Here is a 115,343-nt window from a genome sequence, read left to right as displayed (position 1 = left end):
CGCTGATCATCACAGAAGGAAAGTTTCACCAGGTGAAGCGAATGTTCCAAGCTGTCGGCAAAAAAGTCACTTTTCTGAAACGAGTATCTATGGGAGAATTGAGGCTGGACGAAAGTCTGCCACTGGGAGCTAGCCGGGAACTTACGCTAGAGGAACTGGCACTCTTAAGTACAGAAGCACCAGAACAATAATATATAGAAAAAATGGTATATAAATTGAATTTGGAAACTTGGGATAAGGGAATGGAGTGACGGAGGGGAAATTTGGAACTGTAAGAGCGATAGCGACCGCCTTTGTTTCCGGATTTCAACCACTATTAAACGGTATAAATCAAGAAATCTGGAAACAACAGCGGCTGGAAGCCCAAATATTCACCGCAGTTGCGACTGAAACTTAACTCAAATAGCCAGGTTCAATATATATAGAAAAAGAAAGACAAGGATGGTGGGAGTATGAGATACAAACTGATTGCACTAGATGTGGATGGTACACTGTTGAATGATGATCACCACTTGAGCACTGAGAATAAAGAAGCCATTGCTGAGGTTACGCGTCTTGGCGGGCAAATCGTGTTATGTACCGGCCGCAGTCCGCAGAACTCGATTCCTTTTATGGAGGAAATGGGGTTGTCTGGTTATGTGCTGGGTCATAACGGAGCTGCAACGGTTCGTGTGAAAGATCGGGAAGTGCTGCATCAATACGGTATGGATGCTCGTGGTCTTGACCCTTATATTGATTATTGTAGAAAGCATGATATTCATTATGATGTGAATACGGCTTTTGATATGTATGTAGATAATGTAGAAAACCTGACCAAAGAAGCCAATTATATGTATGAACACTTCCGTATCGTGCCGGCTACACTGCCAGCATGGGAAGATTTCCGTGAACCGGTTGTTAAGTTTACTGTATTTACACAACCAGAAATCCTTGACGAAGCTGAACGTGAATGGCGTACTTGGACCCATGAGTACAATATTTTGCGCAGTGGTGAATTTTTCGTTGATTTGATGCATCCGGAAGCCTCCAAGGGCAACGCCTTAAAGAATCTGGCTGTGAAGCTGGGAATTCCGCAAGAGGAAGTTCTTTCGATCGGTAATTATTTTAATGATATTTCTATGCTTACATACGCGGGTATGGGCGTTGCGATGGATAATTCTCCGGTTGAGGTCAAAGCGGCAGCGAATGCTGTAACGGGGTCTAACAACGAGCATGGTGTGCGAGATGCGCTGGTTAAATATTGTTTATCTTAATAATGGAAAGCATAAAGCGGACTTGAGTCCGTTCTATGCTTTTTTTGTTGTGAAGGAAATAAAAGAGATACATAAACAGAATTGATTCTATTAAAAATAATCCGCCCCTAGATTAACTTCCTGTATTAAAGTTTAATTTCCTCGTTCCGGCTAGGATCGCTATATTTATAGATACCAGGGTTCAGTTCGATTTTTTCGTCGAAAGGGATATCTTTGTAGCTATCAATATTAGTTCCTGTAGATATCATGCCCTTAGGTGTAATTTCAGGCACAACTTCTTTGCCATTAATCCGTAACGTAGTTTGGTTAACGCTTTTGAAGCCAGAAGATTTGGATGTTGATTCCACAATCAAATTTCCCCCCTCAGTATAGTAAGTGAATTCAATTTTTAACCCATCGACATCAAGTGAAGTGAACTGCTTTTCTTCTTTAGGTTTGTTTATAGTGATCCAATTCTTAGTAGTATCACGTTTCTCAATGACAGCATCCTTTAATATAAGTTTCATTGGAACATCGGACCAGTCGTTATACCATTCCGGAGATTCGAATTGAAATAAATGCTGGTAGCTTTCGGAATGATCTCCCTTCAAATTCCAACCCCCAGTGATTGTTTGATCACCTATAACCAACTGAGCGGTATTATAGTGGACAATTCCTTTTTTAAGCGAATCATTTTCATCTATTAGAATTTGGATATCCAAAGGGGTAACCACTAGCTGATCTAAGGTCATACCGGTCTTTTCTTGAAATTCAGGACTGTTATACAGTTTCTTAGTGTAAATCGCCTCACTTGCTTTTTTTCCATCTGCGTTAAAATCGAACTTCCACGTACCTGAAAATCGTTTCGCTTCTTCAATGTAACTAAAATGAAGACTAGCTTCCTTCCAATCTGATTCAGTTATATTAAAGACCTGTTCAATAAATAAATCCGATCCTTCGTTAGGCATGATGGTTGGAATTGCTTCATTCTCTTGACCACCAGTACTAACTACCAAATGTGGGTTACCCCGTCCTAAGTCAGATGGTGATGCAGCGACTTTGTAACGGATAATGGTTTGATTGGAAACATGTCGAACGGATTCGATTTGAATGCTTGGATATTGCTTAACTCCAGTATTGATAGTATCCCCTGCTTGATGATTAGATTGTAAGGGAATATTCCGATCACTGTAAAAAATGAGATTCCGTGCTTCAAACCTGTAGTCCTTTTTATCATCCTTTAATGTATCAGGTGTCTCATATACTCCAATGAGTTTCTGGCTTTCAGGATCGTATTCTAAATAACCGTATACCTTTGCCTTGGCACCGGATTCACTAGTCATGATGTTTTCCTCTGTAGCAAATCCAGTATATTTGGATAGATCAGATTTAGTATCAAGTGATAACAGCATTTTCATTTTTTCTCCATCAGTTACAACACCGTTCAAATTCATTGTTACTCCTGAAATGGAAGTTTGAAGATTATACTGTTGACCGATGCCGTTATTTAATGCATTGCTCACACTTCGACCACCAATTTTATCCCAATTAATCGTCATACTAGCGAATACAGGAATGGTTACAAGTAAGAGGCAAGAGAAGACAATACTGATAGGAATAAGCTTTTTATTAGACCTAGGAGTATTCTGGGAGGCATGCAGATTTCTTTGACGTGTATAAGCTTCTTGTTCTATGGCAGTCCACATCAAATCATAATCCGGTCGGGGAATATGTTTATCTTTTTCAATATAGAGACTCATTACTATTCAGCTCCTTTAGTTGGGTTCCACCCATTCTATTTAGTATTTTAAGTCCCTTGTTCAGTCTGGATTTTACAGTTCCTTCGGGTATGCTCATAACTTTAGAAATCTCGGGTACAGTCAATTCGTTTATAAAACGAAGGACTACTACCATTCTGATTTTGTCAGGAAGCTGACTGTATAACCCTTGTAATTCTTTTTTAGTTTCCTGTCGATCCAAACGTTTTTCTACAGGGTTTGATTCCTCAGACCTGGATAGTAAATAATTACGTACTTCTTTCATCCACCCCGTCTTACGCCTTTTGATCACACTGCTGCACTCATTCGAAGCAATTCGTAAAATCCAAGCTTTCAAGTTTCTTACCTTCGACTTATCCGCTAAGATAACTTTTACAAATACCTCTTGGGAAATATCCTCCGCATCTGCCTGATTTTTCATTAAGTAGTAACAAAAATAATATACTTGTTCTTTATAGAGCTCGAAAATTTCCCGGTCACTCATTTTGCTGCACCCCCTGTCTCTGCTGTTCTCATTAATAAGACTTATAAGCGTATGTAATCGTTCATTTTTCATTTTGATTGTAGTATTTCTTCTGAGTATCATAGCGAATTCGAATGGAAGATAAGTCGTTTACAGGTAATTATAACCATGATAAAATTAGCGGTGGGACATGCGTCCCTAATCTATTAAAACTAATTGAATGTCCGCGTTAAAGGTAAAATCATCGAAAGATGATGACACAAAGCCATGGGTCTAAAGCCTTTCGACAGAAGGAAATGATCGCCAGGCCGCCATAGGGATGTCTTATGAAGCATAAAGGATAGCTCTAAGAATATGTAGTCTATTTTGAGCTCTTTTATTATTTCGACCTATACGGCGTTACATTATCGCAAGGGGCCGAAAGGGGAAGTACATGAACAGTTTTTTCAAAACAATAGGTACTAGTTTGGCAGTAGGTGCTTTATTGCTGTCCGGAACGATCGGATGGATGTCTAATCCAGGAGTAGTGTCTGCAGCTACCTCAACAGTAGTAACCGCGGATCAGATGATCAGCAAAGTAACGGCAGCCTCCAAAGCAATAAAGAATTTCCATCTGGATGTGACCAAAAAACAGGATATTCAAAGCGGCGGGGTGCGTATCAGCAACACCAACACTCTGAAGCTGGATATCAACCGTCTGCCGAATTTTGCCGCAGCAGGCACTGTCGCTAGTAGTCTTTTAGAAACATCGTACAGTCTATATGCCAATGACAAGGAGTTTTACTATCTTGTAGACGGAAGTGAACTGATCGATGAATCTGAAGATGAAGGTTACGACGATGACGGGGAGCCGATCGATCCTGATGCACAGTATTGGCTTGGACTGGAGAAAACGGAATGGGATGCCTTTTACTCTAAAGGCCAATACGATCCTGTTTCCATGCTTGATTCGGTCAAAAGTTATAAAAAATCCATGAAAGTCAGCACGGCTGGCGCACAAACGGTCTTACAATTCACGGTAACCGATCCGACAGCAGCTAAGGGGATAATCAAACTCTATGACCAGGAGAACCTCTGGGATGGTGAGACAGTTCAACCCAAAAGCGTAACGTGGAAATTATTCGTCAATACTAAGACCTGGCAAACGGAAAAGCTGACAGTCGATCTGAGTTATGTGCTGGTAAGTGATGGAGCAAAAGATACATACACCACGAAAATTGAAGCTAAATACTCCAAGAATAATAAAGGTACAGCCATTGTAAAACCGGCCGAACTAGAATAATAAGGACGATTCATATCGAGCAAAAAGCGCTGTTCCGCTGAACAGTGCTTTTTGCTGTATTCAACAGTAGTTGTTTATTAGTTGACAAGAATAAATCATTGCTGTAATTTATATGTATGCGCATGTATATAATATTTTGTTTAAATATAATTTAATGAAAGTTGGGAAAAAGATGATAGCACTAGACACAACATTAACTTTTCGCAGAGGACTGACATTAAAAAACCGAGTGGTTATGGCTCCAATGACCACGCGAATGAGCTTTTATGACGGTGTAGTAACACAAGATGAATTGAAATACTATTCACTAAGAACGGGCGAAGTAGGTGCGGTCATCACTGCGGCAGCAAATGTACAAGAGGGTGGAAAAGGATGGGAAGGTGAACTTAGTGTTTCCTCCGATCAATTTATTCCTAGCCTTAGCCGATTAGCATCTACTATTAAACGAAATGGAACAAAAGCTATTTTACAACTATTCCATGCAGGAAGAATGACAGATTCAAAAATACTACGTGGCGTACAACCAGTTTCCTCCAGCGCCATTGCTGCCGAACGTCCGAATGCAGAAATTCCAAGAGCATTAACAGAAGATGAAATTTTCGGTGTAATTGAGGATTTTAAAAAAGCGACTCAACGTGCTATTCAAGCTGGATTTGACGGGGTAGAAATTCATGGAGCAAACACATATTTAGTCCAACAGTTCTTCTCTCCACACTCCAACCGTCGTGATGATCAATGGGGCGGAAGCTTAGAGAAAAGATTTAATTTCATTAACCAATTAGTGGATGCAGTTATTGCTGTCGTTGACAATTCAAAGGTTAAGGATTTTATTGTCGGCTATCGTTTTTCTCCAGAAGAATATGAAGAGCCTGGAATTAAAATCACCGATACCTTTTATCTTATTGATAAATTAGCTGATAAAAAGCTAGATTATCTGCATATTTCATTAGGGGATTTTAAGAAAGTATCTGCATCAGAAGATTTTAAAGAAAAATCAATCCTGCAATATGTACATGAGAAAATCAATGGCCGTGTACCTTTAATTGGGGTCGGAGATATCCGTACCAAACAGGACGCAGAGGACACGTTGACAAATGCTGAATTAGTAGCAGTAGGACGTTCTCTTATCATTGATCCTCATTGGACAAGTAAAGTGCTGGAGGGTAAAGAAGATATCATCAGAAGAGTACTTGCTGATCAAGATAGAGAAGAACTCGTAGTAGAGAATGGTATTCTAGAATTCCTTAAATTAATGATGCCTGATCGTTTACGCTAAACCCAAACACAGTTTTGAGCGCTATATCTATAACGTTCCGCGGTAATTCCGCGGAACGTTATTTTTCTGTAACGACTCTATTCCCTCTTTAAGATTGTTGTCGTATGTTTCAACATTCGATTCATGAGATTTCGCCGTTCTGTTTTTATGTCGGTGTCGCTTCTCTTTAATGCGTCGCGGATGGGGATGATCTCTGTAATTTTCCTGCCGCTTTTTATTCTTCGATCTACACAAGTCGGAATGTAACCTACGTTAGTTATACTCGTGTGTCCTTTTTCATCCTTCTTTATTTTAAGCGTAAGAATGATACCGCTTTGTGTATAAGGAATATTCATTAGTTTAGTCGAAACAAAATTCCCCAATGAGTAAATAACGAATTGTTTTTTTCCACGAAGCGCTAACGGTTGTAGAACATGTGGGTGAGACCCCAGTATGATGTCGGCGCCATTTTTAAAGAAGAGATTGACCAGCTCTTTTTGCCTCTTGTTTGGAGTGTAACGGTATTCGCTTCCGAAATGCAGATAAAGCAAGACTAGATCGACTTTCTTTTTTAAATCTCGAATCTCCCGAATGATTTTGGGCGTAGATATCCGGTTAACCAGCCATGGCTTACTCACTGGTACAGGAATTCGGTTGGTTCCTGCTGTGTAGGAGAGGATGCCGATCGTAATTCCTTTGACGTTTTTAATAAGAGTTCTCTTGGATTCTTCTAATGATTTAGCTGTTCCCGTGTGGTCGATTCCATTACGGTCTAGAACTCGTAACGTCCGAACCAGACCCGGGGCACCATAATCCATGCAATGATTGTTGGCCGTTACTAATACGTCGAATCCGGCTTGCTTAAGTGCAGGGGCCAGTTCGTCTGGACATTTGAATATCGGACCGCCTGAACGTGGGCTTTTCCGGCATTCGGGGCCACTTCCAGCAAAGGTAGTTTCGAGATTGCCAATTGTCAAATCAGCCTGTTTTAGATAAGGAGCTACTTTTGCAAACAGGGGGCTGAACGAATAGGTTCCGTCAGGCTGCTTAGCATCCGAAATAATATAACGTTTGACCATTAGATCTCCCACAGCAGCTATTTGTATTTCAGTCATGGATATCCACCTTTTTATTATTTTCATTAGGATATGGCATAAAGTTGTTATGGGTTATTCTTTCTTTAAGGCGAAGTGCAAACATTTTTGTGGCTTTTTATTTAAAATGTGACCCAACGCATAATCACTTTATTTAGATCGTCTAAATTTAAGGTATTCATTTTTTTTCAAACTTTTATAATTTGATTCAAATCCTCTTTTTTGTTTGGCAACCATAATAAAATAAGGTTGTTGATAAACATTATCAATCAAACATTGGAGGTTAAAGAAATGAGTACACAATTCAAAAAAATCGCCGAGGATACTTACTGGATAGGCAAAATCGATAACCGCCAGGTTCCATTTCACCGCCTGATTCTGGCAAAAGGAACTACCTATAATTCTTATTTATTAAAAACAGGTAAGCCAACTGTCATTGATACCGTAGATATGGAATTCGGACGTGAATATGCCGAGTGCCTGGGTGAAATGATTGATCTTCTAGATATTCATTACATTGTAATTAATCATACAGAGCCTGATCACTCTGGTGGACTGGCAGCTCTCGCTGCCAAGGCTGCAAATGCCACGATCGTATGCACCGAGATTGCTGTTCCAGAATTGCAGGAAATGTACAAGCTTCATAGCCGGAACTTCCTGGTGGTTAAAGATGGAGACAAGCTGGATATTGGCGGGAAAACGCTGCTGTTTAAAGAAACACCGTATCTCCATACCGCCGAAACGATGATAACCTATTGTATCGAAGATCAAATCTTATTTCCTTGTGATATTTTCAGCACGCATGTTGCGGTGGAGAATCTATTCAGCGATGAAGCCGGGTTTGATATTACGGAAGATTTCCAGGGCTATTACGCAGCTATTATACATCCTCATAGAAGATATGTAAGAACACTGTTAGAGGCTGTTAAGGATCTTGAGATCCGGATGATCGCTCCTTCCCATGGGTTTGTGATCCGGGAGGACATACGTAAATATATCGGGATGTACGCCACATTGAGCCGCGAAACGACGCAAGGAAAAAAGGCAACCATCGTTTATACCACCATCAAAAACAGTACCAAGAAGATGGCCAAAATTATACAGGATTGCTTGCAGGAAAATAATATTGAGACAGAGGTCTGGGATGCAGATAAAAGCAGTGCCACCGATATTCTGAACAGCATAACGTCAGCTGACGCGGTCTTTATTGGCAGCTCCACTAAATACGCGGACATGATTGGGAATCTGGAGAACATTCTGAAAGAATTGCACAATATGAATCTGGAAGGCAAACTTGCTGCAGCCTTTGGCTCCTACGGTTGGAGTGGTGAAGCCATTGAAGTCATTCAGGATTATCTGAATGGAACAAACATGACGGTGCAAAGCACATCTGAGGTTATTAAATCCACGGGGATGACACATGTAGAGTTCCCTGTACGAATCAGGTTTTCCCCGAAAGAGCCTGAGAAAGTTCAAAAAATTAAAAATGCGGCTGAATTTGTATCGGATTTGCTGCTGAGTTCATTTTAGGGAGGGGAGCATAGGATGACAAAACATTACGTTATTGTTGGCGGCGGAGTAGCCGCCGTCCATGCCGCCAAAGCCATCCGTGATCAAGACGCAGATTCGGAAATTTCGATCCTCGGGGAGGAAAGCCAACTGCCCTATAACCGGATTAAGCTGACTAAAGGGCTGTTTACCGACCTGCACAGTGAGAAGGTGCTGATTAAAAAGGAAAAGTGGTACCGCGATAACCGTATATCCGTAAAAACCTCGACCCGAATCCGTTCTGTCCACCCGGACCGGCAAATTGTTGTGACAGAAGATGGGCAGAGTGTTTCTTATCATAAGCTTTTACTGTGTATGGGAGCGAAGAATCGTGAACTTTCCCTTGAGGGCTCCGGCCTGAACAATGTCCATACCCTCCGGGACATGAACGACGCGGACAGATTGAAAGAAAACCTGCAGGATGGCAGCCATGTAGCCGTAATCGGTGGTGGAGTGCAGGGAATCGAAACCGCTTGGGCGCTGCATGTAGCTGGATATCAGGTAACGGTGATCGAAGCTTTTCACCGGTTGATGGGCAGACAGCTTGATGAGAAATCCTCACAGCTACTTAAGGAGAACCTTGAACAAGCAGGTGTGAAGGTTATTCTTCAAGCAGATGTGGCGTCTATTACAGGAACAGAGTTTGTTACCGGAATTACGCTGGACGACCAATCTCATTTTTCCTGTGACCATGTGGTCTACTCCATTGGTATTGTACCGAATACGGAACTGGTAAGTGGCTCGAGTATTCAAGTCCGGCAGGGCATTATCGTAAATGAACAAATGCAAACAAATGATCCACATGTGTACGCAGCCGGAGATGTGGCTGAAGTTAACGGGCATGTGGAAGGACTGTGGGGCGGAGCGATTGAGCAGGGCCGGATTGCCGGCAGTAATATGGTTGCCAATCTGACTGCGTATCGTAGAGCTGTTCCGGTTACCTTATTTAACGCCTTTGGCATCTCTTTATTTTCGATAGGCAACGTGGATGAACGGTATTGCGATACGGTGGTAAGCGGAGAAGAAAATGGGGCGTATACGCGAATCTATGTGAAAGATAACACAATGATTGGTGCGATATCCTGGCAAGGAGCAGCTGCTTCACTGGGGTATAAAACCGCTGTAGAGCAAGGCATCCCCCTTGAGGGGATCGATGTTAACGGGAGCAGTATCGAGGAGATTATGGCTGAAGTACAAACCAGGTTGAACTAAACTATTAACTTTTTAGGAGATGATAAAGATGAAAAAATACATTTGTCTACCCTGTGGTTATATCTATGATCCGGCATTAGGCGATCCCGATGAGGATGTTGTTGCAGGCACCGCATTTGAAGACTTGCCTGAAGATTGGGTCTGTCCGGTATGCGGTGAAGATACCAGTCATTTTGCAGCGGTTGAAGACAAAAAAACTTTTGTATCCTAAAGGAAAGTAAAAGTTGTACAAAAAAAATGAACAACAGGGGGGACAGTTATGAAGGAGTATTCTTGCCGATACGCTGCTGAACCTTGTACCCGCAAGGTGCCTATTTTTGCTGCGTTAAGCGATGACGATCTCTCCCGGATCAGCGCTATGATCAAGCATCGTAAGTTTACTAAAGGTCAACCTTTAATTCTGGAAGGGGCGCCGTCAGATACGCTGTACATTATTCAGCGAGGGCATGTTAAATTATCTAAAACAACTCCTGAGGGCAAGGAACAAATTTTGCACATCTTGACGAATGGAGACTTTTTCGGGGAACTGAGCATTTTTAACAGCGATGAGCTGAGTAACTTCAGTGCTTATGCTCTGAAAGACACTAACATTTGCATGCTGACCCGAACGGATATGGAGCAGCTGATGAGGGATAATCCGGATATTTCGCTCAGGCTACTGAAGAGTGTGACCAAAAGACTAGCCCATACGGAAAATCTGGCGCAAAGCCTGGCGACCAAAGATCCCGAAATACGAATTGCTTATATGATCATGGAACTCAGCGACAAATATGGTAAGCAGCGTGGCGCTCATATTCATATTGACCTTCCGTTGTCTCGTGAAGAGCTGGCCAGTTATGTTGGGGTCACCCGCGAAACTATTAGCAGAAAATTCTCAAGGTTCGAAGATTCAGGTCTTATTGAGCTAATCGGAAACAAGCAAATGATCATTATAGATCCAGCCGGTTTGGAGAGTTATATGGGGTATTAAGAGGATTACGGTGTATTGACTGTCCTGTATGACACCGTTGGTGCAGAACATACGCTATATGGGGCCAGACTCCGAATACTTGTCGTTCCCAAAGGATTTCAGTATGATGAATACTATATAAACTTGTCCCTATGGGCTCGATTAATCGGAAGATGGCGAGGAAACCCAATGCAGAAAAGGAATAGCAGAAAATTTTTCAGGATTAGGCTAGAGGAAATGATTCAAACCTTGCGACATGAAATTCGTTCGGGAAGTATAGCGATCGGCAGTTATCTTCCTTCAGAAAGCGACTTAGAGGTGCGTTTCGGACTTAGTAACGCTTCTGTGCGCAACGGGCTCAAGGTGCTGGTGGATGAAGGCTTAATTGAGAAAATTCCGCGTGTTGGCAATCGGGTCATCCCTCCGGTAGAGGAAGGCAGAACGACGATCAAGTTCGGATATGTGAACACCATCCCCAAGCTTGTAGAGATGCAAGAGTTACTGAATGAGTTCGGCAAACGCTATCCGCATATCGACGTTCAGCCGCTCGAGTTGTCTTCAGGAAACTACTCAACATCTTTGAAAGAATATTTGCAATCGGAAATCATGGATGTCGTACTGATGAATAATAACAATTACCAGGATTTTTTGGAGCAAGGCTGTACAGAGCTGCTGGAGCCGATGGAGGAACAGCCGGACACGTATCGTTTTCTTTCCGACCCGTTCCGGTACGGTGACCGTAATCGCGTTCGCCCCTTCATTTATTCTCCAGTTGTGCTTTGTTATAATAAACAGCACTTTAAGGAAGCCGGCGTATCACCACCCGACAGTAGCTGGACCTGGGACGATTTGTTCGCTAATGGTCGAAAGGTAGCAGAAGGTCATGACTGGTACGGTTTTTATTTTTATTTGCCTTCTCGTAACCGGTGGCCGTTGTTCCTGCTTCAAAGCGGCACAACGTTTGCGGCAGAACAGGATGACGAAGGCAAATACCGGTTCAGTGGCTCAAAGCTACTCGACAGTTTAGGAACCATCCGAAAGCTGATAGGCATGAAGGATGTATTTCCAGCCGTATTGTCCGAGAGCGATGCGGATGCGGAAGCCTTGTTCTTGCAAGGCAAAGTGTCCATGATAATGACGACCTATTATTTCTTGAATCAATTGCGTCAATCCGATTTGGCATTCGATATTGCTCCATTGCCTCGGCTGCAAAATGCTGATACGCTGCTGATTATAAATGGACTGGCGGTTAACAGCAAATCACAGAACAAGGATGCATCCATGCTACTCGTCGATTTTCTCACCTCATACGAGGCGCAACTGATCATTAGGCGAAAGACGCTGAATATTGCAGCCAACCGTTTGGTCATGGATTGGGAAGGCGAGGAAGTGGGTTATCGTCCGGCCCGGTTTCAGCTTTACCGTGAGATCTTCCCTACCTATCGTCTGGTCACGGAGCTGGGTTTAAGCAACCGCCAGTTGAAAGAGATCCAACGCGATATCATGATGTTTGTATCAGGCCTACTGGACAACGACGAGTTATGCCGCAGGCTTGAGGAGATATTGAATACGGTAAATCAGGAGACTCAGCACTCTTGAGGGCTGAAAGTTTTTCGAAAATTCCGGCACAGGTTCAATTCTGAATCTGTGCTTTTTGTTATGCTGAAGTATTTGTTTGTCGCACAATAATTGACTCATATATGACTCATAAAAAACATGTTGACTATACTTTTATTATTATTATATGATGCAATAGAAGTCAGATATGAGTTAACACGAACTCATTATTATTAAGGTGGTGTAGCTGCAAAGATGGAAAAGGAAGGCGTTTATTTTCACAATGTTTCGGAGCTGGTTCATAAACCCTATCAATCTGGATTGCATCTCCAGCGTTTTCCACAGCATGTGCGCAATGGCTTGTCAGAGAAAGGAAGAACCAAAGCTATACAATCGAACGGCTGCGAATTGCGGTTTGTCACCGAATCCAAGCATGTTAGGGTCACTGTCGGATCGAATGATAGTAACGGCCGAGTTGTGGTATGCAGAGGGGATTTTTTTCATTCTCAGCATTTTTTGCAGGCGGGTACGGTAACCACTCTGCACTTGGAGGAGCCGGAACGTTTTACAGAGGTATCAAGTAAGCGGCTGAATCAGTCTGGATTTTCCTCTAACGTATGGCGTTTGCATTTTGATCGTTTCGGAGCTGTTTTCTACGATATGGATGCTTTTGGTTGTGAAATACGTGCGCCTAGACCGGATGAGGTACCGAAGCTTACGATGCTCGCCTATGGATCTTCCATCAGCCAGAGCGCGGGATCCACGCATCATTTCAATGGTTACTTACAGCAGACAGCGCGCAGACTTGGTGTGGATGTGCTAAATCTTGCGCTTAGCGGATCTTGTTATTGCGAGGACGTAGTTGCCGATCATCTGGCTGAACGTGAGGATTGGGATTTTCTGTTTCTGGAACTTGGTGTCAATATGCGTGCTGTAGTATCTCCCGAGGAATTCAAGCGTAGAGTGTCTTACATGCTGGACCGGGTTATCGAAAATCATCCTGACAAACCTGTGTTTGTTACTACGATTTATCCGAATCGTGCAACGTATTTTCTTGATGCAGGCCATCTTCTTCATGTCCAAGAGGGGATTTTTAACGAAGTGCTGCTTCGTTACTGTGAGAGCAATAAACATCCACAACTACATCTGCTGGATGGCGCATCAGTCATGCGCGATCTTACCTCGCTGACCTCCGATCTGATTCATCCTTCCGATTATGGACACACGCTAATGAGCGAGCATTTAGCAAAACTGTTGCGGCCCATGATCGAGCCCCTCCGAACTTCTAGTCATTCTAGTGCCGTGTCCCAAATTTTGTAATAGGGAGTTGATGGAAATGAAGCGTTGGATGCTTACCATGGTGGGAGTTTCATTATTAGCCGCCTCTATGAATGGATGTTCCTCTTCTAATAAGGGGGGAGAAGAGCAAGCTGGGGAGAGTCCAGAAAAAACCACTGCTTTCTCCATATCGTTCCGGAGCGGAAACATTTCGTATGCAGACAATCATCCGAATATCAATGATGACAAATGGGTCAAAAAGCTGGAGGAACTTACAAATACAGATCTTAACATCCGTTTGATGCAGCAGAAAAATTTTGATTCCCAAATGATCCAAATGTTCGCGATAAACGACATTCCGGATGTCGTGCAAGCAAGCTCTGGGCTGACGAACCCTCAGTTGGCAGGTTCCGTGGAGGCTGGAGTATTCATGCCACTTAATGAATTGCTTGAGCAGTATGGGCAAGATCTTCTCAAGAAAGTTCCGAAGGAGGCATGGGACAAGGAGACCGATGCGAAAGGTAATATCTACGCGATTCCGGAATGGCTGTCCAATCCGTCACGCCGGGCAACTTGGATTCGTGCGGATCTTTTGGAACAAACAGGGCTGCCAGAGCCTAAAACAGTCGATGACTTCCTGAATGTCATGCGTGCTTTTAAGAAGATGGGTGTGGAGAATCCTTATATGGGCCGGGAGGACTTTGTATATTCGGATATGTTCTTCGGATCTTACGATACCTTTGCCAATTTCTTTATGAAACAAGGGGATCAAATTGTCCCGAAATTTATGAATATCGAAAATATGCAAAAGACGATCCAAACGTACAAGACAATGTTCGACGAAGGACTGATAAACAAAGAGTTCGTCACAATTAATCCCACGAAATTCAAGAACGATATTCTTGCAGGCAAGGCGGGTATCTGGAACATGAATGCCAACCTGTTGATCCAATGGGATCAGCAGCTAAGAGAACAGGTGCCTACTGGTAAAATGAAGCTGATCGCCTCGCCCACAGGACCTGACGGTAAGGGGGGACTTCGTCTTGTCGGTACGGTGCCGCGAGCGTATTTAATTAACAAGGATGCGAAAGATCCTGCCGGGATCATCAAGTTTTTCAACTGGATGGTTAGTGACGAAGCGGAAAAGTTTTTTACCTTCGGAATTGAAGGGGAAAACTACACTGTAGAGAACGGAAATATTAACTATAACAGACCGATAACAGCCGATGAAGCTGATGAGGAAACGTTCCGTCAAATCCTGCTGTGGTTCGTACAGGATACTACCTACAATAAAGGCGCGCTTAGTCTCACACCCGAAGGAAAAGATTTGATGAAGCTCTACGACACAGTACTTGCGAATGAGGGACGCGACGGGATTCAATTTGAACCGCAAGTAAAAGGCTATCAGAAAAACCCGGACATCACTCCAGGTGGAGATAAATTGCCGCCTGTTATATTGACGCATGTGATCAATATGGTATACGGCAAAAAGCCGATCTCAGACTATCCGAAGGTGGTGGAGGAATGGCTGCAGAAAGGGGGAAGTGACGTCGTCAAGGAAGCAACAGAACGTTATAACAATAACGACGGTGTAATTTTGTCCCGACATTAATAAGCTGCATCTCAAAAGAGGTTTGAACTCCATAATGCTTGTGATTACCTATACCATGTCAGGGAGGAATTCATTTGAGAAACGGACTATATAGGAAAGCTTTTCGAGTGGGCATTAGAGTACTGTTGGCGTTGGCTTTGTTATATTCGCCTTTGGAAATGCAAGCGCTTACCAAAGTTTATGCAGACGGAATAAACGATGACTATGTTACGCTCTACGAGGAAAACTTCGATGACCCTGACAATTTTGGATCGACCGGTGGCGTTACCATTCCGGGGCCTTGGCTGCAGGAAGGTGAAGGAAACAGCATGGCGAAAACTTCGGTTTCGTCCACGGCCCCGTCCGTACCGAATCTGGTGAAAATCGATGGCAAGGATGCATTGGCGCTGCCAGTGAATTCGACGGGGTACCGCAATCTTCAATTGAGTTATTATACACGGGCATCCTCCTACATCGGAGGAAGCGTCATCGTAGAATGGTCAGGTGACGGAGGGATAAATTGGACAACGTTGGAGGAATTTAAGCTGCTCCCAGGGACGCTGGAACAAAAGAACAGTGAGCCGAACCAACTCAAAGTCCAAAACTTGGGCAGCGGAGCTGACAACAACCCGAACGTCAAGATCCGGGTCCGTGTGGGGGAATTGATGAGCGCGAATATGTACATCGATAGTGTGGCCCTCAAAGCTCAAGCGATTCCTGGAATACCGCCCGCAGAGACACCGGTGCCAATCCCTACACCGGTTGAACCTAAGCCGTTTGTGGTTCCTGAAGGCGTTAAGCTGTCTGAAGATGTGCTGATTGGGAACGCTGGAACGCGGCCGATTTATACTTCGATTGCCGTACCTAAGATCCCGCCTCATGCACCGATGCCAGTGATGGTATACATTCATGGCGGAGGTTGGAACCATGGGGACCGGAAGCAAGCCCTTGCCAGTATCTGCAACTATGTAACCAAGCGAGGATATATCGGAGTATCGCTGGATTACCGCCTAACCCCGGAAGCGCCATTCCCGGCGCAAATTCAGGATGTGAAGCTTGCTATCCGTTACTTGCGCGCGCATTCGGCAGAATACCATTTGGACCCGAGTCGGATCGGTGTATGGGGTTCGTCGTCAGGGGGGCATCTGGCCTCACTGCTCGGTACCACTGGGGACATCAAGTCAGGCGAGACAATCACATTGGATACTGGACATACCGTAAACGTTCCGGATTTGGAGGGGAATGGCGGTTGGCAGCAATATTCTGATCAAGTGCAAGCCGTTGTCGATCTGTACGGTCCAGCGGATTTTACAACAAATTTCGCTAATAGCTATAAATCCGTGAAAGCGCTTTTAGGCGGGAACGACGCGTTCTCTGTGCCAGACCAGGCAAGGTTGGCCATGCCTGGCACTTATGCATCACCGGACGATCCGCCTTTTTTCATCCGCCATGGGGATGTGGATGCAACGATCCCATACACGGACAGTATTACGTTCTCCAGTCAATTGAAGGATGCAGGCGTGAAAGTGGTCGATGTCAAAATTGTACCTAAACAAGGTCACGGTTTTATAGGCGAAGCGGCTGAGCAAGCAAGCGCCGAGGCTTGGGCTTTTATGGATCAATATGTAAAGAATCGAACGGCAACAACATCTGATGATGAGGTTGTATACCGCGATCTAGCCAGTCTGACACCGAGCGACGATGCAGTCATCGACAGCAGCAAGCCCACTGTAAACTTCAATAGCGCGACGGGCAGCAGCAATGGATTGTTCAGTATTTCTTCTGGCGCCGAGAACAAGAAATATGTGTATTTTAAATTTGATGTCTCTTCATATAGCAATCCTGCAAACAGGTATATTTTTAATGTTGCTGCCAAAAAGGGTTCATCCAATGCGGACCTCGAACTTTCGTTATTCGGCCTAAAGGATACAAATTGGACTGAATCGGAGCTGACTTGGAGCAATGCGCCTGTCACGGATCTGACCATTGCTTCGTTAAGTGGGAAATTTACCGTAACGGCAGACAAATCAGGAGCTCCACAGGTTTACAGCATCGATGTGTCCGAGTTTGTCAGAGACAGATTGTCCGCATCGGGCGGTAATATCGCTTTTCTGCTTGGTGATACGGCAAGCACTGGAATTTCCCTCAATGTCTATTCGAAAGAAGCTAATGGCAACAGCAACCCCCGTCCACAGCTTGTTGTTCAAGAAGCGGTTGAACCTTCAAGTGACCTTGAGAAACCTTCCTGGCCGGATGGAAGTTCTCTGAAGGCTGTCAATATAGGTACAGAGTTCATTCAACTTTCATGGCCGGCCGCCAGCGATAATCAAGGTATCGCCTCCTATCGCGTATACCGGGATAACACCCTGTTATCCAATGTTAACGATGCAACGTATACAGTCGTTGGGCTTAGCCCTAGCACGGCGTACAGCTTTAAGGTTGAAGCGGTGGATCAGTCGGGCAATACATCCGTACCGCTTGCTTTTACCCGGTCAACGCTTACAGAACCCATCATTCCTTATGCGATTGCAAACGTGACAGCCAGCGACAGCGATGGCAATATCGCAACGAATACCATCGATAATAACTTGTTCACCCGTTGGTCCGCTGCAGGTAACAGCCCGTGGATCCAATACGATTTAGGCGAAGAGAAGCAGATCAGTTATTTAGGTATTGCCGTTTATAAAGGTGATACGCGCACGGCTCAATTGAGTATCGAAACTTCAAATGACGGTTTGGCTTGGACTACGATATGGACTGGTGCAAGTATGTTCAGGACGATAGAGATGCAACCTTTCGATCTTCCTGACACAGAAGCAAGATATGTGCGCATCGTAGGTCTTGGAAATTCTGATGGCAGCGCGTTTACAAGTTTATCGGAGGTAAACATCTATGCGCCGTTCGCAAATGGAGATATACCTGTAGCCAGCATTCCGAATTACACGCCTAATCCACCCCGGGAACCGATCCCATTCACAGCTCCCGGATTAACTGAACCTGATGGTACGGTGCATCCGGTTCATTCCTCACCTACTACCACTGGGCGCCTCTTGAATGTGCTGGACTATAATGCTGATCTCGCCGATAACGACACAGATGACGGTATTGCTATTCAAGCTGCCATAAACAGTGCTGAGCCCGGCGATGAGGTCTATTTGCCGTCTGGGGTTTATAATTTGAACTCAACATTGGATACCCTTGTCAATTTGAAGCTCAAGTCAGGTGTAAACCTTCGCGGTGAGGATCAATCAACAACCATCCTCAAGACATCTCTCAATAAGGTGAAAAACAGCACCTTGATGAAAGTATCCGGACAGCATGATCTGTCCATATCCAACCTCACATTGACTTCTACCTGGAACGGTGTCTACACGACGGATCATAAAGTGAACAACCCGGACGCAGGTGGTCCCGACAGCATGATTACCATCGCAAATTTTGGTGAGGTTCCGTCATACAACATCACGGTTGATGGGGTTACTGTAGAGAAGTATTCACGTATGGGTGTGCGTATCGACAACAGCCGTGATATTGTCGTACGCCGCAGCACGTTCCGAAATGCGACAGATGTAGGGCCGGGCGGTGCTGGCTATGGTGTGTCGATTCAGGGCATGGCCAAACAGGACCGCAACGGGTATGAGAACGACACGGTTTGGAATGTTGTGGAGGACTCCCATTTCGAAGGCCCTTATTTGCGGCATGGGGCGCTGATCCAATTTGTTGCCCATAACAATGTCCTGCGAAACAATCAGTTTATGAATACAAAGCTGGATGCCATCGATCTGCATGGAGAACTCGAATATTTGAACGAGATATACGGCAATTTGATTAGTGACATTCCCTACGGCGCGGCGATCGGGCTGGGAAACACCGGGGGTACAGCACCCAGCAATCACAGTAAGTCAGGACCGCGCAACTATATCCATGACAATACGATTCGTAATACAAGAGAAGGAATCAATGTAACTATGGGCACTCCGGATACAGTCATCGAGCGAAATGTGATTGAAAATACAACTCATATAGAGGACGCCAAAGGCATTCAGATTTTGAACGGGCCAGGTACAATCATTAAGGAGAATATCATTCGCAACAATACTGCGTCGAATTATTGGGCTGTATCCCTTGAGCATGATCCCGGCGACAGCAAAGCAAATGATATCGGAGCGGGCGACCCGCAGGACGTTCAATTGATCGGAAATTCGCTGATTGGTAATACGAACGGCATTCGACTTCTTGCTGGAAAAGGGATCATCCTGCAGGGGAATCTTATTGACAGTATAAGTCGCAATTATTTCAAAAATGATCATGTGGTAGTAGAGGGTTGGCCGTTACCGAATATACCCTAAAGAAAACACAAGCTCACTCATAGAAACTCCATATTGCAAGCGCTCTATTGTAGGTAGAATGAGGTTAGATTCATTCACTATTCAAGGAAATGGAGGAAGGCCGATGCCACATATTGAGATTAGGATGTACGAAGGCCGAACGAGTGAGCAAAAGGAGGAGATAGTCACCGTATTCACGCGGGAGTTATCCCGAATTATTGAACGGGATGAACGATTTATTACCGTCGAATTTCAAGAAATTCCCCTGGATGAGAATGCTCCGGCGAACCTGCTGAAAACAGGATCTATAGGAAACGGTTATGAAAGCTAAGTTAACTGGGGTTGACCTTATTAACTACAAAGCCGACACGAAAAGATCCTTGCTTTTAAACATGTGGAAATTCAGAGCACTCTATGTGATTGCGATTCCCGGGATCTTGTATTTCATCATTTTCAAGTACTTGCCGTTGGCTGGTTCAGTTATTGCATTTCAAAACTACAACATTTTTAAAGGCTTTACAGGCAGTGAATGGGTGGGACTTGAGCACTTTAGGACGATGTTTCAATACCAGGATTTCGGAAGAATCTTGAGCAATACAATTCTTCTAGGCTTGTATGATCTTATATTCGCCTTTCCGGCTCCAATATTGCTTGCGCTTCTGCTGAATGAAATTCGGCTTGTGTTTTACAAACGGTTTTTGCAAACGGTGGTTTATATGCCCCACTTCCTGTCTTGGGTAATTGTCAGCGGTATCGCCTTGGGTATCCTCTCCCCAGGAACAGGGATTGTGAATCAGGTTTTACAAGCCTTCGGCTTTGAACCAATTTATTTTCTTGGTGAAAATTCATACATTCGCACGATTTTGATCAGTTCCGGTATCTGGAGGGATTCCGGGTACGGTACGATCATTTATCTGGCCGCGTTGGCAGGAATAAACCCAGATCTTTATGAGGCTGCTGAAGTAGACGGAGCCGGGCGCTGGAAACAAACCTTAGCCATTACACTGCCGTCTCTGATACCGACGATTATGATTTTGTTCCTTCTCCATATCGGGAGATTTCTTGATCTTGGCTTCGAGCGGGTATGGGTATTCCTGAACGCGCTTAATACCGGGAACGGGGAGATTCTGGACACTTATATCTATAAGGCGGGGCTGCTGTCTCAGCAATACAGCTATACAACAGCAGTGGGGCTATTCAAGTCGGTAGTTGGACTCATTCTGGTGCTCATCGGCAACATTTTGAGCAAAAAAACAACCGGTGAATCGCTGTATTAATCGCTCTTTATGGAGGTAGGGATGATGAGAGTACGCTATACTCGCGGCCAGAATCTATTTAATGTGTTCAATCTTTTGTTTCTGACCGCTCTCGCTTTGGCTATGTTTCTGCCGTTTCTGAATGTGATTGCCCAGTCCTTTAGCAGCTCTGAAGCAATTATTAATGGCAGGGTAGGTTTGCTGCCAAAGGAATTTACCGCGATCAATTATCAGTACGTTTTCAGCGATCATTCCATTTGGCGGGCGTTCGGTGTCTCCGTCTATATTACGGTACTGGGCACCGCAATTAATCTGATTGCGACAGCGTCTCTCGCTTATCCGGTGTCGCGGCCGGAATTCCTAGGACGTAAATACATCGTCATGATGGTATTGTTCACTATGGTATTCAGCGCCCCTCTTATTCCAAATTTTATCCTGATAAAAAATTTGGGGCTTATGAACTCCTTATGGGCACTTATGATTCCGGGCGCCATCAGCGCTTTTAACTTTTTCGTGATGAGAAGCTTCTTCATGCAGCTGCCTCAGGAGCTGATAGATTCCTCTAGAATCGATGGGTGTGGCGAGCTGCGGATCATTGTCAACATGGTACTGCCGTTGTCCAAACCGGTAATGGCCTCATTGGGGATTTTCTACGCCGTCGGGCACTGGAATACGTACATGAGCGCTCTGTATTATATCAACAAGCCGTCTTTATGGCCTCTGCAGGTGATGTTGAAGAAGCTCTTCGAGACGGACGATATCAGCATTGATCCGGCTTCCTCAGTGTATAGCTCTTTGGCCCACACCTCACCTGAGGGCATTAAAATGGCTGTTATCATTGTCGCTACTATTCCGATTATCATGATTTACCCGTTTCTTCAACGCCATTTCGTTAAAGGAATGATGGTCGGATCCGTCAAATCCTGATCTATCATAGTGTGGTAGAATAGGAACGCGTTAAGCGAGACGAATCGGAAGGTGGTATCCATGGATGAGATGTGTATTAATCGTAGACGACGAGCCCATGATTCGAAAGGGACTTTCTATCATGATCCAGCAATGCGGCGAGCATCCGTATAACATTAAGCTGGCCCAGAATGGCGAAGAGGCCATCCAGCTCATTATGGAGGAGCAGCCGGATTTTCTTTTTACAGATATCCGTATGCCCAAGGTAGACGGACTGGAGCTGTGCCGGCGGCTGTCGGAGATGGAGACGGATATTCAGACTGTTGTCATCTCGGGTTATGGGGATTTTGAATACGCCCGCCAATGCGTGTCCTATGGAGTGAAAGAATATCTCCTGAAACCCGTGAGCAAAGGGAACCTTCAAAATGTGATCGCCAAACTGGAAGCGCATAGAGAGAAGTTAGAGAGTTTTGTCTCTGTCGCTAAGCTCGATGAATGGGTCGTGCGTATGGATGATGCCATCTGGACCTTGGATAAAGAAAGGCTGTACCTTGTACTGAAGGAATGGGAAACTGACTTCCTCCAGCGTAAGATGAGCCGAAGTCAGCAAAAAGAGCTTCTGGGAGAGGGCTACGCTTTGCTCGTGAAGAAGCTGCTTGTCAATTCAGTTACACCCGGTAAAAGCGTGTTAGACTTGTCCGCAGCAGCTGGACCTGAGCAGTTATTCCGCTGTTTCGCAGAAGCGTCAGCAGCAATATTGGAAGAGCTTCGTAGAAAGCGCAAGGGTAAAGCGAAGGATCCGATAGAGGAAGCTAAAGCATTTATAGAAAAGCATCTCGCTCAGGAAGTATCGCTGGAAGAAGTGGCGGAAGTGCTTGGGCTAAATGCCTCTTATTTCAGCCAGATGTTTAAGCACTCAACGGGAGAGACCTTTGTACATTACCGCATAAAACGCAGGATGGAGAAGGCCAAAAGATTGCTTGCCGATGCAAGCTATCGGATCACCGATATTTCCTATGAGGTCGGGTATGCAGACCATCCTCATTTTACGAAAACGTTCAAAAAGTTCACCGGGCTGGCTCCTTCCGAGTATCGCAACCAGCTGGGGATCGATTGATGAGAAAGAGTCTGTCGAACAAGCTGTTCGCCTCCTTTCTCACCGTCATTCTTCTATCCTTGTCCATGGTTGGATTTATCTCCTATTTTCAGGCTTCGGCTGAGCTGGATAAGTCTTCAGAGAAGTCCATTGCCCAAGTTATCAGAAGTGCGTCTTATCAAACGGATCTGTATTTGCAAAATTATGAAAAGGCTAGCGATTCCATCCTGTCCTACAATCAAGTCAAGGAGTTCCTGGATATGGACCCGGAGGATAGCTTCTCTTACTATCAATATACGAATGACATTCAGAAGTATTTGTTTCGTTCTTTGTTTATTCTGTATCCTCAGATTAATCTGATGTACATCATCGGTGAACACGGCAAGGCCATTAGCGATGATAACTCCTATCAGGCGCATAGCCTGCAGTTTCATCCTCAGGAACGCTACCGTTTCTTAAGCGAACATACCCCGGAGAGCGGCCGCATCACCATTCTCAACACGAATGTGATGAATGAAGGGGATAAGAACATTATTACGATGGTCCGACGAATCAGAGGTGTCTCTTCCTATCGTCCTAAAGGTATAGTGGCCATTGAATTTAAGGCAGAGGATCTGGCCCGCATATGGGAACCTCTTGATCTGGGACAGGGCGGGTCCTACTTTATCATGGACGAATTCGGCAAACTCCTCTATCGGGCGGAAGGGAATAATAACCACCCTGGGTTATCTGCTGAGCACATTCAGAACGTATTTCAACACCCAAATGACTCTGTGGTGGAAAAAGTAGACGGGAAAGAGTATTTGTTCGTGTCGAGAAAATCCGAATATTCCAAATGGCAGCTTGTAGTATCCATACCCGTTGGTGAGCTGCGCAAGCCTATTTCTACCATTCGTACGACCACGCTGGTGGTGGGAGTTCTCACGCTTGTAGGCACACTGCTCCTTGCAACCTGGTTCGGACGATCCATCACGAAGCCCATCCTGATTCTTAAGGAGGGCATGAGGGAGACGGAAAAAGGCAAGTGGCGCAGGCTTGAGATGAACGGCCGTCAGGATGAGCTGGGGGGACTGATGCGCAGCTACAACCTCATGGTGACCCGGCTGTCCGAAATGATTGAGCGGGTATATGAAGCGGAGCTTACCACCCAGAAGGAGGCTCTGGAGCGTCATCAAGCTGAATTCCAGGCACTCCAGCTGCAGATTAATCCGCACTATCTATATAACACATTAGAGACTATCAAATGTTACGCGGTCGTTCAGGATTCGGATGAAATCACAGAAATAGTGGAGGCCATGGCATTCATGCTTCGCTACTCCATCCAAACTAATCTGGAGGAAATTACGATTGCCAATGAGCTTAATCATGTACTGAGCTACATGACGATTCTCAAGCACCGGATCGGCAGAGAGTTCGAAATTGACGTAGTGATTCCGCCGACGCTGCTACTGGCTAAGATGGTCAGGCTGACACTTCAGCCCTTGATCGAAAATATTTTTCAGCATGCGTTTCCCGAGGGAATTGAAGACAAGCACTATATTCGAATCGACGCCAGAATAGAGGGAGACCGTTTTCTAGTTCTTGTAGAGGATAACGGCGCAGGGATGTCCCGCGAACGGCTTGATAAGCTTCGTGAGAAGCTGAATCTGAATCAGCTGGCGGATACGGAAGGAGATTCCCTCTATCATAGAGGTGGAATCGGGCTCATGAACGTGCACCGGAGAATTCAAATGGTGTTCGGTGAACAATACGGGTTAAGTGTCGAAAGCGTGGAGAATGAGGGAACCCGGCTGATCTTATCTATGCCTGCGGAGTGAGAAGATAGATGTTTTCAGAAAAAACTACTACTAGGAGGAAATATGCAATGAAAATTGATTTGACTGGTAAAATTGCGCTTGTTACAGGGTCCAATGCAGGGATAGGCCGACAAATCTTGGAGACTTTGGCTGCTTCCGGCGCCAAAGTGGCGGTAAACTATTTGTTTGGTTCTGCGGAGGAGACGGTTGACGCGATCCGTCAGGCCGGAGGAGAAGCTCATGCTTTTCAGGCAGACGCAACAAGTCCTGCCCAATTGGACAATATGGTAAAGGAAATAGAGGAGCATTTCGGCGGAACCATCGATATTCTCGTCAACAATGCAGGCGGTATGATCAATAGGGTTCCAAATACTGAAATGAACGAAGAGCATTACAACAAGGTGATGGACGTCAATTTTAAATCATGCGTGTTTGCCTGCAAAGCCGTAGCAGCAGGAATGATTGCCAAGAAAAGCGGTAAAATCATCAATGTATCTTCCCTTGCGGCCCATGACGGCGGCGGACCGGGGGCTTCCATTTATGCAGCGGGCAAAGCTGCGGTATGGTCTTATACCAAGGGACTTGCCAAAGAGCTGAGTCCTCATGGAATTAATGTAAACGCTATCTCTCCCGGATTTATCGGTCAGACCGCTTTCCATGCTACCTTTACTGCGGATGCGGCAAGACAGGCAACGATTGCAAAGATTCCGCTGGGCCGGGAAGGTGCTCCACAGGATGTGAGCAATGTGGCACTCTTCCTCGCTTCAGAGCTGTCGGATTATCTGACAGGCGAAATTATTGAAATTAACGGAGGCTTGTTCATGCGATGATGAACCTTAAGGAGAAAGCAGATACTTTTTCCTGGGTTGGTCTTGAGGTGGATAAATTGAAAATGGAGCTGGATCCCTTCCGGAGAGAAGAGATTCTGCTCCCGTCAGAGCCTGGTGGCTGGTGGCACCAATATGTATGTCCCCAGCATCATACTGAGCTAATCTTCGATGTTATGGAGCAAGATGCGTTTGTTTTTTCTTGCCCGAAGGGCTGCAAGCTGGAAGGTGAACCCTACCGGGGAGCATGGCTGGTATACCGGCATCAGGCGATGGCGCGATACGCCCTGCAAGCTGCCGCGGTATTCGCCGCAGACGGAGAAGAATTCTATAGCAGCTTAGCCCGGAAGATTCTTGTCGGTTATGCAGAGCAGTTCCCCTTGTATCCGGTTCATCCCGATGCCCAACCCTGGATGCTTAGTGGCCGTGCCTTTCATCAGGCGCTGACAGAGGCTATCTGGTCCACCACGCTTATTCGGGCCTATCTGCTTCTTGTGGACTATGGAGTAACGTTCACTGAGGAAGAAGAGTTGAGGCTTCAAACATTCTTCACGATGCTGGAGGAGAGCATGGAGCAATACCGCCACATCCTCATTTACGAGAAGAAGAATGCAGAGAACAATTATACCGCATGGCTGAACGCTAGCCTGGCTTGTGTATATGCCGCCAAAGGCACCAGAGAAAAGCTTGCTTCTTTGCTGGAGGGAGAAGGCGGATTCTATCATCATCTGTCCATTGGCGTGAAGCCAGATGGCTTTGAATTTGAAGGCAGCACGTACTACCACATTTTTGTATTGCGGGCTTATCTCATAGCAGCCGAGATGTCCGGGCGCTTTGGGGTTGACCTCTATGCTGCCAAAGGAGATCAGGGACAATCCATCCGTGGCATGTTTCAGTTGCTGGTAGAGCTTAGCGGCGATAACGGGGAGCTTCCAGCCGTGCATGATGGTCCTTATGCGCGCGTTCCTTTCGCCCGAGAAATTGCTGAAGTATTTGAAATAGGTATTGCGGTTTACAAAGACCCGAGTCTCCAGCCAATACTGGCGAATGCTTATAGGTATCTATATGGACAGGAATTAAGGACTGGTCTGGAGGCAGTGCTGTATGGAGCAGGTGAGAGTAAGGAACTTCAGACCAGTTACAGGGTGAGAGACTCTGTTCTACTGCCGGATTCCGGATTCGCCGTGCTCCGCCACCCGGGCAATCCGTTGTCCGTTCTGGCGGATTTCGGAGAGCATGGCGGATCACATGGGCATTTTGATAAGCTTCATATCACGATTATGCACCGATGGGGGGAGGTTGCTCCCGAGCTGGGCATGGTTCCTTATGGATCTGTTTTGCGGAAGGAATGGTATTCCGAAACCGCGAGCCATAACACGGTTACCATCGGAGGGCGCTCCCAAGCTCCACATACCGGAAGCTGCTGTCAATTCCGTCAGGAAGGCAATGCTACGTACTTATGGATTCGCTCAGACGGCGCCTATGAAGGAGTTGTTCTAGACCGGCATCTTGTATTGGCCGGCGGTTGGCTGTTGGATTGGTTTCATGTTGAGCAGGTGACGGAGCGGGATCAGGAAGTGGACTTATGGTTTCATCCGACGGGACATTTGCTGTTACCGTTCGACCTTCACCGTGTCCAGACGGACTCTCCGGCAGTCCTTGGTCTGGAAGCAGGTTATGGCTCAGTAGAAGTACTGTCCGCAATGAAAAATGAGACGGATTGTCCGTTAAATACGGAGTGGAATATCCGTTATGATGGAGTGAGCACCGGCCGGGAGTATGAAGTATCCACGAGTACTCTACTGGCGCCCGGCTCCACTATGTATGAAATCCGCACACCGGGTAATGCCGAAGACCCGAGTAGATTGCTACGAGGTATTATGCTTCGGCACAAAGGACCGTCGGTTAATTTTATTACGGTTTATCGGGACGGTCACGAACCTGCTGTACTGAAGCTAGTGAGTCAGGTGGGCGAACCGCCCCGAATCCAAATAGCAACAACTGGGCAAGTAGTGGTCTATTGCCTTGACCCTAAAGCGGGACTGATTCAGGAAAAGTCCCGGAATACGGAGGAGTAGAGATGTTAGAACCTTTATTTCAACCTACCAGCGGCGTACTCGACCTGTCATATGGGCCAGATGAACATACAGATGTTGGAGAGAATCCTCCGCGGTTTACTTGGATGCCTGCATGTCTAGAAGAGAGTATGTACGAGCTGCAGATCTCCTCAAACACTGGATTTGAGCCGGAAGGTACGTTGACCTACAGCAGAATTCCCTATAATTTGTTTACCCCGGATAAGCCGTTGGCGCCCGGCTCGTATTATTGGCGATACAGTCTTATCGGGGAGAATGATATCCGTTCCGAGTGGAGTAAAGTAAGAGCTTTTGTGGTGGAGGATGAACTGCCGCTAACGCCACTGCCTTCCCGTACAGAACGATATTCAACTGCTTCCGCCCACCATCCGCGGCTATGGCTTCAAGCGGAGCAACTTCCGTCTTACCGGGAAGTTGTCCGCCAAGACCCCATTTCCACTGGCTGGGATGACTTCCTGAAGCATTCCGTTTTACCCTGGACAAAGCGCGAGCTTATTCCCGAGCCTGCACCGTATCCAGATAATAAGCGTGTCGCCACACTATGGCGGCAGATGTATATGGACTGCCAGGAAGTTTTCTATGCTGTCCGGCATCTTGCTATAGCTGGAGTTGTGTTGGAGGACGAGGCGCTTATCGCCAAAGCTAAAGAGTGGCTGCTTCATGCTGCAAGCTGGAACACGGATGGTACCACCAGCCGGGATTACAATGATGAATGCTCCTTTCGCATAGCCGGAGCGTTGGCATGGGGCTATGATTGGCTTCACGGCTCTCTGGCGGAAGAAGAACGCCTTAAGGTAAGGCAGGCGCTACTGCGAAGAACCGGGCAGATCGCATTCCATGTCATCGAACGTTCCCGCATCCATCAAGTTCCTTATGACAGCCATGCGATCCGCTCTTTATCCTCTGTACTCGTACCGTGTTGTATTTCCATGTTGGGTGAGGAGGAGAAGGCGCAGGAATGGCTTGATTATACGCTGGAGTACTTCTCCGCCATGTATACTCCATGGGGTGGCAAAGATGGCGGGTGGGCCGAAGGTCCGATGTATTGGACCACTCAGATGGCATTCGTTACGGAGGCGCTCAATCTAATTCGCAAATACATGGCAATCAATTTCTATGACCGTCCTTTCTTTCGCAAAACCGGTGACTTTCCGCTCTATTGCTTCAGTCCGGATACCGTGAGGGCCAGCTTCGGCGATCAATCGTCACTGGGAGATCCGGTCAATCTCAAAACGGGCATCAATATCCGCCAATTTGCCGGTTTAACCGGGAATGGCCAGTACCAATGGTATTTTGAGCAAACTAAGGAACTGAACCCTGACACCCAGATGATCTTCTATAACTACGGCTGGTGGGATTTCCGGTTCGATGAAATGGTTTATCGCACAGATTATCCGCAGATTTCTTCAGAGCCACCGGTGGCTGCAGAACCTCTGAAGTGGTTTCAGGATGTGGGATGGGTGGCCATGCATCATCGGATGGAGGATCCGCAGGAACATATCATGCTGTTGACCAAGAGCAGCCGTTACGGCTCTGTGAGCCATAGCCATGGGGATCAAAACGCCTTCCTGCTGCATGCCTTCGGCGAGCCTTTGGCTATTGAAAGCGGCTATTACGTTGCATTCAACAGTACGATGCATATGCAGTGGCGTAGGCAGACCCGCTCCAAGAACGCAATTCTTATTGACGGCAAAGGCCAATATGCTGGCACGGACAAGTCGAAGAACATGGCAGCCTACGGCAAGGTGTTGAAGGCGTATAGTACGCCCGGAATCAACTACACGCAAATGGATGCCACCGAAGCCTACCGCGAGAATGTACCCTATATCAAGCGGTATGTGCGGGAAATATTTTTCTTTGATAGCGCTTACTTTGTTATCGCAGACAGTGTCGAGCTGGAACGTCCGGGAAAATTGGATTGGCTGTTTCATACACTGTATCCCATGAAGTTGAAGGATCAATCTTTTAAAGTAAATGGTAAAAAAGCTCAGATGGAGGGCAGATTTGTCTATAGTTCCTCGGGAGAAATGACACTTAGCCAAAGCAATCAATTTACAGATGTAGATCCGAAAGAATGGGAAGGGCTGCCCGAGCATTGGCATTTGACTGCCTCTACCCAAGAGGCCGTAAGTCATCGGATCGTCACTCTTCTGATTCCCCAAAAATCAGGAAGCCGGGATTACGTATCGTACTTTATGGACGATCAGGACCATGGGGTTCATGTCTACTTTACGAATCAGGGAATTACCCACCGGGTTGAGATCCCAAAAGCTTATTAGCCTTAAAATATCTTCATTTACGTATACACCCCATTGTACAAGGAGAGGGTTATATTATGAAAAAATGGATTGGCATCTGTCTGGCTACCGTAATGGGTGCTACCGTTATTGCAGGTTGCTCGGACAAGGACAAAGAAGAGACTGCCGGAGGTTCGTCAAATACGCCGCAGAAAACTGAATTCTCGATCTCGATGCGGACGCTGGCTTTTAACTATGTTGAGAAATCACCCGACTTGAATAAGGACAAATGGGTGAAAAAGCTGGAGGAGATGACAAACACAGACTTGGATATTGTGTTGGTTCCTCATAAAGAGTTCGAACAGAAAATGGTGCAGATGTTCGCCACTAATGATATTCCGGATGTCGTTCAAGGCTCGGGCGGCGTAAATGGCAAGGAAATGGCTGGTTCCGTTGAAGCTGGTGTGTTCATGCCCTTGGATGATCTGCTGCAGCAAAACGGCCAGAACCTTTTGAAAGTAATCCCGAAGGAAGCTTGGGAGAACGTCACCTATCAAGGGAAAATTTACGCAATACCGGAGTTTCTGTCCAATCCCTCCCGCCGGGCGACTTGGATTCGCAAGGACCTGCTGGATCAAACCGGCTTGCAGGTTCCAAAAACGGTCGATGAGTACTTGACTGTGTTGCGTGCCTTCAAAAAGCTGGGGATAGAGAACCCGTACATGGGCCGTCAAGACTTCAAATATGCCGACGCTTTCTTTGGCGCTTATGATGTTTTTCCGTACCTGACTATGTTAGAGGAAGTAAACGGCCAGGTTCAGCCGAAGTTTATGGATAGCGAAAATATGATGAAGGCGTTACAAACCTACAACACCATGTATACAGAGGGTTTAATCAACAAGGAATTTGCCACCATTAACCCGACCAACTACAAAAATGCGATTCTCTCAGGCAAAGCGGGCATGTGGACGATGAATGCCAACGAGCTTCTGCAGTGGGAGCAACAATTGAAGGCTACGACGCCATCCGCCAAGCTGGAGATTATTCCTTCGCCAGTTGGACCTGATGGAAAAGGAGGCTCCTACTTGTACGGCTCCGCCACGCGCACCTACTTTATCAAGGAAGGTACGAAAAATGCTGCGGATATCGTGAAATTTTTTGACTGGATGTTGAGCGAAGAGGCTGAGACCTTCTTTACCTTTGGGATCAAGGACGAAACCTATAAGGAAGAGAACGGCAAAATCGTGTACACTTCTCCTGCGGATTCCGCTGCTATAGATGAGGAGCGCTACCGCCAGTCTTTCCTCTGGATGGTGCAGGATACTACTTATAATAAGGGTGTCCTTAACATGACAGAAGAAGGCAGAAGCTTGATCAATGTATATGATACTATTCTGGCTAACGAAGGCCGTGACGGAATTCAGTTCGACCCGCGGCTAGATGCCTTGGTGAAGAATCCAGACATTGCACCTAACTCGGACACGGCTCCTCCGGTACTGCTGACGCACATGGTAAAGATGGTATATGGCAAGGAACCTATCAGCGACTGGCCGAAGGTTGTGGAGGAGTGGCTTTCTAAGGGCGGTAACGATGTCATCAAGGAAGCTACGGAAAAATATAACAACAAAGCAGGCGTCACCATGCCACGCAGATAAACTTATCCTCCAGGGGAGTTGGAATTCAATTTAAGGGCTGCCGAGAGGTAGCCTTTTTAGTTAGGACCAGTTTACTTTAATGCAATATCCAAAGTATGGATTATATGGTAAGTTAAATAGAGACATTCTAATGAACTATCTAAAAAGAAACGGAGTGATTTCATGAAGATGCGGAATTCAAAATTTTTATATTATCTTGTCTGGATCATAGTGGGGGCGCTCTTATTACATTATGGCAACTCGCTAATTAGTCATTACACTGAAGAGGCACAAAAGAACTATCAATTAGAAAATACTGTGTGGATCACGGCTATTGTCCCGTTTGTCTATGGGATCTATCTGGCGTTGTTAGAAGGATTACCTAAAGCTTTTATTGTTAATTTGCCGCTGTTGTTTATTGTGTTTCTTCCAAGTTTTCTTCTGCTTATGTATCCGATTTTAGTAATGTATTTTAACATTTCGAACATAGAGATTTACAAATTTGCAAGCATACATGATGGGGTAGTATTTGGTCTGGTTAGTGGAATGGCACTAGTTAAATCTCTAACGACAAACCGTTAACGAGATTACAGCATTGCTGTTACAGAATTATTGGAGCAGTATAAAATAGTTATATGCAAAATCACCCTTTCAATTATTTGGGTTTTATTGCAAGATATTTATACATCATGTATTTTATTGAATAATAAGGGGGAGTGCGAATAATGTTATCATCCACAGAGCTTAGCAAGCTGAACGAAGTGAATTACAGGGAGGACCGATTAGAGGCACTTAATCATTTTTATGAGGATCTCTGTAATAAGAAAGTAGCCGATGGCTATATTTATTCTCTTAGTCGTTATGGAAAAATATTTGCCAATGGAGCGGGGGGACGCTTCAGTTACGAAGAAGATAGCGACCAAGAATTGAAAACGGATACAATTTTTCGAATCGCTTCTATTACCAAGCTGTTTACGGCAACAGCGATCTGGCAGCTTGCAGATGATGGAAAAATTTTTATGGGACAACCAGTTAGTTCTATTCTTCCAGAGTTTGATGCCGACCCTTTTAAGCCGATTACAATTGCTCATTTACTGACTCATACCTCCGGCATCGCACCTGATCATGGAACTATAAGTGATACTTACTATAAAAGTGCATGGTGGTATATTTATGAATCAGAGCTTGGAAAAGAAAACTGGATTAAAGCTGGACTTTCCTATGGCATTCGTTTTCCGGTAGGGACTCAATGGATGTATTCCTCGTTTGGATACGTGGTTCTTGGTGCAATTATTGAGAAAATAACAGGTGTTTTTGCAGAAGATTACATAATGGACCACATTGTAAAACCGTTAGGCATGACAGATACTTTCTTTGATATACCGCCTGAGAAAGCTGGTAGGATCGCTATTCGTTCGGAAGAAGCCAAGGAATATCTTCAGAAGCTGCAAAACGGGGAAATTACGGATGAAGAACAAAGGTCTGAGGAAGAAATCAAGACTCCCGGAACTGGTGGGGGACTGTATTCAACCGTTAATGATCTACAAAAGTTCGGAATCATGCTGCTTAACCATGGGGAATACGAAGGGGGTCATGTCTTAAGTCGGATGGCTGTTCAGAGAATGACCAAGCGGTTCAATTCTGAAAAAATTCCAAACTACGCATGGGGAGATGGAGGAGCGGATAGACCATACGGTCTTGGGCCAGACCTTCGATATAATGAAAGTACATCTTATTCTGAAGGCACTTTTTTTCACGAAGGATGGGGGTCTTGTTCTTTGGTCGTTGATCCGGTAGAAAAGCTGATTGCCGTTTGGTATATCCCTTTTCATAAAAATATATGGGACGGTAGAGGGATTTTCGGTACAAACAATGTGATCTGGTCCGGACTCGAATAAGAAAAAGACTTTTTTATGTGATATCTATAGATAGGCAGGATGTGACTTATGTTTGAGATGATAAAGCACCGCTTTCGCATTATGAGGGCGGTTGCTTTTGTTACTTATAAGGAATGGAGTGCGTACAGGACGCATTCGATGGTTTCTATTTTTGTAGGCCCAGTGTACTTTTTAGTGCAGTATTATATATGGAGCGCTGTTTATAGCGGGGAATCTTACATCAACGGGATGTCACTCTCCCAAATGCTTTCCTATTTTTGTGCTACGATGTTGATCAACTATCTGACTATGGATTTTGCCGATTGGAATTTACAAATGCTTATTCGTACCGGGAAATTCATTACGTTTTCGTTAAGACCGCTAAATCATATGTTCTTTGCTTTATCTCAGAAGGCAGGGCATAGGGTACTTGGGCTTTTGTTTGAATTTTTACCCTGCTTTATGATCTTTTTCTTTATTTTTCATATTGATGTCTTACCCGCAAATTTACTCTACGCGATTCTTTCAATAGCTATGGCGTTTATGATGAATTTTTTCATTCATTATAGTATTGGAATGGTCGCCTTTTGGATGGTGCAATCCTCTAGTATTCGTAATTTTTTTAATCTCTGCGAAGGGATATTTTCAGGATCGCTGATTCCATTAGTATTTTTCCCAAAATCCTTACAAATGGCGTCCTTTTTCTTACCGTTTCAATATACGGCCTTTCTTCCAGCAATGGTCTATACAGGTAGCTATACTTTAGCTGATATAAGCTTACCTATTCCTCAAGTGTTATTGCTGCAGCTCATAGCCGTAATTATTGCCGGAGTTGTCTGCCGGGTGCTGTATGCGGTGTCGCTTAAGCATTTTACGGGGGTGGGCGCATGAAACGTATGTATCAAATATATAAAACCTGCATGAAGGCGAATATTGCTTCTGCTATCACTTATCGTGTTAACTTTATTCTTAATAGTCTTATCATGCTCATAGGGAATGTGTTGTTTCCTCTAGTAACGGTATTTATTTATAATTCGAATGCTTCATTTGCAGGATGGACCTTTAAAGAGGCGCTGTTAATTCAATCCGTTTTTATTCTGTCTACGGCTTGTGCCGGGATTTTTTTTAACGGAATTATGTGGAATACGATGTCTCATGTTGTAGAAGGGACTTTGGAAGTGGTATTAATTAAACCGACCTCGAGCCTTTTTCTGCTGTTGGCCAGATCTTTTGAGTTCGAAAGTATCGGGCTTTTAGGTGGAGGAGTAATCATGTTCGTATACGCACTTAGCGGAATCGATGGGATGACCATAGGCTCTTGGTTATTGTTCCTGTTGTTGTTTGGTGCAGGGCTGCTTGTTATGTTCGGTGTGGCGCTTATTGTGGCAGCGATTTCCTTCAAATGGGTGGCGAATTCCCGCTTGCCGGAGATGTTTGAGAGCATTAAGTCTTTTGGACGTTATCCAGGGACGATTTTTCCTAAGGCAGTCGTAGCTGTGAGTTCTTTTCTGTTTCCGGTCTCCATGATTGCCTACTTTCCAGCATCTACACTGATTGGCCGATGGGAACCCTATTTTTTTATAGCGATTATTCCTTGTGTATTATTTGCTGCCTTCGGAATTTGGCTCTATACATATATGCTTCGCAGTTACAAAAGCGCCGGAGGATAAAAGATTAGTTAAGATCTAAGAAGGAGAATTTCACTTGGACATTATTACCGTCAAGAACTTAACCAAGCAATATGAAACCTATCACCGTGGACAAGATGCAAAAAGTGTATTTAAAAGTCTGTTTCACCGTGAAAAATCGATAATTACCTCTGTAGAAGATCTTTCGTTTAGTGTTGGAAAAGGAGAAATCATTGGCATTCTGGGTCCAAACGGTGCAGGGAAATCTACGACTATTAAAATGCTGACAGGCGTTCTCTATCCTACCTCGGGCGAAATAAATGTTCTAGGGTACAACCCTCATAAGCAGAAAAATCAATATGTAAAACAAATCGGGGTATTGTTCGGACAGAAATCGCAGTTAATATGGGACATTCCCCCTTTGGATAGCTTTTATATGAACAAGGAAATCTATGATATTCCTACGAACGACTTTCGTACAAGACTAGACCAATTTGTAAACATGTTTGAGATTGGCGATATTATTACTAAGCCCACGCGCACCCTTTCCCTGGGAGAACGAATGAAATGCGAGTTTATTATGGCGATGCTTCATTCACCACCTGTGGTTTTTTTAGATGAGCCAACGATCGGGCTGGATGTAATAGCTAAACAAAGAATCAGAGAATTCATTAAGCAAATGAATCAGGAAGGCACCACATTTATTCTGACAACACATGACTTGGAAGATGTAGAGCGTTTGGTTCAAAGAGTACTTATAATTCATCAAGGGAAAAAAGTATATGACGACAAGTTCTCTGAACTTCGACTGCATCTGGGTGCCCAAAAAGTAGTTAGGCTTTCAGCCGCCACAACTATTGGAAATATTGATCTGCCTGGCACTCAGATATCGGAAAGAATATCGGATTACGAAGTGGAGCTGCTGATCGATACCGAGCAATGTAAAATGGGCGAGTTTCTGCATATTCTTAGCGAAAAAGTAGAGATCCTTGATATATCCATTAAGGAGATTCCCATTGAAAAAATTATCAGCTCCATTTATGAGATGGATATGGGAGAACATATTCAAGCTTGAGAACGGATCATCTGCAGATTTAGATCGAGCATGGACCATAACTTTTCAGTGATCTCTTTTGCAGAGCAAGGATTACTATGGGTAAACCACCATTCAATCACTCCGACAGTCGCCGAACTTAAAAATTGCACAGATATATCTTTACTCAGCTCATCGAGATTAAAATTGTTTTCTAAAAATTGTACCTTAATCTGCTCATTTATCATTTCTTGTAATTGGTTTCTAAAGGAGAGCAGAGCTTTGTTTCTTAATAAAGTCTTATAAAAAAGAGCATTCTCCTCCAATTGTTCCAGCGTGCGGAGCAATGACGCCTTCGAGGGATTGGGTTCGGTTTCATCCTCCACTGCGGAGCAGCTTTCGATTAGTTGCTGGAGCTGAGCCTCCAGGCATTTATCCATCAGATCGTATTTGTCCGCATAATGGGAATAAATCGTTCCGCGGTTTACATCAGCACGCTCTGCGATTTCGTTGATCGTTATTTTTTCAAAATCTTTTTCAGCCATCAGTTGAATTAATGCATTCATGATGGCTGTTTGGTTTTTTTTAATTCTTCTATCCATGATAAGACTCCCTTTTTATTAAACAATGTATTGTATTTTGTTGAAAAATCAACAAAACCGGTCAAACTAACGATTGAACCCTACCGGAGATGTGATAATCTGATTTTATCGAACAGTTGATCAAAATTCAACAAATGTCTAAAAAGGGATAGAGGAGCTAAATATGAGAGTTTTAGTTTTTGGAGCGGGAGTATTAGGCAGCTATCTTGCGCATGTTCTAGTGCGTGGGGGAAATGATGTCACCATGCTTGCCAGAGGGAAGCGAGCAGAGCAATTGACGAAAGACGGGCTTGTGCTTCGCCATTATTTTCAAATTAAAAACACTGTGGATACAGTAAAGGTCATCTCTACGCTTCGATCCGATGATCTCTATGATCTTATTTTTGTTGTTATGAAATATAATGATTTTCCATCTGTGTTACCTATTCTAGCTGAGAATCAGAGTCTGAATATAATTCTTGTGGGGAACAATGGCGATGCTCTTGGCATGCAAAAGGATCTCCAGGAAATGAGCAATGTGAGGAAAAATATACTCTTCGGATTTCAACTTAGTGCAGGAATTCGGGAAACGAGCGGTCGTGTTATTAAAATACACGCAGGAGGGCAAATGGTACTTGGCAGTTTAGACGGTGAGATTCCAATAAAACACTTACTGGAAAAAGCGTTTGAGAACGCTAAGTATAAGCTAACTTATCATGAGGATATGGATGCTTGGCTCAAAAGTCATATCGTGCCAATAGTGGCTTTGAACTCCCTTAGTTATCTGCATGACGGGGATTTGAAAAAGGTATCTAAAGATAAGAAGCTATTAAAACAAGCCATTTCAGTAATGGACGAGGGGTTTCAAATCATGGAGCAATTAAGCTATACTGTTACTCCAGCAGGTCAAGTTAACTTTGTTCGAAAGCACAAGCAGGCTGTATATTATGGTCTGGCAATAATTCATAAATTACCGTTTATGAAATTAGTGGACGGTTCTTTCAGCGAAATAGCGGCTTTGTTTAATTCATTTGATATTTTGAAGCAACAAGCAAACATTGCAACGCCCAATTGGGATCAACTTAAAAAACAAGCGTTTTCGAAGTTTAATGCAAATGTATAACAATCTTGTTCAGGAGGTATACAATCGATGGCTATATATTTTATAAGGCATGGAATAGATGATGAAGGCTTTCGTGGAGGTTGGAGTCAACGTGGACTTGTAGTAGAGGGATATAGACAAGCCGAACGTCTTGGATATTATCTTAAGGAAAATCAATCTAGCTTTAACATAACCCGTATTCTTTGTAGTGATTTGCAACGTGCGTTAGATACAGCAAATGAGATCGCCAGAGAGCTTGATTTGCCTGTTGAAAGCAGCCAGTATTGGAGAGAAACGAACAATGGTGTAATCGCTGGAATGCCCCATGAAATCGTAAATGAACGATACCCGGGTCTTTATTTCTCGGCTTTAAGAATGGATGAGAGATTTCCAGGAGGAGAAAGTCCTCAGGAATTTTTTACGCGAATAAGTTCAAGTTTCTCAAAACTATGTAATGAACTGGAGAGTACTGATCCAAATGAAAATGTAATTGTGGTCACTCATGGTGGCGTAATTAATGTTATATACCATATTTTAAAAGGGCTAACGTGGACGAATAAGAATGCTCATTTCCCGACTTCATATACTAGTATTCATAAAATAGAGTATCAAGTAGATAAGTGGGCAGTTACAGCAGAAAATCTTACGGAACATATATCAAGTGATCAGGCTGCTGGTATGGCCAATTGATTGGGAGGTACAAATATGGGTTTATTGAATGCGCTGATTGAGCAAGCCAAGAATCCTAGAGGGTTCGTAGGAAATATCATGATCAAAATCATGAATCAGGCACATACCAGCATCACAACATGGGGACTTAGAAAAATAGAAATTAAGAGCGGCGATCCTATCCTGGACATAGGCTGTGGTGGCGGTCAAACTATACATACGTTAGCAAAACAAAATAAACAACATGAAATTTACGGCATAGATTACTCAGAACAAGCTGTAGAGACATCTATTCAAAAAAACAATAAGGCTGTAATCGCTGGTAAGGTGAAAATTAGTCAGGGAGATGTGTCAGCGTTACCGTTCAACGATGGATTTTTTGGGACGATCACAGCGATTCAGACACATTATTTCTGGCCGGACCTCGAACACGATATAAGTGAAGCATTTAGGGTGCTGATGGCAGGCGGTACATTTGTTATTATTTCTGAGATCTATAAAATCAATTATCATATGAAGCAATTCACTAAGAACGAAGAGATGGAGCAGTTATTTCGGAAATCGGGCTTTCAGACGGTAAATATTCACGAGAATAACAAATGGAGATGTTATGTTGGAAAGAAATAAAGCGGCCGCACCGCCCCAAAAAGGACGACACAGCCGCTTCGTTTCACCAGCTATTTAAGCCGGGAAGGTATTAAACAAACAACGAACGGGAAATGATGACCAGCAAGATGAAAAGTACCAAAATCGCTCCGGTCGAAGTGAAGGCTCCTCCATGAAATTCACCCATGATTTATTCCTCCTCAACTTATGTCTTCTTCTCAATTGCTGTGACTGATGTCGCAGCTTTCTGAGATAATGACATCATATGCCGAAGAGGGCCTGTTGTACTGGTCTATGGCCTATTGCTCGTCAATATGGGCTTTTAGGATACGTAATCCTTTAGGAAGATGATTTTTAAGCTGCCCTAAACTCGCTTTGCCCCAACTAATCGGCAAACCATCTAAAGTTACAAGTGTCCATCCATGTAATTCGCTGGGGACAGGCAGGCTTTCACCACGTAGCCAAGCATGTATTTCCGGGCCATCACTGCTGAGATCAAAGCTTCGTGAAGCTTGTATGGGCTGTAGTGCCATAGCTAATGCATGAGCAGGTTCAATCCGATTTTTCTTCAAATGGGCGATATGTAGTCCAGCTCGTGGAATACGCAGTCCGTCCAGCAGCCCGGTATGGAGATTGCCATTAAAGGATTCTGGCAGCAAATAAAGGGATTCGCCGAAGAGCAGTGGCACACCTTGGCATGAAAGACCAGGCAGCTCTACCGCAGCCCAGTCTTGAAAAAGCTGGTAGGCATCGCGTACAGAAGAATTAGTTTTTGGTTTGTTTTTACTTCGGCGTTTTTTGGCGTTGCGGTTGGCATCATCATTCACGGATGCAGTGTCAATTTGCTTACGCAGGAGTGCTACAAAGTGACCTTCGCCCTTTTCTAAATGCGGCCAAAGGCGTTTGCAGGTGAGTAGTTCCATATCGGGGTAACTAGCCGTCAATCGAGCAATGGTTTCTTCATTCTCTTGACGGTTAAAGGTGCAGGTAGAGTAGGCTAAAGTACCCCCTGGTTTAAGCATAATGTAGGCGTCTTGCAGGATATCCCATTGTCTCGCTGCGCACATAACTACATGAGCAGGAGACCACTCTTGAATGGCTTTTGGATCTTTTCGGAACATGCCTTCTCCAGAACAAGGAGCATCCAGCATAATTCGGTCAAAAGCTTGCGGGAAACGCACAGATAGCTGTTCTGGTGTTGCACAGGTTACGAGGGTATTCTTAATGCCCAGACGTTCAACGTTCTCTGCTAGAATTTTTGCGCGTTCCGGATGAATCTCATTAGAGATTAAGAGGCCTTGTCCCTGCATTAAACCAGCGATATGCGTAGTTTTACCTCCAGGGGCTGCTGCAAGATCGAGGACGGTTTCACCGGGTTCAGGTGCCAGCAGTTCAGCTGCGGACATTGCGGAAGGCTCCTGAATATAATATAGTCCAGCGGCATGGTAAGGATGCCTGCCTGGTCGAGCGGGCTCATCATAATAAAACCCGCCCTGGCACCATGGGATAAGTTTCAAATTAAATTGTGAGACTGTACGGTCCACCGCAACTTGGCCTATGGCTGAGGTGCTTTTTAGCGGATTAAAGCGCAGTCCTTGAGTTCGTGGTGCTGAATAACTTTCTAGAAAAGCATCTGCCTCTTGCCCCAGCATTTCTTTAATAGATGCGGTGTAAGAGGCAGGCAGCTGTTCTTCCTTCATAGCTCATTCTCCTTTTTCTTAGTTGCTGTTTCATGTTTATACCGATAAAATCAAGGTATGGGGAACGTAATCGTACCTGAAATTCTACATATATTCAACTATATCATAATTGCCAAGTCTTACAGTACACAGGGCAATTGTAAAGGGGATGTACCATATGAATTTGCTGCAAGCGCTCTTCTTCCCGCCGGAGCAACCCGGTGGGGTATCATCTATGATCCCTTATCTTCAGGAAAGATTCCGTTCAAGCCGTTGGGAGATGGATTTGTTTTGGCTGCCTAAGCGGATTCGCAATAAGGGGCATGAGGAAGTAATATTCGAGACGTTTGATTGGATGCAGTATGGAGAAAGTCCGATCGTTCAGAAATATATTCAGACCTATCGTGATTATTTATGGTGGACTAAACTGCGGATGAGTAAGCCCTATGATCTTATTCATTCTCATCATCCGATTGCGGGCTTAGCAATGAAAAAAGTGTTCCCTGATACTCCGTTAATTCATACCCTGCATTCCAGTTACGAGCGGGAATTGATTCTAAATGGAGCGATTTCCGAGGATGGCTTGGAGCATCGTTTTCTAGTCTCACTTTATCGTGAGCTTGAGCATGTTAGTGATCGATTAATGACGGTGTCGCGATCTTTTGCAGATTATGTGGCCCCTTATATTATTGATCCTTCTAATATAGGTGTTATTCCGAATGGTTTTGATGAAAAAAGATTTAAGCCTGTTCCGCATGATAATGCTATTCCGCAGCTAGTGACCGTGACACGTCTGGTTCCGGCTAAAGGAATAGATATATTACTCAAAGCTTGCGCGGAGCTTAAAAATCGCGGCCATGAGTATGTACTGCATATTATTGGCGATGGTCCTTCACGTGCGGATCTGGAAAAGATGGCCCAACATTTAGGGATCTATAATGAAACGATTTTTTACGGATATACGCTGCACCCTGAAGAATTCATGCCATTCTTTGATATTTTCGTATTGCCCTCTCGGGCGGAGGCGTTCGGTTCAGTGTTTGCGGAAGCGGCACTTAGCTGCCTGGCTTTAGTGGGGACAAATGTGGGCGGAATACCGGAGCAGATTGAAGATGGTGTGAATGGTTTATTGGTCAGTCCTGACGATGAGATTGCTCTTGCTGACGCATTAGAGAAGGTGATATCTGATCCGGCTTATCGTTATGAGCTTTCACGTTCCGCATGGGATAAAGCCAAAAGCCTATATTCGTTGACACGAGTTGCTAATGAACTTAAAAAAACCTATTTACAGTATCCCTCAGGAACGAAAGGGTGAGCAGCTATGATTCCATTTCGCTTTCTGCATACTGCTGATTTACATCTGGATAGCCGTTTTGCCGGGCTGGCGCATATTTCGCCAGCCATTCGTGCTTATTTACGTGAGTCTACCTTTGCCGCCCTCGGGCGGCTTGTCCGCGTTGCGATCCAAGAGAATGTTGATTTTATTGTCATTAGTGGAGATGTGTACGATGTTTCAGATGCTTCATTACAGGGACAGCTGCGATTTCAGGAAGCGCTCAAAGAACTCGGTGAGCACGGGATTAACGTGTTCCTGATTCATGGCAACCACGATCCGCTTGACGGACTGCGTCTGACAACGGAAATGCCAAAGCATGTTACCGTATTTGGCGGAGAGAAGCCAGAACACGCTACAGCTTACCGCCGTATAGATGGCCAAGAAGTTGCCATCGTTAGTGGAATCTCTTATCCAACGGCGAAAGTGACGAACAACACAGCTGTAACCTTTTCTCGTAAACCTGGCAGCCGCCTGTTTCATATTGCGATGCTGCATGGCAATGTAGACGGTGATTTGCTGCATGAGACCTATTCTCCTTGCAGTCGCAGGGACCTTATCGAACGGGGGTTTGATTATTGGGCGCTTGGACATATTCATAAACGGAGTGTACTGCATGAGAAGCCTGTGATTGTGTATCCAGGCAATATACAAGGGCGCAGCATTAAGGAAACCGGTGCTAAAGGCTGTTATATTGTGAATGTAGATGAGGCTGGAAGATCCGCTCTGCAATTTCATGAACTGGATTTCGTTCGCTGGCAGGTTAGAGACCTATCTATAGAAGGATTAAGCGATGAAGCAGAATGGATACAGAAAGTGGAGCAGGTTATTGAAGACATCCGCGCGGAGCTCCCGGAGCTCATGTCGGTGGTCAGATTCCGTCTGATTGGACGAGGGGACGTACATAAAGTATTGGCTGAAAAAGGGGCGGCAGAGGATCTGCTGTCAGAACTCCAGCGCCGTGAGGCGATTAGGGCTGAGCGTAAAGATTACAAAGGGCTTGTCTGGACCGAAGGGTTCGCCATCGAGTCCGGCTTAGCTATTGATCGCCAACGCTTATTGGAAGAAGATAGTTTTCTTGGAGAAATGCTGCGCATTGCAGAGCATACGGAACATTCTCCGGAAGCGCTCGAAGAACTATTAAATAGTGCGCTTAAACCACTATTGGAGAATCAGGAGCTGCGTAAGCTGTTGTATATGACTAGTCAAGAAGAGAAGTTGAGCTGGCTACGTGGTGCAGCAGAGCAGGGAATCACGATGCTTGGTGGGATGGATGATACTGTTGAAGCGGCGGAAAGTCTTTCGTATCTACAAGCCGGAGGGCAAAACGATGAAAATTGAACATTTGCATATCAATGGCTTCGGGCGTCTTCACAATCGAGAGATTCATTTAACGCAGGGAGTGACCGTACTTTATGGGCGTAATGAAGCAGGAAAAAGTACGACACTGCAATTCATACGCTCTATGCTGTTTGGAATTCCAAGCCGTGGAAATCCCTTGGAAAGGTATGAACCTATGCAAGGTGGATTGCATGGGGGGACCCTGAAGATACGTGACTGTGATGATGGTTTGTGGACCATTCGCCGTTTTGCTTCAGGTGCTGAGGGATCAGGAAGAAATGAAAAGCTGAACATTACAGTAAATCATCCAAATGAAACGACTCAAGAGCTAGGACAAGCTGAAATGGAAAGACATTTACTTGGGGGGATCTCTAGGAGTATGTTCCAGCAATTGTTCGCAGTTTCACTGGACGAGCTGCAGGAGCTTGCTGCCCTTCAATCTGAGGAGATGAGCAGCTTTCTTTTTCATGCAGGTATGGGCGGTGGAGGTGCAATCATGCGTGCGGAACGCCGTTTGGTGCAGGAAGCTGAGAAGCTGTACAAACCTCGTGGCAAGCTGCAAGAAGCAGCAAAAGTTGTGCAAGCCATTGAAAAGCTTGAGCGCCAAATGGTTGAGAGCCGTTCTTATCTCCCGCGATATAACGATAATATAGTGGCATTGAGGGCAACGGAGTCGGAGCTAGATGAATTGGAGCAACAGCGTAAGCTCACTGGAGAGCAGCTAGTGATGTTTCGAAAAGCACAGGAAGTCCGTGAGCTGTGGTTAAAGTGGAGCGAGGCTCAGCTAGAGCTGCAAGGATTGCCATTGATTTTAGCCTTTCCTGAAGAAGGGGCAACTCGCTTTCAGGCATTTGAAGGAGAAATTCGTAATGCACAGGGATCAGTAGTACGTTATGAACGTCTTCTAAGCGAGCTTACTATTGAACTGGCAAAGAACCCTCCAGATGAAGTATTAGCAGCGCAGGGGCCTGCTTTGGAGCGGCTGGACCGGCATCGGAGCAGTTATGAGAACCGTAGAACGGAAAGACAGCGGCTTGAGGGAGAATTAACGGCGCTGAATGAGCATTTGCGGCGAATTCTGCGCGGCATTGATGTGAGCTGGGGCCCTGCAGAGCTGACTTCATTCTCCGGTGCAGCGGCAGATCGTGAAGCTGCACGGAAGTTTGCGGCGGCGTTCGCTAGTTATGACCGCCGCATGGAGGCGGAGGGTGCAACGCGGCAGTCGTTGCGATCCCGTTTGGCCGCTGCCACAGCGTCGCTCCAAGCAGCAGAACGGGCGCTGGCGCGTGAGCATGCTACCGGCGCGGAATCTTTTGCGCAGCTGGCTCCCCGCAGCGCCCGTGAAGTGCTGCAGCTGTGGGACGAGCTGCAGCAGGCGGCCGAACGCTGGCGCGAAGCGCAGCTCAGCGAAGGGCCAGCGCGCGGCGCCGGAAGTGACGGCCTTGGCGCGAAGCGCATGGCCGCGCTCTATCGGCGCCTGCTGTGGGCTGGGGCAGCACTAACCGTGCTGCTGCCCGCAGCGCTGTGGCTGACCGGTGCTCCGCCGGCCAGCGCCGTGCTTGCGATCGGCCTGCTGGGCGCGGCCGATCTGGCCCTTTGGGCCGGCTTGCGCGGAGCGCGCCGGCAGGAATCGTCCCCGCCAGAGCATGGCGGGGACGTCAGCGCAGCCGCAGCCGAGATGCTGCGGCTGCGGGGGCAGCTGCTCTCCGGGGCGGAGCCGGAGAGCGTTGTGCCGGGGCGGCGGACGGCCGCCCCGGGGTCCAGCCCTGACGCAGGCGGGCTGGAGGCCTCCATGAGGGAGCTTCGCAGGCTCATGGAGGCTTGGTCAGCTTGGCGGCAGCGCATCGAACGCTATGCCGCCGAGCGTGATGCCTGCCGCACGGAGCTGGAGACACTGGCAGGCCAAGAGAAGCTGCTCGCTGAAGAAATGCACCGGGCGGAGGCGGCATTTACGGAAACTGCTGAGCAATATGAAGAATGGCTTCGCCAACGCAGGCTGCCTGAAGGGTTATCCCCTGAAGGGCTGCCGGATATTTTTGCTATGGTTGAACAAGGGAATGAGCTGCTGCGCCAAGAGAATAAACTCTCCTTACGATTGAAGGAGCTGGAAGCAGAATGTAACATGTTTGAGGAGGAACTGCTCACACTTATCTATGAGTCGGGTGCTGATCTTGGCGACGAGTCTGGTGTAGCGGCAGCTGGCTTTGAAATAGATCCGCAAGAGGGGAAACGAATATCTGCGTTATCCTTACTAAGCTGGCTGGAACTGCGAAAAAGAGCGTGGGATGATCTGAAAAAGGACTTGATTCGCCGGGAAACTATGCAGTCAAGATTGCAGGATGTGGATGAAGAACTCAAGGAGAGCCACAGGATTTTAGGTGAGCTGAGAGAACAGCGTGAGCTTCTGATACAAGAAGGCGGGGCGACTGGTGGAGAAGACTTCTTACGCAGGTCAGCAGCTGTGCAGCGGCGCAGTGATCTGAATAAATCGATTCGCCAGTGGGAGCTTGTTATGTTCGGTGGTTGGGAGGAAGAGCGAGTTACTGCTCTGCTGGAATTATTAAATCATCATGATGCGGAAGCATTGCAGCTGAAGCGGTCATTGGCTGAAGAGTTGATGGAACGGCAGGAAGAGGGTTGGAACACCCTGCTGGAGCAGCGAGGCAAGCTGCTTCAGGAAAGGGAGTATCTGAAGGAGCGCTGCGTGGAGGATTCCGTTATTCAGCAACTGGAAGAGCAGAGAGCAGCCTTGCGGATCGTGGCTGATAAATATGCAGTGGCAGCGATAACTGCCGAACTAATCGGGCGAACTCGTCGTGTGTATGAGCAGGAGAAGCAGCCACAGGTATTACTGCTTGCCTCAGATTATTTCTCCAAGCTGACGGAAGGGGAATATAAAAGGGTTGTTATGACACTGGGGCATAAAGAGCTGAAAGCTGAACATAAGAATGGGGGATTACTAGACAGCGGATTGCTTAGCCGAGGGACGGCAGAACAGCTGTATCTTGCCATCCGATTGGCATTGGCAGAGACCATGTCACGGCAAGTATCGCTGCCGCTGTTATTCGATGATCTCTTCGTTAACTTTGATGAGTCTCGTCTTCATGCTGCGCTTGGACTTCTTGGAGAACTGTCGATCTCCCGCCAGATTGTGATGATGACCTGTCACAAGCATGTGGCGGAAGCGGCAGCACGTATGATTCCTACAGCAGCGGTTATTTCCGTGTAGTTCGGGTGATTGGTTTTACGGATACGAGACTGTTCCCCTTCTCCTTTGAGTTCGATGAAGTATTACTACCTGGTGGAGAGGACCATGGCGTGCGCAGCAGCTTGACAGCCCAGACCAATGATAAACCTCCGAAGATTGGGTAGAACACGGAGAGCAGTGAACTAAAGCCAAACTGGCTCAGTAAATAGCAGACCAACATCAGAAGTGGTGTAATCAATGCGGTTGATAGGGGAAGCCGTTGCTTAAGCTGTACAGCTACTCCATAAATATCGGCGACAAAAGTGCTGAAGATCTCCAAAAAGATCAGTAGGAGATATATAGTTTGCACTACAGTACCCAATCGGACGGCGATGCTGCCCATCGGAATTTCAAATTTGAGAATCCCTGGCATCTGTGAGCTCATTGCGAAATGTGCGGCGATCAACATAAAACCAATCCCGGTACCCCCAATAATACCGCCCCATACAAGGGATTTTTCTTCCTCTGTGTGACGAGCCATAGGGACTAAAACAGCTTGTGCCATCCCTAAATTAAAGGCGGTGTAGAGCAGCGGTGACATCCATGCTCCAAAGAGAGAGCGATCGTTATCAAGGAACAGGAACCGTCCAGCTCCCGGAATTTGAAAAGTATTAAAAATAATGATAAGTGACAGAGTAAGCATTAAAGGTACAACAATACTGTTCATTTGCAGAATACCGGAAATCCCTCGTTTTAGCAGAAAGTATGAACCAAGCAATGTGATAAGTAGTCCAGTCTGATAATGAAGTCCGAGATGCTCCTGAAAAATAGCGCCGGCCCCTGCAAGCATAATACTGTTTACTCCGATCAGGACGACCATCGTGAACAAACTGATGGTGCTTCCGACCTGTTCCCCGAAGAGGTGGCGGTTAAAGTCTTCATAGGATTCCGCTTCTATTCGCCGAGCAATGACCATCATTTTTGTACCCAGCCATATGAACAATATAGTTGAGAGCAGGATGGTCAGGACTGCCCAGTGCCCGTAACGTGTGAAAAATTTTAATATTTCCTGTCCGGTGGCGAATCCGGCTCCTACAATGGTGCCAATATAAGTGAAAGCGATCTGTAATGTTCGGACATGTGATTTCATGGCTCCCCTCCTAATAGTTTTACGAAGCTAAAGAAAAATCATAACGAGTGCTATGCAGGATAACCTTGTGTACTCTGTATAGTACAGGTTATGATGAGGATCAGTAGGACATGACTTCCGTCGTAATTGCTTTATGATCAGTGATTAATTTGTACGGAATGTCTGCGATTATAAAGGGTATTGGAGGTTCAAAGTCATGGAAGTGTTGAAACAGCGGATTTTGGAAGAAGGTGTCGTCGTTTCGGATGAAGTGCTGAAGCTGGATGCACTGCTAAATCATCAGGTTGATCCACAGCTTACGATGGAAATGGGACGGGAGTTTGCCGGGAGGTTTGCGGACTCAGGAATTACACGTATTGTGACCGTTGAATCCTCGGGCATTGCCGTGGCATTTGCCACCGCGTATGAATTAAAGGTGCCGCTAGTTTTTGCACGCCGCAAAAAAACTCTGTTAGCTGATCCAGATGCGCTTTGCGAAAGAGTTCCGTCTTTTACAAAAGGTATCGTTACTGATATTATGTTGTCTCGCCAATTTATCTCTCCAGAGGATAAAATCCTCTTTATCGATGATATTATTGCCAATGGTGATGCAGCGCGTGGGTTGATTAAGATCATTCAACGTTCTGGCGCCGAGCTAGTTGGTCTTGGTGTTGTAGTTGAAAAAAGCTTTCAGGCAGGGGCTCGGACGATCAGAGAGCAAGGCATTCGTCTGGAGTCACTCGTAAGAATTACCTCTCTAAATGGAGGCACCATCGAATTTGGGGAATAACCTAATTGGCAATAAGAACAGGCCTATTTTTTAAACAACTGCTTTTCACCCTATGGATTTTCCTTTATAATAAAAATTAGACATAGGGAGGAGGCGTCACAATGGGGAAAGAACCGGTGACTGAACAATTTTTTATTGATAAATTAACCGAGGCCAAGGATCATTTCGAGCGTGCGCTGGACTGCAAACACACGGAATTCGACGATCTGTATCCCTATATGATTGAACATCCTCAGTTTTTTTGGTACAAACGCTATGTAGCCTGGTCAGAGCTTCTGACAATCAAAGGTTTGTGTGAAGAGTTATCCTTTCCTTGGAGGGAAAAATTCACTACTAACCAAGTGGAGTATCTGGAGCAACGTGTGATGTCCGCTAAAGTTCTTGACTTCTGGTTTGAGAAGAATGAAGCGCTGATATAAGAATGCTTTAGTAGACATGCAAGTCGTTAATTGCCTACATGAGACCCAGATGATTTATCATTTGGGTCTTTTTTCTGAGACTAAATAGGACAAGCTATGACAGGAGGGATTAATGATGATTAGCGATGAGCAATTGGATGCTTACCGGATTTCCGGTGAGAAAATTCGTGTAGTGCGCGATGGCTTGGAAAGTAACGACGTAAAAGGGATAGTTCTTGCATGGGATGATTCTCAGGTGATGATACGTCGTCAGAATAGACGAGTAGTGAAGCTGGATCGCAATTATTTATTCCAGCCATTTAGTGAACCAAGACAAGATCCGGATAATATATAATTTTTACAGTAATAATATCCGCAGTAATAATCTTCATAATACAAAACAGCTCCTCGCCCTACTGGGCGGGAGCTGTTTCTGTAATGTCATTTGGGATTATATAGTTAGAGCTAGTTCAGACGCATTCTCTTCTCTGGAGAGTATGGAGAGTTCTGTTGACAGTCCAAGATACGCGCGCATGCGCAGCATCATTTCTCTACGGAAGCCTGGCCATAATATATTCATCTCTCCTTGAAATCCTCTGCAGGAATATAATGCCTCGACTCCTCGCTGATCTTGGCGAACGGTAGTAATCTTCAAATCATGGGAGCTCAGCTCGCGCGTAACCTCTTGAAGCATTAGTGACGTCTTCTTAGTGGCACCAGATACGAGCTCCATATATAGCTGAGGGGTCTTAAACAGGCCGCTTCTACTGATTACACGGCAGTCGCGTTCGAAAACTTTATGAATAAACGTTAGCAGCAAATAGCTTCTGACCAGGGACAGTTCTTCTTTAGTTACTTCTTCATCAATAATGGATGTGTTTAGCTTCGTAGTCGCCATTATAAATCACCTCATTTATATTATGCGAACTTTTGTTCTCATTATACCTTATATTCGGCAACAAAAGCAATAATTATCCATAAATTAATGAATGATAAGAAAATGACGGAAATATATTGACGTTGGATTCTCAGCGTGGTATGATCTATCTTGTGACCGCAATAAGCGAGTCATTATAGCGAGTCATTATAATACGCGGTCATGGCGGAATTGGCAGACGCGCTGGCTTCAGGTGCCAGTGGTAGCAATATCGTGGAGGTTCGAGTCCTCTTGACCGCATAGCTAAAAGGATTATAGAACTGCTCCAGTAGCAGTTTTATAATCCTTTTTTTTGTGTTTTTCAGCAGACGGTAGTGCTTAAGCGAAAGAAATCTTTAAGAAACATCTCCTGAGGCTTACGGACCCAGATGAAGCTATTTGCTCATTTATCGCTTTTTGAGCATAGTATCGGACCCCAGTGCAGCTATCGCATAGGAAAAGGATCGAACTTGGCGTTTTTTATACCAATAGCGACTGTGGGGTCCGATAGGAATCTAAATGTGCTCTAAAGCTGCGAATAAGGTCAGCTGAGTCCGATAGCACTTTCGTACGCGCAGATTGGAGAAATACTAATTTGTGTTTTGCTTCTAAGCTAATCGCCCCGCGGAATCATCATCACCTAAGGCTTACGGACCCAGCTGACGTTATTTGCTCATTTATCGCTTTTTGAGCATAGTTTCGGACCCCAGTGCAGCTATCGCATAGGAAAAGGATCGAATTTGGCGTTTTTTATGCCGATAGCGACTGTGGGGTCCGATAGGAATCCAAATGTGCTCTAAAGCTGCGAATAAGGTCAGCGGGGTCCGATAGCATCTTCGTACGCGCAGATTGGGAAATACTAATCTGTGTTTTGGTCCTTCGCTATCTGCAATAGAGGCACTACGTTCTGCTTTAAGCTACTCGCCCCGCTGAGTCCGATAGCGCCTTCGTACGCGCAGATTGGCGAAATACTAATCTGTGTTTTGGTCCTTCGCTATCTGCAATAGCGCGACACTGAATTTTGCTTCTACGCTACTTAACCCGCTGAGTCCCATAGCAACTTCGCGCGCGCAACTATGCTCGAATCCAATGAAGTTTGTTGTCTAGATCAAAGTCTAAGACACGAAAAAAACAGGTGCACCCAGCAACCATTGCATGGCTATTGGGACACACCTGTTTTTTATGGGATAATGAATTACACGGTTGCTCTACGCAGCATCAAAAACGATAAAAGAGCGTACACGACTGTCAGAGGCATGGACCACAAGGCAAGTTCAAATGCGGTATATCCAGCAAACCAGTTAAAGAGGTCTACCCACCACTGATTATAGGTCATTAACAATACGCCGAGACTGCACAGGATAAACGTAACCCCTGAGAAAATGAACAAACCGCTTCGGCCAAATCTCCGGAAGATGCTGGATATCATTAGCCCCAGAAAAAACATATTAAGAAAGAGCACAAAATACATCCACAGCTGTTCCATGGCATTACCATCATTTAAAAAGGGCAAATGAAAATAATGTAGTTCCAAATCCCAGCCACCCGTAAGCTTGCTTTCAATGATTGCGAGCAGGTAGAGGAGAATTGAGTAGGTGGCGCTAGTTATAATAGCCATTAAGGAAGTGCCTATGAAATAATCCGTTCTTCGTTGGCTTAAGCCCAGAGCAAAAGGGAAGGTCTGCACCAAAATGAGTATACCGGTAATTAACATATAAATGAAGATAGAGACGAGACCGCCGGTATAGATTGGTTCTTGGATGAAAGAAGCGACGATGACATTTACCAAGAAGCTGGATAACAAGATTACCCAAGGCGTATACAACCATAACCACTTATCTCTGAAATGCATTTTTAACATACCTGCCGTAGGATTCATTACACGGTCACTTCCTTTCCTAGAGATTTTTTATTTGTGAGATGAACAATTAATTGCTGTAAAGATACAGGTGAGATTTCTAAGCCTAACTTTTCAGCATGTGCTTGATCCTTCACGTTGAAGCCGATAATGGTGGCTGTAAGCAATCCGCCAAAAGACTCGCGGGAAATGACTTGTTTGCCAGCGATAAAATCTTCGATCTTTGCTGTCGCGCCGATTACCGTAACAGCTTGCCCGCGAAGGGCTTCAGCATCTTCGTTAATAATTAGCTTGCCGTTGTCGATGACGATAACATGCTCTAAAAGCTGACTTACTTCATCGATCAAATGGGTGGACAAAACAACCGTACGTGGATTTTCAGCATAATCTTCAATTAGGCGATCGTAAAACAGGCTTCTAGCTACTGCATCAAGACCTAAATAGGGTTCGTCAAAAATGGTAAGCGGAGCACGGCTGGCTAGACCTACTACAATTCCTACAGCCGAGAGCATACCTCGGGACAGCTTTTTTATTCTTCTTTTTAATGGCAGATTGAAATCCTTGATTAAAGAGTGAGCATATTCCCGATCAAAGTTTGGGAAAAATAATTCGGATACCTCCAGTACATCGATGATTCGGTACGTGTCCGGATACCTTTGGCTTTCCTTAATGAAGCAAATCTGCCTGAGAACCCGGTTATTCTCGTACGGATGTTCACCAAATACGTTCAGGACACCACTTGTAGGGAAAAGCTGAGCTGTGATCATATGCATTATTGTGGTTTTTCCTGCACCGTTTCTGCCGAGTAGCCCGTATATCTTATTTTTCTCCAAAGAAAAACTGAGTTCATGGATGGCAGTGACATTTCCGTATGACTTAGTCAATCCTTTGATTTCAACGACTTCATTCATGACTTGTTGTCTCCCCTCTGAATCATAATTGTTAATTGATCCAACGTAATTCCTAATTTTTCAGCTTCACGGATCATGGTTACTACATACTGTTCATAAAATTGTTCTTTTCTCTTCTCCATCAATACTGCACGCGCTCCAGAAGCTACAAACATACCGATTCCTCGTTTTTTGTACAATATCCCTTGATCCACAAGCAAATTCACACCTTTCGCAGCCGTAGCCGGATTGATCTGGTAGAAAACAGCAAACTGATTTGTCGAAGGAACTTGTGACTCCTCCAGCAGTGTTTCTTCGATGATGTCATTTTCTATTCGTTCGGCGATCTGCATAAATATCGGTCGTGTATCATCCATTAAGTTTCCCATGTATTCACCGCCAACTTCATTGGTTAGTTAGTTATGTAATTAACCATATATGCAACGAAGTTAATTGTCAATATTTTTTAATTATTTTGGGCTGTATCCACATAAATAAAGGCTGCCCAGAATGCTCTGGATAGCCTTTTATTTGCATTACATAAATGCTATGATTTTGTCCTTGGTAAAAAAGAAGGGGGAGTTCAGCTATGAATGATTATGGTCCGGATCTGTTCAAAGATACTGCAAGCTATTACACCAGATATCGCCCGCTATATCCGTCCTCACTGATTCGATATCTAGTGAACAAATTCTCACTTAACGGAGAGGGCCGGTTGCTAGACTTAGGTTGTGGTACTGGGCAGTTAGCGCAAAGGTTTACGGATTGGTTCGAAAAAATTGTTGGCGTAGATACTGAACTAGAGATGCTAGAAGAAGCAAAGCTGTTATCAAAGTACAACAGGGTTGAGAATGTTAGCTGGCAACAGGGTAGAGCGGAAGAACTATCCAATGACTGGGGTTCCTTTCGTCTCATCATGATGGCTAAGGCGTTTCACTGGATGGACCGAGAATCCATTCTTGAAATTCTCTATCACAGTTTAGATGATAACGGCGGTATTGCTGTAATTGATACTTTTAATGAACAACAAGAACCGTTACCTTGGCAACAAAAGGTAGATGAAGTAGTGAAACGCTGGTTGGGTGACGAAAGAATAGCCGGGAACAGTACATATAGACATCCACAAGAAAGACATGAGGATGTTGTAAAGCGATCCAGTTTTACAGATGTTGAAAGACAGGTGTTATCGAGTTATTCCATCACTTGGACTGTTGATTCTATTCTAGGAAATTTGTATTCTACGTCTTATGCCTCTAAGCGATTATTTAGAGATAACTTAGAACGTTTTGAAGATGATATGAAATCAGCTTTATTAGAAATAGAGCCTACAGGTATATTTACAGAGGAATTGTCGGTTTCAATCATTACTGCCTTTAAAAAAGAAGCGGATTTACGATAAGAATCGCGCATTGATCTCACCGCATCCTGCTGTGTTAGGACTTAGTTTAAGGCGAAATGTGTTCTTTTTTAGTATGGATTTTACTTGCTTAGGCGTAAGAGAAGGGTTCCTCTGGAGTAGTTGCGCGATCACACCCGAGACGATAGGTGTTGAGACACTGGTACCGGACAGCACAAAGTAATCTTTAGCTATCCGCAAATAAGGAAGCTCGCGATCCAGCTTGGATCGTGGGGCACGAAGGGAGATGATCGTTTCGCCTGGAGCAACGAGATCCGGTTTCTTCCTTCCTCCCGGTGCGGGTCCACGACTGGAGAACCAAGTGATTCGGTCGTCCGCTTGCGTGAGCGTGCGACGGTCATCCACTGCACCGACAGTAATTGCTGAAGGACTAATCCCTGGAGATTCGATCGTACTGCGTCCCGGTCCGCTGTTTCCAGCTGCTATTACAACGTTCAGTCCGGCTTTAATTGCTTTTTCTACAGCTTGGCAGAGTGGATCATCTGAACAAGGAAGATTCACCTTACCCCCGAATGACATCGAAAGAATACGAAGATTAAGTCTTCTCCGATTCGCAATACACCATTCAATTCCTTTAATGATTGTGGAATCATATCCATCGCCATTTTTATCGAGTACTTTGACACCTACTATCCCTGCCTCTGGAGCAGGGCTTTTGTATTTTCCTTTACTCATCCAACCGTTGCCTGCTGCATCCCCTGCGATATGAGTTCCATGGCCGTTATCGTCATAGGGCTGTTTTCTATGATTGATAAAATCTTTAAAAGCAACTATGCGGTTAACAGGGCGAAACAGGTCAGGGTGCCGATACACCCCTGTATCAAGAATAGCAATATTAATCCCTTTTCCGGTAAGCCGCTTTTTCTTTTGGGCAGCTGTGGAACCAATGGATGGTGTCGCTATATTAAGGGATGTTTTTTTGACTTGATCCAAATAAATTTTTTCGATACCATCCCAGCGGCACATCCGGTTCAGGCAGTTCTTTGAAACTTTGGATGATATCGAATTGAGCAGGTGAAGATGATGTCTGATCGGAAGGTCGTGGGATTTTAAATGGTTTTGTAAAGACTGTAGCTGGGCTGTAGTTATTTTTTGTTTGAATTTAATGATAACTGGAATGGAATTTGCTTTATGTGCTGGAAGATAGGAACGTTGAACTCTTTTTCTCAAAGAATGGTGCATTTTCGAATGATATTGCTCTAGCCATTTTTGACCGTTCATTAGTAATGAATCACCTCTTGAAGGTATTATATGCACTGCAGAGCTAGTGGACACGAAACTATGAAACTAGGATTTAACACATTTTCAGATTTGTAGGTGAAAGAGAGGTCAAACATTACGATTCTTGCATTTACTAACGTATCCTAAAAAGAAAGTGGTGAAGTAAATGGCAATTATTAAAAAAACAGTTAACAAGAAAGCAGTTATGGCTAGCAAAGTTCTCGCGGCTAAAAAAGCGAAAGCAGCTCCTACGAGAAAGAAACGTAGAATTAGACAGACTCTGGATAGATTTATTGTTGTTGCTATTGGTACAAATGCAACGGGTACACCTAAAGATACTACGGGGTGGTCAGCTTCATTGAGAGCTGGAACTACAACGGTAACTGCTGATTTTGACGAATTTGGTGTAGTTAGATTCCCAACAATTAGTACCTTAACATCAGTACCTTATCTTCTCACTTTAAGAGATGAGAGTGGAGCTACTATAAGAAGTTTTAACGTTCCCGCAGACCGCGAATTTTTTGTGGCTAGATTCTAGTTTGGACAAGCCAGGTCAAGTAAACAGCATGTGTCGATTTTATATCGATGCGTGCTGTTTTTTATGTATTTTTCTAACTTTGATTCAAGTGAGTGATTTGTTACAGACAAACAGAATGGGGGGATGCCATACTTTCAGCATCATAATTTTGGGAATATAGTACAAAAATGGACATAAGGCGGGTGAGAGGTTTCGTGAAAGAAAAAGGGAATATATCAGGTATTCAATATTTTTTATTAGGACTGCTTGTATTTTTAATGTTAGGAATGGATATGTTCATCATGGGATTAGATCAATGGTTATGGGGGGATTTGTTTAATATAGACGACTTTTTTGTCAGCCCTTGGTACGTACTAGTTGTTCATTGGAGCATAGTCACCCTATTGTGGACAGTTGGAGCTATGATATTTCTACTTTGGTTCAGGAAGAGGAAGTTGATTGAAAAGGTTATATCTTTGCGTTGGAGCTCTAAGGTCATTCCTTTATTAATTGTAGCTTTTATATCAAGCTTTTTGTTCGCTGTGTTGGAATTTTGGATTAATGGGGAGAGCATTCCACAGATTTATAGAGAATATGAAAACTTCAAGTTAGAACATGGTTTTATGGGCATATGGGTTGCCTTGGTTCAAAACATATATTACATTGTGGAAGCTGTACTAGTTGTACTATTGGTTGCGCTAATGCAGTCTGCAGGAGAAGTATGGTTTAAGAAACCTTCTCTTCCTTATGGCGGAATAGGTTTAATGCTGACTTGGGGATTAGGTCATTTGACACATGGTCTGCAAAGCGGCTTGTATATTACTGCTTTTTCTTTGGTGTTTGGCTGGCTGTTTGTGAAAGCGGGTAAGCAGTGGTGGCCAAGTTTTCTGTTTATCTGGCTTGTATTTGTTTTATAATATTTAGTTTAACGGGGGGATACCATTGTACAATCCAGAGAAGAGAACAATTACTACTGAAAGATTGATTTTAAGACCTTTTGCATTGTCTGATGCACAGCGTGTCAGTGAGCTCTGCAATAATTATAATGTTTACAAAAGTACATTAACTCTACCTTATCCATACCCCATTGAATGTGCGTTATCATGGATTGAAACACATGAAGATGAGTTCAATAATGATAATTCATATGAATTCGCTATTACTGATAAAAATACAAAAGAGCTGTATGGTGCTATAGGACTGAGAAATAACCGGACACACAGAAACGGCGAGCTTGGATATTGGATAGGTGAGGATCACTGGGGTAATGGATATGCTACAGAAGCAACAAAAGCGGTCATTAATTTTGCTTTTACAGAAAAACATTATCACAAAGTGTATGCCAGATTCTTTGCTACAAATCCTGGTTCGGGACGGGTTATGCAAAAATCTGGCATGCTGAAAGAAGGCGTTTTGTTACAGCATATTTATAAAGAAAATGAGTTTGTAGACCTTATTCATTATGGGATTTTAAATGCGAGAGCTACTGACTAACGCTTGGATTTCATACACCACTATTTGAAGTCACGCCCAATGGGCGTGGCTTTTTTGATTAGAAATGCTAGTCCGCTTCAACGGACAATAATGAAATTCCTTCTTATTTAAAATTAAAATAAAATTCTTGACACTTCTCATTGATAACGATTATCATAGGAAGCGATTAGTGAAAATGAAAATCATTATCACTACATGAAACGTATAAATATACATATTCGGAGGGATAGATTTTGAAAAAAATATTAGTACTCCTGGTTGTTGCAGCGCTTACTGCAATGACTGCTTGTTCGTCTACTAATACAACGGACAATCGAAAAAATGAAGCAGTAACGAATACAACTGCTAATGAATCGAAAGAAGCGAATGCAGCAAATACAACAGAAGTAGCGAATACAGCGGAAGCTGCCGGCAAGGTGTACAGTCTGGAGAATGATGGTGTGGATGAAACATTGTTCAACGAAGCCTTAAGCCAATTCCCTTCTACAGTACCGGAGCGTATTGTAACAACTTCTGTACCGTTAACAGAAATGCTTTATTTGCTCGGCATAACTCCGGTAGGTGTACCTACTTCAACGAATCCAATCCCTGCTGATTTCGAAACAATTGATCGTATTGGATCTCCTATGGCACCGGATCTGGAAGTAGTGACAAAACTTGAACCAGACTTGCTGCTGGGAGCGGAATCACTTCGCAGCACATTAGACAAATCGCTAGAAGGAATCGACCTACAAAAAGCATATTTGAGAACAGAATCATTCGAGGATTTAAAGCTTAGCCTCAAAGTTTTAGGCACTTATTTTAATAAAAAAGATGAAATGAATGCTGCTTTAACTAAGATTTTGGACAAAGAAAATGAGCTGAGTCAATTAGCCGAAGGCAAAGAGCTGCCAAGCGTGCTGCTCGTAATCGGAACCGCGGATTCTTTTATGGTCATGAGTGAGAAATCTTATTTAGGTAGCTTGGTGAATAAGCTTGGTGCTGATAACATCGCAACTTCTGTATTGCAAGTTACTGACACTTACTCACCTATTAATATGGAGAACATTGTAGCCGCTGATCCAGACATCATTCTCGTACTCGCTTCAGGCGACCACGGAGCGACAGAGGATAAGTTCAAAAAAGAAATAGAGAAAAATGAAACTTGGACAAAGCTCTCAGCTTATGCAAATAACAAAATCAACATTCTAGATTACAGCGTATTCGGTGTTACTTCGATCCTTAACGCCGAGACAGCCTTAACCGAAATTGCAAAATACTTCTATGAATAATTAAAGGAGACAGCAAGTGATAAATACATCTCGTAGCAGAATTATTGTTATTGTAACGTTAGCACTTGCGCTCGTTGCCGCCATAATTGCGATTGGACTAGGCTCAGTATACATCCCCATACCAGACATCCTAAGCACAATCTTTGGGTCAGCGGCAAAAGCGGTGAATGCCACCATCATATGGGATATTCGTTTGCCGCGTGTATTACTGGCGATGATCATTGGGGCAAATATCGCGGTTTCAGGCGCTCTGCTGCAAGCTGTGATGGGCAACCCACTTGCTGATCCAGGATTGACCGGTGTAACGAGTGGGGCGGCTGCATGTGTGCTTGTCATTATGCTTGCAGCACCACAATATACGGAGTTTATTCCAATTGCGGCTTTTGTTGGTGGACTAATCGCTGCAGGGATTGTATATGCATTAGCGTGGAGAAGAACCGGCATTTCGCCGATCACTATTATTTTATCAGGAGTTGCTGTGAATGCTCTTTGCGGGGGATTAATAGGACTTCTGACCATCATGTACAGCGACAGACTTCCGGCAGCAGTCCAATGGTTGAACGGCAGTTTGGCTGCAAAAGGGAACAATGCCTTGATGATGGTTTTCCCGTATGCCATTGCAGGCTGGATCTTATCCTTTTTCGCGATCCGCAAGGCGAATATTATACGTTTAGGCGATCAGGTGGCTTCGAATTTAGGTGAAAATGTGGATCGAATTCGTATTCTACTTTCCTTGCTGGCAGTATTTCTAGCGGCTATCTCTGTAGCGGCTATAGGGATGATTGGCTTTGTTGGACTTGTTGTGCCACATATGGCTCGATTGTTGGTGGGTTCAGACTATAAATTTCTTTTGCCGATGAGTATGGGACTTGGAGCATTGGTATTGTTGATAGCAGATACAGGTGGACGTACCTTATTTGCACCTTTAGATATTCCTGCGGGTATCCTTATGGCGGTGATCGGTGGACCATATTTTCTATACCTGATGAGAAAGAAGGCGTTCTAACATGTTTACTGTCGACTCTATTTCGATTCGGTATGAGCAGAAAAACATTATTAACAACTTCTCTTTTTCCGTAAAAAAGGGTGAAATCGTCTCGATTATAGGACCAAACGGTTCAGGTAAATCTACATTACTTAAGGCGGTATCACGACTAATTCCATATCATACGGGTGCGGTCACACTCGATGGTACGGATCTAAAGTCCATGACTGCCAAACAAGTGGCTCGAAAAATGTGCATGCTGAGCCAGAAGAACCAAGCGCCTAATGATATGACCGTGATCGATCTCGTCTCCTATGGAAGGTATCCTCATAAAAAATGGTTCGAAAAATTAAATCATGAGGATATGGAGATTGTCCACTGGGCACTGGAAAAGACACATTTAAAGGATTATAAGGATCGAGCAGTTTCCTCGTTATCCGGTGGTGAATCACAGCGTGCTTGGATTGCTATGGCCTTGGCGCAGCGCCCTTTGGTTATGTTGCTTGACGAACCGACCACTTACTTGGATATTTCGCATCAGCATGAAGTTCTTGAGCTAGTACGTGAGCTAAATCAAGACATGGGGATGACCGTCGTGATGGTGTTGCATGACCTCAATCAAGCCTCTACCTATAGTGACAGTATTGTTGTGGTGCAGGCGGGTGAAAAAGCGATGTATGGGGCACCAAATGAAGTTATGACAACCGATATGATCCGGAATATATACCGAATGGATGCCGAAGTTCAATATGTTCCTGCAGAGACGAAACCTCGTATTCATTTGTTAAGTACCGTTCGCTAGATTCGTGGCTAGATTACATAACCTATTAATGGAGGGATTTTATAATGAAGAAGCCTGTAGATGTAAAGAAAAATAAAGAAAACTATTTGCAATTTATTGCGAATCGTAAAAATCTGATTTTGAGCTTAATAGATGACGAAGGAAAACCTTTTATCAGCTATGCTCCTTTTGTTAAGCATGAAGGCAAACTTTATATTTACATTAGTAAGATCGCCGAACATTACAGATATATGGAAAATAACGAGTTTGTAGATGCGCTTCTAATTGCAGATGAGTCTGCGACGAATAATAAATTTGCAACGGAACGTGTGCGGTGGAATTGCACAGCAAGCAATATCGGGAATGACGGGCATGAGGAGATCTTTGAATTGTTTAATGCTGATCATGGGGCGGCAATGGTGAATTTGCTGCGTGGATTGGATTTTTCACTGTTTGAATTGACACCTGTCCAAGGGCGTTATGTTGTTGGTTTTGGCTTGGCCTTTGACATCGACGTAGATGCGAACCTGTTCAACCATGTGGTGATCGACAAGAAAAAAGACGAAGAAGCCACTGTATAAGGGAGCAAATAATCTATGACTTTCACTTTAGTGTTGCCAATCTGGCAAGCGGTGCAAACGCGATTTCATAAAATGGTGAAGGCATTGCCGGAAGAGGATCTTAACCTTAAGCTAGGGAACTCTACGATTGGGGGATTAATTCAGCATAATGCGGAAGTTGAGTTTATGTTCGCAGAGTGGTTTTTTGCAAGACCTAATCCTCAAGGCGACAAGGCGGCATATTCTACATTGAATGAACTCGTTGATCTGCTGACTGTTTCCAATGAGAATCTAACTGCTGCGATGCAGGAATTTCCGGAAGAAGCGTGGCATGTGAGTGTGGAGTCGGCTTTTGGCACATCTACACCGCTTGAAGCGATAGGCAGGCTTATGTATCATACAGGCATTCATGCCGGACAGATTTCGCTTATACAGAAAAATGCAGTCCGAAGTGAAGTGAGTAAATTGGGAAATGATTGATGAGAAAACGGCAGAAATGTCGTTTTTTTTGTGCGTAAATAAGGAGTTTTTAAAAGGGAGCTTGGTTACTTGTTGACGTTCTTTTGATGTCCCTTGATGTCCTTTTGATGTCCTCTGCTGCCTCTGAATTTGGTATAATGTAGGGGATTATAAGGGGGCGCTGATTATGACAGAATACTTGCGAGGCCAAATTGCTAAAATGGCGAATGTGAATATGGAGACGTTAAGGTATTATGAAGAGCTCGGATTAATTAGCACTCCCTTACGTTCAGAAGCTGGTTATCGTCTTTATTCGGATGAGGTGCTTAGCCGACTTGTTTTTATACATAATGCTAAACTGTGTGGTTTCACTTTAAAGGAAATCAAGAAGGCACTCACTAAATCTGAAAGCAGCGGCATTAGCATAGATGATTTTGTAACTGTTGTGGATAAGAAAATGGATCGAGTTCGTGGCGAAATTGCAAAACAGGAAATAAAACTAACAGCCCTCGCAGATTTGAGAAAAAATTTGTTAGCCACAGATAAACATCCAGGCGTACAGTCCACGCTCGAAATCCTAAAAATGGATTCTTAACTTGACCTTGTAGTCTCCTACAGACTTTACAATCTGAGTTGAAAAGAATTGTAGGAGGGATTAACGATATGGAAAAGTCAAGTACAGAGCAGCTTGCAGCGATCAAAGATTATTTGCGACAAAGCAACCGATTGGATAGCAAGTCTATCGGGCAAATACGGCAGGAGATGGCCGCGACGGCTGCGAACATGCCCATTCCTACGGATGTTATCGTCGAGCGGGTCATGATTGGACCCTTAAGTGGAGAGTGGATTATTCCTGTGAAATCTGCTCCACCCGCTGATGAAGTGATCCTTTATTTCCACGGTGGGGGTTTTATTTCTGGGACTTGTGAATTTTATCGAGATTTGGTTACACGAATTGCAAAAGCTAGTGGTAAGAAAATCCTAATCATTGAGTATCGCTTGGCACCAGAATTTACTTATCCGGCTGCTAACGAAGATTGTATAGACGCTTATCTGTGGCTGCTCGCGAATGGATATTCTGCCGGGAATGTCTTGCTTGGAGGGGATTCTGTTGGAGCCAGCCTTGCGCTGATGACGTTGATTACTTTACGGGATGCGGGTGTGGAACTGCCGGCGGGTGCTTTTTTAATCTCGCCGCATACAGATCTCGTCCATTTGGATGGTGAATCGTATCTGAGTCGGGCGGAGTTTGATCCAACAGGCAGCATAGACGGAAATAAACGAATAATTGATGTTTATTTAGGTGCTCGGACAGAACTAGCTCCTATATTATCTCCTTTAAGGTTGGATTTGCAGGGATTACCTGATTTACTTGTTCAAGTAGGCGACCACGAGGTATTGTTAAGCGATGCAACGAGGTTGGCTGAACGAGCACAAGCCGCGGATGTTCATGTAGAACTGGAAATATGGGAGAACATGTGGAGCGTCTTTCACTTTTTAGCTTATATGCTGCCAGAGGCGCAGCAAGCGATCGCGAATGTCGGTAAGTTTGTTAGAACGAGGCTAGATCGGATTGAGCAAAAAAGCAGCTGATATTGCGCGCCTTCTTGAGAGATCAAGGAGGTTTTTTTGGCGAAATCGTTAGGTTCGCAGAAGGTGGATTGCTAGATACTGGGCTTCTTCATCGTAACGGACCGTATTGCAGCTATTTGCTCAATTTAGCGTGTTTGGCTAACTTTTCGGACTGCATAGCTCTTATTGGCACATAAGAACGCCGAAGAGGTGGGGATTTGGGTGGATAGCTGCATTTGAGTCCGATAGCATGGTGAATTACGGTGATTTTCGGAAATAAGGGCTCCTCAGTCCGAATTCATGTAGGAAGGGGGCTACGGAGAATTAGACACCAGACGTGTATCTAAGTTTAATAAATGGGTGTGAGTATATACTGATAATGATTTAACGAATGACAAAGTGGCAATATTGTCAGTTCGTTTTTGAACATGATATGCTATGATAATTACCACCAGAGATAGAGCGAGGGGAATACATATGTCGAATGATCTTCCATTATCAAAAGAAAAAATTTTGGACGCGGCTGAACAAGTGCTCCGGCGTTTTGGCCCGGACAAGACTTCTGTTGTTGATGTAGCGAAGGTGCTTAAAGTAAGTCATGGTACGTTGTATAGACATTTTTCCAGTAAATCTGCTTTGCGAGAAGCAGTAACCGAAAGATGGTTGCAGTATAATATTTCAGAGCCTTTAAAGAATATTTCAGAGCATTTTGATGGGAATGCCAAAGAGCAGCTCCGATTATGGATGGACACGCTGATTCGTAGTAAACGCACCTATGCTGTGGATGATGCCGAAATGTTTGCTATGTACGCAGCTGTAACTTTAGAAGCGGTGGATATGATTACCCTACACGTAGATCAATTAATTGGGCAAATTGCAGGCATTATTGAAAAAGGCATACAATCCAAAGAGTATAGAGTGGTGGAACCAGTGGTAACGGCTAGAGCAATTTTTAATGCTACTTCGCGGTACCATCATCCAGCACATGCTATAGAGTGGCAGTCGGCTACGATTGATCAGGATTTCGCCTCTGTTTGGGATTTGCTCCTTTCCGGGATTTCTTTGTAGTATCTAATTAAAACCTTCTGATGTTCAGGAGGTTTTTTTGTGTCTTATAGCGGTATAAATCCCGCAGTTTAGTTTGAATTGAGCGACTTGCAGCGAATGAGCGGTATAAATCCCGTAGATTAGGCTGAATCGAGCGACTAGCAGCGAATGAGCGGTATAAATCCCGTAGATTAGGCTGAATCGAGCGACTAGCAGCAGATGAACGGTATAAATCCCGTAGATTAGGCTGAATCGAGCGACTTGCAGCGAATGAACGGTATAAATCCCGTAGATTAGGCTGAATCGAGCGACTAGCAGCAGATGAACGGTATAAATCCCGTAGATTAGTCTGAATCGAGCGACTAGCAGCAGATGAACGGTATAAATCCCGTAGATTAGGCTGAATCGAGCGACTAGCAGCGAATGAGCGGTATAAATCCCGTAGATTAGGCTGAATCGAGCGACTAACAGCAGATGAACGGTATAAATCCCGTAGATTAGGCTGAATCGAGCGACTTGCAGCGAATGAGCGGTATAAATCCCGTAGATTAGGCTGAATTGTGCGAGTTGCAGCGAATGAGCGGTATAAATCCCGCAGTTTAGTTTGAATTGAGCGACTTGCAGCGAATGAGCGGTATAAATCCCGTAGATTAGGCTGAATTGAGCGACTGTTGCAAAATATGTGAAAAGCGAATTAGAATGACAAATATTAAAAAATGTCACTTGTAATTTGTAATCGATCGATTTATAATCAGACCAACAAGAAGGACAAAGTAATAGGAGGAATAAATATGAACCACAATTTAGCTGGAAAAGTAGCATTAGTAACAGGTGCATCGAGAGGCATGGGCCGGGAGATTGCGGAGAACTTGGCACAACAAGGTGCGAAGGTGGTCGTTAACTATTCGAGTAACCCCGGCAAAGCCGAGGAAGTCGTAACCGGTATTAAGCAAAAGGGTGGAGAGGCCGTCGCTATTCAGGCAGACATCAGCCAGGTGGCAGAACTTGAACAGTTATTCCAAACTACACTAGAAGCCTATGGACAACTCGACATTCTCGTCAATAACGCTGGTATTATGATCACGAAGCCGATTCTAAATATGACAGAAGAGGATTTCGACATGCAGTTTGCGATTAATGTGAAAGGCACCTTTTTTGCTTGCCAGCAAGCAGCTAAATATATGAATGATAACGGACGGATTATCAATTTTTCAACTTCCGTTACGGGTCAAATGTTCCCGACCTACAGCGTCTATGCAGGAACTAAGGGAGCAGTGGAACAAATCACTCGTCAGCTGGCCAAAGAATTTGGACGAAAAGGAATCACTATCAATGCTGTTTCACCGGGACCTGTGAATACGGAGTTATTTACCGTAGGGAAATCAGCGGAAGAGATTGCGACCGTGGGAAATATGAATTCCTTTGGACGTTTAGGCGAGCCTGAGGATATCTCAAACATTGTGTTGTTCTTAGCCAGCAAGGAATCACAGTGGGTTACAGGGCAAACGATCCGTGTGAATGGTGGATTTATTTAAGCTGGTGGCTAAAGGGATCTTTTTAATAGCTGAATGTGGTCAATCCTTCTAATATGAATGTAAATAAAAGGAGGAGTGAACCATGACGCAGATCATCTGCTCACCAACTAAATATATACAAGGACATGGTGAAATTCGTAAGCTGGGAGATTATTGTTCGCAGCTTGGAGCGACAAGAGCTTATGCCATTATTGATCCTTATATTTTCTCTGTGTACAAAAAAGAGATCACATACAGTTTTGAAATGAACGAAATGCCACTAGTGATGACTGAATTCAAGGGCGAGTGCAGCAGTAATCAGGTTAATGAGATAGTTGCAGCACTTGGCTTGAAGGATGCGGAAGTCATTATAGGGATTGGTGGCGGCAAGACCCTGGATACGGCAAAAGCAGTAAGCCACATGAGTAACCTCCCGGTAGTTATTGTACCCACAGTGGCTTCAACGGATGCACCTCGCAGCGCTTTATCAGTGTTGTATACGGATGAAGGAGACTTTGACTGTTATCTTCCATTAAAAAGAAATCCCGATCTGGTTATCGTAGACGTCGATATCATTGCCAAAGCTCCTGCAAGATTGCTTGTTGCTGGAATGGGTGACGCGTTGTCTACTTTTTATGAAGCAAGAGCTTGCCGAGAATCTGGGGCTATTACCCATGCAGGTGGGACTAGCACAATTGCAGCCCTTTCATTAGCTCGTGCCTGTCTGGATACCCTTCTAGCAGAGGGTGAAACGGCATTAAAAGATGTTAAGCAAGGCATTACCTCTCCTGCGGTGGAACACATTATTGAAGCCAATATTTACTTAAGTGGCATTGGGTTTGAAAGCGGCGGACTTGCTGCAGCGCATGCGATTCATAATGGATTGACGCTGCATGAGGAATGCAGGAATACACTTCATGGTGAAAAGGTTGCTTTTGCTACGATCGTTCAGCTTGTACTGGAGAAAGCACCATATGAAGAGATTGATCAGGTGATTGATTTCTGCAAAAAAATCGGCCTTCCCGTTACTCTCAAAGATCTTGGGATTACAAATAAGGATATCGATCAGTTGATGACTGTAGCTGAAGCTAGCTGTTCTAAGGATAGCCCCATCTGGAATATGCCAATTGAAATTCAAGCACTGGATGTGCTGGAAGCTATTCTTGCCGCAGACGCACGGGGACAATAGAAAAAACTCGACTGTAAATTATTGCGAACCTTCCTCGTACATATTTAACCTTCGTGAACCAAACAATGAGAACAATTGTTTAAGACGAAGGAGGCGTTCCTCTTGATGAAGGACAGTCGAAGTTTCAAACGTTATTTACTGATTTGGATTGCTGTTGCTGCTCTAATGGTTACTTTAATCGGTTCCGTGGTACCGTCTGTTTCAGCTGCCGAGTCCAGAGACAACCCTACAAACACACCAAGTGAAGAGAAGGCATCTCGACGTAATAAGGTCGTAATTATTATTGACGATTTCGGCAATGACATGAAGGGGACGGATGAAATGTTTTCACTGCCGATTAAGCTTACGGTGGCGGTCATGCCCTTTTTGCCTACATCTGTGAAGGATGCCACACGCGCGCATGAACGCGGAGATGATGTTCTTCTCCACTTACCGATGGAGCCGCGCCAAGGTAATCCTAAATGGCTTGGACCAGGAGCTGTACTGGCCAAGATGTCTGATGAGGAAGTCCGTCAAAAAGTAGAGGCAGCACTCGATAATGTGCCTTATGCTATCGGCATAAATAACCACATGGGCTCTAAGATTACCGGGGACGAACGGATTATGGGTGTGATCTTATCCGTGTGCAAAGAGCGGGGATTGTTTTTTGTGGACAGTAAAACCAACTACCGTTCTGTTGCTGGCAATATGGCTTATCGAATGGGGCTGCCGCGTGTAGAGAATCATATCTTTTTGGATGATACACACACAGCCAATCATGTCCTGAAACAAATGGGCCTCGTAAATAACCTGGCGAAGGATCAACGATTCTGCGTAACCATTGGTCATGTTGGTGTATATGGAAAAGAAACCGCCGCAGGCATCCGCAGCGGTGTTGAGCAAATAAAAGATGATGTTGAATTTATAGGCATTTCTGATCTAGTCAAAAACGAAATGAACTGGAACTCCAATCCTACACTTCCATAAGATAAGCTACTATGCCGCCAGCAATCGCTTCTGCAATTTCTTGTTGCCCTTTAGGGGTGCATAGCTTTTCGCGATCTGTCGGACTGCTTACAAAACCCGCCTCAACAATTACAGTTGTGGCGGTTATTTTGTTGAGTAAATAAAAGGGCTTACCCGGTCTTGTCTCAGCACGGATATTATAGAGACTGTTTAATTGTTGCTGAATGGTCTGGGCAAGGATAAAGCTGCGGCCTTCTTGGCGATATAATACAAGCGGACCATGTTTGGAAGGAGAAGGTGCCCAGTTAACATGGATGCTGACCACTACGGTAGCTGGTAATGTCTCAGCCAGTTCTTTACGCTGGGCAAGATCGCGCAGATGTCGGGATTTACTGCGCAGCCAGCGGTTCTCATCACTTGGGGCATAATCTCCATTACGATTTAAGGCAACATCAAATCCATCACTGCGCAGCAGCAGAAATAATCGGCGTGAGATATCTAATGTAATATCCTTCTCAAGAATGTTGCCGTAGGAAGTACCTCCGTCGATCCCCCCATGTCCTGCATCAATTAAGATCATACGGTGGCCGTGGCTTAAGAGATGCTGACGTTCATCATTCACTACGGGTTTGGATGGAGTTGCAGAAGCATATGCACTCCCCACAAACAGCATTAGAAGTCCAACTGTAGTTAAAGTAATACGTAAGCCGCATATTGCAGCTGCTGTCTTGGAATAAGCTTTATTTCTCCCATTGTTCAAATGAACTCCTCCTTGCATGTGAATAACCTCGTGCCCTAGATTCTTTGTTAGATTGTGCTTTAATAGGTAAACCTATTCGAACAATCCGGGACAAGAGTTTAGATATATGCTCGCTGGTGCACACTAAGAGCATGGAACGACGCTGGTTATCTTAATTCACTTATAATGTAGGAGGTGTTACAAATGGCTTCCGGCGGCGATGAGCTTGTAAAGTATATCACTGAGAAGGTAGTTGTTTATATCGAGGATCCGCGTGCCATTCATGCTCGTAGAGCGGCTACAAAGCAGCCGTGGTCACAGAAATGGTTCGGTATGCTTCCGCTTGGTTGGTCGATCTGGCGAAGCAAATGGAGCCACAGTGACAAGGATTGAATTTCACAAATAACAAATAACAAATAACAAATAACCTTCCAGTGCCTTGTTGAGGATGGCAGCGGAAGGTTATTTGTTATGTTTAGTTATAGATATTTCTGTCGGGCAGCTTGTGCAGTGTTCCTATAGCCTGCAAGGCAGTGAGTGGCAAATACCGTCTTCCTTCTGGCCCTGATGCTGCGTAAACGGTAGGCATGTTGTTTATTGCTTTTGTTTTATTCGAAGCAGGCAACCAGTTTTGATAACCTGTAATCATGAAAGGTGCCCCTACGATATCATTTTGGCCAGCGGCTTGATAAGCAATACTTTCCTTGGGACGAATCAGTGCGGCGATATTGTCACCGCCTACAGCAAGCAGTTTTGGGGAGGTCAACCACATGATATCTTTATAAGGATCATCTGTTCCCCCGCTTTGATAGGCCGAAAGCGGAGACAAATCAGTAGTTAGGTTAGTGATTACATCCGTTTCTGTCTGCTGTCCTTTAAGCACTTCTTCCGCTTTACTTAGCGTCCACGGTAAAACTTGCGGCACGGAAGCATTGATAAATATTGTCTTATCGTCAATGACGATTTTCCATACGGGTAGAAGTGGTGCATATAAGGCTGTGAGTTTTATTTTTCCTGTATAAGATGAAGGTATAAGTCCTTCCTGCACCAAAAATTGGCGCAGTTCTAATAAACTATAGGGGAGTCCGTAAGTGCCAGCTCCATATTCGCTAAGCATATACCCACCTTGATCCGTAGCGGAAATGATCATGTAGCCGATCCGCTGTTCACCTTTCATAACGTTGACAAGCCAGCTATGAGTACCTGGACCCAGAGGATAATATTCTATTCCTGCGTCCTTCCAGGCTGTAAATGGAGCTTCTGCTGCGAGCTTGTTCAGTGTACTCTTGGCAAATTCCTGGACTGTACCGGGTGAAGGTAAGATATCCATCCGTAGTAAAGGTATTAAATCCTGTGTGACTGAATCAACTACACTTACTCTGGAAGCGGCAAGCGCAGAAGAGGAACCGGAGCTCGTTGCGATGAGTCCGATGCATAGAAGCAGGAGGAAGCAGCTTTGACCTGCAAGAAGCAGCCTCCGCCGTACACTTATTTTCATGGCGTCGTTCACCTTTCTTTGTTATGAAATATCAGAAAGTAAAAGCTTCCTTTTTATTGTAGAGGACAAGCTATAAAAAGGCTGTTGCTTGCTGTCGCGCCGGAAGGCGGAAGTTCTCTTGTTTTTTTGCCTGCTTTTAGCGAGTAGGGTCGCATTCTATAGGCTCCGCAGATGAAACAGTCCATAGGTCACCGCAGAAACTGCGATTTGCGGCTCATATTGCCAAATGGTCTCTTGTCGACGCCGATTATACTGCTCTTGAGTCGCTAGGCGTTTTTCTTCGTCAGGCTCCTTCAGCAGCTCTCCATAATAGACATCAATGATGTCCAGTTCAACCCTTAGCCGCTCACGTGCCTGTTCTGCCCAAGTGTAGTCCAGTTCGGCTAACTGAGCGGTAAGATGAGTTTCCAATAAGTCGGTAGCGGCTGCTACTGTCATTTCATAAGGCTGGATATGCACATTTTCCGGCAAGCGTGGCATCATTTCTTTTGTGGAAACTTTTGCATTAAAGTCATCAATGATGGTTCCCTTTGTTAGGGAGATGCCAAGATAATGGAGTTCTTCACGTTTCAAATCGCAGCTCATCTCCACTTTATAGCAGACACTAAGCCATGGCTCGTAAGCGGCAGAGAACAGCGTGTTTCGCTGCCTGCTGCCCGGGTCCTCAAATAAGTAAAGGCATTTCCCTTCGTCCCGAGCGGCGTTCCAAATCTGTTGCAATCGCTTGCTTCCGTAAATAATATCCTCTCTGCGGATCATTCCTGGCCCAATTCGTGGGAGTGCCGGCACAATGCCGAAGTAGCGGGCTAGGATACTTTCCTCCGGGTCAGTAGATGGAGCATTCACTGCTTCTGAGCCGGGGGAGGCGGATTCGAGTAAGTCAGCGCTGGCCTCTGCATCGTTTGTTTCGCCTGTAGCTAGGCTTCCGGTGACAACTTGATTCAAAATGCCAGCACTACGATTTGCAATGGGGGGAACCTCTACTGCAGCTTGACTGTCGTATTTTTCCGGATCAAAAACAAAGGTGAAAGAAAGGGTCTCAGGATCTACACCTGTGCGCTCCACGAATCCCCAATAATACGGCCGGTCGGTGAGCATTTTGTCAGCTCTAGGTGATAATTTCACAGTTACGTGAAGGGGCGAAGCCTCAATGATGGAGCATTCAGTGGCTTCAAGATAGTCCATCACATGCTTGCGTACTTCCTGTGCGGTGAGGGTCATGTCGCAGTCCCACTTTCTTTTTTAATACCCTGTGTCAATTCACTGAGGGATTCACCAATATGGTCCAGCTCATGCCGCAATTCTTCGTCGGAGCGGGATTCGAGCATGATTTTGTATAAACTTTTCTCCAGCGATTCCTTCTTTTCAAAACGTTCCAGGATTACATCCAGCCCGCCAATCACCATTTCAAACATATTGATTTTTTCATGCAGCAGATGCAGGATATGTTCTTCAATCGTGCCTTGCGTAGACAAGTTGTAGATCACTACGTCATTTTCTTGCCCTAACCGGTGGACACGGCCGATACGTTGTTCCACGCGCATGGGATTCCAGGGCAGGTCAAAGTTGATCATATGGTGGCAAAATTGCAGGTTAATTCCTTCACCACCGGCTTCCGTTGCAATCATAACTTGAGCGCGGCCGCGGAAAAGATCCATCATCCAATCTTTTTTTCCACGGTTCATTCCGCCGGAATAAGAGACACACATCAGCCCATGTTCACGGAAATACTGTAGTAAATACTCTTGAGTTGCGCGATATTCCGTGAAAACGATGACCTTTTCATTCATTTCTTGAATGAGGGCTAAGGTTGTTTCAGCTTTAGTGTTTGTTTTAACGGTACGGAGGGTCTGTAGCAGCTCCATCATCCGGTCTCTTTTTGGGGAATCCGCAGGCAGCTTTTTGATCAAATTAACTAAAGTGATAAAGACGGCATCCCGGCTGCTGCACACCTCACGTTGAAGGGTTACCAGAGAAAGCATACTGCTAAGATTGCCGCCGGATTCCTGATACTGGTCTTTGACAAAGGAAGTAACACTGTTATACAAATCTTTCTCTTCTTGGGAGAGAACTAAGGGAATATTACGGACTTTTCGTTTCGTGAAATTAACAGGACCTTCACCACGGCGATTGCGGATCATGACCTTCGAAAGCTCGTCCCGCAGTTGACCTTCATTCTTGGGCAGGCGTTTATCAACCACGAAATTCGAGGCAAAATCGCCCTGATTTCCAAGTTGCCCCGGCTTCAGTATAGTGATCAGATTAAAGAGTTCGCCCAGATCATTCTGAACGGGAGTCGCGGTGAGCAGCAGGCAATATTTTTTGCGTAATTGCTGTACAAATAGATAATTGGTCGATTTTTTATTTTTCAGCTTGTGAGCTTCATCAATGATCAACATATCGTATTCATTTTCCAGCAAGATTTCCTTATGCGGATCTCGTTTGGCGGTATCCATCGATGCGACGACTATGGCGTTGCCCCAAGAATAGGCTTTTTTCTGAGCGACAGCAGTGATGCCAAATTTCGCATTCAGCTCACGAACCCATTGCAATACTAGAGAAGCAGGTACGAGAATAAGCACTTTGGAGACAAGACCGCGTACGAGATATTCTTTGAGCACCAGTCCTGCTTCAATGGTCTTGCCCAGTCCAACCTCATCTGCAAGAATCGCGCGGCCTGACATTTCGAACAGAACCTTATGCGCTGTATCCAGCTGATGGGGAAGAGGGGACAAGCCGGATAAATGCTTCATACATTGCAGCTCATCGAAGCTCGTTACTAGACCTGTTTCCTCTCCTTGTACGGCAAGCTTAGATAAACGGTAGTCTCCCCATGGGCCGCCCTTTTCCAATTTGAGCTCCAGATCTTGCAACCAATTCCGGTCAAAAGAAAGAGGAACAGGCAGTATCGGCGCGGGTGTTCCCCCTTGCTGGGGTAGAGAATTACGGAATAATTGCGTCATAATGCAGCCTCCTCAAGCTCGGATTTATATCACCATTCGTAAGAGTAGTATGCTCGTAAACGAGAGAATTCATAACCTCCTATTTTTCACGATAGCCTTTAAAAAAGAGAGCAAGAGCGAGAAAAAGCAGCAACGTTTGCGATAATTCGGCAACTTGACTCTATTTTCGAATAAGACCTTCGATACAATATGTGGTATAGTTTAAAAGCTGACGCACACAATATATTGTGACAAAAGCTTGAAAATGTATTTTTTATAGAGTGCTTAGCTGGTATTTGTTATTGACAAGATGAGCTTCCTACATACACCTGTTAAGCAGTGGAGGATGGTAAGGGAGTTTTTGTTGTGGGCCCATACCTTGGACCGGAAACTAATATCTACTACACATGCGGGAGGTTTTTTTATTGAGTAAAGTGGAACGTAAGCAACGCCTTGAAGGGCTAAGTGAAAAAATATTTTTGGATCGTTATGCTTGGAAGGATGCAGACAGCAACAATGCTAAAGTAGGCGACGTTGTATTGGTGCTGACCAAAGATGATCCGAAGTTTCCAACTAAGGAAGTCGGAGAAATTGTGGAGCGCAGTGGTCGAATCGTAACTGTAAAGACACGCAGCGGTGAGTTTGTGAAATCGGATGTTGAAAAGTTGACCCTTAATATAGAAAAAACTCCTGAGGAAATGTGGGACCGTCTATCCACAGCGATGGCTTCTGTAGAGAAGACACCTGAGCTTCAAGCAGAATGGGCGGGCAAATTCCGTTCAATTCTGGATGATTGGAAGCTTGTGCCGGGTGGACGTATTGCGGCTGGTGCAGGTGCTAGTGAAGAATTAACATTGTTCAACTGTTATGTAATCCCTTCTCCAAAAGACAGCCGTGGCGGCATCATGCAGACATTGTCTGAAATGACGGAGATTATGGCCCGTGGTGGCGGTGTGGGCATTAACCTGTCTTCATTGCGTCCTCGTCGTGCGATTGTTAGAGGGGTTAATGGTTCATCCAGTGGTTCCGTATCTTGGGGCGGTTTGTTTAGTTATACTACGGGGCTTATTGAGCAAGGCGGCAGCCGTCGTGGCGCGCTCATGTTGATGATTAATGACTGGCATCCCGATGTTGAGGACTTCATTACCGTGAAGCAAACGATGGGCCAAGTCACTAATGCTAACCTTTCGGTATGTGTGAGCAATGGTTTTATGAAGGCTGTAAAAGAAGATCTGGACTGGGATCTCGTATTCCCGGATACAACCGATCCTGAATATAACGAAATATGGGATGGCGATCTCGACAAGTGGAAAGCTGCCGGCAAAAACGTTATCCATTATCGCACCGTAAAAGCGCGTGACGTGTGGCGTACGATCATTGAATCGGCATGGAAATCCGCTGAGCCAGGCGTCGTGTTCATGGAATACTATAACCAGATGTCTAACAGCTGGTATTTCAACCCGATTATTTGTACGAATCCTTGTGGAGAGCAAGGCCTGCCAGGCTGGGGAGTCTGCAATCTGTCTGCGGTGAACCTGTCCAAGTTCTACGATGAGAAAAATCATGATGTAGATTGGGAAGATCTTGCGACTACAACCCGTTATTCGGTCCGTTTTCTGGACAATGTAATTGATAAAACACCTTATCATTTCCCGGAAAATGAAGCGAACCAGAAAAAGGAACGCCGCGTGGGTCTCGGAACCATGGGATTGGCGGAGCTGATGATTAAATTGAACATCCGTTACGGCAGCCCGGAATCGTTGGAGTTTCTGGACAAGCTATACGGCTTTATGGCTCGTGAAGCCTACCTTGCTTCGGCAGAAATTGCTGGAGAGAAGGGTTCCTTCCTAGCTTTTGATACTGAGAAATATCTAATGAGCGGCTTTATGAAAAATATAGTCGAAGCGTATCCAGAGGTTGGCGAAGCGATTCGTGAACATGGTATGCGTAACGTTACAGTGATTACACAAGCACCTACAGGTAGTACAGGTACAATGGTAGGTACTTCTACGGGAATTGAGCCTTATTTTGCCTTTAAATATTTCCGTCAAAGTCGTCTTGGCTATGATGAACAGTTTGTTCCAATCGCTCAAGAGTGGCTGGAAGCTCATCCGGGTGAAGAGCTGCCGGACTACTTTGTAACTTCGATGGATCTGTCAGCTAAAGATCATATCCGTGCGCAAGCAGCGATCCAACGCTGGGTAGATAGCTCTATTTCCAAAACAGCGAACTGCCCGTCTGACTTTACGGTTGAGGAGACGGCTGAGCTATATGAAATGGCCTTTGATCTAGGATGTAAGGGTGTTACGATCTACCGCGATGGAAGTCGTGACGTTCAAGTTCTGGAAACCACGAAGAAGGAAGACAAAAAAGAAGCCGCTCCGGTTGCGGCAGAAGAAGCTACAACTACTGTAGAAGCGAGTACAAGTGTTGTAGCAGCAAGTCCAGCGCCTCAAGTGACTACAAAAGAGGCGGATAAACAATACAAAAAACGTCCGCAGGTTCTGCGCGGCGCTACCTATAAAATCAACACACCATTTGGGATGGCATATATTACGATCAATGACCTTGATGGAATACCGGCTGAAATCTTCCTGAATGTAGGTAAAGCGGGTTCTGACGTCTTTGCTATGGCTGAAGCATTAGGCCGTGTCTGCTCCTTGTTCCTCCGTTACGGAGATCATGGTGAGAAAGTGGAGCTGTTGATCAAACATCTGAAAGGCATTGGCGGATCAGGAGCTATCGGCTTCGGCGCGAACCGGGTTGAATCCATTGCTGACGCTGTAGCTAAGGCACTGGAATCACATGTGCTGAACAATGCTCATGATGATCATGTACCCGCTCCGATTGCAGCAACTTTGGAGCTGGAGGATTTCAATGAAGCGTTAAATGCGGAATTGAAATCGAGCGTTCCGTCAGCTACGGAAGATGGACATGGTGGTCATCATGGACATAATCACTCTACGGCTTCCCGTGACCTTTGCCCATCCTGCGGCAGCGCCTCGCTAATTAATATTGAGGGCTGTAAGACTTGTGGCAATTGCGGGTATAGTCGTTGTGGGTAAACGTTAGAGCCAATAAGTGTTTTATGGGAAAACTAGAAATGTGACTATGCATAGCTAAAAGCCAGCGATCATCGAGAGGAAGTGTTAATCTTTTATCTCAATGAATCGCTTGTTTTTTTATTATTGATGATGTTCATTAAGAGGTTTTAACTATATGAGTTTGATAATTAGTGCAATTCAAAAGGGAAGTATAATTGTAGATACTAATTTTTTGGAGGAGCAGGTACCTGCACCACACAATAATTTATTTGGTTTCGAATCATGCAGAAAAACTCTCTGGGGAAATGATTTAATTAGTGAACTCGGATGTGAGTTAATATATTCTTTAAAGAATACGAATATTTTTGCATTTGATGAAGAAATAGAAAAACTGGAAAGTGAATTCCTTATTTTGCTTGATAATTTAGATACTATAGAACTACATACAGACTATGATAAAGAATTTATTGAATGTAGGGTAAGAAATGCTTTGGAGATGATAAAGGTAGTATTTAAAGAAAAAGATAAGGTTGGAATTGCGATTTGGTAAGTAACATCGTATTTACGCGGTGTGTCTGGTCTGTGAAATCTGTGTTCTGACTAAGCTTTTTAACACAAAAAACACGCGTACTTGTCTAACAAAGGTACGCGTGTTTTTGTTATTCCACTACGAGAGGAATTATTTTTACATATCTAAATTTTTGAATGCGTAAGGCAATAAATCCCTTAAACTCAGCTCTAAGATTTCTTTTTTCTCATTGGTTAAATAGACAGGCATGTCAGGCAAACAGAATTCCGATAATACTTGTCTGCAGATACTGCATGGCGGCAGAAAATCCATTGTGTCACCTGCTACAGCTATAGCCTGAAAATCACCTTTAGTATAGCCCTTTGTAATAGCCGTGAAGATTGCTGTTCTCTCAGCACAATTAGTAGCGCCAAAAGATACATTTTCTACGTTTACTCCATTAATAACATTTCCATCTTTAAGTAATAAGGCTGCTCCAACTGGAAATTTAGAATAAGGGGCATAAGCAGCTTTCTTTGTGTTACGTGCGCTTTCCATTAATTCTTCTTTATTCATAATACTCACCCTTTTTTAAATAAGAATGAACCTTTCGGTCCCCTTATCGCCAACTTTAAGGTTGGCAGGACTTCTAATATTATAGTCACACCAAATGGTTGTCAACATGTACTACTCGAAAAGTATCATTAGGGAATCATAGCTTTAAAATATAACTAGATATAGTAAATAGAAGTTACACATATTAAGCCCGCCATGGTAACCTTATCTTAAAAGCGACGAGTAGAGGGGTTTTGTAATGTGGGAGCGGCAGAGAATACATTTAAACAAAAAATATTGAGCAAAAAACCGGGTATTATAACATATGGGATGACACCACCGAAGGCAAGCCACGCACCAGAAAAGGTCTCGGAAATCGCCCAGAAACAGGTTGAAAGACTTAAAAACCTTGATTTAGATGCGTTAATTCTGTACGACGTTCAGGAAGAAGTAGACAGAGTGGATCATGAAAGACCTTATCCCTATTTACCAACGATTGATCCGGCTGTCTATGGTGATAAATATCTAAGACAGGTGGAGGTCCCAAAAATAATTTACCGGTGCGTCGGTAATGATACTAGAGCCCAGTTCGAGGATTGGGTTAAAACTGACGAAAATGAAGATAGATTTTCCGTGTATGTGGGCGCTTCGTCAAGTAAACAAGAGGTGAAATTGAATTTACCAGAGGCTTATAAGCTAAGTAAACAGCTAAATAACAATTTAACTTTTGGCGGAGTTGTCATTCCGGAAAGACATATAAAAAGGAATGATGAGCATATACGGGTTGTCGAAAAGACCAACAATGGGTGCAACTTTTTTATTACACAGGCAACTTATAATGTAGAGGCATCTAAGAATTTATTGTCTGATTTATATTATTACTATACAAATAACGGTTTTGAGATGGTTCCTATTTTATTTAATCTTGCACCATGCGGCACGGCGAAAACATTACAATTTATGAAGTGGTTAGGGATCAGTATCCCGGGATGGTTAGAAAACGAGTTAAAATACTCGAATGATATTTTGGATAAATCAATCCAGCTATCACAAAAAATCTTTGAAGAATTGCTAGATTTCGGGCTGGAGAAGGGAATTCCTATTGGTTGCAGTATTGAAAGTGTTTCAACAAGTAAGTTGGAGATTGAAGCATCCGTACAGCTTGTTAAAGATGTGAAGGCTATTTTGGATAAGAAGCTGCCTACCAAATAGAAAAAGATTCCTCAAATTATTGAGAAACCCAGGTCATTTAAAGACCATGGGTTTCTTTTTAGGTTATATGCCACTAGGTCAAATTATTAAACATTATAGCCGAAGCCCAGTATAGTAAAAGACTTGTCCTGATCTTCCGGCACCATTCTGATTTCTACCTGATGCTCCCCACTAACCTCATTTTGATAAAGAATTACCGGATTGCAATGTGTCCAATTATTCTCATGTGGATCAGCGGTGACTACAAGACAACCATCGACGTAAATGTTTGCCTTGCCGAATTCGCTGCTGCCAGAATCCTTGTATACAAGGATGAGATTTTTGCTTGTTATCGTCAGCTTGAAGCTGTGTTCCCCAGACGACGCTGAATGCATCCAATTATGAGGGAATTCCGGAGTTCCGAAAGGATTGGTATCCATTTCTACCCGCTGCAAATCGGTATCGATCCCCGAAAATCCGTCCACCTCGATCCTGCCTGCGTCAATATGGCTTTTGCGGTCCAGCAGAAGGGTTCCCGCAAAATCATTCCCGATGACCGGATGTTGATCCAATAGGAGATCATCTTCGTCCATTAGCGTTTTGTGGGTTTCGGAGAATAAATAAGCCAGACAATCAGCCATTACCCGGTGACCATCATTAGTAGGATGATAGATATCATAGAAAAATTGCCGTTTCGAGAGGATGTTCCCCTCATTTTTGCTTAGGCGGAACTGCCCGGATACCGCATCCTTTACACTAACCATAGGAAGATTATAAGCCCGGCCAATGGGGGAGAGCCGTTCCTGCAGGTTCCAGTCATTCATAAACACGCTGAACAGGAGAACTACTGCCGGTCTATTATCGGCGGAAAGTATTTTTAGGCATAAGCTTTCAAAACAGTTGCCTTTCGTTTCATCCCCTTCGTCGTTTACCGCAAATTCTACCACCACGATATCAGGTGTTACAGAACCTTCCCGGAGAATATCCCTTTCATAACGGATGACCCCAAGCTCGGACGGTGTTCCACCTACCCCAGCCTTCACAAAATGGATGTTCTCACCACCATTCGTACCGAATAATTCCTTAAATCTCAGATACGATTGGTAGGCATAACATTCTGTATGGATCGGCTTAGCACCTGCTCCCTGAGTAATGGAACCCCCAATATAAGCAATCGTGACATCCTCACCTTTTATAGCCTTATGGATGGCCGTTTTTAATCTTTTATTATTGCCCGGATGAAGCAAGGATTGGGTAATGATCTCCCGGTATTCGTTAGAATCAAACGCTACAGGCGGTTCAATGATTAGCTCTGGTACAGAATAACCGTCATGCAAATAAAAAATTATACTCGCGATGGCCAGTTCGCCTTCATGTTTAAATTCAAAAGCGAATTTGCCGAGCACTGCATCCTCTTCAGACCATTCCAAATCCTCTAACTTTAAGAGGACTTCTGAACCGTCGGAGGGACAGGGCACACGTATGCTGCTGCCTGTTTCGTATTTGCTGGTTTTGCCCCAGTTCTGCAATAGAAAAGAGATAGGCTCGTTCTGCTCATGATCCCTTCTCACAGACACTCCGATACTATGGACTAATTTGCGAAATCCAACACAGTTTCCTAGCAGCTCCAGTATTGTCTCATCAGTGACGCCGCCAATATATCTGGCCTTGTCGATTAGATAGTTACCTTCCAGATAAACTTCCTGTGAAGATGGACCTTCGGCCCGGGCTGTCGCCTCAATCGCTGTTTCGTAGAGCACAAAAAAACCATTCCTGCGTTCAGCCGGGTCCTTGGGCGCCTTTGGACCTTCAATCTTGCCACCTGTAATGACCCCGTTATTGTTTTTCATATTGATCATCCTCGCTTTTTGTATAAGCTTTTCTTGTTATGGATGCGTTTGCAAAAAACATGCTTCTGTTAGAAGGAATACCTGTTAACAGTAACACCAAATATCCAGATTGTTCAACCGATAAACAAAGTTTCATTTAATAATTACAAAAAGTTGCTAGTTTACACATGGATGTTGAAATCGCTTACTTATATAATGTGCCTAGTCATACGAAAATAGGATGCTTAAGGGGAGAATTATCATGCCTACGAAGGAATTGCACCTTGTGAAGCAGGGCAGTGCTGCCAAGATTTACGTAGACCCCAAGGGGAAAGATTATGAGGGATTACGCCGGGTGGCACAGTCTTTTGCAGTAGATGTTAAACAGGTAACAGAGGTTGAGCCTGAGATATATACACAATTGAACGAATTGGATGGAACAGTCATAATCACTGGATCGATAGGGAGTAATGATTTTATCGATGATTTAATCGCGGAGGGAACCGTTGATGTATCGGTCATCCAAGGTAAAAGAGAATGTTATAAAATTCAGGTGGTTGAACAACCCACAGCGGGAGTGGACAAGGCGCTCGTCATTGTAGGAAGTGATAAACGGGGGACGATTTACGGGTTGTATTCGATCTCCGAAAAGATTGGAGTTAGTCCTTGGGTGTACTGGGCGGATATTGTGCCGGAGAAGAAGCCGGCATTGTCCATTCCTGATAACAAGCTTCATGTGATCTCCAAGGAGCCTTCGGTTAAATATAGAGGTATTTTTTTGAATGACGACTGGCCGTCTTTAGGTTCTTGGGTAACTCAAAGATTTGGTGACTTTAATGAAGATTTCTATGACAAGGTATTTGAACTCATTCTTCGCTTGAAGGGGAATTATTTATGGCCGGCGATGTGGAGCGCCGAATTCAGCCTGAATGGTAAAAGCAGCCCGATTGCCAACGCCAAGCATGCACAAGAATACGGAATTATTATGGGGACCTCCCATCATGAACCCTTATTCCGGGCAGGCAGTGAATGGCAGAAGGTATACAGCCAATACGGAACAAGTAACCTATGGGATTTCGCCCGTAATAAACAGGCGATTACAGATTTCTGGGAAGACGGAATCAAGCGTAATCAGGACTTTGATAACTTGATTACCCTAGGCATGCGGGGGGAAAGTGACTCTGCGCTGGAGGGCTCCAATCAGGAGAATATTGATCTGCTTAAGGACATTATACTTACGCAAAAAGAACTATTGAAGAAATACAATCTTGAACATGCGCCGCAAATTTTGGCCGTTTATAAGGAAGTTGAGAAGTACTGGTATGGCACTGCCGGGGTGGAAGGGTTGAAGGACTGGGATGTTCTGAATGACGTTACGATCCTGCTTGCTGACGATAACTTTGGCAATCTCCGCAAAATCCCGACGAAAAACGAACGTAACCGCAGCGCAGGATGGGGGATGTATTATCATTTTGACTATCATGGTGGTCCGCATTCCTATGAATGGTTAAATACGACCCCGCTTGAAAAAGTCTGGGAGCAAATGTGTATGGCATTTGACTATGGAATCCGTGATGTATGGATTGTGAACGTCGGAGATTTGAAGCCTATGGAATTGCCCATTTCCTACTTTCTGGATTTGGCCTACGATTTTGAGGCTTGGGGGACAGGTGCAATCAATCGGACTGTGGAATACACCAACCGTTGGGTAGGGCAGCAATTCGGATATGTGCTGGAACAAGAGACATGTCTGGGAATCGCACAATTGTTAGGGGATTATACCCGGATGAACGGTCGGCGCAAGCCTGAAATTATTTATCCGTCCACCTTCAGTCCTATCCATTACAATGAGGCGCACAGAGTTCTGGAGCAAGCGGTGATGATCGAGAAGGCTGCCGGCAAATACGATGAGCTAATCCCGGAACAACTAAAGGATGCTTACTTCCAGCTCGTATATTTCCCTGCTGTTGCCTCGGCCAATGTGGTCAAAATGCAAATTTATGCTGGACTGAACCATCTATACGTTAAACGAAATAGTATGTTGGCAAATACTTACGCTGCTCTGACCCGCGAAACCATCGAACGGGATAAGTATCTGGAGCTGGTTTATAATAGCGGAATTTCGGATGGAAAATGGCAGGGAATGATGAGTTCCCCTCATGTAGGGTATATACATTGGAATGCAGAAGGGTGGAAATATCCGGATGTAAACACCTTGACGCCCGCCAGAGGTTCTTTAATGATTGTCGATGTGGAAGGAACGGAACAAGCGTATGTTTCCGGCACAGCTAATCTTCCGGTATTTACAAATCTCCAAAAAGAAAACTATCGCATCACAATCAGTAACGGTGGAGAAGCGGGTTTTGAATATCAGGTGCGGAGCAGCGTAGATTGGATCAAGCTTGAGAAAATACGCGGCTGGATTGAGGCAGGGGAGACGCTTCAGGTTTCCGTAGATTGGGAGAAGGTCAAAGAAACATCGACGGGCGAAATTACGATCTCCGGTGCCGGGAATATAGTTAAGGTGAAGGCAGCCGTGGATTGGATAGACATTCCGGATATGCCACCGATGACATTCATCGAGACCCATAATATCGTGTCCATTGAAGCGGAGCATACCATAACTCGTGTTTCGAAATCAGGGGTGGTATGGAAGACCATTGACAGCTATGGACGTTCTTTATCCTCGGTTAAAATGTTTCCGGATGCTGTATCTTTTGAACAACCGGAGGATGCACCTTGTCTGGAATATCGGATTCTAGTGCAGCAGGACACCGATTATAGCTTAACCACGTATATTGCGCCGACAAACAATCTGTCACAAACTAGCGGGTTAAAATATGCGATAGGTTTCGATGATCAGGGACCCGTGATTAAGGATGCTTTACCAACGAACTTTGAAGGCGGCAATCATGATAATGAACCATGGTGCCGCGCGGTTATGGACAATATTCATGCTGTAACCACCAGCCATGCTTTAACGAAGGGTCTTCATACCCTCCGCTTTTACGGATTGGATGCGGGTCTGGTTCTGCAAAAGCTTGTATTGTCCGCTGCCCAGCTTCCTTATTCCTATTTAGGGCCGGAGGAGAGCTTTTATACTAGCGGGACGGCGTCCATTCTTAGTTAGGTTGAATTAATAGGGCGAACAACTGGGTTGCTTCGGATCCTCCGTTATTTCAGGGCAGATGACGGAGGATAACCCTTTATATTTTTGAAAACGTTGCTGAAGTAGGCGACATCTTGATAACCACAGTGCGCTGCCACTTCGGACACATTAAAACCACCAGCCGATAGAATCATCTCAGCATTGTTCACCCGCACCTTGTTTATAAATTCTTTACAGGTGGAGCCAGTGTTCTGCTTAAATAGCTTACCAAGATATACGGGATTTAGGGCAACCCAATCTGCCAGCTCCTTGATCGTAACTTCCTCCGAATAATGATCCATGATATAGGCCATCACTTTTTGGATTCTTAGATCTATCAGAGGTGTTTCTTGATGGTGGGCGATACTTAATAAGCGGTACACAATCAGTTGAAAGATGGCCCGGGCCTTCATTTTGTAGAAAGGTTGTTTGCCCATCCAGATATGTGAGAATTCTTTAATATCCTCTAGAATCTCTTTAGTTCTCCAATTCCTAGTTACAGTCTCAAAAGGGAGCTGCACATGATTGTCCTCACCCTCCCAGAAGAAATTGAAGGCAAAAGAACGCATGGGTGCCTCCTTGAAAGTCTGAGCTTCCCGAATGCTGCCAGAAGGGGCATAGAGCATATCCCCGGCTTCAACCGTGAATTTCTCTCCATTAATAAAATAGTCAGACTTTCCTTCTACGATGAAGGTAAGATCATGGAAATCAATTTTACTCCTCGTAATCTCCCAATCCGGGAAGGATCGGCGATCAACGAACAAAAAAACACGGGGAACAAGATTTTCGTATTTGGTAATGTCCATTTCTACCACCCCTCTTTCCTTATAAATAGATCCGCGCTAATGCCGATTGGTATATTATACAAAAATGAATCCAATTAAGAAATGGGATTGTAAATTGACTTTGCGCAATCAGAAGAATACAATAGTTTTATGACTATCGAACAATATTCCTTAAAAGATGATGAAAAGCGAGTGAAGATTTTTAAAGCATTAGCAGAAGTGAAACGAATTGAAATGATTCGTTATCTTCATCTCCATAAGGAGAACAATACATGTGGGTCCATTGGTGAATCTATGGGAATGGATAAATCCAATGTGTCGTACCATCTGAAGATTTTGTATGAAGCTGATTTAGTAAGTGTCACACGTATGGGGCAGAATAAGATTAGCCAGCTTCGAGAGGATACGTTTAGCGAATTATTACCGGGTTTCTTGGACAGTTTATAATATGTCCGGAAACCTATAATTTTTCCTTGATAGTTTGATAGTTTTATAACTATTTGATAATCATGTACAGGGTTTGGTTAATAGTTATAGGTAGCAGCAAAAATAAATATTAATGGAGTAGTGATCTATGAATCAGTTGAAAAATAAACAGGTCCTTTTAATTTCACGTCCTGTAGGCATGCCAACCCAGCAAAATTTCGAGTTCAAAGATATTCCTGTAGTTGAAGCAAAAGAAGGACAAGTTGTTGTACGTACGTTGTATTTGTCAGTGGATCCTTATATGCGCGGAAGAATGAATGATTCTAAATCGTATATTCCTCCGTATCAGCTTAATGAAGTCATCGCTGGAGGACTTGTGGGAGAGATCGTAGAATCCAAATCGCAGCTATTCAAAGCTGGAGATAAAGTCATCGGTATGCTGGGCTGGCAGTTATATAATACTGTAGATGCTAAAGCAGTAACCAAAATCGATGATTCGATTGCACCTGTATCGGCTTACTTAAGTGTTCTAGGTTTAACAGGGCTCACTGCATATTTCGGTTTACTTGATATCGGGCAGCCGAAAGAAGGAGAGACTGTCGTAGTGTCTGGAGCAGCGGGTTCAGTGGGGATGTTTGTTGGACAGATTGCCAAAATCAAAGGCGCTCGTGTCGTTGGGATCGCAGGTAGCGATGATAAATGCGACTATTTGAAAAAAGAACTTGGCTTTGATGCAACCATTAATTATAAAACAACGGAAAATTTAGACCAGGCTTTGGAAGAAGCATGTCCAAATGGTGTGGATGTTTATTTTGACAACGTGGGTGGATCGATTTCAGATGCTGTGATGAGCTTGCTTAATGATTATGCACGTATTCCCCTATGTGGCGCTATTTCTTCCTATAATAGTACAGATGGAGATATGGGTCCACGTATTCAGAGCAGATTGATCAAAACCCGCTCCCTTATCAAAGGATTCGTTCTTAGTGATTACGCAGCCCGCCAGTCAGAAGGACTTCAAGAGCTTGGAAAATGGCTAACAGAAGGTAAATTAAAATATGAAGAAACAGTTGTTGAAGGATTCGACAATGTGGTTGAAGCATTCCTGCAATTGTTCCAAGGTGCGAACCTCGGGAAGATGCTTGTTAAGGTGAGCGACTCCGAATTCTAAAACAACACAAACAGCTCTGGTAGAGATTTTTATATATCAGGGCTGTTTGTATTATTACCAATCAAATCCGTTCAGACCATACCCTGTTTGGACTTCATGCATTTAAGATTGTATGTGCGGCCATAGGCTTTTGCATATTTGACGATTCGCTCAATCATGCTGGTGTCATTCAGTTTGGTAAACGGGCACGGATCGGGGGCAGTATTTACTTCCAAGATCCATGGTTTAAGGCGTCGATCCAAAGCAATATCCACACCGATTTCCTGCAGGCCGGGATAGGCTGTGCTCAGCTGTCTGGCGGAGTTCACTCCGATTTGTTGCATGGACCGGATCAACGCGCTACTATTCTCTACGTTTGTGTAGGATTCTAATAATGCCTCTACCGGATAAATCGTTCCCCCTTGGCTCCCATTCGTAACCACTTTGCGAGGATGAGCTACGCGACCCGCAATGCCTGTAGCTTCCCACCCACCCTTAAGATTTCTTTGCACCATAACCCGGATATCAAATGGCCTTCCCTCATAAACCAAAAGCCAAATCCCTTTTTGCGCCAAATAGGACTTTCCTTGGGTCTCGCTAGAGATTGCCCGATAAGCCATCTCGTAATCAGAAAATGTATGTTTATGCGTACCGGACTGATAGCTGTAGGCTGGTCGTTTTTTGGAGGAATGATCTTGCGATCTTTCAATCCGGATTACACCCTGTCCCAAAGATCCACAGCAGGGCTTAATGTACACCATTTTATGTTTTTGCAACATCTCATAGAGTACGTTTTTATTCATTTTTTTCGTTATCGGGATATACTTCCTTAGCTCTTGTTTTCTAAGCAGTACCCTTGTTTTCGTCAGCTTATTGGATATCCGCTGTATTGGCTCCTTCATTTTGTTCCTCCGTTCTATATATCTATAGGCTATATTACGGGAATACGCAGTTTTTGCTTGGGCAAACACAGAATAATAGAACACATGCAAAGAATTCTACATATGAATATTGGAGGCATTTATTAAACTTGGGCTGCAGCATGCGGTCAACGGGAGGCGGCTATGATGCTGCTCGGGAAATTGCAGAATAAGGTGCAAGAAGTAATGGACGAATACCCTTGGTACAAGGGGCTGATCGATGGGGAGAAAACGAATTATAACCTGCAGAACTTACCTCTTATGTCTTCGAAAATACTTGAAACCTTCTATTATAACCAACCCATCGATCCTTCTTGGACTGTTTATAGGACGTCTGGTACAAGCTCAGGCCGTAGAAAAGCAATCCTCTACTCTGAGGAAGATGACAAACACTATGTGGATATTAAAACGAAGCTATTCGGCGAGCTTATTGCGGGAAGCGGATGTAACAGAGCGTTGGCGGATATGGGCACTGGACATGCAGCAAATACTGCGCTGACCATTTTTGAAAGGTTAGGATTGGAGAAAAGTTCAATGCCCTTTGAACTGCCAATCGAACAGCATATTGAACAGCTTAAAGCTTTTAAACCTGACTTGCTCTATACGATGCCGTCCATCCTTGACCATATCGTATATGCTGCCGGAAACCCGCGTGAATTCGGAATTCGCAAGATTATTTTGGTAGGGGAAATTGCTCCGCCTGAGTGGCAGCGGAATATGGCTGGCTTGTTTGGTATTGATCCTAGAGATATCATCGATACTTACGGCTCCATTGAAATCGGTACGATCGCTTATTACTCCCATGATCATGGCAGGTACATTTTTGCCGACGGAATTTTTGCGGAAGGAATCGGGGTTCAGGAGTTAGACGAAGAAGTAAGGCCGCTTCGGAACAATGAAAGTATTCTGGTGCTTACCTCAACTGTCCGCAAGATGCTGCCAGCTCTTCGTTTTGTTACTTATGACGTTGTAAGGGATTTTAGGCCTGTGATGATAGACGGGGTTGAACAACAAAGCTTTGAGTCCATTGTAAAAAGAGTGGGTCAAGAACTGAAGCACGGTGAGAAGATCAGCCTGTACGATATCGAGCAGGTCGTATACCGTCATATTGAAGATGCGATCATTCGGGTCAAGGTAAAAAACAATGCGCTCTCTATTTATATCAAGAGTAAATCTGTGAAGCCCTCTATTATTCCGGTAATCAAAGAGGAAATCAGGGAGTGTATTCCGGAAATCGGGATGATGATTCGCAACCATCTGCTTGATGATATTGAGATCATTATAGTAGCTAAAGGGGAGTCGCTGGCCAGCGGGCAGGTCAAGAACAAGAAGTTATATTATCAGAAGGACAAAGCTAAGGTGGACATAAATATCCAAGGCGGTATCTTGTCGACTATCGGAAAAACGCCATTAATCAAGCTGAATAATTTGTTCCAGAACAATGAGTTCGAAGTCTACGCAAAAATGGAACTGCTAAATCCGGGAGGAAGTGCGAAAGACCGTCCAGCTCTGCGGATGATCCATGAGGCATGGAAGGAAGGGAAAATCGGGCCGGGAACTACTATTATTGAGTCAAGTTCGGGAAATATGGCGATTAGCTTGGCGATGATTTGCCAATATTTAGGGCTGCGGTTTATTAGCGTGGTTGATCCAAGAACTACCACAACAAATCTGCAGATTCTGAAAACATTAACTGCAAAAATTGACTTTGTTAGCGATCCCGACCCCGAGACCGGTGAATATCTGCCTGCTAGACTGAATCGAGTGCAGCGACTCTTGGAGGAAATACCGGGCAGCTACTGGCCGAATCAATATGCAAACGCAAATAACTATTTGTCCCACTACCATACGACCATGAAAGAAATCGTGACTGAGCTTGGGGAAGTAGATTATTTGTTTTGCAGCGTAAGTACATGCGGCACGATTCGAGGTCTCGCGGAATATGTAAGGGATCATGGTCTGAAGACTAAGATTGTTGCCGTCGATGCGGAGGGAAGTACTATTTTTGGTGGCAACAAAGAGAAACGGCGGTTCCCGGGACTCGGTGCTGGCATCGTACCCCCTTTCTGCAGAACGGATTTAATCGACCGTATCGTGCATGTCTCAGACTTGGATATCGTAAAAGGATGCCGAGCACTCGCTCAGAATGAATCGATTCTGGCCGGTGCATCCTCAGGGGCTAACCTTGCCGCTGTTAGGCGTATGGAGCAAGAATTGGCTCCAGGATCTGTCTGTGCGGTGATCCTGCATGACAAAGGGGAGCGTTACCTCGATACGGTATACTCTGACCCATGGATTCAGAATGAATTTGGGCAGGAGTTCTCGGCTGACGGTGGAGATGTCCTTGCTTAACGAGCGGCAAAAGGAGGTTGTGGAATGCTGTATTTAAACGATCGGGACATCCGGGAGGTGGGGCTTGATTGGCCTTCTCTCGTGGAATCGATAGAAACTACGGTGCGCATACTTGATTCTGGAGATTACGCGCAGCCCGTAAAACCTTATCTAAGGTATAAAAATCCTCAAAATCGTATTATTGCAATGCCCGCATACGTAGGGGGGAACGTGAACGCAGCAGGGATCAAATGGATTTCCAGCTTCCCGGATAATATCCAGGTTGGTCTTCCCCGCGCGCATAGCATCATTGTCTTGAATGATCCCATTACGGGCGAGCCTATATCCGTCCTAAGCTCTCCGCTCCCCAGCATCGTAAGGACAGCTTCCATCAGTGGACTGATGATTGGCTACTTTTTGCAGGCACGTTCACTTGAACGGATTTATCTTGGCATTATCGGCTGGGGACCAATCGGGCAATATCATTTTCAAATGGTTATGGCATTGTACGGAGATCGAGTTGAACGTGTCCGCATCTTTGATATAAGGGAAGTAGATTTGTCAGACATCTCATCTATATATAAGGATAGGATAGAAGTGGAGGAGACGTGGGCGGACGTTTATCGAAAGTCCAATATCTTTATCACCTGTACCGTATCCAATCATAGATATATCGATATGCTTCCGGCGGAAGGTAGTCTTCTACTGAATATTTCACTGCGTGATTATAAACCTGAGGCATTAGCTTCGGTGAAGTCCATAATCGTCGACGACTGGGATGAGGTGTGCCGCGAAAACACTGACATACAGCAGCTCCATCTGAAACATGGGTTAACTCGTGCCGATACCCGAATGATTACCGATGTCGTCTCGCGCCATTGCCTGAATGAACTCAGAGCCGATGAGCCGATTTTCTTTTGTCCGATGGGGATGGCGGTTTTTGATATCGCAACAGCGGTATACTTCGTGAAGAAGGCTAGAGAAAAAGGGATCGGGACTGAGCTACAGTAAGGTTGTAGGCATACGTTCGCTATGGGATTTTTTATAGATTTTTCTGATGTAACTAGACTATGATCCGTCACTTTTAAGGGTGGATTGCTGTCTAGTTTTTTTATTGTCTTGTTAACGTTCCATTCATAATACTCTGATAATCTCTATAAGTGTTAGGCGGATGATCATCCACCCCAATAAATGATGACTCGGAGGATAATAATGTTGACACCTATGAAAAAAAGGCTGATCGCTGGTCTGACCCTATTGGCTGTGATTAGTGCCGGCTTTGGCGCAAGCTTGGTATTTCCCGGGAAACAGGCCTCGGCTGAGAACCAAACGGGTCAAACCGCGCTGCCGGTAGCGCAAATTGAAGCATTTGCCAATCTCGATGATACCGCGGGACTGACTAGCTTCGTTGATGGAATTATGGAAAAAGATATGAACCGGCTGCAAATTCCGGGAGCGGTTATCTCCATTGTAAAAGACGGCAAGATTATTTTGACCAAAGGTTATGGCAGTTCCAATCTGGAAGAAGCGGCACCGGTTAATCCGACAACCAGCATGTTTCGAATCGCTTCAACAACAAAGCTGTTCACCTGGACAGCGGTGATGCAAATGGTCGAACAAGGTAAGATAGATCTGGACACTGATATTAACACCTACCTGAAATCAGTGGAGATCCCTGCTACATATCCTGAGCCGATCACGATGCGCCATTTGATGACACATACAGCGGGGTTTGAAGAGGGTGGAGTGGGTTATCAAATCACTACCGACCCTGCCAAATTGCCGGGATCAATCTCGGAAACACTCAATAAGCATATGCTGGCACGGGTAAGACCCCCCGGAGAGATGAGTTCTTATTCGAACTTCGGGGCTACTCTCGCGGGTCTGATTGTGGAGGAAGTCAGCGGTGTTCCTTACAATGACTATATACAAAAGTATATTTTCGATCCGCTCGACATGAAATATTCGACGGTGGTAGAGCCTTTGCCGGAGTCATTCATACCCAATCAAGTTGTAGGGTACACGAGTGAGAACGGTAGCTTTATTCCTGGCACACCTACCTTCGAGGGCGGCTTTCGTCCTGCCGGCTCGGGTACAGTATCAGCAGTAGACATGGCGCACTTTATGATTGCCCATCTGCAGAACGGGAAATATGGTGACCAGCAGATTCTTAGAACGGAGACTGCAGAACTAATGCATTCAACGGCGTACCAATTCGATAAACGTATGCCGGGAGTAGATCTGGGGTTCTCTGAGAAACGCATCAATGGTCTTAGACTAATCACTCATGGTGGTTCCGACCCCATGTTTAATACAGAGTTTTATCTTGTGCCTGCCAAGCATGTAGGTATCTTTGTTTCCTATAACGGCGGTCAGGGCGGTGATTCCGCGGCAGGCCTAGTCCATGCCTTTTTTGAGCGCTATTATCCCGATCCTGAAGCGAAGCAGCCTGAATTCTCCACTTCTGCAGAATCTGTTCAGAAATATGCGGGAACCTATCAATTCACACGCCGTAACCACAGTGATATTGATAAATTTTTCAATTTTTTTGCCCAGCTAAATGTTAAGGTAAAGGATAATAAGCTATCTTTGGGAAGTGGTAGTGAACAACAGTTGTATAGAGAAATCGCTCCGAATCTGTTCCAGCTCGAGGGAGGCACCGAACAAATCGGCTTCCGCACAAATGATACCGGTAAGGTTACACATATGCTCTTAGGTATGGCACCGGAAATGCCACTGGAGCGTACGCCACTCTTGAATCAGAATAAGTTTTGGCTTATCGTACTTGGCGGCTCGGGGTTGATTTTCATCACTGCATTGCTTGGACTAATCTTCTCCAGACGCAAGATCAAGGCGATGACGCCTCCGGAAAAGTGGGCCATCCGCTTATCTGCGGGAACTGCTGGGTGGGCGCTGCTATCTTTCGTTACGATATTTATGGTGGTTATGTCCATGGATACGATGCAGAAGTTCAGCGGTATCAGTCTTTCGCTTTCTCTCAGTTTAGTTATGCCAATCCTTTTGGTTGGACTGACTTTAGCTTTGCTAATCTCGGCTATACTGGTTTGGAAGAATAAATACTGGACAGCTTTCAAGCGTGTGCATTATACACTAGTGGCACTTTCGGCTGTAGTGATGACTCTGTTTTTCTACTATTGGAACCTGTTGGGTTGGCAGTTCGGATAACTTCGTTTCTTGTCAAGAATATATCATATATAATGTAAGCTTAAGAGAGGAGGACAATCGTGGCTACTATACTTATTGCTGATGATGATGATAACATCCGAAAGCTAATGTCTTTGTTTTTGCGAAAAGAAGGTTTTGACCTCAAAGAAGCCAGGGATGGCACCAAAGCGCTGTCCATTATAGAGAACTCGCGAGTCGATCTCGTCATCCTAGATATTATGATGCCAGGATTGGATGGTTGGGATCTGTGCAGAGAAATCAGGCGCTCTGATGCCAACATTCCCCTCCTCATGGTGACGGCTAAAGGAGAATCTGCACATAAAGTGAAAGGTTTTCAACTCGGCACGGATGACTATTTGACCAAACCGTTTGATCCGCTTGAACTGGTGATGCGAGTAAAAGCTTTGCTTAAACGCTCGCTGGTTGTTTCTTCCCAGTCTGTGCAGTTGGGCAATGTGGTGCTTAACCGCCGCACTTTCCAGGTTACGCGTGATGAAGAACCGGTAACGATTCCTTTGAAGGAATTTGAGCTACTGTTTCTGCTGGCTAGTCACCCTAGGCAAATCTTCACAAGAGAACAGTTGATTTCTCAAATCTGGGGATTGAACTATGAAGGAGACGGCCGGACTGTAGATGTGCATATAAGCCGGTTGAGGGAGAAATTCTGCGGTAACGACGAGCAATTTCAAATCGAAACGGCCCGCGGCCTAGGATACCGGCTGATCCCTGCGCTATGATCAAGACATTGTATGTACGCGTCGTTCTCACGTTTTTAGGCATCATTATCTTTAGTCTGATCTGTTCCTTTTTCATTGGTTTGTATGTCTTTCAGAAACAAATAAGTTACGAGGGACAGAATGAAATGATCACAGTGGGGAAGGAGATCATTCACCGTTATGATGACGCCAAGCCTGAGGATACAGACGAGTTCTTGAATAGTATGGTTAAGGTATCTGCATACCCTATCCACTTGTATAATCATTCCGGGGAATATACCTTTTATGGGCTCAAGGATAGTCCGGCCGTCACTATCACCCCCGAGGCTGTGAAACAAGTGCTGCAAGGAAAACTCTATCGTTCCTCCGCAAATGATAAGGATACCTTTATCGGGATGCCCTTTATGTTTAACGGGGAGTGGCAAGCAATGTTCTTGCAGTATTCTGCCGAGAACGAAAATATCGTCAATCGGATGCTGCTCTTTGTGCTTTTACTCGTGCTTTTACTGGGTAGTCTATGCATTCTTATTGCCGCCAGATATTTGGTGGAGCCGATCAAAGCTTTGACGAATGCGACAAGAAGGCTGGCCAAGGGTGATTTCGAGGTAGAGCTTAAAGTAAACCGAGTAGACGAAATAGGGGAACTGACACAAAGCTATGTGGAGATGGCCGGGGAGCTGAAGCAGCTGGAACAGATGAGGCAGGATTTCGTATCCAACGTTTCTCATGAAATTCAGACACCGCTTACGTCTATTTCCGGCTTTGCCAAGGCATTGCAGAACAATGATCTAATCGTGGAAGAGGAACGTTCTGAATATCTTGATATCATCATTGCAGAGAGTGAACGTCTGTCGAGGTTAAGTGATAATTTGCTGAAGCTCGCTTCCCTGGATTCTGAACATCATCCCTTTAATGCAGGTTCCTTCAATCTTGACGAGCAGATTAGAACCATCGTTGTGACCTGTGAGCCACAATGGTCAGCCAAAGGCATCGTTATCGATCTTGAGCTGCCGGAAGCTGTCAAAATTAAGGGTGATGAAGATCAGCTGAAGCAAGTATGGATGAATTTGCTGAGCAACAGCATCAAGTTCACACCTGAAGGCGGGAACATCCGCATTAGTATAGATGACAGTGCAGCAGATGTATCGGTCACCATCAGTGATAACGGGATCGGGATTTCCCCGGAAGAGTTCAACGCCGTATTCCAAAGATTTTATAAAATAGACAAGTCACGGAATGGAAACAACAATGGCAATGGCTTGGGACTTGCAATCGTTAAAAAAATTGTCTCCCTGCATCAGGGAAACATAGAAGTGGACGGTGCGGTTGGAGCGGGAACGACGATTATCGTCAGGTTGCCCCATAAGTGAAATTAAGGGTTTGTCTGATTCTTGGATTGCCGTACGCCAAACATAATGAAATCCTTGAATTGCCGGTCCATAACCCGATCTTCCTCCGTAACCACACCCCCCCGCTGATGAGTAATAATGACGGCTTTTTGTAAATACATGAAATACAGGTGGGTGGACTTGTGCAGAATGTCCAGCCACTTATTTTTTTCCTCCGGAGCTACTGATATGGACTCAAGGAGAATTAACCGTGAATACCAGCCTTCCATAGCCTGCTTAAAGTCAGGAAGTTCCGCGGGATTTTTGGAAAGTGTGCTGTAGTAAACTCCAAAAATGGCATCATAGTAGATCAGGGCTTCCTGCTGATCTCTTAATGCCAGATATTTATCGAGAATGTTCTCCAATGACTGTATAGGGTGTTCAAAATCAAAATCAAACAGCAGCTGTCCAAACATCCGCTCCAGATTAAGGACATAGATTTGAGCGGCTAACTCTTCCTTGTCTTTATAATGATGATACAAAGTACGCCGGGAGATGCCGGCTTGTTCCGCAATCTGTGCCATATCCGTGCGCTCAATACCTTGAGCACAGAATAAGCTAAGCGCTGTATCCTTAATGATCTCCCTTGTCATTTGCATTTGCTTTTCCCGCAAATTCATTGATTTTCTCTCCTGTCTTGTTGCAACTCTTCCGCTGCTTCTAGCACTATTTCTGAGCTGGCTTCGAATTCATGAGGAATTTGCTGCCCACTGAATAGGGGTTCTGCCGGTTGATCGCATCACCTAACCAATTCAGAAGCTTCACACCATCCTGTTCAGCCTGAAAGAAGGTCTCTCTGGTGGCAAAAGTGTGCGGAGTTGTACCCGTCTTAGCGTTCAGTCCATAGTCGGTGAGATAGTAATAATAATTAGGTAAAGTGGCTGCCAAAGAAGAAACAGATTGCCGCATTTCCTGTGACCACTCATAAATGATGCTTTGATCTCTTGGCCCCTTGTAATCGTTGATATTGTTCTGAAAGTGGATTAGAATCTCGTCAAATACCGAGTAGGATTGCAATATTATCGCATTCGCAGGAAGTAGATGGCCGTTCGCTTTAAAAGCTGCCCCGATGATATCCGCTTCAGGGGCATATCCGAAGTTCTTCACGAAGTCTGCCTGCCATTCCTGCTTCACAACATTTGGCCACTTGTCTGATTTCAAGAAGGAACTGTCTGAATATTGGAAAATCTCGGAGTTCTTGTAATGAGAGGCGATCTCGGGAGCCCAAAAAGCGGACCCGAAGCCACCAGCACTTTCGCCAGCAATCAGTAGTTTGCCGGGTTTATCCACGTTGGCATATATCCAATCGAGGCTGCTTCGCACATTATTGCTGCCGTTATAACGCATAGTAAAGGGGCTGCCGTCATCTTTTTTATATTCAACTGTGCGGTTGCCGATATGGAAGTCACCGGTTGAATAGGGAAGGTAGACCACATTCCAGCCATGAAAAGGATTGGCAGGGTTATCCGTATCCATCATGCCTCTCAGCAATGTCAACATATAGAAGGGGATGTTCTGGAAATAGTTGCCTGTATCTCCACCTTTAATAAAGTTCATAAGCTTGATGGGGTGTGCGGCACTTTGGGCATCCCAGCTGGCTCCGCCACCGGAAAAAAAGATGATCCAGTTATTATTTTCACCCTTTTTATTCCACAAAAAATACTCTGATCCATCACTTGATATGACATTTCCGTCTAGCGTGACTTTATTCCACTTGTAAGGCTTCACTTCCGCAATTACAGGGGTGGTAGTCGCCGGTCTTTTGATTACAAAAGCGCTGATTGCAAACATGGCAATCAAAACAAGGCTGAATAATCCAATACCTGTGAATATTGTGATTTTCCTCATTTTTCTCATATCCATCTCTCCCTTACTCGGAGTATACGTCAAGATCACTCATTACACAAGGTGTATACTTAAAAGCATAAGAAACAATCGTGAGAAAATATATAAAGAGGTGTCCTCGCAGCCTTTGATCCATGGCTACAGGGACACCTCGATTGTGTATGTTACTTTATTAATTTTGCTGCTTCGATTTCAAATGTTTTTAGTTCGTAAGGTTCAAGTATAAAAGTAATGACAGGTTCAGTGTGGACTTCCCCTTCAGGACGCTCCATTAGATTACACTCTTGCCACGAAATAATATTCAAGTCGCTAGTCATATCAATTTGCTGACGGCTTCCGGAATAGTCGTGCACACGTACGATTAATTTTTGACCATCCTCAGACTTCTTGATCGCAGAAACCATAACCGTTTGAGTAGAAAGGCGAATAAGCGACTTGGTTGCTACTTCTGCTTGCCCCATGGTGCTCCGTAGAGGGTTGTTGACGGACCAAGCTTGACGGACGGTGTCACCCTGTAGCCAATCCCCAGTATGAGGCAGGATAGAGTAGGTGAAAGTATGTTCACCTTGATCCGCTTCAGGGTCAGGGTGCGTTGCCGATTTGATTAAGGATAGACGCATCACATTATCCTTGATGTCATAACCGTATTTGCAGTCGTTCAGCAAGCTAACGCCATAACCACGATCTGATAAATCTGCCCACTGATGCCCCACAGTCTCGAATCTAGCGTAATCCCAGCTAGTGTTCCAATGTGTTGGACGCGTAACATTACCGAACTGGATATCATAAGTGGCTTCGGTAGCTCGTATTGCAACAGGGAAAGCTACTTTCATTAGCTGTTGTCGCTCATGCCAGTCTACCTTTGTCACGAAATCGATACGACGATGGTGTGCATGTAAGATCATTTGCTGCTTAATCGTGGAATCCATATAACTCCATGTGAATTGTACAACACATCGCAGTGAACCCTTTTCTATGACTTCAATGCTGCGGCAGTCGATTACTTCGCGCATTTTTTGTTGATAGTAGATGTCAATATCCCACGCTTCATGGGCCAGGGGTTTATCTTCAAAGACTTGGAACACGTTACCGTGACTTCCGTTTGCTAATACTTGTCTTTGTTCATTTATATCATAGACGGATACTAATTGACCTTGTTCGTTCCATTCAATTTCGAAGTGAGGCGTTGAGATTCCTGATTCATTTAGCTTGAATGGAGCGCTTAGTGACTTAGAATTCACATCTTCTACGAAGGAGATCGTTGTGTATCCGAGAGAAGGAATGTTAGATACTTCAACGATCCAGCGGTCACCTTCACGCTGAGCTTGTAGTTGTTTTCCTTCTGAGCTTATCCAATGTCCTGTTTCCATCCCGGCTTCAACAGTAATTTCTACGAGTTCTGTCAGCTCCCAAGCAGCATTGTTCCAGATCGTATATTTACCGGCTTCATTTCCGCTCACAAGTGCCTTACTGGATTGCTCCCAGACAGACTGACCTATTGCTTCTGCTTGTGCATATTCAATTGTACTGTCTTCATACACTTCACGAATCGAAGAGCCCGGAATAATATCATGGAATTGGTTGCGCAAAATAATTCTCCAGCCCTCGTCTAAATCGGTCTGACGATAGTTCGACCAGTCACCTGTCATCACACTTTGCAGTGTATTTAGCCATTCCGCCTCACGGTATAGCAATTCAAGCTTGCGGTTCATCCGCTTATTGTAGGCTTGGCTTGTGTAGGTGCCACGGTGATATTCTAAGTAAAGCTCGCCATCCCATACATGGACATAACGATCTGTATTTGCAACAGTTTCTTGCAGGGTACGGAAGTAGTCTCCCGCTGTTCCTGTTTCAATCTTCGGCAGACCGGGAAGATCGTTTAGCCGACGGCGCATCTCTAGCATTTCACGGTTCACACCCCCGCCACCATCGCCATATCCGTAAGAAAGTAACAGATTGCGATTCACTTCTTTATCCCGGTAAGTATCCCAAATTCCTTTCACAGTCTTAGGAATAATCCGGCCATTATAAGTGTAGAACCAAGAATCTTCTTCGGACCAAGGCTCAGGCGTTGTAATAAAGTGTGTTAACACCTCTGTGCCATCAATCCCACGCCATTGAAAGGTATCATGTGGCATCCGGTTATATTGATTCCAGCTAATTTTTGTGGTCATGAAGGTATTAATTCCTGATTTTTTTAGAATTTGTGGCAAGGACCAGCTGTAGCCAAATACGTCCGGCAGCCATAAATAGTCACATTCAACCCCAAATTCATTACGTAAGAAGCGAGTTCCATAGAGTAATTGACGGACTAGAGACTCCCCTGAGGTCAAGTTGCAATCTGCCTCAAGCCACATGCCGCCGCCAGCTTCCCAGCGTCCTTCAGCTACACGTTCACGAATATTTTCATAGATTTCTGGATAGTCATTTTTGATATATTCATAGAGTTGCGGCTGAGTCTGTAAAAAGGTATAGTCCGGGAACATTTCCATCAGACGTAGTACGGTTGAGAAGGAACGCGCACATTTCTCACGGGTGTGTTTCAATTGCCACAACCAAGCCACATCAATATGGGTATGGCCAATACAGGTAACTGTGACGGGTGAGGATTTCTCCATTTTGTTAATTTCATCACGCAAATAATTGCGGGCTTCCCCGATCGAAGCGTAGAAGTTGTCTGAACCTGGACGAGACCAGTCGATCAGAAGAAAGGAGCGGTCTACTGTACTCATAAGTTGTGTATATTCTGGAGTTTTGGCATCGAGTACGTTCAGCGTCTCAACTACAGCAAGCGCGGTAAAATAGAAATCATCCGTTGGTTCATCCAGCCAACAAATTTCAGCCATGCGAATCCCATGTGTCTGATCCTTTTTTGGGCCGCCACCTTCGAGTCCCGACCATAACCGGAAGGTCAGTGGAAGCTGAGTGCCTGCCGTTTCATTTGGCAAGAACACTTCGGTATGATTGGAATCCACACCTTGATAGGGTTTGCCGTTGAAAAAGAATAAGGATTCAAATCCGGAGTTATTTCCAGCACCCGTCTCGCCAAAATCAAATCGACCCAGTACTCTACGGCCTGCCCAAGTAGCGGGTACTTCTATATTTGTCGTTAGCCATAAATACAAATCGCGGCCTTTCCAAGTATCTCCAACTCGTAGCTTAGACCATTCTCCATCCACGGGCGGTTCGGCTGCAATTTCACCTTGTTCGTCAATCATAGAGTTGAAAAAAGGAATGTGTATACGATCCCGGTAACGATATTCGGAAATTTCGTTTAGTTGGGAGTTGAGTTTGCGTTTGGTTAGAAACATGAGTAATAGCCCCTCCAATATGTTGATGGGGGACGAGGAAATTAAGATCTATTTGGGTTATTATAGGTTTGTTTGGGGGGTAGAAATCAACTATAGACGATTTTGTGTGAGTTGTAAACTCTCGGTGGAGAGAAAAGTTGGAGCGCTAGAATATATAATTAAAAAAATGCATGCGCTTCCATTGCAGAAAAAGAAGTGTGATGTTAAGCTTCTAATCCTAAAGGTGATATTCAGAAAGAAGGTGGCTTTGTTGAATGTAAAGAAATTTTATCAAAACCATTTGCAGAAAAAACTGTTCAATAAAATTTTAGCTATATACTCTTCGATCATCATAATTACGTTAATTGCCTCTTCCATTACCGTATATAAATACTATGAGCAGACGATCACTCGCCAACATGTAGATGCTAATCGGGAGGTGCTGGATTATGTAAGTTTGTATATGAATCAGCAGTACGAAAGCATCCAAGTGGCTATCCAGCAAATTTATAGCGATGCCTCTGTCAGTGAGGATTTGTCCTACTTTTTGCAAAATGATTATGGGGATTATCTTAAATACCGTTTAGATCAATATGCAGACATAGGGAGCTCCGTTCCTCATACGTTCGATACTTATTTCAAAACCTATTTGAATCAGAAAAACGGGATTTATGACGTTATTTTATACAGCACAGAGAAAGAATTTTATTATTTATATAAAAATAATACCCGACAATTCTATTTGAGCGACATGGACGGTTCTAAGCAAAAGTTATCCTTACCGAAGAATGGCTGGGTCTCGCATGAAACCAAATTAGTGCTTAAGGAAATAAGAGAAGACAATAACAATTTGTATACCATGACTAGGGAAATTAAAGATCCGATTACACTGAAAACGATCGGTATGCTCATAGTAGATTTTGACGCAGAACTTATTTCAAAATGGCTTGGCACAAAAGTTGCAGAAAATAATGGTCAATTGTTGGTCTTAACCCCAAGCGGTGACGTTATATATGATTCATTGGGAAGGTATATGGGACAGCGATATCCACATCTCGATGCGCTTCATGCGGATGGCTGGACAACACTGGATGGCATCTCCAAGGTTAACTTAAATACAACGAATAGCTCAGGTCTTATTATGGCAGGGATCATTCAGAAGTCACAGGTCAACAACGAAATGAAAACGGTTCGAACTTGGATTATCGGGATTACCACAGCGCTTATTATTACTGCAATGTCTTTTACATACGGAATTATTTTACGTTTTTCTAAAAAAGTGAAGGTCATTATCAAATCTATGAAGCGCTTACAGGAAGGTGATTTAAGCACACGTATTCACCTAAATCGAGAAGATGAATTGCAGCTAATTGCCAACAACTTTAACTATATGTGTGAAAGGTTAGAACTCTATATTAATAAAGTGTACATTTCGGAGCTTACGCAGAAAAATGCAGAGCTAGTTGCACTTCAATCGCAGATTAATCCACACTTTTTATATAACACACTTGAGGCGATTAGGATGCGGGCAATTACGCAAGGAGCGAAGGATGTAGGTCAGATGATTTACATTTTATCGACATTATTTCGAACGATGATTAAGAAAAGCATGGTCGTTACAATATCTGATGAGATTGAATACTGCAATTTGTATCTGGAGCTGTTTCAGATTAGACATAAAGATAGGCTCCAAATCATATCACAAATAAGTCCAGTTGCCATGAATTGTTCTATCGTTAAATTGCTCATCCAACCGGTCATTGAAAATTATATTGTTCACGGATTTAGACCTGACCGTTTTGGCAATCTCATCCGTATTGAAGTTACTGAATCTGGCGGGGAAATTCAAATTGCTATAAGTGATAACGGGAATGGAATTACTGCCAGCAAGCTGACAGAGCTACAGCAAATGCTTCAAGTCAGTATGAGAATGGATGAACCTCCTTCTTCGGTAGGCCTATGTAATGTGAATGAACGAATTAAACTTTATTATGGGACTGAATATGGATTAACGATCGCTAGTGAAGTAAATAAAGGAACAATAGTCATCATGAATATACCAGTAGTAAGGGAGAGTACTAATAATGCACAATATACTTATCGTGGATGATGAACCTCTTATTCTTGAAGGATTACGTTCAGTGATTGAATGGGAAAAATATGGATTGAGAATCGCGGGACAAGCGTCTAATGGGGAAGAAGCTTTAGAATTTCTACGCAATCATAATGAAGGGATCGACATATTAATTACTGACATTACGATGCCAAAACTTACGGGACTTGAACTGATTCAGCAAATAAAGGTTTTTGATTCAAAAATGAGGTTTATAATCTTGAGCGGGTATGAGCAATTTGAGTATTTAAAAGCTGGAATGAGTCTAGGCATTGAAAATTATATTCTCAAACCCATTAATATACATGAGTTGGAATCAACCATTGAACAAATTGTTGAAGTGCTGAATCAAGAGGATGTTGAACAATTTCATGCTAAAGAGGATTGGCAAGTTCTACGCAATAATATTCTAAACCGCTGGGTAACTGGCAATATAGGCCGGCAGGAGCTACAGCACCGTTCAAAAGTCTTAAATATCTCACTGGACTGTTCATTTTTTACGGTGGCTGCGATTCGGCTTATCACCGAACAGGATGACGATGAGGGCCAGGATAAACTCCATAGGAATCAGCTTATGGATGAATGTTATCGTATCGCTGTGAAATCATTAGAGCAACTTGGAACCGTTATTGTATTTATAGATATGGAAGGTGATCTTGTTCTTATTATTGCTGAGCGGGCTGAAGCTGAGAACAAAGAAGAGCTTTATAGTGTACTGGAGCAAGTGCAATGTGAGATTATGCATGAGTTAGAAAAGTCTGTCTGGATAACGATAGGAAGTAAGGAGCATGCTTTTCAGGAAGTCCCAAATAGTTATAAAAAGGCGAAGAGTTTATATGTTGATCATCTTATGCTACCGGGTTACCCGATTATAGATGTGGAACAACTATCAAAGATGGTTCTGCATGAGGAGAAGCTCGAAATTGATTATGAGGAATTCACCAAATTATTATTATCTGGAGACCGGGAGGCTACGAACCAATTTATCGCAGAAACGTTCGAAAAGCTGTTTGGCTGTGGCATGATTACCCGCATTGATAATTACAACGTAGCGATTGAGTTAATGTTGATTGCTAAGAAAATGGAGAAAAACTCTAATTTTAGTGCCGTGTTTAATCCATTGCTGCGCATACATACTATTGAGCAATTGGTGCACCATGTGCAGGAAAGTGTGAAAGAAACACTGGACCAATTATCATTAGTAAATGATGAGCTCAGTCCGAATATGAGATATATGGTTGATCAAGTAAGCAAACACTATAGAGAAGAGCTATCCCTGAAAACGCTCAGTCAGCGTATGGAAATGCATCCTAATTATTTGGGCCAGCTATTTCAGAAGGAAATGGGCCGTAGTTTCTCTGATTATGTTAATCAATTTCGAATTGAAAAGGCAAGACAATTGCTGCTTCAAACTACGTTACTAACCAACGAAATTGCAGCTGAAGTAGGATATCCGGATCCAGCATATTTCTATCGCCAGTTTAAAAAATCAGTAGGTGTATCGCCGACAGAGCTTCGGAATATGTACAAAAAAGCAAGATCCTAAAATAAAGGAAATGTTCCTGAGTATCACGTTCAAGTACGGGCTTCATGGACGTTGATAACGAGAATGTTTCCTTTTTTTTTGCTCAAATATAAGGGGAAATAGACTTTTTAAATGTCCTTTCTGCTGTGGATCTTTAATTTTTACATCTGATTCTGGAGTTTTTCAACTTTATGAAACCGCTTTTATAGCGCAGAATTAAGGGTAGTTAAAGGGGCGAGGGAAAAAGATCGAAGGGATATATAGGGGTTGTTTGGGGATAGAGAGAAGGGGGATGTGGAATAATGCCTGCATTTTTCAAAAGTTTAATTAAGGATAAAGTACTCTGGTTTATGGTATTACCAGGGACATTATGGTTCCTGATCTTTTGCTACTTACCGATGTTTGGAACAGTAATTGCATTCAAGGATTTCAAGATTCATCGGGATGGATTCTTTGCAAGCGTTTTAAATAGTAAGTGGGTTGGCCTTGAAAATTTTAACTTTTTGTTCTCGACGGAGGACGCCTATATCATTACAAGAAATACGATTCTTTATAACTTGGCGTTGATCTCTCTCGGTTTAGTTCTTGCGGTGGGCATTGCGATCACCTTAAATGAACTTGTGAACAAACGGATGGCTAAAGTTTATCAAACGGCGATGTTTATGCCTTACTTCCTTTCTTGGGTCATTATTAGTTTCTTTACCTTCAGCTTTCTGAGTGTAGATAAAGGAATATTGAATCAAGTGGTTGTTTACTTCGGAGGCGATCCTATTTCCTGGTATGGGGATACTCGCTTTTGGCCATATATCCTAATTTTCATGGGGATTTGGAAATCAATTGGTTATTCAAGTGTTGTTTACTTAGCGGCTATAGCGGGTATCGACAAGTCCTACTATGAAGCAGCTATGATTGATGGGGCCAGCAAATGGCAGCAGATTAAGTTTATTACACTTCCTTTGCTTAAACCTTTAATGGTAACGCTAACGATTTTAGCGATTGGTGGTATTTTTAGATCGGACTTCGGTTTATTCTATCAAATCCCTCGGGATTCAGGTGTTCTATACTCCGTAACGAATGTTATCGATACTTATATTTATCGCAGCATGAGTACGACAGGTAATCTAGGGATGAGTACAGCAGCGGGTCTATATCAATCGATTGTTGGATTTATCATGGTGCTTGTAACGAATTCTATTGTGAAAAAGATCAGCAAAGAGAATGCGATATTCTAGAAAGGAGTTAGTGACGTTATGGCAGTATTCAAACGTAAGCCAAAAGAAATCGACAACAACGCCATTACTCCTTTATGGAATGTGGTACTCAATATTATAATTGGCATCTTCGCTTTTACTTGTGTGTTTCCGTTCTTGTTTGTCATAGCCATTTCTTTTACAGATGAGAAAGTACTTGCTCTAAATGGATTTAGCTTGTTACCCGAAAAATATAGTTTAGCAGCTTATCAGTTTGTTTTTAACACAGGTGATCAATTGCTTCGTTCCTTTGGAGTTACTTTGATGGTTACTGTACTAGGTACGCTCATTAGTTTATTTTTAATAACAACTTATGCGTATGTTCTCTCTCGAAGATCATTTCGCTATCGTAATTATTTCAGCTTCTTCGCCTTCTTCACGATGTTATTCTCAGGCGGAATGGTTCCCAACTATATCGTGGCTACGCAGTTTTTACATTTGTACAACACGATATGGGCTTTAATATTGCCCATCGCGATGAATGCATTCTTTATTCTAGTAATGCGGACCTTCTTCCAGACTAGCGTACCTGATGCACTCATTGAGGCTGCCAAAATTGATGGGTCTGGTGAGTTTCGGACCTTCCTGCAAATTGTACTTCCAATCTCTTTACCGGGGATTGCAACGATTGGATTGTTCTGTACGCTGGGCTATTGGAATGATTGGTTTAATGCCCTGCTGTATATAGATGATGCGAGTCTTGTTCCACTCCAAGCGATGCTGATGCGAATTCAGAATAATATGGAGTTTGTCATTCAGAACAGTATGCAGATGGGATCAAGCTTTGAGATTGCTGCAACCTTGCCAACAGAAACCGTTCGTATGGCGATGGTTGTACTGGCGACCTTGCCTATAGCACTAGCGTATCCGTTCTTCCAAAAGTATTTTGTACAAGGCTTAACCGTGGGCTCTTTAAAGGAGTAACACTACTAAGATGTATTTATTCGAATCGCTAGGACAGGAATCGATATAAATAAAGCGTTCATTAATCTAAAGGGGGAAAATAGAAATGAAAATGAAAAAAGGCTTAACACTCGCTCTTGCAGGGACAATGCTTTTTTCTGGCCTTCTAGCTGGATGTGGTTCGAATAATAATACAAATGCTGCTAAAGAAACAAACAATTCAGCGGCAGCAGGGAATTCAGCAGGGAACACATCAGAATTAAAGCCATATGAGTTGAAGATGTATTTAATTGGTGGGCCTCAAAAGGATTTAGATCTTGTCTTAAAAGAAGTTAACAAATATACCCAAGAAAAAATTAACGCGACGTTGAACATTACGATGTTCGATTGGGGCGATTACGATAAGAAGATGCAAGTCATCACCGCTTCTGGTGAGCCTTATGATATTGCCTTTACCTCTTCTTGGACAAATGACTTCCGCCGTAACGCAGCTAATGGTACGTTCTTGGGTCTGAATGATCTGCTAGATAAGTATGGTAAGGAAACGAAAGAAGTTTTGGACCCTCGTTTCTTAGAAGGAACTAAGATTAAAGGTGAGATCTATGGTGTTCCTGTAAATAAGGAGCTTGGACAGCAATGGGTATGGCGCTTCAATAAGAAATATGTTGATAAATATAACATGGACATTTCCAATATCCGTACATTGGATGATCTAGAGCCACTTCTTAAAACGATTAAAGAGAACGAGCCGGCTGATATTACACCTCTAGCTGTTCCTAAAGGCTTTAAACCATTCATGCCATTTGACTATGTACTGGGTGATGAGCTACCTATCGGGGTCTATATGGATTCCACAGATGGCAAGGTTGTTAATATTCTGGAGACACCTGAACTTGCAACATCGTTAGATACGATGCGTAGACTTTACACAGCAGGTTACTTACGCCCAGACGTTGCGACACTTGAAGGTATTGATAACATTAAGACGGGTAAATGGTTTGCCGATCGCGAAATTACACAACCTTATGCAGAAAAAGGTTGGTCTCGTTCAGCAGGTTATGAAATTGTAACTTCGCCTATGCATGAGCCTTATGTATATACACAGTCCGCCGCAGGTTCGATGCACGCGATTTCCGTAACCTCAGGTGATCCTGAACGGGCTATGATGTTCTTGAATCTTTTGAATACAGATAAGTACTTACGCAATTTGCTCAACTATGGTATTGAAGGCACTCATTATAAGAAAATCTCCGACAATGTCATTGAAGATCTGCCAGCTATGCAAGATAGCTATGCAATGCCAGGCTTCACACTTGGAAACATGTTACTGACTTATCTGCATGCTGATGACCCTGCTGATAAATGGGATGCTTTTAAGAAGTTTAATGATTCTTCAAAAGAAGCCCCTACCTTCGGTTTTGCATTTGATCCTACACCTGTGAAAACAGAAGTAGCGGCTATCAACAACGTAACTAAAGAATTTATGCCAGCGCTATACACAGGTTCTGTTGATCCTAAAACATATCTGCCAAAAGCAGCGAAGAAATTTAAAGAAGCTGGACTTGATAAAGTCATTGCAGAAGTTCAAAAGCAACTTGATGAGTGGAACCAGACAAAGAAATAAGCTAATGAACGTAACACGCCTAAGATTAATCACTAAAGGTAACACAAATAGGATTAGTGGAGACGGGCAGCTATGCTGCCCGTCTCTCTATCTATCCCCATTTATTATGAAGGAGTGAGAATATGGAACAATTCCGACTTCCCACCATCTCTATGCCGAAGCTGACGCTTCCTCAAGCGGTTCAAGAAGTATTAAACGAAGCAGAGGAGAAGTTAGCTCATCGGCCGAAGCTATTGCAGCTCTTTAAGAATTGTTTCCCTAATACGCTTGAGACAACGACTAAGCTTATGGATGATGGAACAACGTTTGTGATTACAGGAGATATCCCGGCTTCTTGGTTGCGAGACTCTGTGGAGCAGGTTATGCACTACGTGCCCTTTGCTAAAAACGATCCCGATCTTCAGCGGATTATTGGCGGGTTAATTAAACGTCATATCGAGTATATTCATATCGATCCGTACGCCAATGCGTTTAATGAGACGGCGAATGATTGGCATTGGAGCACTAGCGATATTACGGAAATGTCCCCCTGGGTGTGGGAACGTAAATTCGAGATCGATTCTCTTTGTTTTTCCATGCGTCTGGCTTATGCCTATTGGAAAGAAACCGGAAAGGCTGATATATTCGACGCCGGATTTAAGGCAGCAATGGTCAAAATATTCAACCTGTTCAAAACTGAACAGCGCCATAGTGAATTATCTCCATACCGCTTTACGCGTAACAATGGGATTCCTGAAGATACACTGCGTAATAACGGCCTGGGTATGCCTGTTAATTACACGGGCATGGTCTGGTCCGGGTTCCGCTCGAGCGATGATGCTTGCGACTTCCATTACAACATTCCGGGGAATATGTTCGCTGTTGTTGCATTACGTCATATGCAGGAATTCGCTGAATGGGTATTCCGTGATCTTGAATTTCTGGAACAGCTTAAAGCATTAGAAGCTGAGATTGATCACGGAATTCAATTGTATGGTATTTATCGTCATCCAAAATTCGGTCCAATCTACGCCTACGAGACCGATGGTTATGGCAACTACTGCTTGATGGATGATGCGGGAACACCAGGACTCATGTCGATTCCTTATCTCGGCTATGTTACCGCAGAGGATGAAATTTATCAGAATACGAGACGATTTGCTCTGAGCAAGGAGAATCCTTTTTATTTTGAAGGAACCGCAGCGAAGGGAATCGGCAGTCCGCATACTCCCAAAGACTACATCTGGCATATGGCATTATCGATGCAAGGTTTGACGGCTTCCACTAAGGAGGAAAAGCTGGAGATGCTTGCGATGTTAGAAGCTACAGATGCGGATACTGGCTTTATGCATGAGGGATTCCATGTTGATGATCCGAATACGTTCACTAGAAAATGGTTCGCCTGGTCCAATAGCCTGTTCTCCCAACTTGTCTATAAAACGATGAAGGAAGGACTACTATGAGCAGCCCGAGCAGACCTGTAATCATATTTTATGATTCTGATTTTCCAATTTCCAGTCCCATTCCTAGCGATGCGATTACATCCATGAGTGAGTTCGGATCTATTGTAAATGAGAATCAGCTTGCAGAAACGCTTCGCGAAACGGAAGGCGGCTGTTTCATCAATCTGCATGCACCCTATTTCCCGAAAACGGCCTGGATAGCCATTCTTGAATACCTGCAAAGAGGTGGCGGGCTGATTAGCATTGGAGGCGCACCCTTCAAACAACCTGTTCGTTGGGAAAATGGCCAATGGCATGTGGAAGCGGAGCAGACTTCCTATCATCAGGAGCTGTATATTCATGAGGCACTTCATGTTGAATGCTCACGCAACCATTCATTGCTTGCCTCGGATGTCATTCCTCTGCTTAAGGGTCAAGAATCTCTTTTTCTAACGAGTGCGAATACATGGAACCTCGTGCCACATACGACAAAGACGAGTGATTTACCACATCAAATGGGCTCTGCAGGTCCGATGAGCACACGGATTTACCCGCTATTAAAAGGAGTTACACTCGAGGGTCGGGAAATTTCTGCGCCAGTAGTTCTTTGGGAGAGTACGAGCGGTTTATTTGCAGGCTCACGCTGGCTGTTCGTAAATACACCTGCAACAGCTTCTTTTTGGGAGCAAAAAGGTCCTTTCGCGATATCCAATTGGGCTCGTTTCTGCAGCAAGGGTGTAACGGAAATGTGGGTTAAGCCCAATTACGCGTCTTATGAATTAGGAGAACGTGCTTCCCTAACCCTTCAGATTCAGCAGCTTGAACGAGTGAGACCTTCTATGCGTAATGAAGATACATGGAATTTCACAATTCATGTAGAGCATGAATCAGATACCTCTTTGAAGTGGTCTCAGAGTTTGGAAATGAAGGCGAATGCTGAACTAAACATGGTGCGTCTGCCTATTCCTTTGGAGATAAGTAGGGGCCTCTATCAGATTGTCTGTGAAGCAGAAGCCAGTGATGGTGAGGTTCGCATTCTGCGCCAAGGGTTCTGGGGTCATGCTCCTGAGCTGCTGGCAGCAGGCAATCCGGTAACGAGCGGCAGAGATTATTTTATAAAAGATGGGCGTCCGCTACCAGTGGTCGGCATGACTTATATGGCGAGTGATGTGGCGCGGAAATTTCTATTTCTACCGAACGTGGGAGTTTGGGACCGTGATATGGGCCAGATGCGGAAGGCCGGGATTAACTGGATCCGTACAGGGATCTGGACAGCTTATCGCAATGTGATGCAAGACGATGGACATGTCTCGGAAGAAGTATTGCGGGCGATCGACGCCTTCATCATGACGGCGAAGAAGCATGATCTTCAAGTGACTTTCACGTTCTTCTCCTTCACACCGGAAACGTGGGGAGGGGTAAATCCTTATCTGGACCCACAAAGTGTGGAAGCTCAGAAGCGGTTCATTCGGTCAATTGTATCTCGTCATAAAGATTCTTCGAATGTAGATTGGGATCTTATTAATGAACCGTCGATGTTTGATCCGGCACGTATTTTTTCGGACGGCCCGAGTTCATGCCATGATCGTTTTGAGCGACAAGCCTTTATGGAATGGCTACAAGAAAGACATGGTGTAATCGACGTGCTGCAGGAACGCTGGAATATGACACCTGCACAGCTTCCAAACTTTGCATCTGCAGGGCTGCCAGAAGCAAAAGAGATTAACTTCGACGTACAAGACATGCACAGTGCTAAGAGGGGAACACGCTGGTTGGATTATTGTTTGTTCTCTATGGAGATGCATAACCGTTGGGTGAAACAATTATACGACGCCATTAAGGAGCAATGTCCAGCTCAGATGGTTACGGTTGGTCAGGATGAGGGACTAGGAGCGCAGCGACCTTCGCCGTTCTTCTACGAGGAGGCGGTGGATTACACCACTGTTCATTCCTGGTGGTTTAATGATTATCTGGTGTGGGATGGCATCTTTGCCAAGACGCCTAATAAGCCAAACCTAATTCAGGAGACTGGCGTCATGTATGTAGAAACTCCAGATGGCCGAGCCAAACGTTCAGAACAAGAGCTGCAGAATTTGCTGGAACGCAAGTATGCTTACGCTTTTGGAACGGCAGGTGCGGGGGCTGTTCACTGGATCTGGAATACGAATTTCTATATGGATAATGCGAATGAGTCCCATATCGGAGCACTGAGAGCAGATGGAACCGAGAAGCCTGAGGCAGGCGTATCTTATGATTTCGGGAAGTTTATAGAAGGTATCCGTGATATATTTGGTGATCGGAAATTGGAAGAGATTGCGGTGGTGTTCCCTTATTCGAATGATTTCTCTAATCGGAAGTTGGCTTTTGCTGCTACAACAGAGCTTACCCGCATTCTGTCTTATGAGCTCAAGATGTCTTTTCGGGGGGCTTCCGAATACCATCTAGATGATTTGGAGAAGAACCCTGCGAAACTGATTATACTGCCAAGCGCGCATAACTTCGCTGATGCAGCAATGGAACGGTTGTTACACATTGTTGAAGAGACAGGAGCGGTATTGCTTGCCACTGGACCGTTAGGCATTGATGCCTATTGGCGTTCTTCGGATCGGTTGAGTGATATCCTTGGCAAACGTGAATTGCGTAATGTGCGCCGCGAAGAAGTGCTTATGCTTCAAGGTCAAGTCCTGCCTGTCTCTTTCGGCCACCGCCGGATAGCTGAGGTGACAAAGGAAACGATCATTCAAGAAACTGGTGGAAGTTCAACTATAGAGACTGTCGTGAACCTTCCGCTTGGCAAGGGTCGACTCCTATGGAGCCCACTGCCAGTTGAATTGAGTGAGCGTAGGGATACTACGGCTGCACTTTACCGCTACGCGGTTAATGCTGCTTTTGTGGAATGTGATTTTGAATGGATTAGTGGTGGGGACTTAGCGGGTATCTACGGACGGAAATTGAGCTTTGCTACGGGTGCGCTTTTTACCTTCGTGTCGGAATATGCCCAAGATGCAAAGATCGAGGTGAAGGATTCAGCCACTGGCCGAACCTATTCGTTCGTGTTAGAACAGGAACGTTCTGTTCTCTTTGCTACGGATAGTAAAGGAGACTTGCTTGGTGTTTATCGCCCGCAGGAAGTCGAGATCCATGTAAATTAACCACATCTTCTACATTAAGCATCTTGGTAGAGAGAACGCATTGCATATAAGGAGGTCTTCACTTTGGAAAGTTCAAATCAATCTATTAAACCTCAGACTGCCCATATCATTTCCCATACACACTGGGATCGGGAATGGTATCTTCCCTATGAGAAACATCATGTACGCTTAGTAAAACTGGTTGATGAATTACTGAACCGGTTGGATGAGGATAACGAATTTAAGAGTTTCTATCTGGATGGACAGACGATTATTCTGGATGATTATCTTCAGGTACGTCCCGAAAATCAAGAGCGGCTACAGAAATATATTACGGAAGGTCGCCTTCTAATAGGACCTTGGTATATTTTGCAGGATGCGTTCCTTACTAGTGGGGAGGCCAATGTTCGTAATATGCAGATTGGCCATCAGGATTCGAAGCGTTACGGAGAACCCTCCAAAATCGGTTATTTTCCGGACACCTTTGGTCTAGTCGGCCAGACTCCACAATTAATGCGGCAATCCGGCATCAATAATGCCTTTTTTGGAAGAGGTGTGAAGCCCACTGGATTCAATAATACGGTGTCAGATGGAGGTTACGAATCCTCATTCTCGGAGCTGATTTGGGAAGGTCCTGATGGATCAAAAGTGCTCGGCATCTTATTTGCTAATTGGTATTCTAACGGAAACGAAGTGCCTGTAAATGAAGCAGAAGCCAAAGTGTTCTGGGAGAAAAAGCTGGCAGATGCGCGGAAGTTTGCCTCTACAGGTGAGCTGCTGTTCATGAATGGTTGCGATCATCAGCCGGCTCAACTGGATTTGCCAGAGGCTATCGAAACTGCGAAGCGGTTGTATCCAGATATGGAGTTCATTCATTCGAACTTTCCTGATTACCTTAAGGCCGTAGAGGGTGTAATGGATCGCAGCAGCTTGTCGACTGTAAAGGGAGAACTGCGGAGCCAGCATACCGATGGATGGGGTACGTTAGTGAATACCGCGTCTGCGCGTGTCTATTTGAAACAGATGAATCAGGAAGGGCAAATCTTGCTTGAAAAGTTGGCCGAGCCACTTGCTTCGTTCGCACATTTACTGGGCAAAGAGTACCCCCATCATCTGTTCAACTATGCATGGAAGACATTAATGCAGAATCATCCGCATGATAGTATTTGTGGATGCAGCGTGGATGAGGTACACCGTGAGATGGTCACCCGTTTTGACAAAAGCCGTCATGTGGCAGAGACCATTGTTGAGGGTAGTAAACGAGTGATTGCAGAAGCTGTGAATACGTCCGGGTTTACAGCATATGGTGAAGACGTGCTTCCACTAGTTGCGATGAATATGACGGGTTGGAGTCGCACGGGTACTGTGAGCATTGGACTTGATGTGGCACGTCTATATTTGCGAGAAGGGTTCTCTCTGGAAGAAACGGCTAGCCGTATGATTGGAATTGACTTGCACGATCGTGTGTTAGTAGACGATCAAGGGAATGATATTGCCTGCCAGATGGAGGACTTAGGGCTTCAGTTTGGTTATGATTTGCCAGATGACAAGTTCCGTCAGCCGTATATGTGCCGCCGGGTAAGACTTACCTTTGAAGCCGTAGAAGTTCCTGCGCTAGGTCTTCGTTCATATGCTTGGGTTCGCCGAGCAGATGCAGAACTGCCAATAGCCGCTGAATCTTTGCTACAAGGAGATCGGGTGCTGGAAAATGACGTTATCAAGGTAGTTATTAATGATGATGGTTCGTTTATGCTAAGTGACAAAACTAGTGGAGTGACCTATCAAGATCTTGGCGTATATGAAAACACCGGGGATATCGGCAATGAATATATGTACAAACAGCCAGAGGCCGAACAAGCTCTGACGACTAAAGGACTAAAGGCTAATATTTGTGTACTGGAAAATACATCGTTTCGCGCCGCTATAGAAATTAAGCATGACTGGGAGATTCCAGCTTCGGCAGATGATAAGCTGGATGAGGAGCAGCGTGCACTGGTTTACTATCCGGAGCGCAAAGCTCAGCGCAGTAGTCACACAGTCATTCTAAAACTTCGTACTGTAATCACCTTGGAGCGGGGCGGAAAGGGATTGCATATCGAAACGACAATAGATAACCAGGCCAAAGATCACCGGATTCGTATACTGTTTCCGACAGATTTGAACGCTGCTACGCATCGTGTAGATTCGATGTTCGAGGTTGCTGAGCGGAATATTGAACCAGCCACAGAATGGAAGAATCCGAGTAACACGCAACATCAGCAAGCCTTTGTTGATATTAGTGATGGGAAAGCGGGTCTAACCGTCGCTAATTTTGGATTAAATGAATATGAAGTGCTGCGAGATGGGCGTAACACTATTGCGATTACACTGCTACGTTCTGTTGGCGAACTTGGTGACTGGGGGCTATTCCCTACTCCAGAAGCGCAGTGTCTTGGAGAGCACGTTGTTCGTATGGAGCTAATCCCGCACACAGGCGAGGGTATAACTTCTGGTGCTTATGCTGAAGCTTACCAATTCCAGGTTCCGTGGATTGTATGTCAGACAGATGTACATGCAGGCGTGGTTGCGCCGGTGTATACTCCATTCGATTGGGAGAGTAAGGAACTTGCATTTTCTTCACTAAAAATGAACAAGCAGACTGGAGACTTGCTGCTGCGTTGGTATAACATGAGTCAGCAGAACACCAACCTGTCCTTCCGTTCAAGTATTCCACAGCAGTATTTCTATAAAACGACGATCCTAGAAGAGGAGAGCCACCCAGTCTCTAGTGATGAGAAAGAGAAAGGAAGCTTTGACTTACAGATCGGTCCATGCGAAATTGTAACGATTGGTATTAGAAAATAAATGAAAAAGGACGGTATCCAGAGAGTCGTATGACTTTTGGATATCGTCCTTTTTTGTATAAATACGTATCTTAGGAAGAAGATTTGCCGCGCGCAGTGGATCCAAGATGATCAATCTGCTCTTCTAGAACCGCACTTGCTTTGCCTAAAAACTGCGAAATAAGGGCGAGCTCTTCATCCGTATAAGAAGCTGCGAGCTTAACCATGGCGGTATGGAGCGGTTGGTACGTATTAATGACATCATCTTTATTCTCATATAATGGCACAATAATCACTTTACGGCGGTCATTCGGGTCATTTTGTCTGCGGACATAGCCATTTTTTTCGAGCCGGTCTATTAATGCTGTAACACTTCCGGTGGTCAGACCGGTTAATTTAGACAGTTCTCCGGCAGTGATCGGACCTTTCTCCCGTAGAATATCTATAGATAAGAAATCATTATTGTATAACCCAAGTGAGGCGGCTACATTTTGTTGGTACAATACCGTTCGGTTTCCCAAACTGCGCATAAGCAAGGTGAATTGTTCCTGCTCTGGTGTAGGTTGTTCGTGGCTTGACAAAAGATAACGCTCCTTTTAAAATAATTATATCTTGATAGTCAAGATATTAGATTATAAAGTTATTTGAAATTTTGTGATTTATCAAATACATTCTATCGAAATTAGAAATGTTTTGCAAAATAATTGCAATACAACAACTTTGGGCAACCATATGGATAGAAGATATAACTACGAACCAGTGGGTTGAATTGAGAGGGGAATAGATGTGAAAGAGACTATTGTTATTAAAGGTGCAAGAGAGAATAATCTGAAAAATGTCTCGCTCACGATTCCTAAGTATAAGCTAGTTGTCCTGACAGGACCTTCGGGATCAGGCAAATCGACGCTAGCTATGGATACACTACAGCGGGAATGCCAAAGACAGTATTTGGATTCCATGGGCATGACGTCAGATACGATCAGTAAACCAAAGGTGGAGTCTATTATTGGACTGTCTCCGTCCATTAGTGTTGGACAACATGTCACCAATCGTAATCCCCGTTCGACAGTCGGGACTGTCACTGACATCTATACGTTTGTCCGGTTTATCTTTTCCAGATTAGGCGAGCAGGTTTGTCCTTCCTGTAGTGGCAGCATCCCACCTTCTTTTGAAGCGAGGGGATTGCTGATCGAGGAAGACGAGGAAATGGATGGTCAGACGATGGGTTGTCCACATTGCGGAGCAGAGCTTGAGAAGCTGGGTATGTCCCACTTCTCTTTTAATAAACCGGAGGGAGCTTGTGAAGCCTGCGGTGGTGTTGGATCTGTGGCAACAATAAATGAAGCGGCGGTGTTTAATCCAGAGCTTAGTATGCGTGAGGGTGGGGTTGCCTCGCTGAATGGTGTTCATCGTGATATACAGATGCGTATATTATTGGCCGCTGGCAAGCATTTTGGCTTTGAGTTTGACCCGGATCAGCCCTTAAAAGATTACGGTGAAATTCAGCGCGACTTGTTGTATTACGGAGTGGAAAGTGAGGCGTTTAAGCGCCATTTTCCCAATGTTAAGCCGATTCAAGGCACCAAATTTGAAGGCGTCATTCCTGGTTTGTGGCGGCGTTACAAGGAGAAGGAAGGAGAAGCTGGTACACAGGAAAAA

96 protein-coding genes, 1 tRNA gene and 1 riboswitch (2 of these 98 only partly in view) are annotated in these 115,343 nt (G+C 44.3%); of the genes, 72 read left to right on the top strand and 25 right to left on the bottom strand.

The window, feature by feature from the left end:
* Positions 1–191: the end of a pseudouridine synthase gene (locus tag MHH49_RS30510; protein ID WP_076272653.1), read on the top strand. It extends 574 nt beyond the left edge of the window; only the last 191 of its 765 coding nucleotides appear in the window; the start codon falls outside the window, past its left edge; its stop codon occupies positions 189–191.
* Between the two features lie 261 nt (positions 192–452).
* On the top strand, positions 453–1,253 hold the full coding sequence (locus MHH49_RS30505; protein ID WP_036689337.1) for a Cof-type HAD-IIB family hydrolase: 801 nt from the start codon (positions 453–455) through the stop codon (positions 1,251–1,253).
* 125 nt (positions 1,254–1,378) lie between these two features.
* Here MHH49_RS30505 and MHH49_RS30500 read toward each other — a convergent pair whose 3' ends face one another.
* On the bottom strand, positions 1,379–2,992 hold the full coding sequence (locus tag MHH49_RS30500) for a DUF4179 domain-containing protein (RefSeq protein WP_076100882.1): 1,614 nt from the start codon (positions 2,990–2,992) through the stop codon (positions 1,379–1,381).
* Positions 2,976–3,494, bottom strand: a complete 519-nt coding sequence (locus MHH49_RS30495; protein ID WP_076100881.1) for an RNA polymerase sigma factor — start codon at positions 3,492–3,494, stop codon at positions 2,976–2,978. Before MHH49_RS30495 ends, MHH49_RS30500 begins: the two co-directional genes overlap by 17 nt.
* 203 nt (positions 3,495–3,697) lie before the next feature.
* Positions 3,698–3,789, top strand: a riboswitch (cyclic di-GMP riboswitch).
* A gap of 117 nt (positions 3,790–3,906) precedes the next feature.
* On the opposite strand from MHH49_RS30495, the gene MHH49_RS30490 reads away from it, so the two are divergent.
* Together MHH49_RS30490 and MHH49_RS30485 are read left to right on the top strand one after the other, a co-directional pair.
* Positions 3,907–4,755, top strand: coding sequence for a DUF6612 family protein (locus MHH49_RS30490; RefSeq protein ID WP_036689342.1), 849 nt, complete (start codon positions 3,907–3,909; stop codon positions 4,753–4,755).
* Between the two features lie 112 nt (positions 4,756–4,867).
* Positions 4,868–6,031, top strand: coding sequence for an NADH-dependent flavin oxidoreductase (locus tag MHH49_RS30485; protein WP_256717037.1), 1,164 nt, complete (start codon positions 4,868–4,870; stop codon positions 6,029–6,031).
* A 77-nt stretch (positions 6,032–6,108) separates the two neighbouring features.
* Here the strand turns inward: MHH49_RS30485 and MHH49_RS30480 are convergent, their stop codons facing one another.
* Positions 6,109–7,125 (bottom strand): CapA family protein, encoded by a 1,017-nt coding sequence (locus MHH49_RS30480; RefSeq protein WP_076100879.1) that lies wholly within the window; start codon positions 7,123–7,125, stop codon positions 6,109–6,111.
* A gap of 270 nt (positions 7,126–7,395) precedes the next feature.
* Between MHH49_RS30480 and MHH49_RS30475 the strand changes: the two genes are divergently transcribed.
* The 22 genes from MHH49_RS30475 to MHH49_RS30370 all read left to right on the top strand — a co-directional run bounded on the left by MHH49_RS30475 (position 7,396) and on the right by MHH49_RS30370 (position 35,995).
* The gene (locus tag MHH49_RS30475) at positions 7,396–8,634 is read left to right on the top strand and encodes an FprA family A-type flavoprotein (protein WP_076100878.1); all 1,239 of its coding nucleotides are present in this window, start codon (positions 7,396–7,398) and stop codon (positions 8,632–8,634) included.
* Positions 8,635–8,649: 15 nt separating this feature from the next.
* The gene (locus MHH49_RS30470; protein ID WP_076272650.1) at positions 8,650–9,864 is read left to right on the top strand and encodes an NAD(P)/FAD-dependent oxidoreductase; all 1,215 of its coding nucleotides are present in this window, start codon (positions 8,650–8,652) and stop codon (positions 9,862–9,864) included.
* Positions 9,865–9,892: 28 nt separating this feature from the next.
* Positions 9,893–10,075 (top strand): rubredoxin, encoded by a 183-nt coding sequence (gene rd, locus MHH49_RS30465; protein ID WP_038569857.1) that lies wholly within the window; start codon positions 9,893–9,895, stop codon positions 10,073–10,075.
* A 48-nt stretch (positions 10,076–10,123) separates the two neighbouring features.
* Complete coding sequence (locus tag MHH49_RS30460; RefSeq protein ID WP_076104615.1) at positions 10,124–10,834, top strand: Crp/Fnr family transcriptional regulator; 711 nt, start codon at positions 10,124–10,126, stop codon at positions 10,832–10,834.
* Between the two features lie 216 nt (positions 10,835–11,050).
* Positions 11,051–12,412: an extracellular solute-binding protein gene (locus MHH49_RS30455; protein WP_179088404.1), complete on the top strand. Its 1,362-nt coding sequence runs from the start codon at positions 11,051–11,053 to the stop codon at positions 12,410–12,412.
* A gap of 213 nt (positions 12,413–12,625) precedes the next feature.
* Positions 12,626–13,690: an SGNH/GDSL hydrolase family protein gene (locus tag MHH49_RS30450; RefSeq protein WP_076275002.1), complete on the top strand. Its 1,065-nt coding sequence runs from the start codon at positions 12,626–12,628 to the stop codon at positions 13,688–13,690.
* Positions 13,691–13,706: 16 nt separating this feature from the next.
* The gene (locus MHH49_RS30445) at positions 13,707–15,260 is read left to right on the top strand and encodes an extracellular solute-binding protein (RefSeq protein ID WP_340950650.1); all 1,554 of its coding nucleotides are present in this window, start codon (positions 13,707–13,709) and stop codon (positions 15,258–15,260) included.
* A gap of 74 nt (positions 15,261–15,334) precedes the next feature.
* Positions 15,335–19,588, top strand: a complete 4,254-nt coding sequence (locus MHH49_RS30440; RefSeq protein ID WP_341138765.1) for an alpha/beta hydrolase fold domain-containing protein — start codon at positions 15,335–15,337, stop codon at positions 19,586–19,588.
* Positions 19,589–19,691: 103 nt separating this feature from the next.
* Positions 19,692–19,898: a tautomerase family protein gene (locus tag MHH49_RS30435; RefSeq protein ID WP_051491612.1), complete on the top strand. Its 207-nt coding sequence runs from the start codon at positions 19,692–19,694 to the stop codon at positions 19,896–19,898.
* Complete coding sequence (locus MHH49_RS30430; protein WP_036689353.1) at positions 19,888–20,844, top strand: ABC transporter permease; 957 nt, start codon at positions 19,888–19,890, stop codon at positions 20,842–20,844. Before MHH49_RS30435 ends, MHH49_RS30430 begins: the two co-directional genes overlap by 11 nt.
* Positions 20,845–20,865: 21 nt before the next feature.
* Entirely contained in the window at positions 20,866–21,750 is an 885-nt protein-coding gene (locus MHH49_RS30425) for a carbohydrate ABC transporter permease (protein ID WP_094902792.1), read from the top strand.
* A gap of 64 nt (positions 21,751–21,814) precedes the next feature.
* Positions 21,815–22,846, top strand: coding sequence for a response regulator transcription factor (locus tag MHH49_RS30420; RefSeq protein ID WP_076100865.1), 1,032 nt, complete (start codon positions 21,815–21,817; stop codon positions 22,844–22,846).
* The gene (locus MHH49_RS30415) at positions 22,846–24,642 is read left to right on the top strand and encodes a sensor histidine kinase (protein ID WP_076104619.1); all 1,797 of its coding nucleotides are present in this window, start codon (positions 22,846–22,848) and stop codon (positions 24,640–24,642) included. Before MHH49_RS30420 ends, MHH49_RS30415 begins: the two co-directional genes overlap by 1 nt.
* Positions 24,643–24,689: 47 nt before the next feature.
* Positions 24,690–25,451 carry an SDR family NAD(P)-dependent oxidoreductase gene (locus MHH49_RS30410; RefSeq protein ID WP_076143279.1) on the top strand — a complete coding sequence of 254 codons (762 nt, stop codon included), beginning with the start codon at positions 24,690–24,692 and terminating at the stop codon, positions 25,449–25,451.
* Positions 25,448–27,526 (top strand): heparinase II/III domain-containing protein, encoded by a 2,079-nt coding sequence (locus tag MHH49_RS30405; RefSeq protein ID WP_341138764.1) that lies wholly within the window; start codon positions 25,448–25,450, stop codon positions 27,524–27,526. Before MHH49_RS30410 ends, MHH49_RS30405 begins: the two co-directional genes overlap by 4 nt.
* Positions 27,527–27,528: 2 nt before the next feature.
* Positions 27,529–29,823 carry a DUF4962 domain-containing protein gene (locus MHH49_RS30400; RefSeq protein ID WP_341138763.1) on the top strand — a complete coding sequence of 765 codons (2,295 nt, stop codon included), beginning with the start codon at positions 27,529–27,531 and terminating at the stop codon, positions 29,821–29,823.
* A 56-nt stretch (positions 29,824–29,879) separates the two neighbouring features.
* Positions 29,880–31,436 (top strand): extracellular solute-binding protein, encoded by a 1,557-nt coding sequence (locus tag MHH49_RS30395; protein WP_341138762.1) that lies wholly within the window; start codon positions 29,880–29,882, stop codon positions 31,434–31,436.
* Between the two features lie 162 nt (positions 31,437–31,598).
* The gene (locus MHH49_RS30390; RefSeq protein ID WP_339211764.1) at positions 31,599–31,997 is read left to right on the top strand and encodes a hypothetical protein; all 399 of its coding nucleotides are present in this window, start codon (positions 31,599–31,601) and stop codon (positions 31,995–31,997) included.
* A 143-nt stretch (positions 31,998–32,140) separates the two neighbouring features.
* Positions 32,141–33,313, top strand: a complete 1,173-nt coding sequence (locus MHH49_RS30385; protein ID WP_038569878.1) for a serine hydrolase domain-containing protein — start codon at positions 32,141–32,143, stop codon at positions 33,311–33,313.
* A 48-nt stretch (positions 33,314–33,361) separates the two neighbouring features.
* Positions 33,362–34,183, top strand: a complete 822-nt coding sequence (locus MHH49_RS30380) for an ABC transporter permease (RefSeq protein ID WP_036689371.1) — start codon at positions 33,362–33,364, stop codon at positions 34,181–34,183.
* Positions 34,180–34,962 (top strand): ABC transporter permease, encoded by a 783-nt coding sequence (locus tag MHH49_RS30375; protein WP_036689373.1) that lies wholly within the window; start codon positions 34,180–34,182, stop codon positions 34,960–34,962. The genes MHH49_RS30380 and MHH49_RS30375 overlap by 4 nt, the downstream gene beginning before the upstream one ends.
* A gap of 34 nt (positions 34,963–34,996) precedes the next feature.
* Positions 34,997–35,995 carry an ABC transporter ATP-binding protein gene (locus tag MHH49_RS30370; RefSeq protein WP_244886461.1) on the top strand — a complete coding sequence of 333 codons (999 nt, stop codon included), beginning with the start codon at positions 34,997–34,999 and terminating at the stop codon, positions 35,993–35,995.
* Here MHH49_RS30370 and MHH49_RS30365 read toward each other — a convergent pair.
* Positions 35,986–36,555, bottom strand: a complete 570-nt coding sequence (locus tag MHH49_RS30365) for a TetR/AcrR family transcriptional regulator (RefSeq protein WP_036689376.1) — start codon at positions 36,553–36,555, stop codon at positions 35,986–35,988. The genes MHH49_RS30370 and MHH49_RS30365 overlap by 10 nt on opposite strands.
* Before the next feature lie 163 nt (positions 36,556–36,718).
* Here MHH49_RS30365 and MHH49_RS30360 point away from each other — a divergent pair, with 163 nt between their 5' ends.
* Genes MHH49_RS30360 through MHH49_RS30350 form a run of 3 tightly spaced genes read left to right on the top strand, consistent with a single transcriptional unit; the run spans position 36,719 to position 38,932 of the window.
* On the top strand, positions 36,719–37,657 hold the full coding sequence (locus MHH49_RS30360; protein ID WP_076100852.1) for a ketopantoate reductase family protein: 939 nt from the start codon (positions 36,719–36,721) through the stop codon (positions 37,655–37,657).
* Between the two features lie 27 nt (positions 37,658–37,684).
* Positions 37,685–38,326 carry a histidine phosphatase family protein gene (locus MHH49_RS30355; RefSeq protein WP_036689381.1) on the top strand — a complete coding sequence of 214 codons (642 nt, stop codon included), beginning with the start codon at positions 37,685–37,687 and terminating at the stop codon, positions 38,324–38,326.
* Between the two features lie 15 nt (positions 38,327–38,341).
* The gene (locus MHH49_RS30350; protein ID WP_076100850.1) at positions 38,342–38,932 is read left to right on the top strand and encodes a class I SAM-dependent methyltransferase; all 591 of its coding nucleotides are present in this window, start codon (positions 38,342–38,344) and stop codon (positions 38,930–38,932) included.
* Between the two features lie 70 nt (positions 38,933–39,002).
* On the opposite strand, the gene MHH49_RS30345 is transcribed toward MHH49_RS30350, so the two are convergent.
* Together MHH49_RS30345 and MHH49_RS30340 are read right to left on the bottom strand one after the other, a co-directional pair.
* On the bottom strand, positions 39,003–39,098 hold the full coding sequence (locus MHH49_RS30345) for a sporulation protein YjcZ (RefSeq protein WP_197069771.1): 96 nt from the start codon (positions 39,096–39,098) through the stop codon (positions 39,003–39,005).
* Positions 39,099–39,210: 112 nt separating this feature from the next.
* Positions 39,211–40,611, bottom strand: coding sequence for an RsmB/NOP family class I SAM-dependent RNA methyltransferase (locus MHH49_RS30340; protein ID WP_341138761.1), 1,401 nt, complete (start codon positions 40,609–40,611; stop codon positions 39,211–39,213).
* 157 nt (positions 40,612–40,768) lie between these two features.
* On the opposite strand from MHH49_RS30340, the gene MHH49_RS30335 reads away from it, so the two are divergent.
* The 3 genes from MHH49_RS30335 to MHH49_RS30325 are packed head-to-tail and all read left to right on the top strand — an operon-like array spanning position 40,769 to position 46,493.
* Positions 40,769–41,905 carry a glycosyltransferase family 4 protein gene (locus tag MHH49_RS30335; protein ID WP_076100847.1) on the top strand — a complete coding sequence of 379 codons (1,137 nt, stop codon included), beginning with the start codon at positions 40,769–40,771 and terminating at the stop codon, positions 41,903–41,905.
* Between the two features lie 6 nt (positions 41,906–41,911).
* Positions 41,912–43,264 carry a metallophosphoesterase family protein gene (locus MHH49_RS30330; RefSeq protein WP_341138760.1) on the top strand — a complete coding sequence of 451 codons (1,353 nt, stop codon included), beginning with the start codon at positions 41,912–41,914 and terminating at the stop codon, positions 43,262–43,264.
* Positions 43,254–46,493 (top strand): AAA family ATPase, encoded by a 3,240-nt coding sequence (locus MHH49_RS30325; RefSeq protein ID WP_341138759.1) that lies wholly within the window; start codon positions 43,254–43,256, stop codon positions 46,491–46,493. Before MHH49_RS30330 ends, MHH49_RS30325 begins: the two co-directional genes overlap by 11 nt.
* On the opposite strand, the gene MHH49_RS30320 is transcribed toward MHH49_RS30325, so the two are convergent.
* Positions 46,480–47,601, bottom strand: a complete 1,122-nt coding sequence (locus tag MHH49_RS30320; protein WP_076130149.1) for a YkvI family membrane protein — start codon at positions 47,599–47,601, stop codon at positions 46,480–46,482. The two genes, MHH49_RS30325 and MHH49_RS30320, sit on opposite strands and share 14 nt — an antisense overlap.
* 196 nt (positions 47,602–47,797) lie before the next feature.
* Between MHH49_RS30320 and MHH49_RS30315 the strand changes: the two genes are divergently transcribed.
* From MHH49_RS30315 to MHH49_RS30305, 3 genes are all read left to right on the top strand, one after another.
* A complete protein-coding gene (locus MHH49_RS30315; RefSeq protein WP_038569895.1) occupies positions 47,798–48,370 on the top strand; it encodes a xanthine phosphoribosyltransferase in 573 nt (190 codons plus the stop codon).
* Positions 48,371–48,471: 101 nt separating this feature from the next.
* On the top strand, positions 48,472–48,789 hold the full coding sequence (locus MHH49_RS30310) for a hypothetical protein (protein WP_036689410.1): 318 nt from the start codon (positions 48,472–48,474) through the stop codon (positions 48,787–48,789).
* A gap of 115 nt (positions 48,790–48,904) precedes the next feature.
* A complete protein-coding gene (locus MHH49_RS30305; protein WP_036689413.1) occupies positions 48,905–49,123 on the top strand; it encodes a hypothetical protein in 219 nt (72 codons plus the stop codon).
* A gap of 96 nt (positions 49,124–49,219) precedes the next feature.
* Here the strand turns inward: MHH49_RS30305 and MHH49_RS30300 are convergent, their stop codons facing one another.
* Complete coding sequence (locus MHH49_RS30300) at positions 49,220–49,666, bottom strand: hypothetical protein (protein WP_051491615.1); 447 nt, start codon at positions 49,664–49,666, stop codon at positions 49,220–49,222.
* Positions 49,667–49,861: 195 nt separating this feature from the next.
* Here MHH49_RS30300 and MHH49_RS30295 point away from each other — a divergent pair.
* Positions 49,862–49,945, top strand: a tRNA-Leu gene (locus MHH49_RS30295).
* A gap of 934 nt (positions 49,946–50,879) precedes the next feature.
* Here the strand turns inward: MHH49_RS30295 and MHH49_RS30290 are convergent.
* The 3 genes from MHH49_RS30290 to MHH49_RS30280 are packed head-to-tail and all read right to left on the bottom strand — an operon-like array spanning position 50,880 to position 52,821.
* Entirely contained in the window at positions 50,880–51,563 is a 684-nt protein-coding gene (locus MHH49_RS30290; protein WP_341138758.1) for a hypothetical protein, read from the bottom strand.
* Positions 51,563–52,453: an ABC transporter ATP-binding protein gene (locus MHH49_RS30285; protein ID WP_038569899.1), complete on the bottom strand. Its 891-nt coding sequence runs from the start codon at positions 52,451–52,453 to the stop codon at positions 51,563–51,565. Before MHH49_RS30285 ends, MHH49_RS30290 begins: the two co-directional genes overlap by 1 nt.
* Positions 52,450–52,821, bottom strand: coding sequence for a GntR family transcriptional regulator (locus MHH49_RS30280; RefSeq protein ID WP_036689422.1), 372 nt, complete (start codon positions 52,819–52,821; stop codon positions 52,450–52,452). Before MHH49_RS30280 ends, MHH49_RS30285 begins: the two co-directional genes overlap by 4 nt.
* A gap of 200 nt (positions 52,822–53,021) precedes the next feature.
* Here MHH49_RS30280 and MHH49_RS30275 point away from each other — a divergent pair, with 200 nt between their 5' ends.
* Positions 53,022–53,831, top strand: coding sequence for a class I SAM-dependent methyltransferase (locus MHH49_RS30275; RefSeq protein WP_036689424.1), 810 nt, complete (start codon positions 53,022–53,024; stop codon positions 53,829–53,831).
* On the opposite strand, the gene MHH49_RS30270 is transcribed toward MHH49_RS30275, so the two are convergent.
* The gene (locus tag MHH49_RS30270) at positions 53,823–55,070 is read right to left on the bottom strand and encodes a S8 family peptidase (RefSeq protein ID WP_076104628.1); all 1,248 of its coding nucleotides are present in this window, start codon (positions 55,068–55,070) and stop codon (positions 53,823–53,825) included. The genes MHH49_RS30275 and MHH49_RS30270 overlap by 9 nt on opposite strands.
* 166 nt (positions 55,071–55,236) lie before the next feature.
* Between MHH49_RS30270 and MHH49_RS30265 the strand changes: the two genes are divergently transcribed.
* The 11 genes from MHH49_RS30265 (at position 55,237) to MHH49_RS30215 (ending at position 63,777) form a co-directional block, all read left to right on the top strand.
* Positions 55,237–55,608: a hypothetical protein gene (locus tag MHH49_RS30265; protein WP_341138757.1), complete on the top strand. Its 372-nt coding sequence runs from the start codon at positions 55,237–55,239 to the stop codon at positions 55,606–55,608.
* Between the two features lie 194 nt (positions 55,609–55,802).
* Positions 55,803–56,504 carry a hypothetical protein gene (locus tag MHH49_RS30260; protein ID WP_076272636.1) on the top strand — a complete coding sequence of 234 codons (702 nt, stop codon included), beginning with the start codon at positions 55,803–55,805 and terminating at the stop codon, positions 56,502–56,504.
* A gap of 25 nt (positions 56,505–56,529) precedes the next feature.
* Positions 56,530–57,081 carry a GNAT family N-acetyltransferase gene (locus tag MHH49_RS30255; RefSeq protein ID WP_340889863.1) on the top strand — a complete coding sequence of 184 codons (552 nt, stop codon included), beginning with the start codon at positions 56,530–56,532 and terminating at the stop codon, positions 57,079–57,081.
* A 233-nt stretch (positions 57,082–57,314) separates the two neighbouring features.
* The gene (locus MHH49_RS30250; protein ID WP_081386605.1) at positions 57,315–58,352 is read left to right on the top strand and encodes an ABC transporter substrate-binding protein; all 1,038 of its coding nucleotides are present in this window, start codon (positions 57,315–57,317) and stop codon (positions 58,350–58,352) included.
* Between the two features lie 16 nt (positions 58,353–58,368).
* Complete coding sequence (locus tag MHH49_RS30245) at positions 58,369–59,358, top strand: FecCD family ABC transporter permease (protein ID WP_051491618.1); 990 nt, start codon at positions 58,369–58,371, stop codon at positions 59,356–59,358.
* A gap of 1 nt (position 59,359) precedes the next feature.
* Positions 59,360–60,139: an ABC transporter ATP-binding protein gene (locus MHH49_RS30240; protein WP_076100835.1), complete on the top strand. Its 780-nt coding sequence runs from the start codon at positions 59,360–59,362 to the stop codon at positions 60,137–60,139.
* A 44-nt stretch (positions 60,140–60,183) separates the two neighbouring features.
* Positions 60,184–60,699: a HugZ family pyridoxamine 5'-phosphate oxidase gene (locus tag MHH49_RS30235; RefSeq protein WP_076143255.1), complete on the top strand. Its 516-nt coding sequence runs from the start codon at positions 60,184–60,186 to the stop codon at positions 60,697–60,699.
* A gap of 15 nt (positions 60,700–60,714) precedes the next feature.
* A complete protein-coding gene (locus MHH49_RS30230; RefSeq protein WP_038569920.1) occupies positions 60,715–61,158 on the top strand; it encodes a DinB family protein in 444 nt (147 codons plus the stop codon).
* A gap of 166 nt (positions 61,159–61,324) precedes the next feature.
* Positions 61,325–61,732 carry a MerR family transcriptional regulator gene (locus tag MHH49_RS30225; RefSeq protein WP_051491619.1) on the top strand — a complete coding sequence of 136 codons (408 nt, stop codon included), beginning with the start codon at positions 61,325–61,327 and terminating at the stop codon, positions 61,730–61,732.
* A 68-nt stretch (positions 61,733–61,800) separates the two neighbouring features.
* Positions 61,801–62,730: an alpha/beta hydrolase gene (locus MHH49_RS30220; protein ID WP_081386872.1), complete on the top strand. Its 930-nt coding sequence runs from the start codon at positions 61,801–61,803 to the stop codon at positions 62,728–62,730.
* 456 nt (positions 62,731–63,186) lie between these two features.
* Positions 63,187–63,777 (top strand): TetR family transcriptional regulator, encoded by a 591-nt coding sequence (locus MHH49_RS30215; protein WP_076100830.1) that lies wholly within the window; start codon positions 63,187–63,189, stop codon positions 63,775–63,777.
* Between the two features lie 24 nt (positions 63,778–63,801).
* Here the strand turns inward: MHH49_RS30215 and MHH49_RS30210 are convergent, their stop codons facing one another.
* A complete protein-coding gene (locus MHH49_RS30210) occupies positions 63,802–64,479 on the bottom strand; it encodes a hypothetical protein (protein ID WP_341138756.1) in 678 nt (225 codons plus the stop codon).
* A gap of 68 nt (positions 64,480–64,547) precedes the next feature.
* On the opposite strand from MHH49_RS30210, the gene MHH49_RS30205 reads away from it, so the two are divergent.
* From MHH49_RS30205 to MHH49_RS30195, 3 genes are all read left to right on the top strand, one after another.
* Entirely contained in the window at positions 64,548–65,291 is a 744-nt protein-coding gene (locus tag MHH49_RS30205) for an SDR family oxidoreductase (RefSeq protein ID WP_036689442.1), read from the top strand.
* 82 nt (positions 65,292–65,373) lie between these two features.
* Positions 65,374–66,459 (top strand): glycerol dehydrogenase, encoded by a 1,086-nt coding sequence (locus tag MHH49_RS30200; protein ID WP_341138755.1) that lies wholly within the window; start codon positions 65,374–65,376, stop codon positions 66,457–66,459.
* Between the two features lie 105 nt (positions 66,460–66,564).
* Positions 66,565–67,425: a divergent polysaccharide deacetylase family protein gene (locus MHH49_RS30195; RefSeq protein WP_076100825.1), complete on the top strand. Its 861-nt coding sequence runs from the start codon at positions 66,565–66,567 to the stop codon at positions 67,423–67,425.
* Here the strand turns inward: MHH49_RS30195 and MHH49_RS30190 are convergent.
* Positions 67,412–68,164 (bottom strand): N-acetylmuramoyl-L-alanine amidase, encoded by a 753-nt coding sequence (locus MHH49_RS30190; RefSeq protein WP_235219580.1) that lies wholly within the window; start codon positions 68,162–68,164, stop codon positions 67,412–67,414. The two genes, MHH49_RS30195 and MHH49_RS30190, sit on opposite strands and share 14 nt — an antisense overlap.
* 183 nt (positions 68,165–68,347) lie before the next feature.
* Between MHH49_RS30190 and MHH49_RS30185 the strand changes: the two genes are divergently transcribed.
* Positions 68,348–68,536: a YqzE family protein gene (locus MHH49_RS30185; protein ID WP_036689445.1), complete on the top strand. Its 189-nt coding sequence runs from the start codon at positions 68,348–68,350 to the stop codon at positions 68,534–68,536.
* Positions 68,537–68,618: 82 nt separating this feature from the next.
* Here MHH49_RS30185 and MHH49_RS30180 read toward each other — a convergent pair whose 3' ends face one another.
* From MHH49_RS30180 to MHH49_RS30170, 3 genes are all read right to left on the bottom strand, one after another.
* Positions 68,619–69,641 carry a hypothetical protein gene (locus MHH49_RS30180; RefSeq protein ID WP_076280309.1) on the bottom strand — a complete coding sequence of 341 codons (1,023 nt, stop codon included), beginning with the start codon at positions 69,639–69,641 and terminating at the stop codon, positions 68,619–68,621.
* Between the two features lie 156 nt (positions 69,642–69,797).
* Positions 69,798–70,862 (bottom strand): YqhG family protein, encoded by a 1,065-nt coding sequence (locus MHH49_RS30175; RefSeq protein WP_341138754.1) that lies wholly within the window; start codon positions 70,860–70,862, stop codon positions 69,798–69,800.
* Positions 70,859–72,604, bottom strand: coding sequence for a DEAD/DEAH box helicase (locus tag MHH49_RS30170; RefSeq protein ID WP_341138753.1), 1,746 nt, complete (start codon positions 72,602–72,604; stop codon positions 70,859–70,861). Before MHH49_RS30170 ends, MHH49_RS30175 begins: the two co-directional genes overlap by 4 nt.
* Positions 72,605–73,008: 404 nt before the next feature.
* Here MHH49_RS30170 and MHH49_RS30165 point away from each other — a divergent pair, with 404 nt between their 5' ends.
* Together MHH49_RS30165 and MHH49_RS30160 are read left to right on the top strand one after the other, a co-directional pair.
* Complete coding sequence (locus tag MHH49_RS30165; protein ID WP_445667562.1) at positions 73,009–75,648, top strand: adenosylcobalamin-dependent ribonucleoside-diphosphate reductase; 2,640 nt, start codon at positions 73,009–73,011, stop codon at positions 75,646–75,648.
* A 154-nt stretch (positions 75,649–75,802) separates the two neighbouring features.
* A complete protein-coding gene (locus MHH49_RS30160) occupies positions 75,803–76,177 on the top strand; it encodes a hypothetical protein (protein ID WP_341138751.1) in 375 nt (124 codons plus the stop codon).
* A 135-nt stretch (positions 76,178–76,312) separates the two neighbouring features.
* On the opposite strand, the gene MHH49_RS30155 is transcribed toward MHH49_RS30160, so the two are convergent.
* Positions 76,313–76,711, bottom strand: a complete 399-nt coding sequence (locus MHH49_RS30155; protein WP_036689594.1) for a cytidine deaminase — start codon at positions 76,709–76,711, stop codon at positions 76,313–76,315.
* Positions 76,712–76,951: 240 nt separating this feature from the next.
* On the opposite strand from MHH49_RS30155, the gene MHH49_RS30150 reads away from it, so the two are divergent.
* Complete coding sequence (locus MHH49_RS30150; protein ID WP_341138750.1) at positions 76,952–77,902, top strand: methylenetetrahydrofolate reductase; 951 nt, start codon at positions 76,952–76,954, stop codon at positions 77,900–77,902.
* Between the two features lie 86 nt (positions 77,903–77,988).
* Here MHH49_RS30150 and MHH49_RS30145 read toward each other — a convergent pair whose 3' ends face one another.
* Positions 77,989–79,731 (bottom strand): SGNH/GDSL hydrolase family protein, encoded by a 1,743-nt coding sequence (locus MHH49_RS30145; RefSeq protein WP_341138749.1) that lies wholly within the window; start codon positions 79,729–79,731, stop codon positions 77,989–77,991.
* Positions 79,732–79,972: 241 nt separating this feature from the next.
* Here MHH49_RS30145 and MHH49_RS30140 point away from each other — a divergent pair, with 241 nt between their 5' ends.
* Complete coding sequence (locus MHH49_RS30140) at positions 79,973–82,840, top strand: glycosyl hydrolase 115 family protein (RefSeq protein ID WP_341138748.1); 2,868 nt, start codon at positions 79,973–79,975, stop codon at positions 82,838–82,840.
* Between the two features lie 44 nt (positions 82,841–82,884).
* Here the strand turns inward: MHH49_RS30140 and MHH49_RS30135 are convergent, their stop codons facing one another.
* Positions 82,885–83,664, bottom strand: coding sequence for an AraC family transcriptional regulator (locus MHH49_RS30135; protein WP_341086208.1), 780 nt, complete (start codon positions 83,662–83,664; stop codon positions 82,885–82,887).
* 129 nt (positions 83,665–83,793) lie between these two features.
* Here MHH49_RS30135 and MHH49_RS30130 point away from each other — a divergent pair, with 129 nt between their 5' ends.
* Together MHH49_RS30130 and MHH49_RS30125 are read left to right on the top strand one after the other, a co-directional pair.
* Positions 83,794–84,090, top strand: a complete 297-nt coding sequence (locus MHH49_RS30130; protein ID WP_038569940.1) for an ArsR/SmtB family transcription factor — start codon at positions 83,794–83,796, stop codon at positions 84,088–84,090.
* A 127-nt stretch (positions 84,091–84,217) separates the two neighbouring features.
* A complete protein-coding gene (locus MHH49_RS30125) occupies positions 84,218–85,240 on the top strand; it encodes an NADP-dependent oxidoreductase (RefSeq protein WP_341138747.1) in 1,023 nt (340 codons plus the stop codon).
* A 71-nt stretch (positions 85,241–85,311) separates the two neighbouring features.
* Here MHH49_RS30125 and MHH49_RS30120 read toward each other — a convergent pair whose 3' ends face one another.
* Positions 85,312–86,121: a YheC/YheD family protein gene (locus MHH49_RS30120; protein ID WP_076309888.1), complete on the bottom strand. Its 810-nt coding sequence runs from the start codon at positions 86,119–86,121 to the stop codon at positions 85,312–85,314.
* Between the two features lie 162 nt (positions 86,122–86,283).
* On the opposite strand from MHH49_RS30120, the gene sbnA reads away from it, so the two are divergent.
* The 5 genes from sbnA (at position 86,284) to MHH49_RS30095 (ending at position 93,742) form a co-directional block, all read left to right on the top strand.
* A complete protein-coding gene (sbnA, locus tag MHH49_RS30115; RefSeq protein WP_305954084.1) occupies positions 86,284–88,491 on the top strand; it encodes a 2,3-diaminopropionate biosynthesis protein SbnA in 2,208 nt (735 codons plus the stop codon).
* 24 nt (positions 88,492–88,515) lie between these two features.
* Complete coding sequence (locus tag MHH49_RS30110) at positions 88,516–89,481, top strand: 2,3-diaminopropionate biosynthesis protein SbnB (protein ID WP_076186487.1); 966 nt, start codon at positions 88,516–88,518, stop codon at positions 89,479–89,481.
* A 201-nt stretch (positions 89,482–89,682) separates the two neighbouring features.
* Positions 89,683–91,656, top strand: coding sequence for a serine hydrolase domain-containing protein (locus MHH49_RS30105; RefSeq protein ID WP_341138746.1), 1,974 nt, complete (start codon positions 89,683–89,685; stop codon positions 91,654–91,656).
* 59 nt (positions 91,657–91,715) lie between these two features.
* Positions 91,716–92,393, top strand: a complete 678-nt coding sequence (locus MHH49_RS30100) for a response regulator transcription factor (RefSeq protein ID WP_076100805.1) — start codon at positions 91,716–91,718, stop codon at positions 92,391–92,393.
* Complete coding sequence (locus tag MHH49_RS30095) at positions 92,390–93,742, top strand: HAMP domain-containing sensor histidine kinase (protein ID WP_312149677.1); 1,353 nt, start codon at positions 92,390–92,392, stop codon at positions 93,740–93,742. Before MHH49_RS30100 ends, MHH49_RS30095 begins: the two co-directional genes overlap by 4 nt.
* Before the next feature lie 2 nt (positions 93,743–93,744).
* Here the strand turns inward: MHH49_RS30095 and MHH49_RS30090 are convergent, their stop codons facing one another.
* The 3 genes from MHH49_RS30090 to MHH49_RS30080 all read right to left on the bottom strand — a co-directional run bounded on the left by MHH49_RS30090 (position 93,745) and on the right by MHH49_RS30080 (position 98,916).
* Positions 93,745–94,380 (bottom strand): TetR/AcrR family transcriptional regulator, encoded by a 636-nt coding sequence (locus tag MHH49_RS30090; protein WP_312149675.1) that lies wholly within the window; start codon positions 94,378–94,380, stop codon positions 93,745–93,747.
* Positions 94,381–94,426: 46 nt separating this feature from the next.
* The gene (locus tag MHH49_RS30085; protein WP_340975643.1) at positions 94,427–95,617 is read right to left on the bottom strand and encodes a pectin acetylesterase-family hydrolase; all 1,191 of its coding nucleotides are present in this window, start codon (positions 95,615–95,617) and stop codon (positions 94,427–94,429) included.
* A 152-nt stretch (positions 95,618–95,769) separates the two neighbouring features.
* Positions 95,770–98,916, bottom strand: a complete 3,147-nt coding sequence (locus tag MHH49_RS30080; RefSeq protein ID WP_341138745.1) for an alpha-mannosidase — start codon at positions 98,914–98,916, stop codon at positions 95,770–95,772.
* Between the two features lie 250 nt (positions 98,917–99,166).
* Between MHH49_RS30080 and MHH49_RS30075 the strand changes: the two genes are divergently transcribed.
* The 8 genes from MHH49_RS30075 to MHH49_RS30040 all read left to right on the top strand — a co-directional run bounded on the left by MHH49_RS30075 (position 99,167) and on the right by MHH49_RS30040 (position 113,706).
* Positions 99,167–101,005, top strand: a complete 1,839-nt coding sequence (locus tag MHH49_RS30075) for a cache domain-containing sensor histidine kinase (protein WP_340939891.1) — start codon at positions 99,167–99,169, stop codon at positions 101,003–101,005.
* Positions 100,980–102,554, top strand: a complete 1,575-nt coding sequence (locus MHH49_RS30070; RefSeq protein ID WP_341138744.1) for a response regulator transcription factor — start codon at positions 100,980–100,982, stop codon at positions 102,552–102,554. Before MHH49_RS30075 ends, MHH49_RS30070 begins: the two co-directional genes overlap by 26 nt.
* A 281-nt stretch (positions 102,555–102,835) precedes the next feature.
* Positions 102,836–103,765: an ABC transporter permease gene (locus MHH49_RS30065; protein WP_076129998.1), complete on the top strand. Its 930-nt coding sequence runs from the start codon at positions 102,836–102,838 to the stop codon at positions 103,763–103,765.
* Between the two features lie 18 nt (positions 103,766–103,783).
* Positions 103,784–104,707: a carbohydrate ABC transporter permease gene (locus MHH49_RS30060; RefSeq protein ID WP_038569957.1), complete on the top strand. Its 924-nt coding sequence runs from the start codon at positions 103,784–103,786 to the stop codon at positions 104,705–104,707.
* Between the two features lie 85 nt (positions 104,708–104,792).
* Positions 104,793–106,310: an ABC transporter substrate-binding protein gene (locus MHH49_RS30055; protein WP_076129999.1), complete on the top strand. Its 1,518-nt coding sequence runs from the start codon at positions 104,793–104,795 to the stop codon at positions 106,308–106,310.
* A 122-nt stretch (positions 106,311–106,432) separates the two neighbouring features.
* Positions 106,433–107,752 (top strand): glycoside hydrolase family 125 protein, encoded by a 1,320-nt coding sequence (locus MHH49_RS30050; RefSeq protein WP_038569961.1) that lies wholly within the window; start codon positions 106,433–106,435, stop codon positions 107,750–107,752.
* Positions 107,749–110,883: a beta-galactosidase gene (locus tag MHH49_RS30045; RefSeq protein WP_341138743.1), complete on the top strand. Its 3,135-nt coding sequence runs from the start codon at positions 107,749–107,751 to the stop codon at positions 110,881–110,883. Before MHH49_RS30050 ends, MHH49_RS30045 begins: the two co-directional genes overlap by 4 nt.
* Before the next feature lie 63 nt (positions 110,884–110,946).
* Positions 110,947–113,706, top strand: coding sequence for an alpha-mannosidase (locus MHH49_RS30040; RefSeq protein ID WP_341138742.1), 2,760 nt, complete (start codon positions 110,947–110,949; stop codon positions 113,704–113,706).
* Positions 113,707–113,776: 70 nt separating this feature from the next.
* On the opposite strand, the gene MHH49_RS30035 is transcribed toward MHH49_RS30040, so the two are convergent.
* Positions 113,777–114,265: a MarR family winged helix-turn-helix transcriptional regulator gene (locus MHH49_RS30035; protein ID WP_038569967.1), complete on the bottom strand. Its 489-nt coding sequence runs from the start codon at positions 114,263–114,265 to the stop codon at positions 113,777–113,779.
* Positions 114,266–114,470: 205 nt separating this feature from the next.
* On the opposite strand from MHH49_RS30035, the gene uvrA reads away from it, so the two are divergent.
* A protein-coding gene (gene uvrA, locus MHH49_RS30030; protein WP_076274980.1) for an excinuclease ABC subunit UvrA crosses the window boundary here: on the top strand, positions 114,471–115,343 show its 5' end (the start). It continues 1,632 nt past the right edge of the window; the window shows 873 of its 2,505 coding nt (coding positions 1–873); the start codon lies at positions 114,471–114,473; its stop codon lies beyond the right edge, outside the window.

It is taken from the genome of Paenibacillus sp. FSL F4-0122 (assembly GCF_038002845.1).
GTDB classification, from domain to species: Bacteria; Bacillota; Bacilli; order Paenibacillales; family Paenibacillaceae; genus Paenibacillus_AQ; species Paenibacillus_AQ odorifer.
Note: the sequence above shows the minus strand (reverse complement) of the source record. Positions and strands in the feature narration are given on the sequence as shown.

What these genes read in the sequence shown, in the direction of transcription:
- MHH49_RS30505 (WP_036689337.1), top strand. Translation starts at nt 453, where the DNA reads ATGAGATACAAACTGATTGCACTAGATGTGGATGGTACACTGTTGAAT.
- MHH49_RS30500 (WP_076100882.1), bottom strand. Translation starts at nt 2,992, where the DNA reads ATGAGTCTCTATATTGAAAAAGATAAACATATTCCCCGACCGGATTAT.
- MHH49_RS30495 (WP_076100881.1), bottom strand. Translation starts at nt 3,494, where the DNA reads ATGAGTGACCGGGAAATTTTCGAGCTCTATAAAGAACAAGTATATTAT.
- MHH49_RS30490 (WP_036689342.1), top strand. Translation starts at nt 3,907, where the DNA reads ATGAACAGTTTTTTCAAAACAATAGGTACTAGTTTGGCAGTAGGTGCT.
- MHH49_RS30485 (WP_256717037.1), top strand. Translation starts at nt 4,868, where the DNA reads ATGTATGCGCATGTATATAATATTTTGTTTAAATATAATTTAATGAAA.
- MHH49_RS30480 (WP_076100879.1), bottom strand. Translation starts at nt 7,125, where the DNA reads ATGACTGAAATACAAATAGCTGCTGTGGGAGATCTAATGGTCAAACGT.
- MHH49_RS30475 (WP_076100878.1), top strand. Translation starts at nt 7,396, where the DNA reads ATGAGTACACAATTCAAAAAAATCGCCGAGGATACTTACTGGATAGGC.
- MHH49_RS30470 (WP_076272650.1), top strand. Translation starts at nt 8,650, where the DNA reads ATGACAAAACATTACGTTATTGTTGGCGGCGGAGTAGCCGCCGTCCAT.
- rd (WP_038569857.1), top strand. Translation starts at nt 9,893, where the DNA reads ATGAAAAAATACATTTGTCTACCCTGTGGTTATATCTATGATCCGGCA.
- MHH49_RS30460 (WP_076104615.1), top strand. Translation starts at nt 10,124, where the DNA reads ATGAAGGAGTATTCTTGCCGATACGCTGCTGAACCTTGTACCCGCAAG.
- MHH49_RS30455 (WP_179088404.1), top strand. Translation starts at nt 11,051, where the DNA reads ATGATTCAAACCTTGCGACATGAAATTCGTTCGGGAAGTATAGCGATC.
- MHH49_RS30450 (WP_076275002.1), top strand. Translation starts at nt 12,626, where the DNA reads ATGGAAAAGGAAGGCGTTTATTTTCACAATGTTTCGGAGCTGGTTCAT.
- MHH49_RS30445 (WP_340950650.1), top strand. Translation starts at nt 13,707, where the DNA reads ATGAAGCGTTGGATGCTTACCATGGTGGGAGTTTCATTATTAGCCGCC.
- MHH49_RS30435 (WP_051491612.1), top strand. Translation starts at nt 19,692, where the DNA reads ATGCCACATATTGAGATTAGGATGTACGAAGGCCGAACGAGTGAGCAA.
- MHH49_RS30430 (WP_036689353.1), top strand. Translation starts at nt 19,888, where the DNA reads ATGAAAGCTAAGTTAACTGGGGTTGACCTTATTAACTACAAAGCCGAC.
- MHH49_RS30425 (WP_094902792.1), top strand. Translation starts at nt 20,866, where the DNA reads ATGATGAGAGTACGCTATACTCGCGGCCAGAATCTATTTAATGTGTTC.
- MHH49_RS30420 (WP_076100865.1), top strand. Translation starts at nt 21,815, where the DNA reads ATGAGATGTGTATTAATCGTAGACGACGAGCCCATGATTCGAAAGGGA.
- MHH49_RS30415 (WP_076104619.1), top strand. Translation starts at nt 22,846, where the DNA reads ATGAGAAAGAGTCTGTCGAACAAGCTGTTCGCCTCCTTTCTCACCGTC.
- MHH49_RS30410 (WP_076143279.1), top strand. Translation starts at nt 24,690, where the DNA reads ATGAAAATTGATTTGACTGGTAAAATTGCGCTTGTTACAGGGTCCAAT.
- MHH49_RS30405 (WP_341138764.1), top strand. Translation starts at nt 25,448, where the DNA reads ATGATGAACCTTAAGGAGAAAGCAGATACTTTTTCCTGGGTTGGTCTT.
- MHH49_RS30400 (WP_341138763.1), top strand. Translation starts at nt 27,529, where the DNA reads ATGTTAGAACCTTTATTTCAACCTACCAGCGGCGTACTCGACCTGTCA.
- MHH49_RS30395 (WP_341138762.1), top strand. Translation starts at nt 29,880, where the DNA reads ATGAAAAAATGGATTGGCATCTGTCTGGCTACCGTAATGGGTGCTACC.
- MHH49_RS30390 (WP_339211764.1), top strand. Translation starts at nt 31,599, where the DNA reads ATGAAGATGCGGAATTCAAAATTTTTATATTATCTTGTCTGGATCATA.
- MHH49_RS30385 (WP_038569878.1), top strand. Translation starts at nt 32,141, where the DNA reads ATGTTATCATCCACAGAGCTTAGCAAGCTGAACGAAGTGAATTACAGG.
- MHH49_RS30380 (WP_036689371.1), top strand. Translation starts at nt 33,362, where the DNA reads ATGTTTGAGATGATAAAGCACCGCTTTCGCATTATGAGGGCGGTTGCT.
- MHH49_RS30375 (WP_036689373.1), top strand. Translation starts at nt 34,180, where the DNA reads ATGAAACGTATGTATCAAATATATAAAACCTGCATGAAGGCGAATATT.
- MHH49_RS30365 (WP_036689376.1), bottom strand. Translation starts at nt 36,555, where the DNA reads ATGGATAGAAGAATTAAAAAAAACCAAACAGCCATCATGAATGCATTA.
- MHH49_RS30360 (WP_076100852.1), top strand. Translation starts at nt 36,719, where the DNA reads ATGAGAGTTTTAGTTTTTGGAGCGGGAGTATTAGGCAGCTATCTTGCG.
- MHH49_RS30355 (WP_036689381.1), top strand. Translation starts at nt 37,685, where the DNA reads ATGGCTATATATTTTATAAGGCATGGAATAGATGATGAAGGCTTTCGT.
- MHH49_RS30350 (WP_076100850.1), top strand. Translation starts at nt 38,342, where the DNA reads ATGGGTTTATTGAATGCGCTGATTGAGCAAGCCAAGAATCCTAGAGGG.
- MHH49_RS30345 (WP_197069771.1), bottom strand. Translation starts at nt 39,098, where the DNA reads ATGGGTGAATTTCATGGAGGAGCCTTCACTTCGACCGGAGCGATTTTG.
- MHH49_RS30340 (WP_341138761.1), bottom strand. Translation starts at nt 40,611, where the DNA reads ATGAAGGAAGAACAGCTGCCTGCCTCTTACACCGCATCTATTAAAGAA.
- MHH49_RS30335 (WP_076100847.1), top strand. Translation starts at nt 40,769, where the DNA reads ATGAATTTGCTGCAAGCGCTCTTCTTCCCGCCGGAGCAACCCGGTGGG.
- MHH49_RS30330 (WP_341138760.1), top strand. Translation starts at nt 41,912, where the DNA reads ATGATTCCATTTCGCTTTCTGCATACTGCTGATTTACATCTGGATAGC.
- MHH49_RS30325 (WP_341138759.1), top strand. Translation starts at nt 43,254, where the DNA reads ATGAAAATTGAACATTTGCATATCAATGGCTTCGGGCGTCTTCACAAT.
- MHH49_RS30320 (WP_076130149.1), bottom strand. Translation starts at nt 47,601, where the DNA reads ATGAAATCACATGTCCGAACATTACAGATCGCTTTCACTTATATTGGC.
- MHH49_RS30315 (WP_038569895.1), top strand. Translation starts at nt 47,798, where the DNA reads ATGGAAGTGTTGAAACAGCGGATTTTGGAAGAAGGTGTCGTCGTTTCG.
- MHH49_RS30310 (WP_036689410.1), top strand. Translation starts at nt 48,472, where the DNA reads ATGGGGAAAGAACCGGTGACTGAACAATTTTTTATTGATAAATTAACC.
- MHH49_RS30305 (WP_036689413.1), top strand. Translation starts at nt 48,905, where the DNA reads ATGATTAGCGATGAGCAATTGGATGCTTACCGGATTTCCGGTGAGAAA.
- MHH49_RS30300 (WP_051491615.1), bottom strand. Translation starts at nt 49,666, where the DNA reads ATGGCGACTACGAAGCTAAACACATCCATTATTGATGAAGAAGTAACT.
- MHH49_RS30290 (WP_341138758.1), bottom strand. Translation starts at nt 51,563, where the DNA reads ATGAATCCTACGGCAGGTATGTTAAAAATGCATTTCAGAGATAAGTGG.
- MHH49_RS30285 (WP_038569899.1), bottom strand. Translation starts at nt 52,453, where the DNA reads ATGAATGAAGTCGTTGAAATCAAAGGATTGACTAAGTCATACGGAAAT.
- MHH49_RS30280 (WP_036689422.1), bottom strand. Translation starts at nt 52,821, where the DNA reads ATGGGAAACTTAATGGATGATACACGACCGATATTTATGCAGATCGCC.
- MHH49_RS30275 (WP_036689424.1), top strand. Translation starts at nt 53,022, where the DNA reads ATGAATGATTATGGTCCGGATCTGTTCAAAGATACTGCAAGCTATTAC.
- MHH49_RS30270 (WP_076104628.1), bottom strand. Translation starts at nt 55,070, where the DNA reads ATGAACGGTCAAAAATGGCTAGAGCAATATCATTCGAAAATGCACCAT.
- MHH49_RS30265 (WP_341138757.1), top strand. Translation starts at nt 55,237, where the DNA reads ATGGCAATTATTAAAAAAACAGTTAACAAGAAAGCAGTTATGGCTAGC.
- MHH49_RS30240 (WP_076100835.1), top strand. Translation starts at nt 59,360, where the DNA reads ATGTTTACTGTCGACTCTATTTCGATTCGGTATGAGCAGAAAAACATT.
- MHH49_RS30235 (WP_076143255.1), top strand. Translation starts at nt 60,184, where the DNA reads ATGAAGAAGCCTGTAGATGTAAAGAAAAATAAAGAAAACTATTTGCAA.
- MHH49_RS30230 (WP_038569920.1), top strand. Translation starts at nt 60,715, where the DNA reads ATGACTTTCACTTTAGTGTTGCCAATCTGGCAAGCGGTGCAAACGCGA.
- MHH49_RS30225 (WP_051491619.1), top strand. Translation starts at nt 61,325, where the DNA reads ATGACAGAATACTTGCGAGGCCAAATTGCTAAAATGGCGAATGTGAAT.
- MHH49_RS30220 (WP_081386872.1), top strand. Translation starts at nt 61,801, where the DNA reads ATGGAAAAGTCAAGTACAGAGCAGCTTGCAGCGATCAAAGATTATTTG.
- MHH49_RS30215 (WP_076100830.1), top strand. Translation starts at nt 63,187, where the DNA reads ATGTCGAATGATCTTCCATTATCAAAAGAAAAAATTTTGGACGCGGCT.
- MHH49_RS30205 (WP_036689442.1), top strand. Translation starts at nt 64,548, where the DNA reads ATGAACCACAATTTAGCTGGAAAAGTAGCATTAGTAACAGGTGCATCG.
- MHH49_RS30200 (WP_341138755.1), top strand. Translation starts at nt 65,374, where the DNA reads ATGACGCAGATCATCTGCTCACCAACTAAATATATACAAGGACATGGT.
- MHH49_RS30195 (WP_076100825.1), top strand. Translation starts at nt 66,565, where the DNA reads ATGAAGGACAGTCGAAGTTTCAAACGTTATTTACTGATTTGGATTGCT.
- MHH49_RS30185 (WP_036689445.1), top strand. Translation starts at nt 68,348, where the DNA reads ATGGCTTCCGGCGGCGATGAGCTTGTAAAGTATATCACTGAGAAGGTA.
- MHH49_RS30180 (WP_076280309.1), bottom strand. Translation starts at nt 69,641, where the DNA reads ATGAAAATAAGTGTACGGCGGAGGCTGCTTCTTGCAGGTCAAAGCTGC.
- MHH49_RS30175 (WP_341138754.1), bottom strand. Translation starts at nt 70,862, where the DNA reads ATGACCCTCACCGCACAGGAAGTACGCAAGCATGTGATGGACTATCTT.
- MHH49_RS30170 (WP_341138753.1), bottom strand. Translation starts at nt 72,604, where the DNA reads ATGACGCAATTATTCCGTAATTCTCTACCCCAGCAAGGGGGAACACCC.
- MHH49_RS30160 (WP_341138751.1), top strand. Translation starts at nt 75,803, where the DNA reads ATGAGTTTGATAATTAGTGCAATTCAAAAGGGAAGTATAATTGTAGAT.
- MHH49_RS30155 (WP_036689594.1), bottom strand. Translation starts at nt 76,711, where the DNA reads ATGAATAAAGAAGAATTAATGGAAAGCGCACGTAACACAAAGAAAGCT.
- MHH49_RS30145 (WP_341138749.1), bottom strand. Translation starts at nt 79,731, where the DNA reads ATGAAAAACAATAACGGGGTCATTACAGGTGGCAAGATTGAAGGTCCA.
- MHH49_RS30140 (WP_341138748.1), top strand. Translation starts at nt 79,973, where the DNA reads ATGCCTACGAAGGAATTGCACCTTGTGAAGCAGGGCAGTGCTGCCAAG.
- MHH49_RS30135 (WP_341086208.1), bottom strand. Translation starts at nt 83,664, where the DNA reads ATGGACATTACCAAATACGAAAATCTTGTTCCCCGTGTTTTTTTGTTC.
- MHH49_RS30130 (WP_038569940.1), top strand. Translation starts at nt 83,794, where the DNA reads ATGACTATCGAACAATATTCCTTAAAAGATGATGAAAAGCGAGTGAAG.
- MHH49_RS30125 (WP_341138747.1), top strand. Translation starts at nt 84,218, where the DNA reads ATGAATCAGTTGAAAAATAAACAGGTCCTTTTAATTTCACGTCCTGTA.
- MHH49_RS30120 (WP_076309888.1), bottom strand. Translation starts at nt 86,121, where the DNA reads ATGAAGGAGCCAATACAGCGGATATCCAATAAGCTGACGAAAACAAGG.
- sbnA (WP_305954084.1), top strand. Translation starts at nt 86,284, where the DNA reads ATGATGCTGCTCGGGAAATTGCAGAATAAGGTGCAAGAAGTAATGGAC.
- MHH49_RS30110 (WP_076186487.1), top strand. Translation starts at nt 88,516, where the DNA reads ATGCTGTATTTAAACGATCGGGACATCCGGGAGGTGGGGCTTGATTGG.
- MHH49_RS30105 (WP_341138746.1), top strand. Translation starts at nt 89,683, where the DNA reads ATGTTGACACCTATGAAAAAAAGGCTGATCGCTGGTCTGACCCTATTG.
- MHH49_RS30095 (WP_312149677.1), top strand. Translation starts at nt 92,390, where the DNA reads ATGATCAAGACATTGTATGTACGCGTCGTTCTCACGTTTTTAGGCATC.
- MHH49_RS30090 (WP_312149675.1), bottom strand. Translation starts at nt 94,380, where the DNA reads ATGAATTTGCGGGAAAAGCAAATGCAAATGACAAGGGAGATCATTAAG.
- MHH49_RS30085 (WP_340975643.1), bottom strand. Translation starts at nt 95,617, where the DNA reads ATGAGAAAAATGAGGAAAATCACAATATTCACAGGTATTGGATTATTC.
- MHH49_RS30080 (WP_341138745.1), bottom strand. Translation starts at nt 98,916, where the DNA reads ATGTTTCTAACCAAACGCAAACTCAACTCCCAACTAAACGAAATTTCC.
- MHH49_RS30070 (WP_341138744.1), top strand. Translation starts at nt 100,980, where the DNA reads ATGCACAATATACTTATCGTGGATGATGAACCTCTTATTCTTGAAGGA.
- MHH49_RS30065 (WP_076129998.1), top strand. Translation starts at nt 102,836, where the DNA reads ATGCCTGCATTTTTCAAAAGTTTAATTAAGGATAAAGTACTCTGGTTT.
- MHH49_RS30060 (WP_038569957.1), top strand. Translation starts at nt 103,784, where the DNA reads ATGGCAGTATTCAAACGTAAGCCAAAAGAAATCGACAACAACGCCATT.
- MHH49_RS30055 (WP_076129999.1), top strand. Translation starts at nt 104,793, where the DNA reads ATGAAAATGAAAAAAGGCTTAACACTCGCTCTTGCAGGGACAATGCTT.
- MHH49_RS30050 (WP_038569961.1), top strand. Translation starts at nt 106,433, where the DNA reads ATGGAACAATTCCGACTTCCCACCATCTCTATGCCGAAGCTGACGCTT.
- MHH49_RS30045 (WP_341138743.1), top strand. Translation starts at nt 107,749, where the DNA reads ATGAGCAGCCCGAGCAGACCTGTAATCATATTTTATGATTCTGATTTT.